Raw genomic sequence first — 111254 nt, 5'->3', positions numbered from 1 at the left:
CAAGATCATTGCGTTCGACGAGGAGGCCCGGCGCGGTCTCGAGCGCGGGATGAACCAGCTCGCTGACGCCGTCAAGGTCACCCTTGGCCCCAAGGGTCGCAACGTCGTCCTTGAGAAGAAGTGGGGCGCCCCCACGATCACCAACGATGGTGTCTCCATCGCCAAGGAGATCGAGCTCGAGGACCCGTACGAGAAGATCGGCGCCGAGCTGGTCAAGGAAGTCGCCAAGAAGACGGACGACGTCGCCGGCGACGGTACGACCACCGCCACCGTGCTCGCCCAGGCGCTCGTCCGCGAGGGCCTGCGCAACGTGGCCGCCGGCGCCAACCCGATGGCCCTCAAGCGCGGTATCGAGAAGGCCGTCGAGGCCGTCTCGGGCGCCCTGCTCGAGCAGGCGAAGGATGTCGAGACCAAGGAGCAGATCGCTTCGACGGCCTCCATCTCCGCCGCCGACACCCAGATCGGCGAGCTCATCGCCGAGGCCATGGACAAGGTCGGCAAGGAAGGCGTCATCACCGTCGAGGAGTCGCAGACCTTCGGTCTGGAGCTCGAGCTCACCGAGGGCATGCGCTTCGACAAGGGCTACATCTCGGCGTACTTCGCCACCGACATGGAGCGTATGGAGGCGTCCCTGGACGACCCGTACATCCTGATCGTCAACTCCAAGATCGGCAACGTGAAGGACCTCCTTCCGCTGCTCGAGAAGGTCATGCAGTCCGGCAAGCCGCTGCTGATCATCGCCGAGGACGTCGAGGGCGAGGCCCTGTCGACCCTGGTCGTCAACAAGATCCGCGGCACCTTCAAGTCCGTCGCCGTCAAGGCCCCGGGCTTCGGCGACCGCCGCAAGGCCATGCTCGGCGACATCGCCATCCTCACGGGCGGCACGGTCATCTCCGAGGAGGTCGGCCTCAAGCTCGAGAACGCGGGCCTCGACCTGCTCGGCCGCGCCCGCAAGGTCGTCATCTCCAAGGACGAGACCACGATCGTCGACGGTGCCGGTGACAGCGACCAGGTCCAGGGTCGCGTCAACCAGATCCGCGCCGAGATCGAGAACTCCGACTCGGACTACGACCGCGAGAAGCTCCAGGAGCGCCTCGCGAAGCTGGCCGGCGGCGTGGCCGTCATCAAGGCCGGCGCCGCGACCGAGGTGGAGCTCAAGGAGCGCAAGCACCGCATCGAGGACGCCGTCCGCAACGCGAAGGCGGCCGTCGAGGAGGGCATCGTCGCCGGTGGTGGCGTGGCCCTGCTCCAGGCCTCCGCGGTCTTCGAGAAGCTCGACCTGTCGGGTGACGAGGCGACCGGCGCCAACGCCGTGAAGCTCGCCCTGGAGGCCCCGCTCAAGCAGATCGCCGTCAACGGTGGCCTCGAGGGTGGCGTCGTCGTGGAGAAGGTCCGCAACCTGACCGTCGGCTGGGGCCTGAACGCCGCGACCGGCGAGTACGTGGACATGATCGCCGAGGGCATCATCGACCCGGCGAAGGTCACGCGCTCTGCCCTGCAGAACGCCGCGTCCATCGCCGCGCTGTTCCTGACGACCGAGGCCGTCATCGCCGACAAGCCGGAGAAGGCCGGTGCCCCCGCGGGCGGCGGCATGCCGGGCGGTGACATGGACTTCTGATCGGCCCCTGGCGTGATCGCAAGGCGGAGGTGGGGGTCCCCCCGCCGAAGGCAGGGGGAGGAGGCGACGCTCGCGTCGTCGACCGACGACAACGCGGCGAGCGCGCGTGCCGGACCCCGCCGGCCTGGGGGCACCTCCCAGCGGTAGCTGGGGGAGGGACTTTGACGACAGCCCCTAGAAGCCGGTGGTGTCGAGGGAGAAGTCGAAGGGCTCAGGGATCTGCAGGGGCTTGCCGAAGGACACCGTCGTACGGGAGCGGTATCCGTGCGGCGAGGGGTCCCAGAAGCAGGTGATCTCCGAGTCCTGCATGTCGATGACCAAATAGACGGGAACGAGCGAGCCGTACACGTCCAGCTTCTCGTTCCAGTCGGCGTCCCTGGTGGAGGTGGACGTGAACTCTCCGACCAGCGACAGCGCCGCTGCGTCCGCGTGCAGCCCGTCTTCCTCGAAGGCCGCTTCGTCTGCGACGTACAGGTCCGGCCCGTAGCCGCGCTCCGCTGCCGGGAACCGGAACAGGAACGGTGAGGTGTCAGCGAACTGCCCCTCGGGGACGTGTGCCTGGAGCTGCTCGCGCAGTAGGCGCATGCGCCTGGAGTAGCGCAGCTTCGAAAACGGCGACACGATGATCTTCCCCCGGATGAGCTCGGCCTTGAAGCCGTGTGGCGTGTCCATCTCCGCGACGGTGCGCAGGAGGCTCTCGAACGCTGGTGACGCCTGCGTTTCTATGGGTGTGGCCCGCTCGATCATGATCGTCACCGTAGTCCTCCGCCTGCGTGCTGCGTCGTGGGTGTAAGCCTTGCCTCCAGGCTAGTGGCGGGGCGGAGCACATGCCCGGCTGTCGGGACGGATCACCGTGCATCGGGTGGCTTTTGGTTGACTGGGGGTATGAGCGAGCTCTTCGTCAAGATCTGTGGGCTGAAGACCGGGCCGGACGTCGGCGTGGCCGTGGCCGCTGGGGCCGATGCCGTCGGGTTCGTCTTCGCGCCGGGCAGCCCGCGTACGATCGACGCCGCCACCGCGCGGGCGCTGGCCGCCGAAGTGCCGGACTCGGTGCTGACCGTCGGGGTGTTCCGGGGGCAGCCGGCCGAGGAGGTCCGGCGGCTCGCCGAGGAGAGCGGCGTACGCGGCGTGCAGCTGCACGGGGACGAGGGTCCGGAGTACTACGAGGCGCTGCGAGCCCCCGGCCGGACCCTGCTGCGGGCCACCGCCCTGCACGTCGGGCGCTGCGGGGAGTACGGAGAGGACCTGCTGCTGATCGACGCGCCCGACCCCGGCTCCGGCAAGCCGTGGAACTGGGCGTCGCAGGAGTTCACCGCGCCCGAGGGGCGCTGGCTGCTGGCCGGCGGGCTGAACCCGGGGAACGTACGGGAGGCCGTGGAGACCACGGGCGCCTGGGGCGTGGACGTGTCGAGCGGGGTGGAGCGGGAGCGCGGGGTGAAGTCCCCCGACCTGATCCGCGCCTTCATCGAGGCCGCCCGGCGCTAGTTCGCCCCGACCGCGGCTACGCTGCGGCCAGGGGGGATCATGAACGAGGGACCGTCGCTCGTGGAGCGGCTCGGGCAGGGCACCGTCGTGGCCGCGGCCTGCGCGTTCAGCGCCGTCACGCTGCTGTACGCCGTCCTGTGCCTGAAGTTGACCGCCGAGGACATGTCCGAGGTCGTGTGCAGTTCCGGCGGCTGCCCGCGCGGGCTGGGCCCGCTGGTGCTCTGGACGCTGGTCGCCGGGCTCGCCGCGGGTGGCCTGTGGTGGTGGGCCCTGAAGGGCCGCGGGTACCGCTCCGCCGTCGGCTGGACGGTGGCCGTCGCCGTTGCGCTCGTCGCGCTGTGGCCGGGCTGGCTCGGCTTCTCGTGGCTGCGCGGCCCGCACATGGACCTCTTCTCGTACCAGGTCCCGGACGGCCCCGGCGCGGACAAGCCGCTCGGCTCCTGGGCGGGGGACCCGGCCACGGGGTTCGTGGTCCGGGGCCGCGCGGACCGCGTGATCGGCTACGACGGGGAGGGCCGCCGCGGCTGGAGCATCCCCGCCCCGCCCGGCGGCGCGGTGTGCGCGATGAGCGGCGACACCCCCTCCGGCACCGGCCTGCTCACCGTGTCCACCGCGGAGAGCACGTGTGGCAACCGCCTGACGGCGGTGGACGTCACGTCCGGCGACCAGCGCTGGAGCAAGGACATCCCCGGGCTCGTGGGCAAGCCGTCCGCGGGAGGCTCCCTTGCCGTGACCGCGACCGCGGACGCCGTGCTCGCCCACGACCTGGTCACCGGTGCCGAGCGGTGGCGCTCTGCGCTGCCCGCGGGCGCCGTCGCCACCGAGGTCGCCGCCGGACCCGGCCGGGTCCTGCTCCTGGCCCGCACGGGCCGGGGCGTCGAGCTGTTCGCGCTCGACGCCCGCACCGGTGCCGTCGCCTGGCAGTTCCCGATGCCGGTCGGGTACGAGCCCCCCCGCATCGTGTCCGCCTCCCCGGCCGCCGCCGTCGGGGACGGGCGCCTGCTGGTGTTCGACGACGCGGGCCGCCCGCCCGCCGAGTCGCAGGCTCCGTACGTCCCGACCTCGGGCGAGGCGGAGTGGCTGGTGGCAGGCGACGTGTTCTACGCGGCGGTCCCGGAACGGGAGAAGCGGGAGGTCCTGGCGGCGTTCTCCCTGAAGGACGGCCGGCACCTGTGGACCCGCGCCTTCGACCACGACTGGCGGATCCGCGCCTTGGCCGCGGACCGGGCCGGCCGGATCGCCGTGGTCACGGACGGCGCGTACACCCACCTCTGGCACCTTGCCCCGGCCACCGGGAAGCCGGGTGGCGAGTCGACGGTCCTGCGAGGCCTCCGGCTGGGCGAGTCGTTCGCCCTCTACGGCAGGACGTTCGTCAATCTCGACGACGACGGCCGGCTCCCGCCGATCTTCGACGTGGCCCCGGCGATCGGCTGGTGAGTCACGTCGCGAACTCCTTCAGGGCCCCGGTGCCGGGGGGATGCCGACCGGGGCCGGGATCTCGACCCTCTCGCCGTAGCCGACGGGTCAGCCCAAAGGGGTGAGAAGCCTCGGGCGGCGCTCACGTCAGTCCGTGCGGAGGCGGGCGTGGAGGTGTTCGTCGTGCCAGCCGTCCGCGTGGAGGAGGGCGCCGCGCATGGTGCCCTCCAGGGGGAAGCCGGCCTTCGTCGCGATGCGGCAGGAGGCCGGGTTGGCCACGGAGTGGGTGATGCGCAGTCGGTGCAGGCCCAGCTCCTCGAAGGCCCAGCGGGTGACCCGGGCCGTGGCCTTCACCATGACACCGCCACCGCGGCCCGCGGGCAGGAGCCAGTACAGGAACTCGCCGCTCCCGCCCGGGAGATCGAGGTCGCCCAGGCCGATCAGGCCCACGGGCAGGCCGCCGGAGGCGGGGGCCACCGCCCAGATCGCGGCCTTCTCGGCGTGCCAGCGCTCCTGCCAGCGCTCGATCCGGGCCACGGCCTGCGCCGGTGACAGCAGGGCGGGGCGGTTCCAGTGGCGGATCTCCGCATCGTGGCAGGACTCGACCAGCGCGGGGGCGTCGTCCGGGGTCCACGGGCGCAGGTGGAGCGCGCCCGGGAGGTCGAGGACCGGCTGGGGGAGGGCTGCCATCCGTCCCGGCGGGACCGCGGGGGCAAGGGTCATGCCGCGTCCCGGAAGTGGGCCAGCAGGGCCTCGGCGTCGGCGGTGCTGCCCGAGATGGTGTCGAAGCCCATGCCGGGCGGGACGGCTTGCCCCCACAGCCAGCTGTGGTGACAGCTGAAGCAGAAGATCAGCTCGAACAGGGGCTCGTCCCGGGCGTCGTACGCCCGCAGGCCCCAGCCCGGCGCGAAGCAGATGCGCGGCTCACCCGGCGCCATCGACGAGATCAGCGCGAGCGAGTCGGCGGCCTCTCTGCCCGTCCAGCGGGAGACGACCGGGCCGGTCATGGGGTCGCCGTAGCGCTCGGGGCGCGCGGAGAGGCGTACGACCTCGACGACAGCGGTGGCGGCAACGGCTTCGGCGGGGAGCTGCATTGGCGCAGTCTCCCCGGCCGACCTCTATTTACGCCATAGCGGGCTCGGTGGCCGGTGGGGCGGTGGCCGGAATTGGCTCCTGATCGGCGTTGAGCTCGGTCAGCATCCGCCGCGTGAATCCGAAGAAGTACGTCGCGGCGAAGCCCACCAGGTAGCCGACGAGCAGGCCGCCCGCATAGATCGCGAGGTTCAGGCCCATCCCCGACGGGCCGTCCAGCAGCGGGAACAGCGCCCACCCCGACGGGCCGATGGCCGTGGCGCCGAACGCGACCCCCAGCTGGTTGCAGAGCCCGACGAACGCCCCGCCCGCCGCCCCGCCCACGCAGGCGGTGACGAAGGGGCGGCCCAGCGGGAGCGAGACCCCGTAGATCAGCGGTTCGCCGACGCCCAGGAAGCCCGCCGGGAGCGCGGACCTGATGGTCGTCCGCAGCGACCGGTTGCGCGGCAGCCGGCAGTAGACCGCGAGCGCCGCGCCGACCTGGCCCGCGCCCGCCATGGCGAGGACCGGCAGGAGGGCGGTGTGGCCGGTCTGCTCGATGAGGGTGGTGTGGATCGGGATCAGGGCCTGGTGCAGGCCCAGCATCACCAGCGGCAGGAACAGGCCGCCCAGGACCAGCCCGGCGAAGGCACCGCCGCTGGCGAGCAGCCAGGTCGCGAAGGAGCCGATGGCGGTGGAGACCTCGCCCGCGAGGAACATAAGGCCGAAAATCGTCACCAGCCCGGAGGCCAGCACGGTGACGGTGGGGGTGACCAGCGCGTCCACCGACTCGGGGACCCACCTGCGACACAGCTTCTCCACCCGTACGGCGAGGAACGCGGCCGCCAGGGCGCCGAGTACGCCGCCCTGCCCGGGGGACAGGTGCTGGCCGAACGCGTCGACCTTCGCGACGCCCGGGAAGACGATGATCGCGGCGACGGCGCCGCCGAGGATCGGGGTGCCGCCGAACTCCTTGGCCGTGTTGTAGCCGACGAACACCGCGATCAGCGACATGAACCCCGAGGCGATCGCGGCGAGAGCCGGGACGACTGCCGGCAGCCAACCGGTGTTCAGCAGCACGCCGTTCAGGCCGGCGATGATGCCGCAGCCGATGAGCGCCGGGATCAGCGGGACGAAGACGTTCGCGATCCGGCGCAGGAACAGCTTCACCGGGGTGCTGTTGCGGGTCTTCTGCGCCTGCTTCAACGCCGCGCCCTGGGCGGCGAGTTCCTCGGCCGTGACCGCCGTACCGGCCGTACGCGGCGGGTTCCCGGCCGGGCGGCCCTGCTCGACCAGCGACTCGAACTCCGGGGTCACCCGGGCGACGGTCCCCGGCCCCAGCACGATCTGGTACGTGTCGGCGTCCTCGACGACGCCCAGCACCGCGGGCAGCGCCCTGAGGGCCGCGTCGTCGACCAGCGAGCGGTCGTGCAGCGCGATGCGCAGGCGGGTCATGCAGTGCGCGATCGAGCTGATGTTGTCCGGGCCGCCGACCAGGGGGAGGATCGCGGCGGCTGTGGCGCGGTTCTTGTCAGTGGACATGTGGTGATCGCCTTGCGTCGGGGGAAACGGGGCAGTCAGCAGGTCAGCAGGTCAGCGGGGTCGGATGGGCCGGAGGGCCGGTGGCGTCACTGGGGGGCGGCGGCCGTACGGGCGAGCGCCTCGCGCAGGTGCCCCTGCGAGGCGGTGAGCAGCCCGGCCGCGGCCGGGCCGTCCACGCCCGCGAGGAGCACGAGCACGGCCTGCTTGACCTCGCCGCCGGTGGCGTCGAGCGCCGCCTCGATCTCCTCGTCCCCCGCGCCGGTGGCCAGCGCCAGGATCCGGCGGGAGCGGGCGCGCAGCTTTTCGTTGGAGGCGCGCAGGTCGACCATCAGGTTCCCGTACGTCTTCCCGAGCCGGATCATCGTGATGGTCGAGACGAGGTTCAGGACGAGCTTCTGCGCGGTACCGGCCTTCAGGCGGGTGGATCCGGTCAGCAGCTCGGGCCCCACGACGACCTCGATGCCGTGCTCGGCGGCCGCGGCGAGCGCCGAGCCGGCGTTGCAGGAGAGGCCGACGGTGAGCGCGCCGCGCGTACGGGCGTACGCGACGGCGCCGATCGCGTACGGGGTGCGGCCGGAGGCGGAGATCCCGATGACGGTGTCGTCGGCGGTCAGCTGCAGGGCCGCCAGGTCCGAGGCGGCCAGCTCGGCGGAGTCCTCGGCGCCTTCGACGGACCGGACCATGGCACCGGGCCCGCCCGCGATGAGGCCGACGACCTGGGCCGGGTCGGTGTTGAAGGTGGGCGGGCACTCGCTGGCGTCGAGGACGCCCATCCGCCCGGCGGTGCCGGCGCCCGCGTAGACGAGCCGCCCGCCCCGGGCCATCCGCGGCGCGATCGCGTCGATCGCGGCGGCGATCCGCGGCAGCTGCGCGGCGACGGCGGTCGGCACGCCGGCGTCCTCGGCGTTCATGGTGCGGGCGATCTCGAGGGTGGACAGCCGGTCGATCCCGGCCAGTTCGGGGCGGAAGGCCTCGGTGGTCAGCGTGTCGAGCTGGGCGCGCAGTGCGGCGTACGACGCGGTCATGGGCGGGGGCTCCTGGCGGTTCGGCGGGGGGCGAGCGCCTCGTACGAGGCGGCGAGGGCGGGCGCGGCGGTTTCGTACGTCTGCTGCGCGACGGCCACGAACAGGCAGTCGACGACGAGGAGCTGGCTGGTCCGGCTGGACATGGCGGCCGGGCGCAGCCGGGTCTCGCGGGCGGCGGAGGTGGCCAGTACGAGGTCGGCGTAGTGGGAGACGGGGGCGTTCGGGCGTCCGGTGAGCGCGATGGTGGTGGCGCCGCGCTCGAAGGCCGTGCGGAGGGGGTCGATCACGTCGCCGGTGGCGCCGGAGTGGGTGATCGCGACGGCCGCGTCGCCGGGGCGCAGCTGCACGGCGCCCGTGACGGCCAGGTGGGGGTCGCTGTGGGCGTGGGCGACGAGGCCGATGCGCAGCAGCTTCTGGGCCAGGTCCTGGCCGACGAGGGCGGAGGCGCCGACGCCGTAGATGTCGATCCGGCGGGCCGTCGCGAGCGCGGTGACGGCGGCGGCGAGGGCGGCGAGGTCGAGTCCGGCGGCGGTGTCGGCGAGGGTCTGGGCCTCCTCGTGGGCCAGCTTGGCGACGACGTCGGCGAGGGGGTCGTCGACGGCTATGCCGGCGGTGACGGCGGGGGCCGCCCCGGATTCCTGCTGTGCGGCGAGCGCGGCGAGGGCGAGGCGCAGGTCGCGGTAGCCGGGGTAGCCGAGGAGGCGGGCGGTGCGGACGACGGTGGCCTCGCTGGTGCCGGTGCGCGCGGCGAGCGCGGTGACGGTGAGGCGCGAACAGCCGGCGGGGTCGGCGGCGACGGTTTCGGCGACGGCCCGCACGGAGCGGGTCATGGAGGGGCCGAGACTGCGGACGCGGGCCCGCAGCGGCACACCGGAGCCGGTGTCCTCGTTCTGCCCGTCCCCCTCGCTGAAAATTACTTTCGGATCGTCGCTCATTCCTGAAATCTATTTTCGGAGGGGGTGGCGGTCAAGGCACCATTCGGCCCCACTCGGAAGGACCTTCACCAGTTGGCCCGTACGGGTTCACAATGGGCGCATGGACCACGCGACCCCCCTGGAACAGGCGCTGCACACCGCCCGCGCCCTCGTCCTCGCCGATCTCGTCGCGGGCGAGGTCGCCGAGGCCGATGTCGTCTCCCTCGTCGAGGACTCGGTCACGCACCGCCGGTGGTGGGTGGAGCAGTGGCCGGAGGGGGTGGACTACCTTCCCGGACTCGTCGCCCAGGACGTGCAGGACGCGCTGCTGGAGAAGTACGGGCGCTGGCCGCTGTGCCCGGTCTGTTCGCACGGAGATCCGCACGCGCTGGACGTGGAGCCGGAGTTGGGGCCCGATCCGCACTGGGTGTGCGCCAAGGCAGGGGTGAAGGTCGCCGCGGTCGGCGGCCTCGCCCCCGTCTTCGGCGTCGGCCGGTGAGCCGCCGGTGACGCTCTACATCGACCCGCCGACCTGGCCGGGCCATGGCCGCATGTGGTCGCACCTGGTCAGCGACGTCTCGTACGAGGAGCTGCACGCCTTCGCGGCGTCGATCGGCTGCCCGCCGAGGGCCTTCGAGCGCGACCACTACGACGTGCCGTCGCACCGCTACGCGGATGCGGTGGCCGCGGGCGCCGTGGAGGTGGGCAGCAAGGAACTGGTCCGCCGCCTGACGTCCGCGGGCCTGCGCCGACCGAAGGGCCGCCCGGCATAGCGGCGCCTGCCGGGACCGGGGGCAGCCGGGGTCAGTGCGCGGCGGGTTGTGCGGCCGGGGCCGGTGCGGTTGCTCCCGACGAGGCGATCACCCGGGTCGGGGCGGGTGGGGTGCGGTGGTGGAGGCGCAGGGCGATCGCGGTCAGGGCCATGGCCGTGACCGTCATCGCGGCGCCCGCCCAGGCGGTGGCGGCGAAGCCGTGGCCGGCGTCGATCACCGTGCCGCCGAGCCAGGGACCGCCCGTGTTGCCCAGGTTGAACGCCGCCGTCGTGGTGGCCCCGGCCAGCGTCGGGGCCGCGCCCGCGACGTTGAACATGCGGGCGTTGAGCGCCGGCGCCGTGAAGAACGCCGAGACGCCGAGCAGGAACGACAGCCCCACCGCCGCCACCGCCGCCGACGCCAGCAGGGCCAGGGCGACGAGGAAGGCCGTGGATGCTGCGATGCCCCACAGCATCACCCCGAACAGGTGCGCATCCGCGACCCGCCCGCCGATCGTCGTGCCGACGAGCGCACCGACCCCGAACAGCGCCAGCACCCACGGCACCCGGCCGGCATCCAGCCCGGCGACCTCCGTCAGCAGCGGCGACAGGTAGCTGAACGCGCAGAAGACCCCGCCCGCGGCCAGGGCCGTGACGCCGATGGACAGCCACACCTGCCGGTCGCGGTAGATGCGCAGCTCCCGCGCCAGGGTGGGCCGTACGGCGGGCAGCGGGATGTCCGGGATCAGCGCCAGGATGCCGGCGAGGGCCACCGCCGAGGCCGCGCCGACCGACCAGAACGCGGAACGCCAGCCCAGGTGTTCCCCGAGGAAGGCGCCGGCGGGGACGCCGAGGACGTTGGCGATGGACAGGCCGCCGATCATGACGGCCATGGCGCGGGCCCGCTGGTCCTTCTCCACCATCGCGATGGCGACGGCCGCGCCGACCGCCCAGAAGCCGGCGCAGGCGAGCGCGGCGAGGATGCGGGACGCGAAGAGGAGCTCGTACGAGGGGGCCAGCGCACCCGCCACCTGCCCGAGGCCGAAGAGGCTGATGAGCGCGATGAGGGTGGTGCGGCGCGGGAGCCGCAGCGTGGCCACCGCCAGCAGCGGCGCCCCGACGACCATGCCGATCGCGAAGGCCGATATCAGCAGGCCCGCCTGCGGGATGGTGACGCCCAGGTCCTCGGCGATGGGCGGCAGCAGTCCGGACAGCATGAACTCGCTGGTTCCGAGCGAGAAGACGGCCAGGCCGAGTACGTAGACGGCGACGGGCATGCGGGCGGTGGCGGTGGCTGGGGGCACGTTCCGTACGAACCTGCGCGCCGCGGATCTCATTCCCCGGCACTCAGGACGGCGAGCTCGGCGGCCAGGTTGCGGCGGGCCGGGGCCTCCCAGTGCGTGGTGCCGTACGGGGTGCGGAAGAGGCGGGGCAGTGCGAGCAGCTGGCGCAGTACGGCGGCCCGGCCGGCGCGGAAGGCGTCGTCGGGGACGAACCCGTACTCGGCGCGGACGGCGGCGACGTACGCGGCGTACGCGTCCGGGCCGCCCGCCAGGACGGCCAGGTCCGCATCGCAGAGCGCCTCCCCGTTGGTGTCGCCCGGGGCGGGGTCGTGGGTGACGGTGAGCCGGACCAGGCGGGCCACCTCGGCGGTGCGGGCGGCGTCGATGCCGAGCTCGGGCAGGGCGCGCTCGGCGAGGGCCGCGCTGCGCTCCTCGTTCTCGGAGCGGTCGGGGCGGTAGACGGCGTCGTGGAACCAGGCGGCGAGCTCGACGGCGGCCGGGTCGGCGGCGTGCGGGGCGAGTACGTCGAGCCGCGCGAGCACGTCGGCCAGGTGCGCGGTGGTGTGGTACCGGCGCTGGGGCTCCGCCCAGGCGGCGAGGAGCCGGTCGGCGTAGGGGCCGGGGTCGCGGTCGGGGCCGGCGCCTGCGGCGGTGGTGGTGGCGTGCCAGCGGTCGCGGAGGTCGGAGGTCATGGGCACATTGTGGGGGTGGCGTGTTTGTGCTGGTGATGCGCGGGCGCGGGCCCGTACCCTTCATATTGGACTAGACCTATTTTCCGTATGCGAAGGATGGCATCGAATGAGCAACCAAGCGCTGCTGGAGGTGATCGCCCTCGATGCCCGGGACGCGGTCGCGGCCCAGGCCGGCGGGGCGGACCGGCTGGAGCTGGTCACCGACATGGCGGCCGACGGGCTCACCCCGCCGCGCGAGACCTTCGCGGCCATCCGCGCGGCGGTCGACATCCCGCTCCGCGTGATGATCCGCCGGACGGACGGGTTCGCCGCCGGGCCGGTCGACCTGCTGGTGGAGCAGGCGCGGGCGCTGCGGGCGGAGGGGGCGCAGGAGTTCGTCCTCGGGTTCCTGACCCGGGACGGAAGCCCCGACCTGGCCGCCGTGGAGGCCGTCCTGGCGGAGCTGGAAGGCTGCCGCTGGACCTTCCACCGGGCGCTGGACCGGGCGGCGGACCGCGACCAGGCGCGCAAGGCCCTCGCCGACCTGCCGGGGCTCGACGCCTACCTGACGGCGGGCTCGGCCGACGGGGTCGACGCGGGCCTTCCCGTCCTGCTCTCCGAGGCGGCGCGGCGCGGCGAGCCGGGGTACGCGGCACGGATCCTGGTCGGCGGCGGCCTCACCCTGGCGCACCTGCCGCGGCTGAGGGCCGCGGGCATCGACGCCTTCCACATCGGCGGGGCGGCCCGGCCGCAGGGGTGGGGCGCCCCGGTCTCGGCGTCGGCCGTCGCCCAGTGGCGTACGGCCCTTTCGCAGCCGCTTCGGTGACGGGCGCTCAGCCTCCCTGGCAGGCCTTGCTGTTGAGCGCGGCCGCCGCGCCCGCGTTGTAGCCCTTCTCGTAGTTCGGGTCCAGCTGCGTGAGGCTCTTGTTCTGGTTCTGGGGCTTCTTCTTGCAGTCTTCCCGCGTTTCGGCGAGGCCCTTCCTGAAGCCCTTGGAGTACTGCTCCTGGGCGTCCTTCTGTTCGGCCTCCTTGACGGTGCCGCAGCTGGCCTTGTCGTCCTGGTTGGAGGCCGTCACCTTGCCGACCGGGATGAATCCGCTGGTGGTGGCCGTCCCGTCGTCGTTGGCGCTGACTTGGGAGCTGAACTGGTCGGTCGCGGTACCGCCGCGGAAGGTCACGGCCGTTCCCGGCTGCGCTCCTGTGGCGGTGACGTCGTACTTGCCCGCGGCATTGGGGGTCTGCTTCACGCTGCACGTCAGGGAAGGCACCGCTGCTGCCTGCGCGGAAGCCGCCAGGAGCGGTGCCGACCCGAGTGCCAGCGAGGACACGACCACGGGCGCCAGCACGGCCAGTCGAATACGGGGGTTCATCGTTCGTCCTTCCCTCGGATGGAACATGGAAGAACCGGGCCCGGGGAGGTGTGAACACGTCCATCGTCCTGCCGCCGACCGGCCGTGTCCACCGGAGCTACGGAAGGGCAGGTCCGAGGGCCGCCGGCAACGCGGCGGCGTGCAGGACGTGCAGGCCCGAGACGGCACGGGTGAGGCACACGTAGAGGCGGCGCAGGCCGGTGCGTTCGTCGGGTTCGCCGGAGACGATCGCGGCGGGCTCGTCCAGCACCACGTAGTCGTACTCGAGACCCTTCGCCAGCGACGCCGGCACCAGCGTCAGCCGCGCCTGCGCCGTCGTCTCCTCGCCCGGTGCCAGATACGGCAGTTCCGCCGCGCGCAGGGCCTCGGCCAGCTCCGGGATCCGGGCGTCGGCCGCGATCAGGCCGATCGAGCCCTCGTGGGCCAGCGCGGCGCGGCAGGCGTCCAGGACCGACGCCGTCAGGTCCGGCGTCGGCGTGACGACCAGCGACCCCGGCGTCTCACGGACCGAGGAGACCGCGGCCAGCCCCGGGGAGATCGACGGCAGCAGGCGCGAGGCGTACGCGATCACCTCGCGCGGCACGCGGAAGCCCGCCGTCAGCTCCTCCAGCGCCGCCCCCGGCTTGCCCAGGTGCGCCAGGGCCTCGTCCCAGCTGCGCGTCGCCCACGGGGTCGTGCCCTGCGCGAGGTCGCCCAGGACCGTCGCCGAGCCCGTCGTGCAGCGCCGGCCCACCGCCCGGTACTGCATCGGCGACAGGTCCTGCGCCTCGTCGAGGACGACATGGCCCAGCGAGTGCGTGCGCTCCACCAGGTCCGCCGCCTCGTCGATCAGGACCAGGTCCGCCGCCGACCACTTCGCCGACTTCACGCTCCGGAACGGCTTGGCCCACAGCAGGAGCTGCTGCTCCTCGTCCGACAGGACGCCCTCCGCGTGCTCCGCCAGGAACTCCGGCTCCGACAGCAGGCGCAGCACCAGCTTCGCCGGTTCCACTGCCGGCCAGATCGCCTTGACCGCCGCCTTCACGGCCGCGCCCCGTGCCACCGAGTCCTGGACGCGGTCGTCGGGCGCCTCGCCCGCCTGTTCCATCCGTACGAGCACGGTGTGCGCGATCCGCTGCGGCAGTGCGTCGCGGGCGGCGCCGTAGCGGATGTCCCGGTCGAGGAGCTCCGCCACGATCTCCTCGATCTCGTACGCCGGTACCCGCCAGCGGCGCGAACCGCGGACCACCATCAGCGGCTCGGCGGGCATGCTGACGTGCGAGCGGACCGCACGGCGCAGCACCTCCGCCATGCGGGCGTCGCCCTTGACGACGGCGGTCGCGGCGGCGTCGGTGCCGCGGATCTCCAGGGCGTCGCGGGCCACCAGGTCCTCGACGGTGGCCTGCTTGACCTCGAGCTCGCCCAGGGCCGGGAGGACCTGCTCGATGTAGTGCAGGAAGGAACGGTTCGGCCCGATGACGAGCGTGCCGGTACGGGCGAGCCGCTCGCGGTGGGCGTACAGCAGGTACGCGACGCGGTGCAGACCGACCGCGGTCTTGCCGGTGCCGGGGCCGCCCTGCACGCAGACGGAGCCGGACAGGCCGGAGCGGACGATCTCGTCCTGCTCGGGCTGGATCGTCGCGACGATGTCACGCATGGGGCCGACGCGCGGTCGCTCGATCTCCCGCTGGAGCAGCTTGCTGACGGCGGCCGCCTCGGCGGGGTCGGAGAGGTGCTCGTCCTCGTACGCGGTGAGCTCGCCGCCCGTGTAGCCGAAGCGGCGGCGCAAGGCGATGTCCTGAGGGTCGTTCTTGGAGGCCCGGTAGAACGGCTGGGAGACGGGCGCGCGCCAGTCGATGACCATCGGGTCGCCGTCGGCGTCGTGGACGTGGCGGCGGCCGATGTAGAACTGCTCGCCCTCCGCGCCTTCGGCGAGCTCGGCGCCGGGTGCGTGCAGGTAGTTGAGGCGGCCGAAGAAGAGCGGGGTGTGGGCGAGGTCGGCCAGCGCCTTGATCCGGTCGTCGATCTGGGCCTGGAGGACGATCGCGTTGACCCAGTTCGCGGTGACGTCGCGGATGTCGAGGGCCTCGACGTCCTCGCGCATGGCGCGGAGAGCGGCGCGGGAGGCGGTGAGGTGGGCCTGCTCGCGGGCGAGGGGGTGGGCGGCGGAGTCGCCGGCGCCGTCGTTGTCGATGCCGGTCTCGGGGGCGTGCGCGGACACGGAAATGCCTCCAGCTGCTGCTCGGTACGGAACGATGCCCGCCGGTTTCCGGCCGGCGGGCGGCTCTCCCCGAAACGGCGGCGGGAGGCGGCAAGAGCGGAGATTGTAGTCACCGTGCAGGCGGGGCGCGAACGGAATACGGGGGCGGAAGTCCCTCCGGGGCGGGACGTCCGTACGGGTGTCATACCTGGGAGTGTCAGACCTTGGGCAGGACCACTAGGGGGTGGCATGGGCCCGCAGGAGTAGGCGGGAGGGCCTGCGGTTCCGCCCCCAGGGCGATGTGCCAACCGGGGCGGAAGCGCACCATGGATACATGAGCACCGCAACCTTCACCCCGATCCGGGGCGGCCGCCCTAGCGGCGCCACCGCCACCTCCGACTCCCCTCCCCGCCACGTGGTGGGCAACGCCCTGCGCGCCGCGAAGGTGTTCGCCGCGGCGGCGGTGAGCGTCATCGTCCTGGGCGAATACGGCGAGGACGCCGGCGTCATACGCCGCTGACCAGCGGCCCGGCTGCGCCGCGCAGCGGGCTGGCCGGATAGCGGCGGAGGGGGCGCGGTGATCCACTAGGGTCACGCGCGTGACCCGGAGCCACCATCCCAGCCCCCCGCCGTCGCCCCTGGCCGACGTGCTGGTCACGGGCCCGCTCCTCGTGCTCGGCGTGCTCGGCATTGCGCTGCGCATCCCGATCGCCGATGGCCTCGTCGACGGGTTCTGCGCCGCCGAGTGGCGCCCTCCCGCCGCGTACCCGCCGTTCGCGGCGATCCTGTTCACGCCGGCCGCCTGGCTGCCCGTCGGCGTCCTGAAGACCGTCTTCGTCCTCGGCAACGCCGGCCTGCTCGCCCTGCTGATCCTGATGTCCTGCCGCCTCGCGGGACTGCGGGCCCGGCCCGGGCCCGTCCTGGCCGCGACCATCGCCGGGCTGTGGGCGGAACCGCTGTTCCAGAGCCTGCTCGCCGGACAGGTCAACCTGGCGCTCGCCTGCCTGGTCCTGTGGGACCTGCGCCGGCCCCGCGCCGCGCTCGGCAAGGGCTTCGCGCTGGGCACGGCCGCCGGCATCACCCTGACCCCGGCGCTGTTCGTCCCGTACCTGCTGCTGACCGGCCGGATCCGGGCCGGGCTGACGGCGCTGGGCGCCTTCGCCGGGACCGCCCTGCTCGGGCTGCTCGTCCTCCCGCAGGCGTCCGCCGACTTCTGGGCCCGGCACCTGCCCGCCTCCGGCCGGGCCCTGCTGCTGGACTGGCCGCACCTGTGGGTCTGGTCCGTCCCCCTGCTCGCCCTCCTGGCCCGGTCGGCGACGGCCCGCCGCCCGGACCCGAAGCCCGGCCTCGTCCTGGTCCCCGTACGAAGGTCACCCCTCGGGCAGCAGGATGTCCGCGTCGTCGAAGATCCGCAGCACCACGAGCAGCAGGCGCCCGCGCGACACCATGTACTCGGCCACGATCTGTGAGGTCAGCCGGATCTCGCGATCCTGCTCGCCGGGCCCTATCGACTGGGACAGCTCGGTGTAGGGGTCGCGGGCCAGGATGTCGACGGCCTTGTCGAAGGACGCACGGCGCGCAGGGTCCAGAAGGTCCCGGGCCTGGCCCGCCGACTCCGTGTAGAGGACCTCGTAGATCTCCTGGTGCGGCATGCGCCCCTCCTTGCCGGACGTACGTCCCTGCCAGCGTAGTGCTCGCGCCCGGCACCACGCCCGGAGTCGGCCAGTCGGTCGGTCGGTCGGTCAGTCGGTCGTCAGGAGTTCGTCGGCGTCCATGATCCGGTAGGCGTAGCCCTGTTCGGCGAGGAAGCGCTGGCGGTGCGCCGCGAAGTCCTGGTCGATCGTGTCGCGCGCGACGACCGAATAGAACCGCGCCTCGTGGCCGTCCGCCTTCGGGCGCAGCACGCGGCCCAGGCGCTGGGCCTCCTCCTGGCGGGAGCCGAAGGTGCCGGACACCTGGATCGCGACCGTGGCCTCGGGCAGGTCGATGGAGAAGTTCGCGACCTTCGACACCACCAGCACGCTGATCTCGCCCTGCCGGAAGGCGTCGAAGAGCTTCTCCCGCTGCGCGTTCGAGGTCTCGCCCTTGATGACGGGCGCGTCCAGGTGCTCGCCGAGCTCGTCGAGCTGGTCGATGTACTGCCCGATGACCAGCGTCTGCTCGCCCCGGTGCTTGGCGACGAGCGCCTCGGTGACCTTCCGCTTCGTCGCCGTCGTCGCGCAGAAGCGGTACTTCTCCTCCGTCTCGGCGGTCGCGTACGCGAGCCGCTCCGACTCGGTGAGGTTCACCCGGACCTCGACACAGTCCGCCGGGGCGATGTATCCCTGCGCCTCGATCTCCTTCCACGGCGCGTCGAACCGCTTCGGGCCGATGAGCGAGAACACGTCCGACTCGCGGCCGTCCTCGCGCACCAGCGTCGCGGTCAGGCCGAGCCGCCGCCGCGCCTGCAGGTCCGCGGTGAACTTGAACACCGGCGCCGGCAGCAGGTGCACCTCGTCGTAGAGGATCAGCCCCCAGTCGCGGGAGTCGAACAGCTCCAGGTGCGGGTAGACGCCCTTCCGCTTCGTCGTCAGGACCTGGTACGTGGCGATGGTGACCGGCCGGATCTCCTTGCGGGTGCCGGAGTACTCGCCGATCTCCTCCTCCGTCAGCGAGGTCCGCTTGACCAACTCGTGCTTCCACTGCCGCGCCGAGACGGTGTTCGTGACCAGGATCAGCGTCGTCGCCTTGGCCTTCGCCATGGCCCCGGCGCCGACCAGCGTCTTTCCCGCGCCGCAGGGGAGCACGACCACGCCCGAGCCGCCGTGCCAGAAGCCCTCTACGGCCTGCTGCTGGTACGGCCGCAGCGCCCAGCCGTCCTCGACGAGGTCGATGGCGTGCGCCTCGCCGTCGACGTAACCGGCGAGGTCCTCGGCCGGCCAGCCCAGCTTCAGCAGGGTCTGCTTGATCTGCCCGCGCTCGGAGGGGTGCACGGCCACGGTGTCGGGGTCGAGCCGGGCCCCGACCAGCGGGGTGATCCGCTTGGACCGCAGGATCTCCTCGAGCACCGGCCGGTCGGTGCTGGTCAGGACCAGCCCGTGGACGGGGTGCTTGGAGAGGGTGAGGCGGCCGTAGCGCGCCATGGTCTCGGCGACGTCGACGAGCAGCGCGTGCGGGACGGGGTACCGGGAGAACTCGACGAGCGCGTCGACGACCTGCTCGGCGTCGTGCCCCGCGGCCCGGGCGTTCCACAGGCCGAGCGGGGTGATCCGGTACGTGTGGATGTGCTCGGGGGCCCGCTCGAGCTCGGCGAAGGGGGCGATGGCGCGGCGCGCGGCGCCGGCGAGCTCGTGGTCGACCTCGAGGAGGAGTGTCTTGTCGCTCTGGACGATGAGAGGCCCGTTCACAAACGTCCCTTTCCTGCGTGGGGTGGCTGCCCGGGCGCGGACGGCCAAACCTCCAGTCTGCCGTATCCGCCTGGCAGGGGGACAGCCATCGCCCCCGGCCGCGCACGAGCCGCCACGGGAGCCGCCGCTCACCGCACGACGGGGCCGAGGCCCGCCCGCCGGTCGTCGAGGCGCTTGCGGAGGGCGGGGACCACTGGCTCACGTCCTGCAGCTTCGCCTCCGCCGTTCGGGGAGCGGGTCAGGCAGCGTTGTCGACGAAGGCGAGGATGGCGGGGGCGGCCTCGCGCAGGGTGGGGAAGTGGCGGTGGGCGCCGGGCTCCGGGGCGGGGGTGTTGACGGTCCGGACCGTCATGCCGGCCCGCAGCCCGGACCGGACTCCGGACGGGGCGTCCTCGATCACCAGGCAGTCTTCGGGGGCGGCGCCGAGGAGGGCTGCGCCCGCCAGGTACGGGACGGGTGAGGGCTTGCCCTCCGCAACGGCGGCGGCGTCCACCGGGATCCCGGGGACCCAGCCCCCAGCTGCCCGCCGGCTTGCTGATCGGGCCGGACGGGCGGGTGCTGGCGGCCGGATGTCCGGTGCGCGCCCGCGGAGGGGCTGCGTAGGGTCGGCGCATGAGTGATGATCAGCAGCTGTTCGTACCGGGGGCCGACACGTTCGAGGTACCGCTCGGGTTCGAGGGGGACGGGTTCCGGCTCGAGCCGCTCGGGGAGGCGCACAACGAGCGGGACCTCGCCGCCTGGAGCGGGAGCATCGCGCACGTGCGGGCCACGCCCGGGTTCCAGGGGCGGGGGTGGCCGCCGGTCGAGGGGATGTCCGCCGAGGCGAACCGGGCCGATCTGGCACGGCACGCGCGGGACTTCGCGGACCGGAAGGGGTTCACGTACAGCGTCCTGGAGGGGGACGAAGTCATCGGCTGTCTCTACGTCTACCCGGGGAAAGAGGCGCCGGAGCGGGTGAGCGTCAGCTCCTGGGTACGGGCGGACCGGGCGCCGCTCGACAAGGTGCTGTACGAGGCCGTGACGCGATGGCTCCGTGACGTGTGGCCGTTCGACGCGGAACTCGTCGATTACGCCGCCCGGTGAGCACGGCGAAGGGGCCCGGCACGTGGTGTGCCGGGCCCCTTCCGTGGTGCGGGTGATCAGGCGCGCGTCGCGCGGCGGCGGCGGGCGCCGAGCCAGGCTGCGCCGCCGCCGAGAGCGACGAGGACGGCGGCCAGGCCGGAGTACAGGCCGGTGTTCGTGTCGGCGCCGGTCTGGGCCAGGGTGCCCGAGGCGCCGGTGGCCTTGGTGTTGGTGGTCGCCGCGGCGACCGCGGTGGCGGAGGACGAGGCCGACGGGGACGGGCTCGTGGACGGCTGCGTCGTGGCGGACTTGCTCGGGGTCGGCGAGGGCGACGTGGTCGCGGTGGCCGGGGCGATCTGGAACCTGGCCTCGGCGGTCGCGAACGCGAAGGTGTTGTCGTCGGCCGGACGGACCGGCGCGTACAGGATGGCGGTGGTCTCCTTCGCCAGCTTCGCGTTGGGGCCGACCTTGACGCGCAGGTGCACCTTGCGCTCGCCGGAGGCCTTGCCGAAGCCCTTCGCGATGTCGGGCAGACGGTAGCCGTCCTTCTGCGACAGGTCCTTCCACTGGCCGTCGACCTGCAGCTGGTAGCGGAGGTCGGCGTCCTCGGGGGCGCCCCCCTTGACCTGGTTCTCCAGGTAGGTGGCCAGGGCCGTGCCGAACTCGCCGTCACCGGTGGCGCGGTAGCGCAGGTCCATCTCGCGGCACTGGTACTCGGGCGTCTTGTCCTGGCAGGGGTTGATCTGGTCGAACCAGGTCTCCAGGGTGGGGGTCTTGACCGTCTGCTCGGCCTTGAAGACCAGGGTGGCGTCGCCGCCCTGCGCGACCTCGCCCTGGTAGCTCGTGGCGCGCAGTGCGAAGTCACCGTCGATGGACGGGTAGCTCTTGGTGAGGCCGATCGTGACCTTCCAGGTGAGCTTGGCGCCCGCCGGGATCTCGAAGCCCTCCCCGCTCTTGCCCGCCGGGTGGAACATGCCCTGCCACTCGCCGTCCTGCTGACCAATGAAGGAGTCGGTCGCCGGCGCCGTCACGCCCTCGACCTTGAAGATCACGTCAGCCTTCTCGAGCGGCTTGGAACCGGTCGGGGTGCCCAGGATCCAGGGGTGGAACGAGCTGGGCTTGTCCGTGGTGTTGGTGGCCGTCAGCTCGAAGGTCTCCGTCGCACCGCCGCGGGTCAGCGGGCCGCTCGGCACCGGGGCGCCCATCGTGATCTTCAGTGCGTGGTGGTTGTCCTCGGCCGGAGCGGCGTACGCCGACAGCGGCATGAGGACGGTACCGGCGACGGCGGCGACGACAGCGGTGGCGGCCGCGGAGCGGAGGGTGCGGCGGGTGGCGGTGCGAGCGGACATGGTGGACTCCCCCCAAGGAATCACGAAGGCAGGCGAGCAGCGCAGAGCGGTGGCAGCCGGCAGGGCAGACGGAAGAGGACGTGCGAGGTGCCGCGGCAGAGCGCCGGTGGCGGGTGGTGCGGGTTTTCGCTCCGGCGCCGGTTCTGCTTCCTCGGCCGCTTGCTGCGATGAACTGATCTTCACACATTGTGGATCACCGATCCATCGCCCGTCTGTCACCGCTCTGCAACAGGAACCGGAGACGCTCGCACCCCTTCTGAACTGGGAAAACGATGGTTCGCATTCCGCTTTCGCGGTGCGGATCCGCTACGCGCCCAAGTGCCCCAGCGGGGGCGCCGGATACGGCGTCTCCAGCGGCAGCAGCGTCCGCGCCGCGGCCTCGTCGCCGGAGCGGACCAGGCCGTGGATCTCGCGGGCCAGCGCGGTCACGTCGCGGATCGAGACCGTCCATTCGTCGGCGTACGCGCGCGAGGCCGGCCCGGACAGGCCCAGCTGGAGCGAGCGGTGGGCCAGCGGGTTCAGGTGCAGGTCGCGCTCCGGGTCCCACTGGACGCGGGCGGGGGAGTCGCGCAGGGCCTGCTGCCAGGCCTCCCGGTCGGTGTGCGTGCCGGGTTCGTAGTGGGACAGGCAGGCGTGGCGCAGGGCGTGGTCGAAGCCCTCGCGGGTGATCTCGACGGCCAGCACCGTCTCCTGGTCGGCCTTGGCGGCCCAGCCGCAGCGGTACATCATCCACAGGAACGACGGCTTGATCCATGTCATCCGCTCCCGCTTCCAGGCGGGCGGGAACCGGCCTTCGCGGGCCGCGGGCAGCCCCAGAGCGGGTGCGTACGCCTGGTAGACCGTCACCGTGGTGTCGGTGTGGGCGGCCCTGATCTGCCGGTGGTTGCGTGCTTCTTGCATGCGGCCAGGGTGCTCGGTGGGGACGCCGCGCCGCGAGCGGTTTTACAAGTGCTCCTCCGCCAGTTCCGCGACCCCCGTGATCCGGTGCAGTGCGTACGTCCTGACCTCGTCCGCCGTGTGGTCGTACCCGGTGACGAAGCCGCCCTCGACCCGGACCGGGTCGATGACCCGCTGGCTCGCCGCGCCGTCCGCGTTCACGTACCCGATCCACACCGCCGACCCGGTCAGCGCGGCCGCCTGCACCGTGGCCAGGGTCTCCGCCGCGCTCGTGCGGGGGAGTTCGCCCGCCACCACGGGTGCCGTCGCCGGCTCCTTGCGCACCGCCGTCGCCGCCAGGTCGCCCGCGCGGATGGCCCGTACGGCCGCCGCCAGCAGCGTCGCGTCCGGCACCGGCGGACCGTCCGGCACCGGGACCGGCGCCGAACGCGCCGGGGTGCGGTGGGCGTCGGCCCGCGCGACCAGTACGTCGCCGGTACGGGACTCCGCGGCCGGCGCGTAGCCCATCGCCCGCAACCCGTCGAGCAGGGCTCCCGGTTCGGCCTGCGCCGCCAGCACGGTCGGCGCGAGGCGCCGCAGCCCCAGTCCGGCGGACCGCTTGTCGGCCAGGATCTCGTTCAGCATGCCGTCGTCGTCGCAGCGCACGTACGAGGACGCCGCCCCGACCCGCAGGTGCCCGTGCCGCCGGGCCACGTCGTCGATCAGGTACGCCAGCGGCTGCGGGACCGGCGTGATGCTGTGCTCGGCGAGGAAGGCGTGCAGGTCGGAGGCCGTCCGCCCGGAGTCCAGGGCGCGGCGTACGGAGCCGGGCGTGAAGCGGTAGACGGTCGCCCCGCCCTTGGACTCCACGTCCGCGAGCACGGCCAGCACATCCCCGAGGGCCCGGCGCAGCGGCCCGGGCGCCACCGCCGTCAGGTCGGCCTGGAGCAGTACGTGGTCCACGGGCTCCGGGAGCAGCGGTGCCAGCAGCGGCGCCGGGTCGCGGTGCTCAAGGAGCGCGCGCCCGTGGGCGGCGAGCGCGCCGCGGCCGGTGACGCCGAGCACCTCGGCCTCGGTCAGCGTCCACTGGGCGAGGCGGGCGCGCAGCGCGCTCGTCCCGCGTACGGGGCGCTCCCAGGCGAGCCGGGCGAGGAGGGCGTCCGGGGCGGCGGAGCCCCCCTCGGGCAGGGCGGCGAGCAGCTCGAGGACGCGTCGGCGCACCTCGGGGGCGGCGGAGCGGTCGAGTTCGGGACCCAGCGCGGACAGGGTGCGGCCCTTGGAGTCCTGATCGCCGACCAGGCCTGCGGTGCGGGTGGCCGGCAGCCAGGCCACGGCGAGGGCCGACCAGCGCTCGGCGGGCGGGAGTTCGAGCCAGTCGTCGAACGCGGGGGTGGGCGCGTACCGCTCGTCCGCCTCCCCGTCGCTGGCCAGCAGCCCGGCCGCGTAGGCGAGTTCGATCCAGAACGCGGCCGTCGCCTCGGTGGCGTCCAGGGTGGCCGCGGTCCGCTTCAGGTCGCGTACGGACAGCCCGCCGGCCCGCAGCACCGGCGGCCCGGTGTGCTCCCAGGACTTCACCAGTTCCTCGACGGTGGACAGCGCCGCCAGTGCCTGCCCGGCCGCATTGGCGTCCACAAGCTGTGGACGGTGCTGACGGTCCGCGGGCACCGCCGGGGCCACCGGTTCCGTCACCCGGTGTGCGAGGCCGCCGCGCAGGTGCAGCGCCACCTCGCGGGGCAGTACGACGGTCCGCGCCGACGCCGGCAGCAGCAGCCCGCGGTCGCGCAGCCAGCGAACGGGCGCGGTCGGGTTCGGCGTGACCTCCCCGTACGGCGGCCCCCACACGAGCCGGCCGAGCACCTGGTGGGCCTCCGCCGGGGCCTCGTCCAGCAGCGCCGACATCCGCTCCGGGTCGGCGAACAGGCCGGTCAGCGCGGTCACGGCGGACACCGGGTCGTGCGTGGCGGGCAGCCCGGCGGCGGCCACGATCTCCTGGACCCGGGTCGGCGACATCCCGGAGGTGGCCTCGGCGACGGTCGGGCCGAGGCCGGTGGGAGAGGGCCGGCCGGCGGACGGCGCGAGCAGTTCGCGGGCGGTGCGGACCAGCCGGAGCCGCTCGTCGTCGCCCCAGACCAGCGCCTGGTCGCGGAGGGTGGCCAGGGCGCGCGGGAGTTCGGCGCGGGCCCCGTTGTCCTCGCCCGTGGAGCCCTGTTCGCCGGCCAGCAGCGACTCCAGCACCGGGTACGGGCACGGGTCCGGGGCCACCGCGAGGGCCTCCGCGGTCTGCAGGGCGAAACGGTCGAGCCGGTCCAGCGCGCGGACCACCGAGGCGCGGGTGCCGGCCCGGGTCGCCAGCTGGGTCATGTCGCCGGGCACCGGGCCGAGCAGGTCCGGGCGTGCGTGGAGCAGGGCGGCGAGGGATGCGTCGTCGCGGGCGCGCAGCGCCTCCGCGAGGGAGCGCGGTGCGCTGCTCGCAGTGGCGCTTCCCGCAGCGCTGCTTGGCTCAGGCACGGTCGCCTCCATGGTCGCGTCGGCCGGTCCCCATCCGGCCAACGGTATCCGCTGCGCCCTCGGCCGCTCCACGGGCGCACGCGCTACCTTTTCGAGTGGTGGTACGGGAGGAGCCGGGCGTGGGGATCGAGAGCGACCATCTGGTCTACGAATATCTGAGCCGGGTCGGGGACTTGGCGCAGCGGCGGCAGCTGTCCTCCGGGGACCGGATGCGCCTGGTGGCGGGGCTGCGGGACGAGATCGACCGTCGGCGCGCCAAGTACGAGCCGGAGACCCCGGCGGCCGTACGCCGCATCCTGGAGCGGATCGGTACGCCGGAGGAGGTCCTCGACGGCGTGGGCGCGTCCCCGGCCCCGGCGACGCCCGCCGCCACCCCCGACCGCGTACCGGCGGTGCCGACCCAGCGGGGGCCCGGCCGGCTGCGCCGCAAGACGGTCCCGCCGCCGCGCCCGGCGCAGAGCGCGCCCGCGCCGCCGCACCTGGCCGGGCTCGACGAACTCGGCTCCGACGGCGGGGCGGAGCCCGACTGGTGGCGGGTCGCCCCGGGGCCGTACGGCACCGGGCCGCAGGTGGAGGGCTTCGCGGGCGGGGTGGAGATCCCGGAGCTGTTCAGGAAGCCGGAAGAGGAGAAGCCGGAGCCCGCGGCGGGTCCGGCCGGGGCGCCGGCCGCCGAACGGACGTCCGGCGTCCGGGGCCTCGTACGGTTCCTGAAGCAGCGCCGGCAGGCCAAGTCGGCCGCGGCGGCCCCGGAGAAGGCGTCCGCGGCGGCCGCCGCCCCGCGCCCGAAGCCGCACGCCTTCCTGCTGCTGGCCGCGGTCGTGCTCGTGGCGGGCGCCGTCACGGGGTCCTGGCTGCTGCTGATCGGCGGCTGGCTGCTGGCGTACGCCTCGCGGGTGCTCGGGCCGACGGAGCGCAAGGTCGTCGTGTTCGGGCTGCCGGGGGCCGTGTTCGCGGGCGCGGTGGTGTGGCTGTGGGGCCGGCTCGAGGGGCGCTGGGGGGCGCCGCTCACGGACGAGGGCCTCGGCGGGGTGTACCAGGACATGTGGCCCTGGCTGGCCAGGGCCGCGGCCGTCGCCTCCGCGCTGTACCTGGCCTGGCGCGGCCGTCGCCGCTGAGACGCTGCGCGGGCGGGCTCCACGGGGACGGGCGCTGACATGTCACCAAATTTCACTGTCTGGTAAGGCGAGGCCAAGTCCACGTTCCCGGCCGTCCGCCCCGGCTCGGCACAATGGCCGTATGAGCTCCGAGATCCCCACCGTGCCCGCCGCGTCCGCCCAGCTGACCGTCGGCTTCGACCTCGACATGACCCTCATCGATTCGCGCCCCGGAATCAAGGCCGCCTACCAGGCGCTTTCCGCCGAGACGGGCACGTTCATCGATGCGGACGAGGCGGTCACGCGGCTCGGTCCGCCGCTGGACGAGGAGCTCGCGTACTGGTTCCCGCAGGCGGAGATCCCCGCCATGGCCGACCGGTACCGGGAGATCTATCCCACATACGCCATCGGGCCGACGCCCGCGATGCCCGGCGCCCGCGAGGCGATCGAGGCCGTCCAGGCGCTCGGCGGCCGCGCGATCGTCGTCACGGCCAAGCACGAGCCCAATGCCCGGCTCCACCTCGCGCACCTCGGCATCGAGCCGGACGCGGTCATCGGCTGGCTGTGGGCCGAGGCCAAGGCGGGTGCGCTGCGCGAGTACGGGGCGCAGGTCTACGTCGGCGACCACGTGGGCGACGTACGCGGCGCCCGTACGGCCGGCGCGCTGTCGGTGGCGGTCCCGACCGGCCCGTGCCCCGAGCCGGAACTGCGCGAGGCGGGCGCGGACGTGGTGCTGCCGGACCTCACGGCGCTGCCGCAGTGGCTCGCGGAGTTCGTCCGCACGCAGCAGGTCTGATCCGGGGCCGGGTCGGGGACAGCCCTTAGGCCTGGGAGGCGCGGGCGGCCCGGCGCTGGGCCGCCGCCGAGCGCAGCACACCCGCCGCCGAGATGGCGAAGCCGACGCCCATCAGCATGCACACGGCCCACGCGTACGACGGGAACGGGTCCGTGTGCAGGAACAGCGGGGCCATCGTCACGAGGGTGGCCACGGCGCCGACGATGAACACGATGCCGCCGGCGCGCACCAGGCCGTCGCCGGGCCGCGCTTCGTCGCAATGAGGAGTAACAGTCACTCCACCAGGGTAGTTCCCTGGCCGAAGCAGCCGACAGCACAGCCGACAGCGAAGAGCCGGCGAAGGACCGGGGAACGTCTTGTCACCTGTCGATCGCCCACTAGCCTGGATACGGCGGGTCACCATGACCCGCTGCGCTGTTGTCCGGAGCCGCTGTGCGGCGTTCCGGACCCCGACGAGCACAAGGACAGAGGACGGACGTGCCTACCGGCAAGGTCAAGTGGTTCAACAGTGAGAAGGGCTTCGGCTTTCTCTCCCGCGACGACGGCGGTGACGTCTTCGTCCACTCGTCGGTGCTCCCGGCCGGGGTCGACGCACTCAAGCCCGGCCAGCGCGTCGAGTTCGGCGTCGTCGCCGGACAGCGCGGTGACCAGGCGCTTTCCGTGACGGTGCTGGACCCGGCGCCCTCCGTCGCGGCCGCGCAGCGCCGCAAGCCCGACGAGCTGGCCTCGATCGTGCAGGACCTCACGACCCTGCTGGAGAACATCACTCCGATGCTGGAGCGCGGCCGCTACCCCGACAAGGTGCACGGCACGAAGATCGCCGGCCTGCTGCGCGCGGTGGCCGACCAGCTCGACGTCTGAGCCCGTGCGCACGACGGTGCCCCGGCCTTCTCAAGAGGGCCGGGGCACCCTCGTACCCGCCTGAAAGGGCCTCAGGGGAAGGCCAGCGCATCCGGTGCGATGGCCGGTACCAGACCCTCGGCCGCGGCCCGCGTCAACAGCCCGCGCACCGCCGCGTACCCGGCATCGCCGAGGTCGGCGGTGAACTCGTTGACGTACAGCCCGATGTGCTGGTCGGCGACGGCCGGGTCCAGCTCCTGCGCGTGGGCGCGGACGTACGGGCGCGAGGCCTCCGGGTCGTCCCAGGCCATCCGCACCGAGGTACGGGCCGACTCGGCCAGCGCGTGCAGGGTCTCGGCGCCCAGCGAGCGCTTGGCGATGATCGCGCCGAGCGGGATCGGCAGCCCGGTCGTGGACTCCCAGTGCTCGCCCATGTCGGCGAGGCGGTGCAGCCCGTAGTCCTGATAGGTGAACCGGGCCTCGTGGATGACCAGTCCGGCGTCCACCCGGCCGTCGCGGACGGCCGGCATGATCTCGTGGAACGGCAGGACGACGACCTTGCCGACGCCCTGCGGGAGCACGTCCGCCGCCCACAGCCGGAACAGCAGGTAGGCGGTGGAGCGTTCGCTCGGCACGGCGACGGTCTTCCCGGCCAGGTCCACGCCCGGCTCCCGCGTCAGGACGAGTGGCCCGCACCCGCGTCCCAGTGCCCCGCCGCAGGGCAGCAGCGCGTACTCCTCCAGCACCCACGGCAGCACGGCGTACGACACCTTCAGCACGTCCAGCTCGCCGCGCTCGGCCATGCCGTTGGTGATGTCGATGTCGGCGAAGGTGACGTCGAGGCCGGGCGCGCCCGGGACGCGCCCGTGGGCCCAGGCGTCGAAGACGAAGGTGTCGTTCGGACAGGGCGAATAGGCGATCTTGACCGCCTGGTCCGGCTCACGACTCATGTCGGTGCTCTCCCCAATGGACGAGTACGGGCCCCAGGGCGCGGAATCCGGCGGTGAGCGCGGCCAGCGCGTCCCCGATCCGCCAGGCGTCGCGGTCGCGGGGGCCGACGGCGTTGGACACGGCGCGGATCTCCAGCACGGGCAGCCCGTGCGCGGCGGCCGCCTCCGCGACCCCGAAGCCCTCCATGGCCTCGGCCCCGGCGAGCGGATGCCGGGCGGCGAGCAGGGTCGCGCGGCCGGCGGTGCCGGTGACGGTGGACACGGTCAGCACGGGCGCGAGCAGCGCCCCGGTGGCCTCGGCGGCGCGGGCGGCGAGCTCGGCGGGCGGCAGGTGCACGCTGTGCCCGAAGCCGAGCTCCTGTACGTCGAGGAAGCCGTCGGGGGTCTCGGCCCCGAGGTCGGCCGCGACGAGTGCGTCGGCGACCACGAGGGAGCCGACGGGGGCGGCGGGCGCGAACCCGCCGCCGACGCCGGCGGAGACGACGAGGGAGTAGTCGGCCAGCGCGAGCGCGGTGGCCGTGGCGGCCGCGGCGGCGGCCGGCCCCACCCCGCCGACGAGCACGTCGGCGGCGAGGCCGGGCAGATCCCGCCGGGAGAGCAGGTATCCGCCGGGAAGGGCGCGCGGCTGCGGTGTCACCGGGTCCGGATGAGGGGTGAGACCGGCGGCGACGGAGTCTGCCTCCGCCGCCACCGCGGTCACGATGAGCGCGCGCACCGTCGGTACGGGGCTACTTGAGCTTGACGTTGTAGGCCCAGACGGCGAGCGGCTTGCCGTCCTCGCCGACCTGGACGATGTTCAGCTTCTTGGAGGACGGGGCCTCGCCCTGGCCGCCGGTGGCGAAGATGTCGGCGCCGGGGAAGCTGCGGTAGGTGTTGGAGGAGGGCTCGGTGATCGGCTGGCCGTCCAGGACCGCCTGCCACCGCTTGCCGTCCTCGACGACTTCCGGCTCGACACCGAGGCGCAGGGTGTCCCCGCGCCCGTACTCGATGGTCTTGGCGTCCTTCATGTCGGTGAGGCACTCCTGGACCTTGTCCATGGAGAGCTCCTTGTCGTCGGAGCAGGCGGCCTCGGTGGACACCGACGACGTGCCGACCGTCACGGTCGCCAGCGGCGTCGGCTTGTCGCAGGCGGAGAGGAGGAGGAGGCCGGCGGACACGGCTCCGAGGGCCGCGACGCTGCGGCGGCCCCTACCCGAGAAAAGCGGTGCGGTCATGAGCCGAAGGCTATCGGGCCACCCAGCTCCGCCGCCGCACGGGGGTCCCGCGTGGCCTGCGGCGCGGCGTGGCGCCCTCCGGGCGGGGCCGGATCAGCGCCCGGCCCGGCCTTACGCCACTCGGGGGCGGGGGGAGCCCGGATGGTGGTGGCGGGGCGAGGCGAGGAGGCCGCGGAAGGCCATCGCGGTGCCCGCGGCGACGATCGCCGCGGCCACGGCCATCCCCAGTACCCCGTTCAGCGGCAGCGCGATGCCGATCGCGCCGCCCAGCACCCACGCCACCTGGAGCAGCGTCTCCGACCGGGCGAACGCGGACGTCCGTACCGCCTCCGGCACGTCCCGCTGGATCATCGCGTCCAGCGACAGCTTCGCCAGGGCCTGGCAGAACCCGGCCGTGGCCCCCAGTACCGCCATGAACAGCCCGCTGAAGAACACCGCCGCCAGGACCGCGACCCCCAGGGTCACCGACAGCACCGCCGCGATGATCGTCTCCGGCGCCCGGGCCCGCAGCCAGGCGCCCACCGCCGTCCCGCACGCGTTCCCGACTCCCGCCGAGACGCCCACGATGCCCAGCGACACCGCCGCGCTCTGCCCGGCGAGGGGGTGCTCCCGCAGCAGGAACGCCAGGAAGAAGATCAGGAACCCGGACAGTCCGCGCATCGCCGCGTTCGCCAGCAGCCCGCACAGCACCGACGGGCTGACCGTGCGCAGCCCCGGTCTGCGCGAGTGCGGCTCGTGCGTGGACAGCCGGGCCCGCCGCTCGCCCTTCGCCTCGTCCACCTTGTGCGGCAGCGTGAACGCCGCGAACGTGCCCCCGATGAAGATGGCGCAGGCCCCGTACAGCGGCCACGGCGGCCCGATGGTGTGCAGCCCCGCCGCGACCGGCGCCGCCGCCGCCGTGGCCAGCAGGCCCGCCAGGGTGACCCGGGAGTTCGCCTTGACGAGTGAGAAGTTCGGCGGGAGCAGCCGCGGCACCACCGCACTGCGGACCACCCCGTACGCCTTGGACGCGACGAGCACGCCCAGCGCCGCCGGATAGAGCTCCAGCCCGCCCGTGGCCACCGCGCCGGACATCATCACCGCGAGGAGCGCCCGCGCGAGCATCGCGACGGCCATCGCGGCCCGCCGCCCGTGCGGCAGCCGGTCCAGCGCCGGGCCGATCACCGGGGCCAGCAGGGTGAAGGGGGCCATCGTGATCGCCAGGTACAGGGCGACGCGGCCGCGTGCCTCGTCCGTGGGGACCGAGAAGAACACCGTCGAGGCCAGCGCCACGGTGATCATCACATCGCCGGCGCCGTTGATGGCGTGCAGCTCGATCAGCTTGCCGAGGCCCGATTCGCCGGCCCCGTGCGCGTGCGTGGCCCGCCGGATCCCGCGGGCCGTACCGGTGAAAGGGCGCCGCAGGGCACGCCCGACGGCCCGGCCGGCCCGTCCGGCCGGTCCCGGGCCGTCACGGGACGACCGTAGGGGTGCCACACTCGACATAGTGCCCCACGGACCCCGCCGGGTCCCGTCCCGGCGCGTTACGGGCGCCCGTCAGGTCGCCGTCGGGCCGCTGTCCGGGCGTGGTCCGGAGGGTGCAGGAGCGATGTCGGCGCGCGGGCTTGTCCGCGAATCGGACCTTGCATGTGGGCCCAAGGCTTCGAAGGAGGTAGCGTGCGTAGCGCGCCACCGGCGGTTGCTCTCGGCCGCGCGCCTCTTCGCGATCCCGCAGAATGGATAGCAGGTAGGTGCGCCCGAGGCCGATCGGGTGCGGACGTCGACGCGGCCCTCTGGTCCGCTCCGCCCGCGCCACGTACGGACAGGACCGACGGGTCGTTGTGGACGACAGGACGGACGGCGCACTCGTGAGACGGCGTAGGAGAGAACGAGACCTGTGAGTGCTGCGACGACGCGAAGCCGTACCCCCGACCGCCTGTGCGCCGAGGCGGTAGACCTCGCCCGCGCGGCGGCCGAGGAAGCCGCCGCTCCCGGAGTGGTGGGCGAGCACGTCTCCGCCATCGCGGAGGGCGACCGGGTCGTCACGCACTTCTTCGAGTGCAAGGACCCCGGCTACCGGGGCTGGCGCTGGGCCGTCACCGTGACGCGCGCCTCCCGCGCCAAGAACGTCACCCTCGACGAAACGGTGCTCCTTCCCGGCGACGACGCCCTCCTGGCCCCCGAGTGGGTGCCGTGGAGCGAGCGACTGCGCCCCGGCGACATGGGTCCCGGCGACCTGCTGCCCACCGACGCCGAGGACCTGCGGCTGGAGCCGGGCTGGTCGGGCGACGACGTACCGCCGCCGAACTCGGTGGTCTCCCCCGAGATGGCGGAACTGGTCGAGGCCGAGGACGCCGACGTCACCGACCGCACCGTGGTACCCCTACGGGGTTCCATCACCTCCGTCGCCGAGGAACTCGGCATGCGGCGCGCCCGCGTCCTGTCCCGCTACGGCCTGCACAGCGCCGCCGACCGCTGGGACGAGGGCTTCGGGGCCAAGACGCCGATGGCGCAGGCGGCGCCCGCCTCCTGCGTCTCCTGCGGCTTCCTCGTCGCCATCGGCGGCTCGCTCGGCCAGGCCTTCGGCGTCTGCGCCAACGAGTTCGGCCCGGCCGACGGACGCCTCGTCTCCCTCTCGTACGGCTGCGGCGGCCACTCCGAGGCCGCGGTCATGCCGAAGCCGCTGCGCCCGGCGCCGCCGGTGCTCGACTCGATGGCCTCGGACGAGTTCCTGCTGCGCCCGGCCCCCGACACGGGCTCGGTCCCCTCGACGGACCTCCCGGCCGCGGACCTCGGGCACTCGTAAAGCCGCACCGGCCCCAGCAGGGCGGCGTACCCTCGCCACATGGGGGAAGACGGCATGGTGGGGCGGGACGGCCGGGTGACCGGGACGGTGGGTCCGGGCCTGGTGGGCGAGGTCATCGTCCGCATCCGGGGCGGCGCGGAGCACTTCCTCGCGCACCCGGCGCCCGGGACGGGCCGGCTGCCGGTCGGCACGGTCGTGACCGTCGTCGAGTACCTGCCGCCGCGCACGGTGTACGTGATGGCGGCGTACGACAACTGAGCCCCGGCGTCACCTGCGCGGATGTGGTTCGTATCAAGATGGCGACAAGAAGGCGCGAGCGTCTTCTTAACGGCCCGGGACAGGAGCACACTCGCCCTCGTCAGTGTCGAACGGCACTGCGATAAGGGGGCGTTGCCGATGGCCATCGGCGTCGTGGCGGGAATCGTTCTCGCCGCAATCCTGGCTTTGATCGGGCTGTTCAAGCTCATGTGGCGGGTGGCCGAACCGAACGAGGCACTCGTCATCTCCGGCTCCACGCACCGCACCGAGGGCATCGGCGAGGGCATGGGGTTCCGGATCGTCACCGGGCGCGGAACCCTCGTGGTCCCCGGCGTCCAGGCGGTACGGAAGCTGTCGCTGGACCTCAACGAGACCCAGCTGAACGTGGACTGCGTGACCCACCAGGGCATCCCGCTGCGCGTGAAGGGCGTCGTGATCTTCAAGATCGGCGACGACCTCGTGTCCATCGCGAACGCGGCGCGCCGCTTCCTGGACCAGCAGAAGATGATGCCCGAGCGGGTGCACATCGTCTTCGCGGGCCATCTGCGGTCCATCGTGGGCGGGTTGACGGTCGAGGACATGATCCGCGACCGCGAGAAGCTCACCGGGCAGACCCGGGCGGCCTGCGGCACGGAGATGGAGAAGCTCGGCCTCATCGTCGACTCGCTGCAGATCCACGAGATCGAGGACCCGACCGGATACATCAAGAACCTGGCGATGCCGCACGCGGCCGCCGTCCAGCGGGACGCGCGCATCGCGCAGGCCGAGGCGAACCGTTTGGCCACCGAGGCCGAGCAGACCGCGTTCGCGCGGATGGCGGAGGCCACCCGCGACAGCGAGATCCTCCAGGCCGGCTACCAGGCCGAGCGCGACAAGGCCGCCGCGACCGCCCGCCAGGCGGGCCCGCTCTCGGAGGCGGCGGCCCGCCAGGAGGTCGTCGTCCAGGAGACCCGGGTCGCCGAGCTCGAGGCGCACCGGCGCGAGCAGCAGCTCCAGGCCGATGTACGCAAGCCCGCGGACGCGGCGGCGTACGAGACCCGCACCCGGGCCGAGGCCGAGCGTGACGCCCGCATCTCGGCGGCGCAGGCCAAGGCCAAGGAGACGGAGCTGGCGGCCGCAGCCGAGGCCACGCGCGTGACGACGGCGGCGACCGCGGACGCGGCGGCCACCGAGGCCAGGGGGCTCGCGGCCGCGAAGGCCACCCGGGCGACCGGTGAGGCCGAGGCCGCGGCCACCCAGGCGAAGGGCCTCGCGGTGGCGGCGTCGGCGAAGGCGAAGGGACTCGCCGAGGCCGACGCGATCAAGGCGCGGGCCGCCGCACTGGCCGAGAACCAGGAGGCGGTGGTCGCGCAGCAGCTCGCCGAGAACTGGCCGGCGATCGTGGAGGCGGGCGCGGGTGCCTTCGGCAACGTGGAGCACATGGTCCTCCTGAACGGCGCGGAGGGTATGTCGGAGATGTTCGCGAAGGCGCTGACCATGGGCGGCACCGGGCTGGGCCTGGCCCGCCAGCTGCTCGCGTCGATGTCCCCGCCGGCCGCCCCGGGGGCCGCCCCGGGCACCACGCCGGTGAACGGCAGCGCGGCATCCTCGTCCCACCAGATCCCGATCGCGGAGGCGTAACCCGTTGCCCGGCGCGAGTCTGACCCACACGGGTTAGGCTCGCGCCATGAGGCTGTCATGAGGCTGTTCGCCGCGGTGATGCCGCCCCGGGAGGCCGTCGACGAGCTCCGCGAGGCCGTCGAGGCCGTCCGGGACGCCCCGCCCGTCGGGGACGGCCCGGCCCTCGGGGACGGCCCGGCCCTCGGGGACGGCCCGGCCCCCGGGGACGGCCCGGCCCCCGGGGACGGCCCGGCCCCCGGCCACGGCCGGCCCGGCGGGCGCGACCGGCTGCGCTGGACCGGGGAAGCGGGCTGGCACTTCACGCTCGCCTTCATGGGCGAGGTCCGGGACGAGCTCCTGCCCGACCTGTACGCCCGCCTGGCCCGCGCCGCGCACCGCACCGACCCCTTCTCCCTCCGCATCCACGGCTCCGGGCACTTCGGCGAGCGCGCCCTGTGGGTCGGCGCCGCCGGCGGGCTCGACCAGATGCGGATGCTCGCCGAGCGCGCGGACGCCGCCGCCCGCCGGGCCGGGATCCCGATGGACCAGCACCGCCGGTACAGCGCCCACCTCACCCTGGCCCGCAGCCACGGCGGCACCGACCTGCACCCGTTCCTGGAGGCCCTCGCGGGTTTCGAGGGCACGCCCTGGCAGGTCGGGGAGCTCAGCCTGGTCCGCAGCAACCTCCCGCCCGGCGGAGCCCCGGGAGAGCAGCCCCGCTACGAGGTCCTCGAGGCCTGGCCGCTGGGCGCTTGACCCTCGGTACGGGAACGGCGGAGGACCGCGTTACGCTCGACGGGTGGATCCCAAGACCCGAAACCGCGTAATGGCCGGTGTACTCGTGCTGATGTTCGTCGTCGTGGCAGTGGCGGCCGCCGTAGGCCAGTAGCTCCGGCCCGCGCGGGCCCCCTTGCCTGGAGTGGGCTCCAAGCAGTTGGCTTGGGGGCCATGAAGTACACACAGCTGGGACGCACCGGACTCAAGGTCAGCCGACTTGTACTCGGCACGATGAACTTCGGTCCGCAGACAGACGAACCCACCAGCCACTCGATCCTGGACACGGCGCTCGCCTCGGGTCTGAACTTCGTCGACACGGCCAACGTCTACGGGTGGGGTGAGAACAAGGGCCGCACCGAGGAGATCATCGGCACCTGGTTCGCCCAGGGCGGCGGCCGGCGGGACAAGACCGTGCTGGCCACCAAGGTGTACGGGAACATGGCCGGCGACGGCGACCCGTGGCCCAACCACGACAAGCTCTCGGCGCTGAACATCCGCCGGGCCGTCGAGGCCAGCCTCAAGCGGCTGCAGACGGACTACATCGACGTCTACCAGTTCCACCACGTCGACCGCCGGACCCCCTTCGAGGAGATCTGGCAGGCCGTCGACGTGCTGATCCAGCAGGGCAAGGTGCTGTACGCCGGGTCGTCGAACTTCCCCGGGTACAAGATCGCCCAGGCCAACGAGACGGCCGCCCGGCGCGGCTCGGTCGGGCTGGTCAGCGAGCAGTGCCTGTACAACCTCGCCGAGCGGCGCGCCGAGATGGAGGTCATCCCGGCGGCGCAGGAGTACGGGCTCGGGGTGATCCCGTGGTCCCCGCTGCACGGCGGGCTGCTCGGCGGCGTCATCAAGAAGGAGGTCGCGGGCGGCCGCCGCGCCGAGGGCCGCTCGGCGGACGCGCTGGCCAACACCGCGGTGCGGGCGCAGGTGCAGGCGTACGAGGACCTGCTCGACAAGCACGGCCTGGAGCCCGGCGAGACGGCCCTGGCGTGGCTGCTGACCCGGCCCGGGGTGACGGGCCCGATCGTGGGTCCCCGTACGGCGGAGCAGCTGGAGAGCGCGCTGCGCGCGCTCGAGCTGGAGCTGTCCGAGGAGGTGCTCACCGGCCTGGACGAGATCTTCCCCGGCCCCGGCCCCTCGCCCGAGGCCTTCGCCTGGTGATCCGGTAGCAACACGGTGTACGGCCGCCGCATCCCGGTGATGCGGCGGCCGCGCCGCGCGGCGCGGGGCAAGTGCCGCCGGGGGAACGGGTGTCAGCGGTCCGTGGCGGGGCGGTAGGGGCCGCCGATGCCCCAGGCCTGGTGCAGGACCGCCGCGAACTCCCCGGCCAGCCGGTGCTCGCCCGAGGCGTTGGGGTGGGTGCCGTCGTAGGTGTCCTGGTGGATCTCGTACGAGGCCGGGCGCGCGGCCAGCAGGATCGGCGAGGCCTCGGTCGACAGGTCGGCGACGGCCTTCGCGAGGAGCTCGTTGAACCGGGCGACCTCGGCCGCGAAGGGTGCGTCGGACTCGGCCCGGACGTTCGGGATGACCGGGAGCAGGATCATCCGGATGCCGGGCCGGGCGGCACGGGCCTCCGCGACGAAGCGGCGGGCATTGGCCGCGGTCTCCTCGGCGCCGGTGTAGAAGCCGAGGTCGATCAGGCCGAGGGAGACGAGGAGTATGTCGGCCCCGCCGGAGCGCACGGCGGAGCCGATGAGCGGGGCCATGTGCTGCCAGCCCTCGCCCCAGCCGGCGAGGTGGCGGCGGGCGGGCTCAGGGAAGCCGGGGTCCGCGTACGCGTGGCTGGTCGGCTCGTTCGCGGAGGTGTCGAACAGCTCGCAGCGCGGGCCGACGATCTCGTACGGGCCGCCGAGGGCGGCATCGAGGTGCTGCCACATCCGGTAGCGCCAGGTGTAGTCGCCGGCGCGTCCGATGGTCATGGAGTCGCCGACGAACATGAAACGCATCCGGTCATCATCGCGGATCACGCGCCGGGAGCCCCTGTGATGCCGGACACGCGGGGCGGGCTGGCACGCTTGGGGTATGCGCCTGCTGCCGTTGACCGCCGTCATTGCCCTTGCCGTGCTGCCGTGTTCGGCCGCCGCGGCCGCCCAGACCCCGGCCTCCGGGCCGTCGGGGTTCACGATCGCCGATCCGCGGATCAAGGAGTCGAGCGGGCTGGCGGCGAGCCGGATCCATCCGGGCGTGTACTGGACGCACAACGACAGCGACGACGGCCCGTACGTGTACGCGGTGGACTCGGCGACCGGCAGGACCGTGGCCCGGGTGACGCTGACCGGGGTAGGGACCCCGCGGGACGTCGAGGCGATCTCGCTGGGCCCGGACGGGCAGCTGTACGTCGGGGACATCGGAGACAACCTGAACGGGAGCTGGGACCACGTCTGGGTCTACCGCTTCCCGGAGCCCAAGCAGCTGGCCGATGTCACGGTCAAGGCCGAGCAGTTCACGGTGAAGTACGCGGACGGGGCGCGCAACGCGGAGGCGCTGATGGTGCATCCGGTGACCGGCCGGGTGTACATCGCGAGCAAGAGCGAGGACAAGGGCGGGCTGTACGAGGGGCCGGAGAAGCTGTCCGCGTCGGGGCCGAACGTGTTCCGGCGGGTGGCGGACCTGCCGTGGGTCACCGACGGGGCGTTCTCGCCGGACGGCGGCCGCCTGACGCTGCGCGGCTACTTCTTCGCGCGGACCTACCCGTGGAAGGACGGGAAGCCGGAGGGCGAGGGCGAGCGGGTGGACGCGCCGTGGCAGGGGCAGGCGGAGTCGGTGACGTATGCGGCGGACGGGTCGACGCTGATGTTCGGCTCGGAGGGTGAGTCGAGCCGGGTGGTGGCGGTTCCGGTGAAACCGGCGTCCGGTGGCTCCCCCACCCCCGCGAAGCCGGGCACGACTCCGGCCGCCGGGGCCCCCGGCCCTGCGGACGAGCAGGGCGGGGGCAGCTTCACGAAGGGCGCGGCCGTGCTGGCCGTGGGCACGGTGCTGGTGCTGGGGGCCAAGCGGCTCTTCCGTCGCCGGCCCCGAGGGGACTCCTGACCGGCGTCCGGCGCAGTCCGGGTGCCGCAGCGTCGGCGGGGGCTCCGCCCCCGGCCCCTCCCCCTCACCGCGCTGGGGGTACCGCCGGCGCCTCGAACGCCGGCGGGGCCGGATGTGCCGGCCCCGCCGGATTGCTGCTCACGCCGCCGCGACCAGCTCGCGGGGGCGGGGCGTCGGGACGAACGTGACTCCGCGGCGGGTCACGCTCAGGCGGAGGTTGCCCACGCGGGAGAGGATCACCGCGATCGTCACGGCCGCGGCCAGCGAGACGAGTCCGCCCGCGGCCATGCCGATCCGGGCCCCGTACGTGTCCGTCACCCAGCCGACGAGGGGTGCACCGATCGGGGTGCCGCCCGTGAACACCATCATGAACAGGGCCATCACCCGCCCCCGCATCTCGGGGTCGGTGGCCATCTGGACGCTCGCGTTGGCGGTCACGTTGACCGTCAGCCCGAACATCCCGATCGGCACGAGCAGCGCCGCGAACAGCCAGAACCCGGGCGCGAAGGCCGTCACGATCTCCAGTGCGGAGAACAGCAGGGCCGCCGCGACCAGCAGCCGCAGCCGCGAGTTGCCCCGCCGCGCCGCCAGCAGGGCACCCGCCAGGGAGCCCGCGGCGATCAGCGTGTTGAAGAGCCCGTACGTGCCCGCGTCCCCGTGGAACACGTCGCTGACGAACGCCGACAGCCAGATCGGGAAGTTGAACCCGAAGGTGCCGATGAAGCCGACCAGAACGATCGGCCAGATCAGCTCCGGGCGCCCGGCGACGTAGCGCAGACCCTCCCGCAGCTGCCCCTTGGCGCGGGGCTGCGGCTCGATCGGGTGCAGTTCGCGCGTCCGCATCAGCAGCAGACCGGCGACGGGCGCGGCGAAGGACAGTCCGTTCAGCAGGAAGGCCCAGCCGGAGCCGACGGCAGTGATCAGCACACCGGCGACCGCCGGGCCGATCAGCCGCGCGGACTGGAAGTTGGCGGAGTTCAGGCTGACGGCGTTGGCGAGCTGCTGCGGACCGACCATCTCGGAGACGAACGTCTGCCGTGCGGGGTTGTCCACGACGGTGACGAGTCCGAGCAGGAAGGCCGCGAGGTACACGTGCCAGACCTGGACGTGTCCGGCCAGGGTGAGCACGGCGAGTGCGATACCGGTCAGGCCCATCAGGGATTGCGTGGCGATCAGCAGCGGGCGCTTGGGCAGCCGGTCCGCGAGTACGCCTCCGTAGAGGCCGAACACCATCATCGGCAGGAACTGCAGCGCGATCGTGATGCCGACGGCGGAAGCCGAGCCGGTCAGGGACAGGACCAGCCAGTCCTGGGCGATGCGCTGCATCCAGGTGCCGGTGTTGGAAACGGCCTGTCCCGTGGCGAAGAGCCGGTAGTTCCGGATCTTCAGCGAGCTGAACATCGAGTTGTCCGTGCCCGCGGTGCGCGTCGTGCGCGCGGTGCTAGTGGTGGATGTATGGCCGGGTGCGGAGTCTGCTCCGTTTCCCGTACTCAAAAGCTTCGCCTCCTGGCGTCGTCTCCTACAGGTGCGCGAGCTTCTCCAGGACGGGCGCTGCCTCGCGCAGCTTGGCCCATTCGTCCTCGGTGAGCTCGGCCGCGAGCCCGGCCAGGAAGGCGTTCCGCTTGCGACGGCTCTCCTCGAGCATCGCTTCGGCCTCCTCGGTCTGGGTGACCACCTTCTGGCGGCGGTCGTCCGGGTGCGGCTGCAGCCTGACCAGTCCCTTGGCCTCCAGCAGCGCGACGATGCGCGTCATCGACGGCGGCTGGACGTGTTCGCGCCGGGCCAGCTCACCGGGGGTGGCCTGGCCGCACCGGGCGAGGGTGCCGAGGACCGACATCTCGGTCGGGCTCAGCGATTCGTCGACGCGCTGGTGCTTGAGGCGCCGGCCCAGCCGCATGACGGCGGAGCGGAGGTCGTTCACGGCGGCAGCGTCGTCGCCATGGGTAAGGTCGAGCATCTCTTTAGACTACCTCATTACTCTGGCTAAGGAATGCCACTTGAGTGAGTCACTCGTACGGGTGAGTCGGCAGCGGAAAGTGACACGCGTCCACGGCCCGTGCCACGACTCTTTCGGCATGGGGACACACGTGCTGAGCATGCGCATAGACGGGGAGCTGCTCGACCGCCTCCGGACTCATGCCGCCAAACGCGGAATGAGCGTCCAGGACTATGTCGTCCGGACGCTCATTCGCGATGACTTCGACGAGCGCTTCAAGGCGGCGGTCGACGAGACGGAGAAGTTCTACGGGCTCACGTGAGGCGCGCCGACCGGCCGGGACCCTCACGGCCGGGCCGGTAGCCCGGCTCCGGCGTCCGTTCCGCCCGCCTCGCGCTCAGTCGGCGGTGCCCGACGGGACGACCCGGCGGGCGGCCTGCCCGGTGATGGCCGCGATCATGTCGTAGTCGCCGTCGTGGTGCAGGACGGTGACTCCATGCCGCTCCGCGGTGGCGGCGATCACCGTGTCCGCCATGGACAGGGCTCGGTGGTTGCCCCGGAACAGGGCGAGGTGTGGGGCCGCACCGTCGGCTTGCCCCAGCGGGCCAGAGCCGACTTGTCGATCAGGTAGCGCTCCCGGGTCACGCCGCAGCCGACTCGTCCGGCCCGTCGAGGAGGTTGAAGGTCTTCCCCCCGGCGACGGCCACGGCCCCGTCCTCCGGGGAGGGCGGGGCCGTGGGCCGACCGGAAGGGGTGGGCGGCCTTACGTGAGGCCGAGGGCCGGCATCGCGTAGTAGAAGACGAACACCGCCGACACGACGTACATGGCCGCCGGGACCTCGCGGCCCCGGCCGGTCGCCAGCCGCAGCACGCAGAAGCTGATGAAGCCGAAGCCGATGCCGTTGGTGATCGAGTACGTGAACGGCATCATCACCATGGCCAGGAAGGCCGGGACGGCGATGGTGAAGTCGCTCCAGTCGATGTCCTTGACCGAGCCCGCCAGGATCAGGAAGCCGACCGCCACGAGCGCGGGGGTGGCCGCCTGGGACGGGACCATGGTGGCGAGCGGGGTCAGGAACAGCGCCACCGCGAAGAGTCCGCCGGTCACGACGTTCGCCAGACCGGTACGGGCGCCTTCCCCGACGCCGGCCGTGGACTCCACGAAGCAAGTGGTGGCGGAGGACGAGGTGGCGCCGCCGGACGCGACGGCCAGGCCGTCGACCAGCAGGACCCGGTTGATGCCGGGGAACTCGCCGGTCTTCTTGTCGATCAGCTTGGCCTCGTCGCCGACGCCGAGGATCGTCCCCATCGCGTCGAAGAAGCAGGACAGCAGCACGGTGAAGACGAAGAGGATGCCGGTCAGCATGCCGACCTTGCCGAAGCCGCCGAACAGGCTGACCTGGCCGACGAGCCCGAAGTCTGGCGCGGCCACCGGGTTGCCCGGCCACTCGGGCACGGTCAGGCCCCAGCCCGAGTCGGGCAGGCCGGCGATCAGCTGGACGGCGACGGCGATCACGGTCATGACCACGATGGAGATCAGGATCGCGCCGGGCGTCTTGCGGATCAGCAGGGCGAGGGTCAGCAGGACGCCGACGACGAAGATCAGCACCGGCCAGCCGTGCAGGTGGCCGGCCGTGCCGAGCTGGAGCGGCACGGTGGTGTGCGCGGCGTCCGGGATGCGGGTGACGAAGCCCGAGTCGACCAGGCCGATCAGCATGATGAACAGGCCGATGCCGATCGCGATGCCCTTGCGCAGGCCCAGCGGGACGGCGTTCATGACCCGCTCGCGCAGGCCGGTGGCGACCAGCAGCATCACGACGAAGCCGGCCAGGACCACCATGCCCATGGCGTCGGGCCAGCTCATGCGCGGGGCGAGCTGGAGGGCGACGACGGTGTTCACGCCGAGGCCGGCCGCGAGCGCGATCGGGACGTTGCCGATGACGCCCATGAGGAGCGTGGTGAAGGCCGCCGTCAGGACGGTGGCGGTCACGAGCTGGCCGCCGTCGAGCTGGTGCCCGTACATGTCCTTCGCGCTGCCCAGGATGATCGGGTTCAGCACGATGATGTAGGCCATCGCGAAGAAGGTGGCGAAACCGCCGCGCACCTCGCGGGCGATCGTCGAGCCGCGCTCGGAGATCTTGAAGTAGCGGTCCAGGCCGGAAGTGCCGTGGGGGGCGGGTTCCGGGAGGGTGGGCGCGGGGGCGGGGGCCGACGTGCTCATGCGGTCCTCTGGGTCCTCATCGCGGGGGCAGTGGGGGATTCATACGAAGAAAATGGGCCATGCCCACACCGTTTCAGTATGAACACATGAACGAAAGCCCGTCCATCTCCGCGCGTAGACCCCGTTTCCGCGCACCTAGACTTGAGGGCATGGCGAAATGGACTGCGAAGCACGAGGCGCCCGAGCCCCTCGAGGGCCCGATCGTCGCGACCGTCACCGGCGGCACGATCATCTGGTTCGCCCTGTTCCTGGTCCAGCTCCCCTTCTACGGCTGGTTCGCCGACCGGGACCTGCTGTGGTGGGTCTGGTGCTGCGCAGCCGGCGGCGTGCTCGGCCTGATCGGCCTCTGGTACGTCCGGGGCCGGGACGCGGCGCTGAAGCGGCACGCAGCTGCGCGGGCCGCGGGGGACGGGGAAAGCGGCGCGGGCCCGGCGCCGCGCACCGGCTGACGGCAGCCGGGTCGCCAGCGCCGGCATGCGAGCCCCCGCTCCGGTGGCCGGGCGTCCGGTACGTGCCCGACCGGGGGACGATCCGGGTCATCCCGAAGTCGGATCTTCGGACTTCTCGGCGGGTGAAGCCGTAGAACCCCCTTTACCGTCGAAAGCATGACGCAGCGGGCAGACATCGAACCCGACGGCTCCGAGCCGGCGGGCAGCAGGGGACCCGGCGGCGCGGCCATCGACGCCGGAGCCGAGCTCGACCCGGTGCACCCGGTCCGGCCGCCCGCGCCCCGGTTCAAGCCCGACGGTCTGACCACCGCCGAAGTCGCCGAACGCGTCGCGCGCGGAGCCGTCAACGACGTGCCCGTCCGCAGCAGCCGCTCCACCGCCGACATCGTCCGCGCCAACGTCTTCACCCGGTTCAACGCCATCATCGGCGTGCTCTGGGTGATCATGCTCATCGTCGCGCCGATCCAGGACAGCCTCTTCGGCTACGTGATCCTCGCGAACACCGGCATCGGCATCATCCAGGAGATGCGGGCCAAGAAGACCCTGGACAGCCTCGCCGTCATCGGCGAGGCCAGACCCAGCGTCCGCCGCGACGGCCGGACCGCCGAGATCTCCACCTCCGAGATCGTCCTCGACGACGTCATCGAGCTCGGGCCGGGGGACAAGGTCGTCGTCGACGGAGCCGTCGGCGAGGCCGACGGCCTGGAGATCGACGAGTCCCTGCTCACCGGCGAGGCCGACCCCGTCCTGAAGAAGCCCGGCGACCCGGTCATGTCCGGGTCGTTCGTCGTCGCCGGCGGCGGTGCGTTCACCGCCACCAAGGTCGGCCGCGAGGCCTACGCCGCCCAGTTGGCCGAAGAGGCCACCCGCTTCACGCTCGTCCACTCCGAGCTGCGCTCCGGCATCTCCACCATCCTCAAGTACGTCACCTGGATGATGATCCCGACCTCGATCGGCCTGATCATCAGCCAGCTCGTCGTCAAGGACGACAACCTCAAGGACGCCATCGCCCGCACCGTCGGCGGCATCGTCCCGATGATCCCCGAGGGCCTGGTCCTGCTGACCTCCGTCGCCTTCGCGATCGGCGTCATCCGGCTCGGCCGCAAGCAGTGCCTGGTGCAGGAACTGCCGGCCATCGAGGGCCTCGCCCGCGTCGACGTGGTCTGCCTCGACAAGACCGGCACCCTCACCGAGGGCGGCATGGACGTCACCGAGCTCCGCCCGCTCGGCGGCGCGGAGGACACGTACGTCAAGAAGGTGCTCGGCTCGCTCGGCGAGTCCGACCCGCGCCCCAACGCCAGCCTCCAGGCGATCATCGACGCCTACCCCGTCAGCGCCGAGTGGCGCTGCACCGAGTCGCTGCCCTTCTCCTCCGCCCGCAAGTACAGCGGCGCCAGCTTCAGCGAGGGCGACGGCGAGAACAACACCTGGCTGCTCGGCGCCCCCGACGTCCTCCTCCCGGTCGGCGACCCGGCCCTCGACGAGGTCAACGAGCTCAACGAACAGGGCCTGCGCGTCCTGCTGCTCGCCAAGGCCGCGCGCGAGCTCGACGACCCGGCCGTCGGGGCCGGGGCCCGGCCGACCGCCCTGATCGTCCTGGAACAGCGGCTGCGCCCCGACGCCGCCGACACCCTGCGCTACTTCGACGACCAGAAGGTCCACGCGAAGGTCATCTCCGGCGACAACGCGGTCTCCGTCGGCGCGGTGGCCGGCAAGCTCGGCCTGCCGGGCGCCGAGAACACGGTCGACGCGCGCAAGCTGCCGGCCGAGCAGGCCGACATGGCCAGGATCCTCGACGAGAACGCCGTCTTCGGGCGGGTCACCCCGCAGCAGAAGCGCGACATGGTCGGCGCACTGCAGTCCAAGGGCCACACGGTCGCCATGACGGGCGACGGCGTCAACGACGTCCTGGCCCTCAAGGACGCGGACATCGGCGTGTCGATGGGCTCCGGCTCGGAGGCCACCCGCGCGGTCGCGCAGATCGTCCTCCTGAACAACAGCTTCTCCACCCTCCCCTCGGTGGTCGCCGAGGGCCGCCGGGTCATCGGCAACATCACCCGGGTCGCCACCCTCTTCCTCACGAAGACCGTCTACTCGGTCCTCCTCGCGATCCTGGTGGTCTGCTTCCAGGTCGAATACCCCTTCCTGCCGCGTCACCTGACGCTGCTGTCCACCCTCACCATCGGCATCCCGGCGTTCTTCCTCGCCCTGGCCCCGAACAAGGAGCGCGCGAGGCCGCACTTCGTGAAACGGGTGATGCGGTACGCGATCCCGGGCGGAGTGATCGCGGCAGTGGCCACCTTCGTGACGTACGTGGTCGCCCGCCACCACTACACGGGCCCGGAAGCCCTGAACGCCGAGACCAGCGCGGCGACGCTGACGCTGTTCCTGACCTCGATGTGGGTCCTGGCGATCATCGCCCGCCCGTACACGTGGTGGCGGGTCGCCCTGGTCGGCGCGATGGGCGGGGCGTTCCTGATCGTCCTCGTCGTCCCGTGGCTCCAGGACTTCTTCCAGCTGAAACTGGTGGGCACGCAGCTCCCCTGGACGGCGGTGGCCATCGCGGCGGCGGCATCGGTCCTGATCGAGTTCACGTTCCGCTGGGTCGACCGGAAGTTCCCGGCCTAGTCCGGAGGCCGACATGGGCCGGGACCGAGCGACAGCGACCCTGGCGCTGCTGTCCTTCGCCATGCTGGTCGTGTCGCTCGACCAGTACATCGTGGTGGTGGCGCTCCCCGACATCGCCCGGGACCTGGGCTACTCCGCGCAGACGCTGCAGTCCGTCATCAGCGCCTACGCGGTGACCTCCGCCGGCTTCCTCCTGTTCGGCGGCCGAGCCGCCGACCTGCTCGGACGGCGACGCGTGCTGGCCGCCGGCCTCGGGCTGTACACCGCCGCGGCGCTCGCGGGCGGCCTCGCGACCGGGCCCGGGATGCTGCTCGCCGCCCGCGCGGTCCAGGGTCTCGGCGGCGCACTCGTCTTCCCGACCACCCTGGCCCTCGTCAACACCACCTTCGCCGAAGGCCGGATGCGCAATCGCGCCCTGGGCATCTGGGGCGGTGCCGGAGCGGCGGGACTCGTGATCGGGGTGCTGCTCGGCGGCCTCCTGACGCAGGCCTTCGGCTGGGAGGCGGTGTTCCTGGTCAACGTCGCCCTGGCGGGACCCGCGCTGCTGCTCACCTTCGTGGTGATCCCGCCGGACGGCCCGCGCGAGAGGGGCCGCACCTTCGACCTGCCCGGCGCGCTCAGCGTCACCGTGGGCGTCACGCTGATCGTGTTCGCCCTGGTCCAGGGACCTGCCCTCGGCTGGCTCTCGCCGGGCTTCCTCGGCAGCGCGGCGGCGGGCCTGCTGCTGATCGCCGCCTTCGCCGTCATCGAGCGGCGCAGCCACGACCCGCTCATGCCGCCCCGGCTGCTCGCCAACCCCCACCTCGTCACCGGCGTCGTCATCGCGTTCATGTTCATGGCGACGTTCGGCTCGGTGCTCTACTTCCTGTCCCTCTACTTCCAGGAAGTCCTCGGCTACGACGCCCTGCAGACCGGCGCCGGCTTCCTCATCCCCACGGCGGTGGTGGTCGCCGGCTCGACGACGGCCGGCCGGCTGGTGACGCGGTTCGGCCTCAGAACCACGTTGACCGCAGCCCTCGCCGTCGGCGCACTCGGTGCCGTCGCCCTCGGCTTCGCCGTCGCGCCGGACGGCTCGTACACCGACCTGATCCCCGGCCTGGTGGCGCTCAGCATCGGCGACGGCATCGTCTTCACCACCATGTTCATCACCGCCGCCACCGGCGTCCCGGACCGGGACCAGGGCACGGCCTCGGGCATCGCCTCCACCGGCTCGGGCGTGGGCGCGGCGGTCGGCCTCGCCGTCCTCGTCCTGATCGCGACCGCCGGTCTCGACGACCTCTCCGGTGAACGGCTCCGCGCCGCCACCGCCGAGGGGATCAGCACCGCCCTCTTCGTCGTGGCGGGCGGCATCGCCCTGACCTTCCTCACGGCCCTGACCCGCTGCCCGACCCCACCCGAACCGCCCCCGACCCCCACGCCCGTCCCGTACCAGACCCGCCGCTGCTGACGGCCACTTCGCCTTCACCCTGACCTCGTCCCCGTCGGCGACGGGCTCTGCGGTCAGTCACGAGGCATCCGTCGTGGTTTCCGGCTCGGAGTGCGCCCCGTTTCGGGGAGGGGGGCGGGAGAGGGGGAGGGGGACAGCCGGTCCGGCCGACTCAGTCGAACCAGCGGTCGCGGGCGAGTTCTGCCGTGCGGGAGGGGTCCTCCAGGAGGGCTGCCACCTCGAAGCGGCGGGGCCACTGGCCCGCCGACCAGGCCAGGCCCGCCGCCACGCCCTCGAGGGTGGAGGCGTGCAGGGTGCCGTCGGGGGTGCGCCGCCAGTCGAGTTCCACGCCGCCCGCGATGAGCTCCTCGTGCTCCAGGTAGGTCTCCGGCGTCGAGGGGCCCAGGAGGATCCGGACCGACTCCGGCACCTCGTGCTCCTCGCCCGGGGTCGTCACCGCCGCAGGGACCGTCTCCGAGACGCGGCGGACCTGGAGCAGCTCCGCCAGGTCGGCCGCGCGGGCCGGGGCCACCGGCAGCAGGGGGAGGCCCGCCGTGAGCGGCAGCAGGTCCGGGGCGTCCGCGATGAGCGCGTCCGCCGCGTCGACCACGACGACCTCGCCGTCCACCACCGCCCGCAGCTCGTCCGGGAGCGTGACCTGCTCGGGGTCCAGATCGGCCAGGGCCCCGTACAGGACGTGCAGTTGGCGGTCCGACACCTCGCGGTCCGGGTCGGCGAGCCGGCCGAGGAGCTCGGCGGCGCCGCCGGGCTCGTCCAAGAGCGCCGGCACGGTCGTACGTACGCCCAGCGCCCGCAGGACCTGCTCGTCCTCGAAGCCCGTGGCGTCCGCCGACGTGTACAGGCCCGCCAGCAGCGGGTCACCGCCCGCCGCGCGCAGACCCGCCGGGCGGCGGCCGTCGAGGACCGGGTGGTCGCGCAGCCACCAGGCGGTGTACGGGCGCACCGACTGCGTGGTGCCGTCCGGGAGGAGGATCCTGACGGGCTGGGTCAGGGCGTCCCGGAGCGGCGGCCGGGCCAGCATCGCCAGGGCCTGGGGCCAGCAGTCGTCGTCGACCAGGTCGAGGTCCCGGACGGCGACGAGTTCGGTGGCCACGGGCGGCAGCGGCGTGTCCGGGAGCTGGTCGAGGACGTCCTCGCACCACACGTCCACCGCGTCCAGCAGGCCCGCGTCGTCGGGCTCGGCGAAGTCGCCCTCGCGAGGCTCCAGTTCGTCCGGGTCGAGGACCACGTCGGTGGCGCGGACCAGCTGGAACTCGGCCAGCACCCCGCAGGCGGTCAGCGGCTGCGCACCCCAGCGGTCGGCCAGTTCGGCGTCCACGTAAGGAACTTCGTCCTCGCGGATCACCGAGGCCAGCGGGGAGCCCGGCAGCAGGAGCTCGCCCGCGGGCGTGAGCTCGCCGTCCTCGTCCGGGAGGGCCAGCGCGCCCAGCCACGGCTCGTCGCCCGGCGCGAGGTCGGCGTCCCGGACCAGGCCCAGGACCACCTCGGCCAGCTCGTCCGCGTCGAGGGCGTCCTCGTCCCAGATCTCCCCGGCGTCGAGGGATGCGGCCACCGCGGCCCGTACCTGCGGGGTCGTCAGGACCGCGCGGGGCGTCGCCGGGAGCGCGCCGAGGCGCTCCAGCAGCGGGTGCGCCGCGTCCGGGTGGGCCACCTTCAGGCCCATCCGGGCCAGGTCCTTCGGGGTTTCGGCGTCGGGCAGCAGCACGTGGCGCGGGCCGATCGTGGTCCGCCCGTCGGCCAGCGGCACCGGCAGGCCCGAGAGCCGGTCCGGGTCCACCCCGGCCAGGGTGTCGTACAGCCGGTGCCACCACTCCGGGCCGCGCTCGATGCCCGCGATCCGCTCGATGGCGTCGCCCAGCGGCAGCCGGCCCACGCCCAGCGTGCGCAGCTCGGGCCGGCGCTCCAGCCCGGCGGGGAGCAGGGTCGGCAGCACCTCGGAGAGGACCCGTACGGTCTCGGCGCCGGCGCCCTCCACCACCTCGGCCTCGAAGGGGCGCAGGGCGGCCCGCTCCTCGGCGTGCTCGGCGTGCTCGGCCGGCGCCGCCGGGGCGAGGAAGGCCGTACGGGGCAGCCGCTGCAGCACGGCGGCGCGCAGCGCCCCGTCCAGGACGCCCTTGCCCAGCGGCCCGGGTACGAGGTCCACGAGCGCGGTGGTCACCGGGTCCCAGGCGCCCAGCAGTTCGGCGTACGCGTCGGCCGCGCGCTCCACGAGGAAGTCGGTCAGCGGCCCCGGCGCGGGGTGCCGGCGGGCGGTGTCCAACGGCAGCGTCGCGATGAGCAGGGCGGGGATGCCCAGGGGCTCGTCGGTCGGGGTCGGCGCGTGCACCACGGGCGCGGTGGCCGGGCGTACGGGAGCGCCGTCGGTGTCGACGGGCACGGCCCAGGACACCGTCCAGGTCGGCCGCAGCCGCTCCTCGACCGGCCGGTCGGCGAGCAGCGCCCGCTCGATGGGGCCGCTGTGGCGGACGGTGCGCCAGCGCCGGGTCTCGCCGCCGGCGCCGCCGGCCGAGTCCTCGATGACGGTGTACGCGCCCTCGTCGCGGCGGCGCAGCGTACGGGTGCCCTCCTCCGGGGTCTCCACGAGGATCTCGGCCAGCCCGGGCAGGGTGAGCAGCAGCGCGTCGTCGATGCCGGCCAGCAGCCGCTGCACCAGGTCCCCGGCGGCGGCGTCGCGCAGCGGGAGGACGACCACGGTGTCGTAGCCCTCGGGGGCGGTGCCCTCGGCGGGCAGCGGCAGCCGCAGCAGCGGGACGTGCCCGTCCCGGCGGCGCAGTTCGTCGCCGAGGCCGGGGCTGCCGTTGGCGGCGTCGCGGGCCAGTTCGCGGGCCTCGGCCAGGGACCACCGGACACCGCCGTGGCGGCCGAGTACGGCGGGCTCGTCGGAGACCGCGAGGACGGCCGCGAAGCCGACGCCGAAGCGGCCCACGGTGTCTCCCGAACCGGTGGACTCCCGCTTCGCGGAGGCACGCAGGGTGCTCAGCGACTCCACGCCCGTCGCGTCCAGCGGGGCACCGGTGTTGGCGACGGCCAGCACCGCGTGCCCGCCCTCGCCGGGGTGCAGGGTGAGCCGGAGCCGGCCGGGCACGCGGGCCCGGGCCGCGGCGTCGGCCGCGTTCTGCGCCAGCTCGACGACGAGCCGGTCGCGGTAGCCGCCGAGGGCCAGGTCCTCCTCGGCGTTGGCGTCCTCCCGGAAGCGGGCCGGGCCCGCGCCCCAGGCGTCGAGCACCCCGCGCCGCAGCCGGGCCGTGCCGAAGGGGTCCACGCCACCCTGGGCCGCCGTCACTCGCACGCTCACGCCGCTGCCTCCAAGCTGTCCTGCACTGCACTGCATTCACCGAATGCCGAGGCCATGAAGGTATCGCGTGCGGCCCCCGGCGGTCGGGGCGGCCGGGCCCGTGCCGGGGAACGACGGAGCCCCCGGCGACGCGAGGTCACCGGGGGCTCCGTACGGGTACCGGACGCGGGGTGCGGTCAGAGCTTCTCGATCACGTAGTCGATGCACGCGGTCAGCGCCTGCACGTCCGCCGGGTCGATCGCCGGGAACATCGCGATGCGCAGCTGGTTGCGGCCGAGCTTGCGGTACGGCTCGGTGTCCACGATGCCGTTGGCGCGCAGCACCTTGGCGACGGCGGCCGCGTCGATGTCGTCCGAGAAGTCGATCGTGCCGATGACGGCGGAGCGCTTGTCGGCGTCCGCGACGAACGGGGTGGCGTACTTCGACGCCTCGGCCCAGCCGTACAGGTTGCGGGCGCTGGCCGCCGTACGGCCGGTCGTGAACTCCAGGCCGCCCTGGCCGTTCATCCACTCCAGCTGCTGGTTCAGCAGGAAGAGGGTGGACAGCGCCGGGGTGTTGTACGTCTGGTTCTTCAGCGAGTTGTCGATCGCCGTCGGCAGGGAGAAGAACTCCGGGACGTGCCGGCCGGACGCGTGGACGCGCGCCGCGCGCTCCAGGGCCGCCGGGGAGAACGCCGCCAGCCACAGACCGCCGTCGGAGGCGAAGGACTTCTGCGGGGCGAAGTAGTAGACGTCGGACTCGGTGATGTCCACCGGCAGGCCGCCGGCACCCGAGGTCGCGTCCACCAGAACGAGTGACCCGGCGTCGGCGCCCGCGACGCGCTTGACCGGCGCGGCCACACCCGTCGAGGTCTCGTTGTGCGTGTACGCGTACACGTCGACGCCCGCTTCGGCCGCCGGCTCGGGGTGCGTGCCCGGCTCGGAGGAGATCACGGTCGGCTCGTCCAGCCACGGCGCGAGCTTCGCGGCCTTGGCGAACTTGGAGGAGAACTCGCCGAAGGTCAGGTGCTGGGACTTCTGCTCGATCAGCCCGTGCGTCGCGATGTCCCAGAAGGCGGTGGAGCCGCCGTTGCCCAGGATCACCTCGTAGCCCTCGGGGAGGGAGAAGAGGTCCCGCAGGCCCTGACGCACCGAGCCGACCAGGTTCTTGACCGGGGCCTGGCGGTGCGAGGTTCCGAGCAGGGAGGTACCGGTGGCGGCGAGGGCGTCCAGCGCCTCGGTCCGCACCTTGGAGGGGCCCGCGCCGAAGCGTCCGTCGGCGGGCTTGATGTCAGCGGGAATCTGGATCTCGGCCACCAGTGGAGCGTATCGGGTCCTGGTCCACGCCTTGGAGGCGCGTCCACCCGGTGAGACGAGTCCGTCCGGTGGGAGGGTGGGGCCGTGACGTCACCCGGGGAACTCGAACGGACATTGCGGGAGAACCTGCGCGGGGAGGTGGACTTCGGGGCCGCGGCGCGCGCCCTCGCGACGATGGACGCCTCGAACTACCGGCGCGTCCCGGCCGGCGTGGTCGCGCCGCGCGACGCCGAGGACGTCGCGGCCGCGCTGCGGATCTGCGCGGACGCCGGTGTACCGGTCGTCCCGCGCGGCGGCGGCACGTCGATCGCCGGGCAGGCCACGGGCGTCGGCGTGGTGCTGGACCTGACCCGGCACATGAACGCCCTCGTGTCGCTGGACCCGGACGCCCGTATGGCCGTGGTCCAGCCGGGCCTCGTGCTCGACCGGCTGCGCGACGCGGCGCGCCCGTACGGGCTGACCTTCGGCCCGGACCCCTCCACCCACTCCCGCTGCACGCTCGGCGGCATGATCGGCAACAACGCGTGCGGGGCCCATTCGGTGGCCTGGGGGACCACCGCGGACAACGTGGCGGAGCTGGCGGTCACGGCGTACGGAGGTTCCTCGTACCGGCTCGGCACGGGCTGGCCGGGAGCCCCGGCGGGCCTGCGCGAACTGGTGGCGCAGAACCTGGCGGTGCTGCGCACGGGCATGGCCGGGGGCGGGGGTTTCTCGCGGCGGATCTCCGGATACGGCGGGCTGGACGCGCTGCTGCCCGAGCGGGGCGTGCAGGTGGCCCGGGCGTTCTGCGGGAGCGAGGGCACGCTCGGGGTGGTGACCGAGGCGGTCGTACGCCTGGTGGAGGCGCCGCGCGCGCCGGCGCTCGCGGTCCTCGGGTACGCGGACGAGAGCGCGGCGGCGGACGCGGCGGCGGGGCTGCTCCGGTTCGGGCCGCTGACGGTGGAGGGCATGGCGGCCGACCTGGTCCGCGGCGCGGCCGGGCTCCCGCGCGGGGCGGCCTGGCTGTTCGTCGAGATGCGGGACGAGGGCGCCGCCCGGTCCCTCGTACGGGCCGCCGACGCGGTGGACTCGGCGGTGGTCACGGACCCGGCGGGGCAGCGGGCGCTGTGGCGGATCCGGGAGGACGCGGCGGGTACGGCGACGCGGATGCCCGGGGGCACCTCCCGGACGGAGTCCGGGGGAGGGAGCATGGCCTGGCCGGGGTGGGAGGACTGCGCGGTGCCGCCGGCCCGGCTGGGCGCGTACCTGCGGGAGTTCCGCGCCCTGCTGGCGGCGCACGGGCTGCGCGGGACCCCGTACGGGCACTTCGGCGAGGGCTGCGTCCACGTACGGATCGACTTCGACCTGGCATCGGAGGCGGGGATCGCCCGCTTCAGGGCGTTCTCCTCGGACCTGGCGGACCTGGTGGTCTCCCACGGCGGCTCGCTCTCCGGGGAGCACGGGGACGGGCAGGCGCGGGCCGAGCTCCTGCCGAGGATGTACGGGGAGGAGGTCGTCCGGCTCTTCGGCGCGTACAAGGACGTGTGGGACCCGGCGGGCGGCATGAACCCGGACATCCTGGTCCGCCCGGCCCGTCTGGACGAGAACCTGCGCTTCGCGGTCCTGCCGGGTGGGGGCCTGTCGGATGGGGTGGGCCGCTGCGTGGGCGTGGCGAAATGCCGCTCGACGGACGTGCCCGGGCCAGGGGTGATGTGCCCGTCGTTCCGGGTGACGGGGCAGGAGCAGCACTCCACACGGGGCAGGGCGCGTCTGCTGCACGAGATGCTGGCGGGGGAGATCGTGACCGACGGCTGGCGCTCGACGGAGGTCGCCGAGGCGCTCGACCTCTGCCTGGCCTGCAAGGGCTGCCGCAGCGACTGCCCGGTGGGCGTGGACATGGCCGCGTACAAGGCGGAGTTCCTGCACCACCACTGGGCGGGCCGCATCCGCCCGCTGTCCCACTACACCCTGGGCGGCCTGCCGGCCTGGCTCCGCCTGATCGCAGCCCTCCGCGCCGCGGCCCCCGCGAACGCGGTGGCCCGGCACTTCCGCCTGCCGGGCCTGACGCCGCAGCGCACCCTCCCCCCACTGGCCCGCGAGCCGTTCACCCGCTGGTGGCACCGCGCGGGCCGCGACGCGCAGCCCTTCGGCCGTTCTGCCGGGCTCGCCCCCGGCAGCCCGGGTCCGGCGCCCTCGGGGGCCCTGCCCGTGAACCCCCGCGCCTCGAACGCCGACGGGGCTGGATCGCCCGGTGCACTTGAGGAACGGGGTCCGGAGCGGGGCCCCGCCCGCGGCGAAGCCGCTGGTCGATGCTGCGGGAAGGGGCGGGGCGGGGAAGGATGCCGCCCCCAGGGCCCCGACCGGCCCCGCGTCACGCTCTGGCCCGACACGTTCACCGAGTACCTGTCCCCGCAGACCGGCCAGGCGGCCGTCCGCGTCCTCCAAGCCGCCGGCCTCGCCGTGGATCTCCCCCCGGCGGGAGTCTGCTGCGGCCTGACCTACATCTCCACCGGCCGCCTCGACCGCGCCCGCAAAGTCCTCCGCCGCACTCTCGACGCCGTGGGCGACGCACACGTGCATGAGCCCGTCCTCGTCCTCGAACCCAGCTGCGCCGCAGCCCTGCGCACCGACCTCCCCGCCCTCCTCCCCGACGACCCCCGCGCGGAGCACCTCGCCCGCGCCGTCCGGACCTTCGCGGAGACCCTCGAGGAGTACGCCCCCCACTGGCAGCCGCCCCGCCTCGACCGCCCGGCCGTCGGCCAGACCCACTGCCACCAGCACGCCGTCCTCGGCGACTCCGCCGACCGCCGGCTGCGCGAGCGGGCCGGGCTGAGCGGCGAGCTCAGCGGCGGCTGCTGCGGCCTCGCCGGGAACTTCGGCTTCGAACCGGGCCACCACGAGGTCTCCGTCGCCTGCGCGGAGGAACAACTGCTCCCCGCCCTGCGCGCAGCCCCGCCCGGCGCCGCGATCCTGGCGGACGGGTTCTCGTGCCGTACCCAGATCGCCCAGCTCTCCGACGGCGGGACCCGGGCGGCCCGCCACCTGGCGGAGCTGCTGGCGGAGGGCCTGTAAGGCAACGCAAGCCCCGATGGCCCTTACGTACCCCTTAGTCTGGATGAATGCCCGCACCCTCCCCCAAATCCGCCCCCGCCCCCACCCCGGTGGCCGTCGGCACCGCGGCTCCGGCCCTCCCGCCGGCCGCCGGCCCGTCGCGCTTCGGCCCGGTCGCCCTGGTGATCGCGGCGGGGGTCTCGGTGCAGTTCGGCGCCGCGCTCGCGGTCATGATCATGCCGCGGGCGGGCGCCGCGGGCGTGGTCACGCTGCGGCTGGCGGCCGCCGCGCTGGTGCTGCTGGCCCTGTGCCGCCCGAAGGTACGCGGGTACTCGCGTGGGGACTGGGTCACCGTCGTCGCCTTCGGCGTCGCGATGGCCGGCATGAACGGGCTCTTCTACCAGTCCATCGACCGGATCCCGCTCGGCCCGGCCGTCACCCTCGAGGTGCTCGGCCCGCTCGTCCTCTCGGTCGTCGTCTCGCGCCGCCTGGTGAACCTGCTGTGGGCAGGCCTGGCCCTGACCGGTGTCGCCCTGCTGGCCACCCACGGCGGCGGCAGCGGCTTCGGCGGCCTCGACCTCCCGGGCGCCGCCTTCGCACTCGGAGCGGGCGCGATGTGGGCGGCGTACATCGTGTTCAGCGCGCGTACGGGCCGCCGCTTCCCGCAGGCGGACGGGCTGGCCCTCGCCATGGCGGTGGCGGCGGTGCTGTCCCTCCCGCTGGGCGTCGTCGAAGCGGGCTCCGACCTCCTGGTCCCGGGCACCCTGGCCCTCGGGGTCGGTGTCGCCGTCCTGTCCTCCGTCCTGCCGTACACCCTGGAGCTCCTGGCGCTGCGCCGCCTGCCCGCACCGACGTTCGCGGTCCTGATGAGCCTGGAGCCGGCGATCGCGGCCACGGCCGGGTTCCTGCTCCTGAACCAGGCGATGTCGGCGCTGGACGCACTGGCGATCGCGCTGGTCATCGCGGCGAGCATGGGCGCGGTCCGCTCCCAGAGCCGCAAGGCGGTCGCCTGATGCCGGGCACGGACGAGGTCGATGCGTACCTGGCCGGGGCCCCGGAGGCCCGCCGCGAGGCCCTGACGCGGCTGCGCGAGCTGTGCCTGGCGGAGCTGACGGGCTTCGAGGAGGTCATGGCGTACGGCATGCCGGCGTACGTACGGGCCGGGGCGGAGGCGGGGGAGATCGCCTGGGCGAACCAGAAGCAGTACATCTCCTTCTACCTGATGCGGACGGACGTCCGGGACGCCTTCGCGGACCGCCTGTCCGGACACGACATGGGCAAGGCCTGCCTCCGCTTCCGCCGCCCGTCGGCGGTGGACTTCACGCTGCTCCGCGACCTCCTCCGCGCCACGGCAGCGGCCGGCCCGGGCCCCGTCTGCACCTGACGGGCGGGCCGGCCGGCGGCGAGCCCGCCCCGCCCCCTCAGGTGACGGGGCCGGATCCGTCATGTGCTCCGTCTCCGTCTCCGTCCCCGTACCGGGCCGACATCGCCCCCAGCGCGTCCCGGATCCGGGCCCGCAGGGGCGATGGGGAAAGGACCTCCGCGTCGGGGCCCAGGGCCAGGAACTGCGCCTGCGCCTGCTCTTCCGACTCGATCGGCAGGACCGCCCGGGTCCAGCCCGCCACCTCCGGGTCCGGGGCGCCCCCGGCGGCCAGCGCCCGCGCCTGGGCGCCCGTCAGCCGCGCGGCGCCCCGCGGGGAGAGCCGTACCACCGCCTCTTCGGGATGGAGCCGCGCATGGAACTCCTCCTGGGTCCTGCGCCAGTGCGCCGCCAGCTCGAAGCCCTCCGGCAGCAGGCACTCCTCGGTCGTCTCGCGGACCGACAGGATCTGGTCCACCCGGTACGTCCGCGGCCCCGCCGAGCCCGTCGCCCCGGCCCGCCCGGAGGGCTCCGCCGGGGCGGCCACCAGGTACCAGCGGCCCGCCTTCAGCACCAGCCCGTACGGCTCGAGCCGCCGGTCCACCTCCTGCGGATCCTTCCACCGCCGGTAGCGGACCTCGATCACCCGCCCCCGCCACACCGCGTCCGCGACCTGTGCCAGGTACGGGGTCTCCTCGTGCTCCGCGTACCACCCCGGCGCATCCAGGTGGAACCGCAGCCGCATCCGGTCGGCCTGCTCCCCCAGCTCCGCCGGCAGGGCCGCCCGAAGCTTCAGCTGGGCCGCCGACAGGGCCGGGCCGAGGCCGAGTTCCGCCGCCGGACCCGGCATCCCGGTCAGGAACAGCGCCTCCGCCTCGCCCGTGCTCAGCCCGGTCAGCCGGGTCCGGTAGCCGGCGAGCAGCTGGTAGCCGCCGCTGTGCCCGGCGTCCCCGTACAGCGGGACGCCCGCCGCGGCCAGCGCCTCCGCGTCGCGGTAGACCGTACGTACGGACACCTCGAGCTCCTGCGCGAGCTCGGCGGCGGTCATCCGGCCCCGGGTCTGGAGCAGCAGCAGGATCGACAGCAATCGGCTGGACTTCACTGACACAGGATGTCAGTGGGATCCTCCTACGGTGCGCTGCATGAACGACTTCGACTTTCTCCTCGGCACCTGGGACGTCACCAACCGCCGGCGCACCGACTTCCTCGACCCGGACAGCGACTGGGAGGAGTTCCCGGCCCTGTCCAAGGCCTCCCGCCACTTCGACGGCGCCGCGAGCTTCGACGAGATCGAGTTCCCGACGAAGGGCTTCGCCGGCCTGACCCTGCGCCTGTACGACCCGGAGCGCGGGCAGTGGTCGCTGTACTGGGCGAGCCGCCGCACCGGCACCCTCTTCCCGCCGGTCACCGGCCGGTTCACGGACGGCACCGGCGTCTTCGAGGGCGAGGACACCCACGCCGGAAAGGCCGTCCGGGCGCGGTTCGTGTGGAAGGACGTCCGGGCCGACTCCGCCCGCTGGGAGCAGTACTTCTCCCTCGACGAGGGCGCGACCTGGCTCCTCAACTGGACGATGGACCTGACGCGCCGCACCGCGCAGTCCTCCTGAGCCCGTCGGGTCCCGGACTGCGCCCGCCCCGCCGGCCACGGGGGTGCCTGGTGGCGCGGGCGCAGTCCTCATCCGGCCGTCATCCCAGCGGCAGGTCCAGGTACGACGGCGTGGCCTCCGGGGAGGTGAAGGCCAGCGTCGCGCGCGGCAGGTTGGCGTCCCCGTAGAACGGGTCGCGGGCGTCGATCACCAGCATCAGCCGGTGCCCGCGCGGGACGTCGTACGCCGTCGCCTGCAGCTCGATGTCGGCGCTGACCAGGCTGTCCGGCGGCGAGTCGAGGTCGGAGTACGGGGCGTGCGTGACGATGTGCGCCGTCCCGTCGGGCGCCACGGCGAGCAGGTAGGCGACGAACGACGACTTGGAGTTCGCGGCCCGGTACGTGACGCGCAGGCGGGGCGTGCCGCGCAGCCGGGTCGTCTCCGCCTCCGGGTCCGCCGCCCACACCGCGGCGACGGTGCGGTCGATGTCGCCGGTCCGGTACGCCTTCGGACGACCCGCGATCTCGTCGTACCCCGACCGTACGATCTCGTCGGCGACGGTCGCCGGGGTGTCCACCCCGCACAGGACGCCCGCGCTCCAGCCGGCCTCGGGCCGCTCGGCGAGCTCCCCGCCGCTCACCAGGTGCAGCCGGCGCACCTCTTCGGTGACGGAATGCCAGGTGGGGCGGGGTTCCAGGGCCTGGCCCCACATGACCTCGCTGAGTATCTGGCCCTCGTCGGCGATCCCGTTGTCGATCCCCTTGAGGTGCTGGTCGAACCAGCGGTGGGCGTTCGTCCAGATCCGGTTGGGCAGGCCGATCATGCCCGTCATCTCGGGCCCCGAGTGGTCGCCGATGGAGAGGTCGAGGCGCTTGGGGCCGGTGAGCTCGTTGAACATCTTCAGGGTCTGGTTGCCGGGGAAGAGCGTCTCGTGCCAGGCGTGCGAGAAGTACACCGGGACCTGGCGGCGGTTGAGCTCCTTGATGTGGCCGAACGGCGAACGCGGCTCGGCCCAGCGCAGGGTGCCCTGGATGTCGCGGTTGGCGAGGACGTTCTCGAACGCGCTCTGCGTCTGCGGGCTCAGCCGGGCCTTGGACGCGGCCTTGAGCAGCGCCTCGACGGCAGCCACGTGCCGGGTCCGGTTCTCGTAGAAGGCCTCGCCGAGGTCGCCCCAGGTGCTGAGCGCCACCACCGCGTCGACGCGGGTGTCGTGCGCGGCGACGAGCTGGCTGATGCCCGAGCCGTACGAGTCCCCCAGGAAGCCGATCCTCGTGACCGGGCCCGCGGTGCGCTCGATGAGGTGGTCCAGGGCCCGGCTGCCGTCGGCGACGTCGAGCGGGCCGGCCACGTCGACCTGGCCTTCGGAGCCGGCGAAGCCGCGGGTGCTGTAGGCGAGGACGTTGTAGCCGCGCGCCGCGAAGACGCTGGCCTGGACGGCGTACGGGAGCCAGCCGTGGTTCGTCCACGGCGAGGGCATCACGATCACCGGCCGCGGCTGGACCCCGTTGTGCCGCCACAGCGCGGCGTCGAGCAGGTCCCCGTCGGCGCCGGCGACCTTGGCACGGCTGAAGACGGCGACGGAGCGGGTGTCGGCGACCTCGGCGGCGCGGGCGGGGGCGAGGCCGGTGACGTCACCCGTCTCGAGGGCGGTGACGAAGGCGGTGAGGGTGGTCGCGTCGAGTTCGGGATAGAGGGAGAAAGCGGCTGGAATCACGTCGGTTCATCCTCTTCGTCGAGTGAATTCTTCGCGGGGCGGGGGACGAAGCGTTCAGTATCGATGCGACATCCGGTGATCTTTCGGGGCTTTCCGACGTACGGCCTGAATCGCCCCCTCCGGGCTCGCGGCGGCCGGGGCCCCGGACCTGCCCGGGGTCGGTGTCGACTGCGAAATCCGCGGTGGCCCGGGCCAGTTGGGGGCGATGGCGCGAAGGCGGCGCCCGGTGGCCAAATCATGCAAGCATGCTTGATTGTTTTGCTGACGGCTGCCAGTCTTCCCCTCGCGCCGAAAGGGGAGCCCGCCGTGCTCGATCCGTCAGCTGTTGCCGTCTTCGCCGATCTGCGCGAGGAAGGCCTCGAACTCGAAACCCTGGTGCGGGACCTGTCCGACGCCGCATGGGCCGGGCCCACCCCCGCGCCCGGCTGGACCGTCGCCCACCAGATCGCCCACCTGCACTGGACCGACCGTGCCGCGCTGGTCTCCCTCACCGACCCGGAAGGCTTCGCCCTCATGGTCGAGGAGGCGGTGAAGGCCCCCGACTCCTTCGTGGACGAGGGCGCGGCCCAGGGCGCCGCGCTGCCGCCCGCCGAGCTGCTGGACCGCTGGCGGGCCGGGCGCGCCGCCCTCGACGCGGCGCTGGCCGCGGCCTCGCCCGAAGCCAAGTTCCCCTGGTACGGGCCGCCGATGAAGGCAGCCTCCATGGCGAGCGCCCGCCTGATGGAGACCTGGGCGCACGGCCAGGACGTCGCGGACGCCCTCGGAGTACGCCGGACCCCGACCGCGCGGCTGCGGCACGTGGCCCGGATCGGCGTACGGGCCCGCGACTACGCGTTCGCCGTGCGGGGACTGCCCGCGCCCGCCGGGGAGTTCAGGGTGGAGCTCGTACCCCCGGACGGCGGTGAGCCCTGGGCCTACGGCCCGCCGGACGCGGCCGAGCGGATCACCGGCCCGGCCCTCGACTTCTGCCTGCTGGTGACCCAGCGGGCCCACCGTGCGGACCTGGCCGTGACCGCGACCGGCCCCGACGCCGACCGCTGGCTGGACATCGCCCAGGCCTTCGCGGGCCCGGCGGGCCCCGGCCGCGCCCCGGGGGCCACGCGATGACCGGCCGGCGGCCGCTGCGCATCGGCAATGCCTCCGGGTTCTACGGGGACCGCTTCAGCGCGTTCGAGGAGATGCTGACCGGTGGGCCGCTGGACGTGCTGACCGGCGACTACCTCGCCGAGCTGACCATGCTGATCCTCGGCCGCGACCGGCTGAAGACCCCGGACCTCGGCTACGCCAAGACCTTCCTGCGCCAGCTGGAGGAGGGCCTCGGCCTCGCGCACGAGCGGGGCGTACGGATCGTCGCCAACGCGGGCGGCCTCAACCCGGCGGGACTGGCCGGCGCGATCCGCGCGCTCGCCGCCAAGGTCGGGGTCCCGGTGTCGGTCGCCCATGTCGAGGGCGACGACCTGATGCCGTTCGCGGAGGGCGCGCTGACCGCGAACGCCTACCTCGGCGGCGCGGGCATCGCGGCCTGCCTGCGGGCGGGCGCGGACGTGGTCGTCACGGGCCGGGTCACCGATGCGGCCCTGGTCAGCGGGCCGGCGGCCTGGTGGTTCGACTGGGCGCCGGACGACTACGACCGGCTGGCGGGGGCGGTGGTGGCGGGCCATGTCCTGGAGTGCGGAACCCAGGCCACCGGCGGCAACTACGCCTTCTTCACGGCGCACGACGTCCGCCGGCCCGGGTTCCCGCTGGCGGAGATCTCCGAGGACGGCTCGTCGGTGATCACGAAGCACCCGGGCACGGGCGGCGTCGTCTCGACGGGCACGGTCACGGCCCAACTCCTGTACGAGACCCAGGGCCCCCGCTACCTCGGCCCGGACGTCACGGCCCGCCTGGACACGGTCCGCCTGTCGCAGGTGGGTGCGGACCGGGTGGCGATCACGGGAGTCGTGGGCGAGGCCCCGCCACCCACCCTCAAGGTGGGCGTGACCGGCATCGGCGGCTGGCGCAACGAGGTGGTCTTCGTCCTGACCGGGCTGGACATCGAGGCGAAGGCGGCGCTGGTGCGGGCGCAGTTGGCCGGTGCGCTGTCCCAGGTGGCCACGGCCGACTGGACCTTGGCCCGTACGGACCACGAGGACGCCGAGACGGAGGAGACGGCCAGCGCACTTCTCCGCCTGGTGGTGCGGGACCCTTCAGCGGACCGGGTGGGCCGCGTGCTGACCTCGGAGGCCATCGAACTGGCCCTGGCCAGCTATCCGGGCTTCCACGTCACGACACCGCCGGGCCCGGCCCAGCCGTACGGCGTCTTCACGGCGTCGACGATCCCGGCAAGCTCGGTCCCCCACGTGGCCGTCCTCCCCGACGGCACCCGCCACCCGGCCCCCCGCATCCCGGACGTGCCGCCGGGCACCGCCGGGCCCGGCGCGGAGCCCCGGGACGGGGGTCCGGCGGGCGGAGCCCCCGGAGGGGGCCGGGGCGGAGTCATGCCCGCGGCGAAGCCGCTGATCGGTGCTGCGGGAAGGGACGGGATGGGGGAGAGCCCCGCAGGGCCCATGACGCGCGCCCCCCTCGGCAGAGTGATCGGCGCCCGCAGCGGCGACAAGGGAGGCGACGCCAACATCGGGGTGTGGGCGGAATCCGACGAGGCCTGGGACTGGCTCCACCGCACCCTCACCGTCGAGACCCTCCAGACCCTGCTCCCCGAGACCGCAGGTCTCCCCGTCACCCGCCACCCCCTCCCCAACCTCCGCGCCCTGAACTTCACCATCCCCGGCATCCTCGGCGCCGGCGTCGCCTCCGCCCACCGCTTCGACCCCCAGGCCAAGGCCCTCGGCGAATGGCTGCGCGCCCGTCACCTCGACATCCCCACCCACCTGCTGCCCGCCCCGGAGGGGACCGGCCCATGACCCGACTCACCACCACCGTCGACCCCCACGCCCCCGAGTTCGCCGCCGCCCGCGCCGCCGCACGGGAACGCCTCGCCGAGGTCGACGCCGAGCACGCCAAGGCCCTCCTCGGCGGCGGCGAGAAGTACACGGCCCGCCACAAGGACCGCGGCAAGCTCCTCGCCCGCGAGCGCATCGAGCTGCTCCTCGACCCGGACACGCCCTTCCTGGAGCTGTCCCCGCTCGCCGGCTGGGGCAGCGACTACCCCGTCGGCGCCTCCATCGTCACCGGCATCGGCACGGTCGAGGGCGTCGAATGCCTGGTCACCGCCAACGACCCCACCGTCCGCGGCGGCGCCTCCAACCCCTGGACGCTCAAGAAGGCCCTCCGGGCCAACGAGATCGCCCGCCAGAACCGACTCCCCTGCATCAGCCTCGTCGAGTCCGGCGGCGCCGACCTCCCCTCCCAGAAGGAGATCTTCATCCCGGGCGGCGCCATCTTCCGCGACCTGACCCGGCTCTCGGCCGCCGGCATCCCCACCGTCGCCGTCGTCTTCGGCAACTCCACCGCCGGAGGCGCGTACATCCCGGGGATGTCCGACCACACCATCATGATCAAGGACCGGTCCAAGGTGTTCCTCGGCGGTCCGCCGCTCGTCAAGATGGCCACCGGCGAGGAGAGCGACGACGAGTCCCTCGGCGGAGCCGACATGCACGCCCGCACCTCCGGCCTCGCCGACCACTACGCCCTCGACGAGCACGACGCCATCCGCCAGGCCCGCCGCGTCGTCGCCCGCCTGAACCACCGCAAGCCCCACCCCGATCCACAGCCCGCCGAGGAGCCCAAGTACGACCCCGAGGAACTCCTCGGCATCGTCCCGGCCGACCTGAAGACCCCCTTCGACCCCCGCGAGGTCATCGCCCGCATCGTCGACGCCTCCGACTTCGACGAGTTCAAGCCCCTCTACGGCACCAGCCTGGTCACCGGCTGGGCCACCCTCCACGGCCACCCGGTCGGCATCCTCGCCAACGCCCAGGGCGTGCTGTTCAGCGCCGAGTCGCAGAAGGCCGCCCAGTTCATCCAGCTCGCCAACCAGCGCGACATCCCGCTCCTCTTCCTCCACAACACCACCGGTTACATGGTCGGCAAGGAGTACGAGCAGGGCGGCATCGTCAAACACGGCTCGATGATGATCAACGCGGTCTCCAACTCCCGCGTCCCGCACCTCTCCGTCCTCATCGGCGCCAGCTACGGAGCCGGCCACTACGGCATGTGCGGCCGCGCCTTCGAGCCGCGGTTCCTCTTCGCCTGGCCCAGCGCCAAGTCCGCCGTCATGGGCCCCCAGCAGCTCGCCGGCGTGCTGTCCATCGTGGCCCGCCAGTCCGCCGCCGCGAAGGGACAGCCGTACGACGAGGAGGCCGACGCCGGGATGCGCGCCTTCGTGGAGGCGCAGATCGAGTCCGAGTCCCTGCCAATGTTCCTGTCCGGGCGGCTGTACGACGACGGGGTCATCGACCCGCGCGACACCCGTACCGTCCTCGGCCTGTGCCTGTCGGCCGTCCACAACGCCCCCGTCGAGGGCGCCCGCGGCGGCTTCGGCGTCTTCCGGATGTGAGCCCGCACATGACCCAGCAGCCCCTGACCTCCCTCCTGGTCGCCAACCGCGGCGAGATCGCGGTCCGCGTCTTCCGCACCGCCCGCGCCCTCGGCCTCGCCACCGTCGCCGTCCACTCCGACCCCGACGCCGAAGCCCTGCACGTACGGGAGGCCGACACGGCCGTGCGCCTCCCCGGCGCCGCCCCCGCCGACACCTACCTGCGCGGCGACCTGGTCATCAAGGCCGCCCTCGCCGCCGGCGCGGACGCCGTCCACCCCGGCTACGGGTTCCTCTCCGAGAACGCCGGCTTCGCCCGCGAGGTCGTCGCGGCCGGACTCACCTGGATCGGCCCGCCACCCGAGGCCATCGAGGCCATGGCCTCCAAGACCCGGGCCAAGGAGCTGATGCGCGCCGCCGGGGTCCCGCTCCTGGACCCCGTCGACCCGGCGGACGCCACCGCCGCCGACCTGCCCCTCCTGCTCAAGGCCGCCGCGGGCGGCGGCGGCCGCGGCATGCGCGTCGTACGCGACCTCGACACCCTCAAGGAGGAGCTGGAGGCCGCCTCCGCCGAGGCCCGCTCCGCCTTCGGCGACGGCGAGGTCTTCGCCGAGCCCTACGTCGAACGCGGCCGTCACGTCGAGGTCCAGATCCTCGCCGACTCCCACGGCACCGTCTGGGCCCTCGGCACCCGCGACTGCTCCCTCCAGCGGCGCCACCAGAAGGTCATCGAGGAGGCCCCGGCCCCGGCCCTGCCCGAGGTGCTGCGCACCACCCTCCACGAGGCCGCCGTGGCCGCCGCCCGCGCGGTCTCCTACCAGGGTGCGGGCACGGTCGAGTTCCTCGTCACCGCCGACGGACGCCCCTACTTCCTGGAGATGAACACCCGCCTCCAGGTGGAACACCCCGTCACCGAGGCCGTCTTCGGCCTCGACCTCGTCGCCCTGCAGCTGCGCATCGCCGAGGGCGCCGCCCTGCCGCTGACGCCTCCGGAGCCCGCCGGCCACGCCGTCGAGGCCCGTCTGTACGCCGAGGACCCCGCCCGGGGCTGGCGCCCCCAGACCGGAGTCCTGCACACCCTCGCCGTCCCCGGTGAGGTCCGCGTCGACACCGGCTTCGCCGACGGGGACACCGTCGGCGTCCACTACGACCCGATGCTCGCCAAGGTCGTCGCCCACGCCCCCACCCGGGCCGAGGCCGTCCGCGCTCTCGCCCATGCCCTCGCCGGAGCCCGCATCCACGGGCTCACCACCAACCGCGAGCTCCTCGTACGCTCCCTGCTGCACCCGGAGTTCGCCGCGGCACGGCTCGACACCGGGTTCTACGAGCGCCACCTCGGAGCCCTCACCGAAGGCAGCCCGGACGCCACCCTGGCCGCGGTCGCAGCCGCCCTCGCGGCCGCCGCACCGGCCCCGGACGCCCCGCTCGCCGCCCGCGTCGGAGGCTGGCGCAACCTCCGCTCCCAGCCGCAGATCCGCCGCTACAGCGCGGCCGGCACCGCGTACGAGGTCCGCTACCGGCCCACCCGCAGCGGGCCCCCGGAGCTCCTCGACCATCCCGGTGTTCGAGTCCTGGCCGCAGAGCCCGACCGCGTCACCCTCGAAGTCGAGGGCGTCCGCCGGATGTTCCACGTGAAACACAAATCGAACACCGGGGGTGCCGGAGCCGGACCCGAAGCCGCCGAGACCTACGTCGACTCTCCCCCTGCCTTCGGCGGGGGGACCCCCACGCTGGGCGCGCACACCCTCACGCCCGTCCCCCGGTTCGCCGATCCCCAGGACCGCACCGAACCCGGCTCCCTGCTCGCCCCCATGCCCGGCACCGTCGTCCGCGTCGCCGAAGGCCTCGCCCCCGGCGCCGCCGTCACGGCCGGGCAGCCCCTGCTCTGGCTGGAGGCCATGAAGATGGAGCACCGCATCGTCTCGCCCGCCTCCGGCACGCTCACCGCGCTCCACGCCACCCTCGGCCACACGGTCGAGTTCGGCGCCCTGCTCGCCGTAGTCCAGGAGGAAACGCCAGCATGAGCCCTGCCGCCAGCGCCGTCGTCGAGACCGAAGAACACCAGGCCCTGCGCACTGCCGTCGCCGCCCTCGGGCAGCGCTACGGACGCGAGTACCTCGCCCGCGTCGCCCGCGAGGGCGGCCACCCCGACGAGCTGTGGGCCGACGCCGCCAAGCTCGGTTACCTCGGGGTCAACCTCCCCGAGGAGTACGGCGGCGGAGGCGGCGGCATCGCCGAACTCTCCATCGTCCTCGAGGAGCTGGGGGCAGCAGGCTGCCCCCTGCTGATGATGGTCGTCTCGCCCGCCATCTGCGGCACGGTCATCTCCCGCTTCGGCACCGACGCCCAGAAGCAGGCCTGGCTCCCCGGCCTCGCCGACGGCAGCCGCACCATGGCCTTCGGCATCACCGAACCCGACGCCGGCTCCAACTCCCACCGCATCACCACCACGGCCCGCCGCGACGGCGAGGAGTGGGTGCTGACCGGGCGCAAGGTCTTCATCTCCGGGGTGGACATCGCCGACGCCACCCTCATCGTGGGACGCACCGAGGACGCACGCACCGGGAGCCTCAAGCCCTGCCTGTTCATCGTGCCGCGCGACGCCCCCGGCTTCTCCCGCTCCGTCATCGACATGGAACTCCAGGCGGCGGAGAAGCAGTTCGAACTCGTCCTGGACGAGGTACGGCTGCCCGCCGACGCCCTCGTCGGCGACGAGGACGCGGGCCTGCTCCAGCTCTTCGCCGGCCTCAACCCCGAGCGCATCATGACCGCCGCCTTCGCCATCGGCATGGGCCGCCACGCCCTCGCCAAGGCCGTCGACTACGCGAAGACCCGCCAGGTCTGGAAGGAGGCGATCGGCGCCCACCAGGCCATCGCCCACCCCCTCGCCGCAGCCCACATCGACCTCGAACTCGCCCGCCTGATGATGCAGAAGGCCGCCCACCTCTACGACGCGGGCGACGACATGGCCGCCGGTGAAGCCGCGAACATGGCCAAGTACGCTGCCGCCGAGGCCTGCGTGAAGGCGGTGGACCAGTCCGTCCACACCCTGGGCGGCAACGGCCTCACCCGCGAGTACGGACTGGCCTCCCTCATCACCGCCTCGCGGGTGTCCCGCATCGCCCCCGTCAGCCGCGAGATGATCCTCAACTTCGTCTCGCACCAGACCCTGGGCCTGCCCAAGTCGTACTGAGGGGTCTCCGGCGTCCCGGCCGGGCCGGCGGTCCGGCCGGGACGCCGACGGGCCGCCGTCCGCCCCACGATCCGCACAACCTCCGGAGGACATGGCATGACCCGCCCAGTCGGCGCCGCGCGAGCGCGCGGCGTCACCACCCTCACGCTCGACTCCCCGGCCAACCGCAACGCACTCTCCGCGGACCTCGTCGGCGAGCTGCGGGGAGCCCTCGCCGACGCGGCGGCGGACCCGGAGGCACGGGCCGTCGTCCTCACCCACACCGGCGGCACCTTCTGCGCCGGCGCCGACCTGAAGTCCCCGTGCGACCCGGCCGACTTCCTCGCCCTGCTCCGCGAGATCGCCGAACTCCCCAAGCCGGTCGTCGCCCGCGTCACCGGCCACGTCCGGGCGGGCGGCCTCGGCCTCCTCGGCGTCTGCGACATCGCCGCCGCCGGCCCCGCCTCCACGTACGCCTTCACCGAGACCCACCTGGGCGTGGTCCCGGCCCTGATCTCCGCGCCGCTGCTGCCGCGCCTGGACCCGCGCGCCGCCGCCCGGTACTTCCTGACCGCCGAGGCCTTCGACGCCGCCGAGGCCGTCCGGATCGGCCTGCTCACCCTGCACGGCGACGACGTGGACCAAGTCCTCGACCCCGTCCTCACCGGCCTGCGCAAAGCCGGCCCGCAGGCCCTCGCCGCCACCAAGGAACTGCTCACCGCCCCGGTGCGGGCCGTCCTCGCCCAGGACGGCGCCGCGCTCACCGAGCTGTCCGCACACCACTTCGGCTCCGCCGAGGCCCAAGAGGGCATCAGCGCCCGCTTCGCACGCCGGGACCCGTCATGGGCCCTGTGACCGACGCCGGCCCCGCGCAGGACGCCCAGCCCGGCCCCAAGCAGGCCCGCAGCCGCGTCACCCGGCGCCACCTCCTGGAAGCGGCCGTCTCCTGCCTCGCCGAACAGGGCTGGGCCGGCTCCACCGTCGCCGTCGTCGCCGAACGCGCCGGTGTCTCCAGAGGGGCGGCCCAGTACCACTTCCCGACGCGCGAGGACCTGTTCACCGCCGCCGTCGCCTACGTCGCCGAGGAACGCTCCGCCGCCCTGCTCGACCTCTTCCACGCCGGACCCGCCGCCCGCCCCGCCGTGGTCGAAGCCCTCGTCGACCTCTACACCGGAGCCCTCTTCCGAGCCGCCCTCCAGCTGTGGGTCGCCGCCTCCAACGAGGAGCAGCTGCGCCCCCAGGTCACGGAACTGGAGGCCCGCGTGGGCCGCGAGACCCACCGCATCGCCGTGGAGCTCCTCGGCGCGGACGAGTCCGTCCCCGGCGTACGCGAGACCGTGCAGGGCCTCCTCGACATGGCCCGCGGCCTCGGCCTGGCCAACGTCCTCACCGACGACACGGCCCGCCGCGCCCGCGTGGTCGCCCAGTGGTCCCGGATCCTGGACGACACCCTCGGCTGAGGAACGCCGAGGGCGCCGCCCCCGTACTCACGGGAGGCGGCGCCCTGACCGGCGACCGGCGTACGAAAGAGGGACTCAGGCCGTCGCGGCGATGTCGTCGTACCCTTCGATCTCGCGGGGGTTGCGCTGACCCGGGCCGATGTAGCGCGCCGACGGGCGCACCAGGCGGCCCGTGCGCTTCTGCTCCAGGATGTGCGCCGACCAGCCCGCGGTACGGGCGCAGGTGAACATCGAGGTGAACATGTGCGCCGGGACCTCCGCGAAGTCCAGCATGATCGCGGCCCAGAACTCCACGTTCGTCGCGAGCACCCGGTCGGGGCGGCGCGCGTGCAGCTCCTCCAGCGCGGCCTTCTCCAGCGCGGCGGCCACCTCGTAGCGCGGCGCGTCCAGCTCCTTGGCGGTACGCCGCAGCACACGGGCGCGCGGGTCCTCGGCCCGGTACACGCGGTGCCCGAATCCCATCAGCCGCTCGCCCTTGTCCAGGGCCTTCTTGACGTACGCCACGGCGTCGCCGCTGCGCTCGATCTCCTCGATCATGCCGAGGACGCGGGACGGCGCACCGCCGTGCAGCGGCCCGGACATGGCGCCGACGGCACCCGAGAGGGCGGCGGCGACGTCCGCACCGGTCGAAGCGATCACCCGCGCGGTGAACGTCGACGCGTTCATCCCGTGCTCGGCGGCCGAGGTCCAGTACGCGTCGACGGCCTTGACGTGCTTCGGGTCCGGCTCACCCCGCCAGCGGATCATGAACCGCTCGACCACGGACTCGGCCTTGTCGATCTCGCTCTGCGGCACCATCGGCCGGCCCTGCCCGCGCGCGGACTGGGCGACGTACGACAGCGCCATCACGGCGGCGCGCGCGAGGTCGTCACGGGCGGTCTGCTCGTCGATGTCGAGCAGCGGTTTCAGACCCCACACGGGGGCGAGCATGGCGAGCGCGGACTGCACGTCGACACGGATGTCACCGGAGTGCACCGGGATCGGGAAGGGCTCGGCGGCGGGCAGGCCCGGGTTGAACGCCCCGTCGACCAACAGGCCCCAGACGTTGCCGAACGAGACGTGCCCCACGAGATCCTCGATGTCGACCCCGCGGTAGCGGAGCGACCCACCCTCCTTATCCGGTTCGGCGATCTCGGTCTCGAACGCGACGACCCCTTCGAGCCCGGGTACGAAGTCGGACATCAGGCGGCTCCTCAGATAGTGCGAACACGCGCGGCTCCCGGCGTGACTCGCGGTCCGGCGCGGTCATCCCCGTTGATGCCCGGCACGGCCGTCGGTCACCCGTGTGGGGACCTCCGGACCGGCCCCAAGATTTTGGCGGTTCCGGATGGCAGGCGGAAGCGTGACATACGGCACACTGCCGCAAGCACTCCTGCGGCAGGATGGCTCGCGTGACCGACCAGGACATTGACCCCGCCACGATGCGCAAGCAGTACCGCTCGGAGATCGTCCAGGAGGACAGCCTCGCCGAGGACCCCATGCGCCAGTTCGCCGAGTGGTTCCAGCAGGCCGCCGACTCGCACCTCTTCGAACCGAACGCGATGGTCGTCTCGACGGCGACCCCCGACGGCCGCCCCAGCTCCCGCACGGTGCTGCTGAAGCAGTTCGACGAGCGGGGCTTCGCCTTCTACACCAACTACGGCTCGCGCAAGGGCCGCGAGATCGACGCGAACCCGCACGTCGCGCTGCTCTTCCCCTGGCACCCCATCGCACGCCAGGTCATCGTCACCGGCACGGCCTCGCGGGTCGGCCGCGACGAGACGGCGGCGTACTTCCGCTCCCGCCCGCACGGCTCCCAGCTGGGCGCCTGGGCCAGCGAACAGTCCCGGGTGATCGGCTCCCGCGCCGAGCTCGACCGCCGCTACGCGGAACTCGCGGAGCGCTACCCCGAGGGCGAGCAGGTCCCCGTCCCGCCCGAGTGGGGCGGCATCCGGATCGTCCCCGACGCGATGGAGTTCTGGCAGGGCCACGAGAACCGGCTCCACGACCGCCTGCGCTACGTCCTCGAGGACGGCAAGTGGCGCCTGGAACGGCTCTGCCCCTAGAACGCAGACGACCCGCGGGCTCGGGTTTCTCGCCTGCAAAGGCGAGAAGCCGGCCGGACGTACCGGCGAGCCCGCGGGTCGGGTGACTGCTTGGGATTGGCGCCTGGCGTACCCGCCGGGCACCGCACTGGGTGCGTGCGACGACGGGCCCTTAGCCCGCAGCCACCTCACGCGTCCGGTTTCCGTACATTTCGGGAACCACCTCCCTTCTCGTGTACGGCAGAGCCTAGAACCGCTTTCCGAGGTCATCAAGTGATTTATTTCGGGGCGATTCAGGGAATGCGGTGTGGGCTGCGTCACGTTCCAGTTGAATGATCTGACGTGCCGCACACGCGAACACCTGCAGGGGGTACCAGGTGAGTGCTTCCGGACGGAGTGAGACCACCGACGATCTGCTCGCAGCGCTGCTGGACGGGATGGACGCGGCCTTGTGCGCGTTCGACTCCGACGGCGTGATCACGCACTGGAACCGGGAGGCCGAGCGGATCCTCGGCTGGACCGCCGCCGAGGCGGTCGGGCGCAAGGGGTTCGCCGGATGGGCCGTGCGGGCAGCCGACGCGCAGGACGTCGAGGAGCGGCTCATGGCCGCGCAGGACGTGCCCGGGCGGCAGGTGCACGAGTTCGCGCTGCTGACCAAGGAGGGCGGGCGGGTGCTCGTGCGGACCCAGTCCGCCGGGGTGCCCGGGGCGGACGGGAAGCCCGCCGGGGTGTACTGCGCCTTCAGCGAGGTGCACGCACAGATCGACCTGGAGCGGTCCATCGCGCTCAGTGAGGCGCTGATGGACGACGCCTCGTGGGGTGTCGTCCTCGTCGATGTGGATCTGCGGCCCGCCGTGGTCAACGCGCACGCCGCCCGCGCCTTCGGATCGGGGCGCACCGCGCTGCTCGGCCGGCCGCTGGGGGAGCTGCTGGTCCAGGGCGTCGAGGAGCTGGAGGGGGCGCTGCAGCAGGTGCTCGCCGACGGGTCGCCGTCGGCGCCCGTGGAGCTGTGGGTGTCCGTGCGTACGCCGGAGGGGGTGCGGCGGCGGTGCTGGCGGTCCGGGTTCCTGCGGCTGGGGTCGCCGCTCGCGGAGGAGCCGGTGCCGCTCGGGGTCGGCTGGCTGTTCCAGGACATCACCGAGGCCCGGCAGACGGCGCTGGACACGGCGCAGCTGCGGTTCCGCGCCGGCCAGCTGCACCGCTCGGGCCGGGCGGCCGCCGAGTGCGAGGACCCGGCCGAGGCGGCCGCCGTACGGCTGGACTTCGCCCTGGCCGGCTTCGCGGAGCACGCGCTGCTCGACGTACTGGAGCAGGCGGCCGACCCGGACCGCCAGCGCCTCGTACGGGTGGCGGCCTCGCCGCCGATGCTGCCCGGGGCGGGGGCGAGCCAGGCGCGGTACGAGCCGGGGCATCCGGCGCTGCAGGCGCTGGACCGGATCGGCTCGGTGCGTACGAGCGCCCCGCGCGGGGAGGCGGCCGCGGGCTGGGCGCGGGAGCGACAGTGGCCGCAGGACGCGGCGCACGTGCTGTGCACGGTGCTGCGCAGCCGCGGGCGGACCCTGGGCGCGCTGACGTTCGTACGGGGCGCTTCGCGGGCCGCCTTCGAGCAGGCGGACGCGGCGTACGCGGAGGAGGTGGCGGCCCGGGTCGCGGCCGATCTCGACCTGGCCGCCTGGCCGCGCACCCCCGACGACGGATTGACGCGCTCCTAGGGGGTGTCGCTCAGTGGCGGAAGAAGATCCTGTCGCCGTACTCCTGGAGGACGCGGCCGTTCCATTCGTGGCCGCCGTCGACGTTGCCCGAGCGCAGCAGCGGGGGCTCCATGCCGCGGGCGGCGAGCTCGCCGGCGGCCGCCGCCATCACGGCCTGCATGATCGCGCTGGTCACGACGGTGGAGGCGGGCGCGAAGGGCGCGTCGATGCCGTCAAGGCTCAGTTCGGCGTCGCCGACCGCGATCTTGCTGTCGAGGACGATGTCGCAGTGGTCCTTGAGGAAGGTGCCCGAGACGTGCCGCGACCTGGTCTCCGTCGCGTACGCCACGGAGGTCACGCCGATGACCTTCAGGCCGAGGGCGCGGGCGTTCATGGCCATCTCGACGGGCAGGGCGTTGCGCCCGGAGAGGGAGATGATCACGAGGACGTCGCCGTGGGCGGCCGGGCTGCTGTCGAGGACGGCCCCGGCGAGGCCGTCGACCCGCTCCAGGGCGCTGCCGAGGGTGGCCGGCATGACGTCGATGCCGACGGTGCCGGGGACGGCGAGGAAGTTCACCAGGGCGAGTCCGCCGGCCCGGTAGACCACGTCCTGGGCGGGGAGCGAGGAGTGGCCCGCGCCGAAGACGAAGAGCCGGTTCCCGGCGGCGACGGCGTCGGCGACGGCGGCGCCGGCCTCGGCGATGCGCGCGGCCTCCTCGTCGCGCACGCGCTGCAGGAGCCCGATCGCGGCGTCGAGGAACTGACCGGCCAGCTTGCTCTCGCTCATACGCCGATGGCCCTTCCAGAGGTGGGGTTCGTCCGTGTCCGCCGCTCACCGTGCGGTCTGGACCAAGGGCGTGTCAATACGAACGTCAACGTGTGTCCCGGGCGGGGCTTGGCGTCAGGCACGGGACGGTTGTCCGCGCGATGCGTCAGAATTGGGGGCAGGGCCAGCGCACGATATCCGAGGGGCACGAATGTCCGGACTGATCGATACCACGGAGATGTATCTCCGCACCATCCTCGAGCTGGAAGAGGAAGGCGTGGTCCCCATGCGCGCCCGTATCGCCGAGCGGCTCGACCAGAGCGGCCCGACGGTGAGCCAGACGGTGGCGCGCATGGAGCGGGACGGCCTGGTGGCCGTGGCGAGCGACCGTCACCTGGAGCTGACGGAGGAGGGCAGGCGGCTGGCGACGCGCGTGATGCGCAAGCACCGGCTCGCGGAATGCCTGCTCGTCGACGTCATCGGCCTGGAGTGGGAGCAGGTGCACGCCGAGGCCTGCCGCTGGGAGCACGTGATGAGCGAAGCGGTGGAGCGGCGGGTGCTGGAGCTGCTGCGCCACCCGACGGAGTCGCCGTACGGGAACCCGATCCCGGGGCTGGAGGAGCTGGGGGAGAAGGCCGAGGCGGACCCGTTCCTGGAGGACGGCATGGTCAGCCTGTCGGAGCTGGACCCGGGTGCGGACGGCAAGACGGTGGTCGTGCGCCGGATCGGGGAGCCGATCCAGACGGACGCCCAGCTGATGTACACGCTGCGGCGGGCGGGTGTGCAGCCCGGTTCGGTGGTCAGCGTGACCGAGTCGCCGGGCGGGGTGCTGGTCGGCAGCGGCGGCGAGGCCGCAGAGCTGGACGCGGAGATCGCCTCGCACGTGTTCGTGGCCAAGCGCTGACCGGTGGCCGGGCGCTGACCGTACGCACGCGACGTTCGAGGGTGTGGAAGTGGGCGGTCCCGGCGCCTTGCGGCGCCGGGACCGGTCCTCCCCTTTGTTGACCTGGAGCCCCGAGCTCTCAAGGTCATCCCCTTCGGACCGTCTTCCCCGAGCGGCCCGCCTCCCTGCTGAAAGGATCTCCATCGGCAGCGGCGGCCAATCCTTGAGCAAGGTCACTCAAAAGAGCGGTGTTGGAGCCGAGAACCCCGTTTTCGAATACGGGTTCGATAGTCTGGCCGCGAGCGAAGGGGGTGCATCTGCCGTGGTACAGCGCATCGATGTGACAGGAGCCGACGGTGTGCGCCTGGCCGCCTGGGAGTTCCGGGAATCCGCCGCCACCGCGCCCCCGGACCCCGACGCGCCCCGGGTGCTGTTACTCCACGGTCTGATGGGCCGCGCCTTCCACTGGGCGGGCACCGCCCGCTGGCTCGCCGAGAGCCGCCGTGTCGTGGCCCTCGACCAGCGCGGCCACGGCCAGAGCGACCGCCCCTCCGCCGGCCCGTACACACGCGAGGCCTTCGTGGCCGACGCCGAGGCCGTCATCGAGCAGCTCGGCCCGGGCCCCGTGACCCTGATCGGCCACTCCATGGGCGCCCTCACCGGCTGGCAGCTGGCCGCCCGCCGCCCCGACCTGGTCGAGGCCCTGGTCATCTGCGACATGCGCGCCTCCGCCCTCGGCGAGGCCTCCCAGCAGGAGTGGGAGGAGTGGTTCCACCGCTGGCCCCTCCCCTTCCCCACCCAGGACGCCGCCCGCCGCTGGTTCGGCGAGGACGACCCCCGGGTGGAACGCCCCGACCCCGGCCGCGGCGCCTTCTTCGCCGAGGTGATGCACCAGGCGCCGGACGGCTGGCGCCCCCTGTTCTCCCGCCGCCAGATGCTCCGGGCCCGCGAGACCTGGGTCCATGACGCGCACTGGGAGGAACTGGCCCAGGTCCGCTGCCCGACCCTCGTCGTCCGGGGCCTGGACGGTGAACTCGGCCGCGCGGAGGCCCAGGAGATGGTCCGCGTCCTGCCCGCCGGCCAGTACGCCGAGATCCCCGACGCGGGTCACTACCTCCACTACGACCACCCGACGGCCTGGCGCGCCGCCCTGGAACCCTTCCTGGACCAGGTCAGGGCCGCCGCGCCCTGACGGCGGCGAGGTGAGGCGCTTCAGCAGGCTGTCGGCGGGCTGTTCAGGTGCTCTCAGGGGGGCGGGTCATGTTCCTGAGCATTCCGCTCGTGCGCAGCCGCTACGGAGGGCGCGCCCAGGCCGCCGTCCAGACAGAGCCGGCCCGGCAGGGCGTACCGGGAGCCCGCTGGGCGAGACCCGCCGCACCCCCGGCCGCGGGGCCGCACCCGGTACCGAAACCACCAGCCCTCCCCGGAGAGCCGTGACTCTCCCGGGAGGGCGGTTCCGTTCCGGCGGCGCTCAGCCCTTGCTGACCGCCAGGAGGATCTCCGGCAGCTTCCGGGCCACCGTCGGCGCCGCCAGGCGCAGGCCCGCCCAAGTGGCCAGCGTGCCCCAGGCTGCCCCCAGCGGCAGCAGGATCCAGGTGAGCGACGGGTGGTCCGCCACGCTGAGGTAGATGGCCAGGACGATCACCGGCGAGCAGATCACCGCCGACGCGAGCATGCCGCCGAAGATGCCCGCCCAGGCGAGCCCGGCCTGCCCCGGAGCGACGTTCTTGAAGGCGCCGTCCGTCGGGATCGAGTACGGGAACCGGGCCGAGGCCAGTGCGCCCGTGCACAGCATCGAGCCCAGCAGGGCCAGTCCCACCCCGAGCGCCGCCGGGAAACCGCCCCAGTTGTGGACCAGCGCCGCCGTGACGGCCGTGACCGCGACCGTGTAGGGGACGGTGACCAGGGCCAGGGCGTAGGCGCGGGCGCGCAGCTCCGCGAAGGCCTCCCGAGGGGTCGAGATGGTCTGCGCGACCATCCAGAACGCCGAGGTGTCCTGCCCGAACTGGTTGTACATCTGGATCCCGAGCATGCCCGCCCCGAAGCAGGCCAGGTACACCGAACCCGTGCCCTGGAGGGCGTTGAAGACCGGGATGATCAGGCCGACCGCCAGCGCCGTCACCCACGCCGACTTCGTCTTCGGGTCACGGACCACGTACCGCAGCGTGCGCTGCATGACGGCGCCGGTCCGACCGCCCGGCAGGAACGACCAGACCCCGGCGCCGTCCGCGGAGTCGCGCTTCGCCGACGGCTGCGAGGCCGCGATCGTCGAGCCGTCCGGGGTGACCATCAGCGTCGTCAGGCTCCGCTCCCAGAACCGCAGGAGCAGCACCAGCGCCAGGACGGTCACGGCCAGCTGGCCCGCCGCCACGCCGTACGAGCCCTTGCTCGCCGAGTCCACCATGCCGACGGCCGTCGCGGGCGGCAGCCACCGCACCACGGCCTCGACCGGCTCCAGCTGGGCCAGGCCGCCCGACTGGAACAGGCGCTGGCTCGCGAAGTTGGCCAGCTGCGCGCCCACCGCGATCAGCAGCCCGCTGAGCAGCGCGAGGTCACGCCCCTTGCGGCTGGTCAGCAGCCGGACGTTGGCCGTGGCCACCGCGCGGGCGAGCGTGACGCAGCCCAGCACCAGCAGCGGTACGGCCGGTACGGCGGCCACGATGCCCGCCGCGCCCCGCGCAACGGCCACCACCGAGCCCACCGCCAGGCAGACCGTGAACAACGGGCCGATGCCGACCAGCGAGGAGGCCAGCAGGGCCCGTACGAGCGGCCGCGGCCGCAGCGGCAGCATGACCAGCCGGCTCGGGTCGAGCGTCTCGTCCCCGCTGGGGAAGAACAGCGGCATGAACGTCCAGCCCAGCGCCAGGACCGCGGCGAGCAGGACGACGACCGTGCCCGCGTGCGCGTTCCCGTGCAGTACGGCCAGGCCGAGCATCGCGAAGCAGGCCACGACCAGCGCGAGCGCCAGCGAGCTGAAATAGGCGGCCTTGCGCTTCGAGGAGCCCTTGAGCCCGTTGCGGATCAGCGACAGCTTGAGGCGGACGAAGACCGAGGTCAGGTCGACGGCCCCGGCCACGGCCGGTGCCGTGGCCGTGGCGGCCGCCGGAGCGGAGGCGGATGCGGCGCTCATCGGGCCGCCTGCCCGCCGAGCCAGTCCAGCGAGTCGCCCGCGTCGCGGCCGCCCGCGCCGACCAGCTCCAGGAACGCGGCCTGCAGCGACGGCGCGTCACCGCGTACGTCGGCCAGCGGGCCCGCGGCGCGGATCCGGCCGGCGGCCATGACGGCGACCCAGTCGCACAGCGACTCGACCAGCTCCATGACGTGGGAGGAGAAGACGACCGTGGCGCCGGACGAGGTGTACCGCTCCAGCACCCCGCGGATGGTCTGCGCCGACACCGGGTCGACGCCCTCGAACGGCTCGTCCAGGAACAGCACTTCGGGGTTGTGCAGCAGGGCGGCCGCCAGGCCGATCTTCTTCCGCATGCCCGTCGAGTAGTCCACGACCAGCTTGTGCTGCGAGCCCGCGAGGTCCAGGACGTCCAGCAGCTGCGTGGCCCGCTTGTCGGTCTCCTCGCCCGGCAGCCCGCGCAGCCGGCCCATGTAGCCGAGCAGTTCGCGCCCCGAGAGCCGCTCGAACAGCCGCAGCCCCTCCGGCAGCACGCCGATCCGCGACTTCACCTCGACCGGGTCGCTCCACACGTCGTGCCCGGCGACGAACACCCGCCCCATGTCGGGGCGCAGCAGCCCGGTCACCATCGACAGCGTCGTCGTCTTGCCCGCGCCGTTCGGCCCGACCAGGCCTATGAACTGCCCCGCGGGCAGCTCGAGGTCGACCCCCGCGACCGCGACCTGTTCGCCGAAGCGCTTCCACAGGCCCTCTACCCGTACCGCCGCCCGTCCGGCGGACGGCGCGGTTCGCGCGCCGTCCGGTCCGTACGTCCCACCCGTCGCATCTGCCTGGTCCGGCATGCGCCTGCCTCTCGCTGTGTTCCCCGTGGTCCTGCGTTCTTCACGATAGGAGGGCGGGGTGAGGCGGGGCAGTTACTTATGTCATGAGTTTCCGTACAGGAATGTCCCTGTACTGACCTGCGGTCTTCCGGAGATCTCCGGGGCGCAGGTCAGGGGCTGCGGCGGTCCCGGTCCGCCGCGGCCTCGCGACCGCAGGCGTACGCCAGCGCGGCGATCAGCTCCTCCGTGTCCGGCAGCCAGCGGTTCGCCGGGGTGGGCCGGCGCGCCCACTGGACCGAGCCCCGGCCGCCGAAGCGGGTGGGCGGGGCGGCCACGTACTCGCCCTCGCCCCGCGCGACGAGATCGATCGAGGCCGGCGACCAGCCGAGCTTGCGCACCAGGTCCGGCACCTTCGCCCCGGCGCCCGGCAGCACGAAGAACAGCATCCGGTGGTCGGGCGTGAGGGCGACCGGTCCCAGGGTGCGCTCCATCCGCTCGAGGCGCGCCAGCGCCAGGAACCCGGCGGAGTCCGGCACGTCCAGCGCGTCGAACGTCCGGCCCGTCGGCAGCAGGATCGAGGCCTCGGGGCGCTTCGCCCAGATCCGCCGCACCTGGACCGCGCTGCCCGTGGCCAGGGCCGCCCAGTCCTTCACCGTGGCGTGCGCGCCCGGCGCCGGGCAGTCCTGCGCCCCGCAGGAGCAGAACTCCCTCCCGTCCGCGGACTCCAGCCAGGTGCCGGCGAAGACGTCCCAGTGCCGTTCTTCCGCGTACCGCACGGCATGGTCCAGCAGCTGCTCGCCGCGCTGCTTGGGGATGGGTGCGGTCTCCGTGACTCCGATGGTCTCTTCCACGCCCATCACAACTCCCGGCGTCACCCGGGGTTACGGGCGTAAACCGGCCGGTGGGCGGAGCATCGATCCTGCATACGGGGCGCACTGGAGCACGAGTGGGGGCGCGTAGGAGGTCGGGGCGCCGGAGTTGGGTAGCGACACGACGCAGAGCGGATGATTCTCCGCAACTCAGGCGGGAAGTGATCATTCCAACGATCACCCGCGGCTACTGGGGGTTTTCATGGCAGCCAGGCCTCTCGTCGCGCGCCAGCCGAATGAACGGCTACAGGCGCTCATCCAGGAAGCCGGGTGCTCGAACGCCGGGCTCGCCCGGCGCGTCAACATGTGCGGGGCCGAACACGGCCTCGATCTCCGCTACGACAAGACCTCCGTGGCCCGGTGGCTGCGCGGCCAGCAGCCGCGCGGCCGGGCGCCGGGCATCATCGCCGAGGCGCTGGGGCGCAAACTCGGCCGGACCGTCACGATCGACGAGATCGGCATGGCCAACGGCAAGAACCTCGCCTCCGGCATCGGCCTGCAGTTCTCCCCGACCGTCATCGGCGCCATCGAGCAGGTCAGTGAACTGTGGCGGAGCGACGTCGGCCGCCGCGACTTCCTGTCCGGGTCGAGCGTGGCCGCCTCGGCGCTCGTCGAGCCGAGCCGCGACTGGCTGATCACCGGCGCCGACGCGCAGGTGGCGCGCAGTGGAGGCTCGCGCGTCGGGATGCCGGACGTGGAGGCCGTACGGGCGACCACCGAGGCCCTCAAGGACCTCGACCACCGCTTCGGCAGCGGCCATGTCCGGCCCGTCGTCGTGCACTACCTCAACTCCGTGGTCTCCGGGCTGATCGGCGGCTCCTACCGGGAGCCGGTCGGGCGGGCGCTGTTCGCGGCCGTGGCCCGGCTGACGGAGCTGGCCGGCTACATGGCGGTGGACACCGGGCAGCCGGGCCTGGCGCAGCGCTACTACATCCAGGCGCTGCGGCTGGCGCAGGCGGCCGGGGACCGGGCGTACGGGGGCTACGTGCTCGCGGCGTCCATGAGCCACCTCGCGGCGGAACTGGGCAACCCGCGGGAGATCGCGCAGCTCGCGCGAGCCGCGCAGGAGGGGACCCGCGGGCAGGTCACGCCGCGGGTGGAGGCGATGTTCTACGCCGCCGAGGCGCGCGGGCACGCGCTGCTGGGCGACACCCGGGCGACGGCGGTGCTGTCCTCGCGGGCCGTGACGGCGCTGGAGCGGGCGGAGCCGGAGTCGGGCGACGACCCGGTCTGGATCCGGCACTTCGACGCGGCGTACCTCGCGGACGAGCTGGCGCACTGCCACCGGGACCTGGGCCAGGCGGACGCGGCGGCCCGGCAGGCTGAGGAGGCGCTGCGGGGCCTCCCGGCGGGCAAGGCGCGGCGCCGGGCGATCGGGCTGCTGCTGCTGGCGTCGGCGCAGGTGCAGCAGCGTGAGGTGGAGCAGGCCTGCCAGACCGCCGCGAAGGCGGCGGACCTGCTGTCGGGGCTCCGCTCGAACCGGGGCGCGGAGTACCTGGACGACTTCCGCACCCGCCTCGCCCCGTACCGCGACGAGCCGGCGGCCCGCGAGTTCACGGCCCGCCTGGAGGTGGTGGCGTAGCCGGCCCGGCGGCGGTGGGGCGGGTGGGCCTGCCGTGAGCGGGGGGTGACCGGGTAGCGTGAGCCGACGATTCGGAATACCGGCGTAGTCGGCGAAGGAGTCCCGGTGACGGAGAGCGGACAGGGCGGCGGCCGGCAGGCGGCCCCGCAGGCCGGTGCACCGTGGGGCCCCGACCCGGCGTACCCGCAGCAGCAGCCGCAGGGCCCGGGGCAGCCCGCGTACGGCTACCCGCCGGCGCAGCAGCCGGGCGGGCCTGCCTACGGCTACCCGCCCGTGTCGGGGGAGCCGGCGCCCGGGCATGTGGTGGGGCCCGGTTACGAGGGTCCCGGGGACCCGCACGGGTACGGCTACCCGCCGCTGCCCGAGGCGGTCACGCAGTACATCCCGTCGGTTCCGGCCGGGCCCGCGCCCGACGAAGGCGCCACCCAGTACATCCCGCCGGTTCCGGCCGGGCCCGCGGCCGACGAAGGCGCCACGCAGTACATCCCGCCGGTCCCGTCTGCCTCCGCGCACGGTGAGGCGGCGACGCAGTACATCCCGCCGGTTCCGGCCGGGCCGGCGCACGCCGAGGCCGCGACCCAGTACATCCCGCCCGTCACCGACGGGTTCGACGCGCTGTTCCGCGGGGACGGCGCCGACGCCGGGCACACCCAGCATCTGCCGCCGGTACAGGAGCCGGTGCTGCGGCAGCCGCCGCCGCGGGGCTATCCGCCGCGCGGCCAGCGGCCCGTACCGCCCCAGGCGCAGGCCCATCCCCAGCAGTTCCAGCAGCACCCGCAGTACGCGCCGCCCCCGCCCCCGCCGGAGGCGCCCCGGCGGGTGCCCGCCGGCGTGATCGCCGCCGTCGTCATCGGCCTGGCCGTCGTCGGGCTCGGCGTCGGCGCGCTGCTCAGCGACGACAAGGCGCAGAACAACGACCCCGCAGCGGCAGCCGCGACCCCGAGCGCCGGAAGCTCGGCAGCGTCCGCCGGCGAGGCGCCCGTGGACCCGGCCCGGGCGCAGGCCGTCCAGCTGGACAAGCTCCTCGCGGACAGCAACGACAGCCGGGCCGCCGTCATCCGGTCCGTCGACGACATCAAGGGCTGCCGCAACCTCGGCCAGGCGGCGACCGACCTGCGCGACGCCGCCCGCCAGCGCGAGGAGCTCGTCACCCGTCTCCAGGACCTGAAGCTGGACCAGCTCCCCGACAACACCAGGCTGGCCGCCTCGCTCACCAAGGCCTGGCAGTCCTCCGCAGCCGCCGACAAGAGCTACGCGGCCTGGGCGGACGACGCCGCCGGCGACAAGAAGGGCTGCAAGGACGGGAAGGCCAAGAACAGCGACAACAGCTCCGACGGCGACAAAGCGAGCGGCGAGGCGACGAAGGCGAAGGAGTCGGCCGCGACCCTGTGGAACACGATCGCGGCCAAGTACGGTCTCACCAAGCGGGACAAGTCCCAGCTCTAGACGGAGGCCAGGAAGGAGGAGCGGAGCGCCTATGCCGCGCGGGGCGCCTGCTCCAGGGTCTGGGTCATGTCCATCGACTGCTCGCCCTGCTGGGCGACGAGCCGGCCCGCCTGGACGACCTGGAAGTTGACCCGCCCGTTCACCATGCGCGGGAAGCCGGCGACGGCGCGCATGTCCTTGTAGCGCCAGCTCAGGTCCGGGGTCAGCCCGCCGGTCTTCACCGGCTCCGACTGGTTCAGCGCGCGGGCCACCTTGCGCGCCGTGACGGCCTCGCCGGACTTGAACCGCTTTATGGTCTCGCTGAGCACGGTGTACGCGATCCAGGTGGTCTGCGTCCCGCTGTCATCCGCGTCCACGGTGTCGTTGCCGAACGCGTGCTCGGAGATCACGTTCCGCATCTGTTCCCACAGCGGATCGGTCGACACCGGGTACCAGCTGGTGAGGTACGCGCCCTCGAAGGGGCTCTCCTTGCCGCCGGTGCGGTCGACCACGGCCTGGCTGACACTGCCCAGCACCGAGGAGATCTGCGGGTTCTTGTGCTTGTCGTCGACGCGGCGGAAGGCGTCGAAGAACGTCTCCGTGCGCTCGCCGAGGACGGCCGTGACGCAGCCCTTGTCCTTGCCGCCGGAGGAGTCGGCGAGCGCCTCGCGGGCCTGCGGCGTGTAGTCCGCGGAGTCCTCGGCGGCCCGGATGTCGTTGGCGTCGGGCATTTTGTTGGCCTTGAGCCCGGCGTTGAGCAGGAGCGGCATGGAGTCGCCCGCGAGGGTGTCCGGGCGGACGACGGCGACCTGGCTGCAGGCCCGGCCCAGCTGGTGCCCGGCGCCGGCGAGGAGCACGGGCTGGCCGCCGTTGACGGGGTAGGAGAAGGGGCTCTGGAACTCCTCGGAGGAGACCCCGTACCCGCCGATGAAGGGGATGCCCTCGGCCTCCAGCGGGGCCATGAAGGCGCGCCCGTGCTGGCTGTACGAGCCGACGACCGCGACGGCCTTCTCGCTGATGGCCTTGCGGGCGCAGTCGGCGGCGCCGTTCGCGGTGTTCTTCTCGTTGCAGGTCAGTACGCGCAGTTTGTGCCCGTTGATACCGCCCCTGGAGTTGACCCAGGCCTCATAGGCCTTGGCCATTCCGGGCATTCCGGGCATGTTGGTCGCCTGCGTGCCCTCCGGTGCGAAGGTCATGACCGTGATGGTGTCCCCGGAGCCCCCCGGGCCTCCGGGGAGTATCCCGCAACCGGCGGCGAGGCACGCGCCCATCGCCGTTGCCACCAGAGTGCGGGAGAGGGATGCCGTGCGTCGCCAATCGGTCATGTCCATGCACCCTTCCGCCTCACGGGTAACTGGAAAGTGAGGGGGACACAACAAAGGGTGACGCGAAGGTGAATTGCAGGGGAGGGGTTGCCCGCAGGCGCTTCAAGATCGCGCCGGCCGTGAACGTACGATCGAAAGCGTGACATTCGCCCAAGGTTCGAAGAACTCTTCCCGCCGCGGCGGCCGCTCCTCCACCATGGGCGGCATGCCCTTGAACGACATGCCGTGGTGGCGCTGGCGCAGCAACGTGCGCTCGGCGCTTCACATGCTCTCCGACCCGGTCTTCCACGAGGAGACCTGGCTCGCCGGCGTCGAGGGGTACGGGGACGTCACCGACGCCGTGTACCGGCTCGTCGAGGACACCTGGCTCGACAGCTGGTCCGCCGAGAAGTACGTCGGCACGATCTTCCGCGACTCCCAGGAGGCCACGCTCGTGGACCTCGCGGTGCTGCGGGTGCTGCGGATCCTGCACCAGGTCGGGCCCGACGCCCCCGTCTCCGCCTACCTCGAGCACCACGCCTGGCCCGAGGCGGTACGCGCCGCGCGCGAGGCGCACGTACGGCTCGCGACCGCGGACGGGGACGAACCGGACGCAGCGCCGCAGTCGCTGGAACTGCTGAGGATCGTGACCCGCGCGGTGTGAAAGGCTGTGGGGTCATGAGCGACGACCCGCAGCCCCAGGCCCCCCAGCAGTACGTACTGACCCTGTCCTGCCCGGACAAGCAGGGCATCGTGCACGCCGTGTCCAGTTACCTGTTCATGACCGGATGCAACATCGAGGACAGCCGTCAGTTCGGCGACCACGACACCGGCCTCTTCTTCATGCGGGTCCACTTCTCGGCCGACGCTCCGGTGACGCTGGACAAGCTGCGGGCCAGCTTCGCCGCCATCGGGGACTCGTTCCGGATGGACTGGGAGCTCCACCGCTCCGACGACCGCATGCGGATCGTGCTGATGGTGTCGAAGTTCGGGCACTGCCTGAACGACCTGCTGTTCCGTACGAGCATCGGCGCGCTGCCGGTCGAGATCGCGGCGGTGGTCTCCAACCACACCGACTTCGCCGAGCTGGTCCGCTCGTACGACGTCCCCTTCCACCACATCCCGGTGACGAAGGACACGAAGGCGGCCGCGGAGGCGCAGCTGCTGGAGCTGGTGCGGGCCGAGAACGTGGAGCTCGTGGTGCTGGCGCGGTACATGCAGGTGCTGTCGGACACCCTGTGCAAGGAGCTGAGCGGGCGGATCATCAACATCCACCACTCGTTCCTGCCGAGCTTCAAGGGCGCGAAGCCGTACCACCAGGCGCATGCGCGCGGTGTGAAGCTGATCGGCGCCACCGCGCACTACGTGACGGCCGACCTGGACGAGGGCCCGATCATCGAGCAGGAGGTCGAGCGGGTGGGCCACGAGGTGACGCCGGACCAGCTGGTGGCGATCGGGCGCGACGTCGAATGCCAGGCGCTGGCGCGGGCCGTGAAGTGGCACAGCGAACACCGCGTACTCCTGAACGGCACCCGCACGGTCGTCTTCGCGTAGCCGGAGCCGGCCCCGCCCGCGCCTCGAACGCCGGCGGGGCCGCGGTGCCCGATCGACGACACCCCCTAGAGGCGGCTCAGGGAGGCCGCCGCGAAGAGGACGTCGCGGATGGCTTCGCGGTCGCCGTGTTGGCCCACCGCGGCCTCCTCCGGGGAGATGTGGCCCGCGGCCAGCTGGCAGAACTCGGCGCCGTCCAGTGCGATCTGCGCCACCGTGTGCTCCGGCGACGGCTTCGCCGCCGGGGAGTCCAGCGCGATGTCCCAGCTGCCGCCGCCCGCGCCCTCGATCTCCAGGTGCAGCGTCCGGCCCGGTGCGCCCGCCGCGACCAGGCGGCGGGCCGGGGCCGCCAGCCCCGCCCGGCGCCGGTGGGCCAGCGCGCTCGGCAGCAGCCGGGCCGCCAGGTCGATCATCCGGTTCAGGTGCGGCCCCGACGGAGGGTCGTACGGGTAGTCCACCGCCTCCGCGATGTCCCACGCATGCACCCAGCATTCGAAGGCCCGCTCCAGGAACGCGTCCCCGAGCGGCAGCGCGAAGGCCCCGTAGTCCACCGACAGCTGCCCCACGCCCCGCCCCGCGAACGACACCGTCCGCACCAGCGTGTGCCCCTGCTCCCGCCACGGCTCGCGGATCTGCCGGGTGAGGGGCTTGCACGGCGGAGTCCCAGTAGTGCTCCGTACGGCCCGTCGCGTCCGACGGCGCCTCCGGGCCCAGCGGATCGTCCAGGCCCAGCGCCGTCGCGACCATCCCGTCCACCGTGAGCAGGTGACCGATCACCCCGGCCACCGTCGTCCGGCGGTACTGGCGCCGCTCCTCCTCGAACCACTTCAGCCGTACCGGGGTCTGCCACTCCGAGTCGCCGAAGTCCCGCAGCAGCGCGTCGAGCCGCGCCGTCTCCGTGTCGTACGGGCTCGCCCACGCCGGGACCGGGATCCGGGCCGGCCGCTTGCCCAGGCAGTCCTCCAGGACGCGCGAGCGCAGCAGCGGCTTGAGGTCGAGGCTCTCCTCCGGGTGCAGCAGGCCCACCGCGTCGCGCAGCCGCAGCGCCTCCTCCGCGCAGGGCGCGCACTCGGTGAGGTGGTCCTCCACCGCCTGGGTCTCCTCGGCGGAGCACGCCGCGAGCGCCCACGCACCGAGCAGGGACTTCAGTACGGCGTGCGACCGCGGCGGCTGGGGCGCAGCCGTCGGCTGCGGCTGGGGCAGCGGCTCCGGTGCGTGCCGGGGGTCGAGGTCGTCGGCGGCCCCGCGCGGACCCGGTATGCGCGGCGGACCGGCGGGGCGCTGCTCGTCGTGTCCGTCGGCGGGCGGGTCGGCGGGGCCGTTCATCGGGGCGTTCCATATCCGGGCGGGCCGTATCCGGGCAGTGCGGCGTCCTCCTGCGGGAGGGCGTTGGCGGTCGACAGCAGCTGCAGCCCGAGGCGCAGCCGGCGCCGGGCCTCGTCCTCGCTGATCTGCAGGTCGGCGGCGGCCTGCCGGTAGTCGCGGCGCTTGAAGTACGCGAGTTCCAGCGCGGCCCGCAGCGGCGCGGGCATGGACGTGACGATGTAGTCCGCGCGGGCGGCGGCGCGGGCGCTGCGGACCTTCTGCTCGAGCTCCTCGCGCGAGCCGCGGCCCAGTTCGGCCTGGCGCAGCCGGGCCACGGCCTGGCCCTGGGTGATCCGGGCGACCCAGGACCGCATGGAGCCCTGCTTGGGGTCGTACGCGTCCGGGTTCTCCCAGATGTAGCCGAACACTTCGCGGGTGATCCGGTCCGCGGCCTTCTCGTCGCCGAGGACCCGGTGCGCCAGGCTGTGCACGAGCGAGGCGAAGCGGTCGTACAGCTCTCCGAGCGCGGCGGCCTCGCCGCGGGCGAGGCGCTGCTGCATGCGGCGGTCCCAGCGCGGTGGTACGTCCTTCGGCATAACTGCCCCCAGCCGTGTGTCGACGCATCGAATGTAATGGCCACGGGCGGCTTCGCGCCCGTTTTGGGGGAACCGGACCCTGGAAGTGTGCCCTGGGTGATAGGCGGGTCGCGGGGTGTGAACCCTGGGGCGGGTCACGGCACATGGGCACAGGTGTACGCGCCCCACCGCGCTTCCCGTGCGCGGGTTCGATGCGGCCACCTCCTTGACGACTTCGCTTAACGGGCAGGCCACGTAGGCCTTACGCTCCTGGCTTGTCTTGAACTGCACCCCACCGCACATGTGAAGGCGGAACGCCGAATATGGACAGCGCAGAATACGAGCGCAAGATCGCCGCCCGATTCGCCACCTTCGACCAGGACGGAAACGGATATATCGACCGGGAGGACTTCAGCGCGGCCGCGAAGGCGGTGCTGGCCGAATTCGGCACGACCGCGCGGTCGGACAAGGGCCAGGCCGTCTTCGCAGGTGCGGAGGCCTTCTGGCAGGGGATGGCCGGGATCGCGGACGTCGACGGGGACCAGCGCGTGACCCGCGAGGAGTTCATCACCGGGGCCGCGAAGCGGCTGCGGGACAACCCCCAGCGGTTCGCGGAGATCGCGCGGCCGTTCCTGCACGCGGTGATCGCGGTGGCGGACGAGGACGGCCGCGGCCCGACCCCGGCGGCGGCGGTCCGCGTCCTGTGCGCCCTGGGCACCCCGCCCGAACTGGCCGGCCAGGTGGCCACGGCCCTGGACGGCGACGGCGACGGCCGCATCGCGGAGGAGGAGATCCTCTCGGCCTTCGCGGGCTACTGCGGCGTCGAAGCCCCGGACGCGTAGCCGGATCCGTGGCAGCGGCCCCGGCGGAACGGGGCCGCGCGCTGCTGGGCCGCGCTACGGGGCCGCCGTGCCCGCGCGGGCCAGGCCCTGGTCCACGGCCGGGGCCGGGGAGCCCACGGCTCCGCCCGCGTGCCCCGGCGCGGCCGGGCGGGTGCGGCCGAGGTCCTTCAGCCGCATGGCCGGGCGCTCGACCAGGTGCCAGGAGAGCACCGCCGCGATCAGCGTGCCGCCCGCGGCCAGCGCGAGGTAGACGCCGAAGCCCCAGCGGGCACCGCCGAGCGCGGCCACCGCCTGCTCCACGACGAAGCCGTAGATGTAGATCCCGTACGAGTAGTCGTGCTTGCTGCCCACCCGCCGGAACGGCTTGGGCAGCCGGATCGCGAGCCACAGCAGCAGATAGGCGAACGCCGGAACTCCGGCGACGTAGAACCAGCCGTAGTGCAGGGTGGCGAGCAGGGTCACCCCGGCGAGCACGCCCAGCGGGTCGCTGACCGGGATCCGCTCCTTGTACACCTCGACGAGCGCCCCGAGGACGAAGGCGAAGCCGAGGTAGAAGACCCAGTTGACGACGAAGCCGCCGACGATCGGCACGGCGGGCATTCCGTCGCGCATCGGAATCTCCGTCGCGTTGGTCAGGGGGTCCGCGAGGGCCTCGCTCAGGACGAACCAGCCCAGGACCGCCGCAACGGCGAGGATGGCGCGCCGTGCGCGGGCCACGCCGCCGGCCCGCGCCCCGGCGAGGACGAGCAGGGCGACGCCGAGTTAGCAGAGGACCTCGTACTCCAGAGACCACAGCGCGCCGTCGAAGCTGCGGTTGTAGGTCAGCCCCTTGTGCAGGGCGCCGTCCAGTACGCCCGAGATGCCCCATTGGTGCACCCGGATGGCGAAGTTGGCCCGGACGTAGTCGAACGGGCTCTCGCCCTGGTTCCAGAAGCCCGTCAGGCCGCCGTGCTGGCGCCAGTACAGGAACGGCGCCACGGCGAAGGCCGTCACCAGCAGGCACACCCACAGGCCCGGCAGCAGTCGCAGTGCCCGGTGCCACAGGAAGCGCCCCACGGGGAGCCGGTTGCCGCTGCGGGTCACGAGGATGCCGGACAGGATGAAGAAGCCGAAGACGGACATCTTGCCCAGGTCGGTCTGCCCGGAGGCGAAGCTGTAGCCGAACTCGCGGGACCCGAATCCGAGGATGCGCGCGTGGGAGACGACGACGGCGGACGCGAGGAGCAGCCGCAGCAACCCCAGGCTGTTGTCCCGTCCGGAGAACAGTTCGGCGACGGTGCCGTGAGACCACCGGACACGGCTCAGGGGGGTATCGCGGACTCGCATGACGCCTCTCGCGAACGGGACCCGGAGGGGCGCTCTGCTTGTGTGAAAAGGACAGATAATTGTGACACGCGGCCCGTGTGCGCGCCGGTGGGCCTTCCGGATTGAGATATCCGCCACTGCCGGGCCGGTTTCCGGACGGCAGCGGTGTCAGGCAGCCCTAGGCGAAGCGTTCGCGGAGTTTGTACTTCAGGACCTTGCGGAGGGCGTCGTTGCGGGGGAGGGCCTCCACCAGTTCCAGTTGTTCGGGGAGTTTGTGGGGGGACAGGCCCTGGGCGCGGAGATGGGCCGTCAGTTGCGGCAGGGTCAGGGGGGCCGCGCCCGCCGGCTGTTCCACCACCGCGCAGACGCGTTCGCCGCGTTCCGGGTCGGGGAGGCCGATCACGGCCACGTCGCCGACCCCCGGGAGCAGGTGCAGGAGGTCCTCGATCTCCTTCGCGGAGATGTTCTCGCCCTTGCGGATGATCACGTCCTTGCTGCGGCCGGTGAGGACGAGGTAGCCGTCCCGCGTCAGGTGGCCGAGGTCGCCGGTGATCAGGTAGCCGTCGGCGTCGAAGGCGTCCGCCGGGGTGTCCCGGTTGAGGTAGCCCCGGCAGACCGCCTCGCCGCGCAGCCGGACCTCGCCGTCGGTGTCCGGGGGCAGGGGCGCGCCGTCCGGCGTCGTGATGCGGATCGACATGCCGGCCGGGGGGCGGCCCTCCGTCGTGGCGAGGTGCTCCGGGGTGTCGTCGGGGGCGCCCATGGTGATCATCGGGACCTCGGTCATGCCGTAGCCGTGGGTCAGCTGGCAGCCCAGTTCGCGGACGACCGCGTGGTAGATCTCCGGCGGCTTCGGGGCGCCGCCGCCCGCGAGCAGGCGCAGGGTGGGGATGAGTTTCGACCCCGGGTCCTTGCGTTGCTCCGTGAGGAACATCGAGTAGAAGGCTGTGGAGCCGCCGGCCACCGTGACCCCGTGGCGCCGGTAGCCGGCCAGCGCGTCCGGCATCGCGAACTTCTCGAAGAGGACGGCGGGGAAGCCGTACAGCAGCAGCATCACCGTGTAGTCGGGGCCCGCGATGTGCGCGAAGGGGAAGGCCATCGAGCCGACGTCGGCCGGGCTCAGGTGCAGGGCGTGGGCCAGGCAGGAGCCGCCCGCGATGAGTGAGCGGTCGGTGTGCAGGACGCCCTTGGGGTCCGAGGTGGTCCCGGAGGTCCAGTAGATCCACCGGACGTCCGTCCCGTTGCCGGGCGGCGGGGGGAGTACGGCCGGATCGCCCGTCGGCAGGGCCTCGTACGCCTCGAAGACGCCGCGCGCGCCGAGCCGCTCGGCCATGGCCGTGTGGTCGAAGCCCCGCCAGACGCCCGGGACGGCGAAGAACTCGGCCTTGGACTCGCGCAGCGCGAAGCCCACCTCGCGGTCCCGGTAGAAGGGGATCACCGGCGTCTGGACGGCGCCGATCCGGGCGAGGGCGAGGGAGAGCAGGACCGTCTCGATCCGGGTGGGCAGCTGCCAGGCGACGACCGTGCCCGGCCGTACGCCCTTCCCGTACAGGCCCGCCGCGACCTGCTCGGCGCGGTCGCGGAGTTCGGCGAAGGTGAGCGTCCGGTCGTCGGCGGGGTCCTCGGCCGCCTCGATCAGCACGGTGGCGCCGGGGCTCAGCCCGGCCCGCCGTACGACCAGCTCCCAGAGGGTGGGGGACTGGCCGAGCCGTATCGCGGTGTCCTTCGTGTCCCTGCTGTCCGGCATCGCAGCCTCCCCTTCGCTGACGGTTCGTCAGATCACGCGGAGAGCGTAGGGCTCGGCCGCTTGTCGGTCCAGGGGTGGCGGAGCTAGCTTGTTTCTGACGATCCATCAGATTCGCGGATCCGCAGATTCACTCAGGCACTCATCCGGCTTGCGGCGAGGGGACACCATGGAACTGCCTCGGATCATCAGCGTCGACGACCACGTCATCGAACCCGCGCACCTCTTCGACGTCTGGCTGCCGGCCAAGTACCGCGACCGCGGGCCCAAGGCGCTCACCGCGGGCATCGGCGAGCTCGAGTACACGGGCGGCAAGTACGTGATCTCCATGGACCCCGACGGCCCGCCGACCGACTGGTGGATCTACGAGGACCTGAAGTTCCCGTACAAGCGCAACATCGCCGCCGTCGGCTTCGACCGCGACGACATGACCCTGGAGGGGATCACGAGGGAGGAGATGCGGCGGGGGTGCTGGGATCCGAAGGCGCGCCTCGCCGACATGGACCTCAACCACGTCGAGGCGTCCCTGTGCTTCCCGACCTTCCCGCGCTTCTGCGGGCAGACCTTCGCGGAGGCCCACGACAAGGAGGTCGCCCTCGCCTGCGTGCGCGCCTACAACGACTGGATGGTCGAGGAGTGGTGCGGCGACAGCGGCGGCCGGCTGATCCCGCTGTGCATCATCCCGCTCTGGGACATCGACCTCGCCGTCGCCGAGATCCGCCGCAACGCCGCCCGCGGGGTGCGCGCCGTGACGTTCTCGGAGATCCCCACCTACCTCGGGCTCCCCTCCATCCACTCCGGCTACTGGGACCCCTTCTTCGCCGTCTGCCAGGAGACCGGCACCGTCGTCAACATGCACATCGGGTCCAGCTCCCAGATGCCGGCCGCCTCCCCCGACGCGCCGCCCGCCGTCCAGGCCTCGCTCAGCTTCAACAACGCCATGGCCTCGATGATGGACTTCCTGTTCAGCGGGGTGCTGGTGAAGTTCCCGACGCTGAAGCTGGCGTACAGCGAGGGCCAGATGGGCTGGATCCCGTACGCCCTCGAGCGCGCCGACGACGTGTGGCAGGAACACCGCGCCTGGGGCGGGGTCCGCGACCTGGTCCCCGAGCCGCCGTCCACGTACTACTACCGGCAGATGTTCTGCTGCTTCTTCCGCGACAAGCACGGCATCGCCTCGCTCGACGTCGTCGGCCGCGACAACGCCACCTTCGAGACCGACTACCCGCACGTGGACTCGACCTTCCCGCACACCAAGGAGGTCGCCCTCGACCACGTCAAGGGGCTGGACGACGAGACGGTCCACAAGCTGATGCGCGGCAACGCCATCCGGATGCTCGGGCTGGACCTCGTCTGATGGATTTGACGTACACCGAGGAGGAACAGGACTTCCGCGCCCGGCTGCGCGTGTGGCTCGGCAAAACGCTGCCCGAGCTGCCCGCGAAGCCGTCGCCCGACGACTGGCCCGGCCGCCGCGCGTACGACGCGGGCTGGCAGCGCAGGCTGTACGACGCCGGGTACGCCGGGCTGCACTGGCCGGCCGACGCGGGCGGGCGCGGGGCCACCCCGACCCAGCACCTGATCTTCCTGGAGGAGACCGAGCGCGCCGGCGCCCCGTACGTCGGCGCCAACTTCGTCGGCCTCCTGCACGCCGGCCCGACCATCGCCGCCGAGGGCACCGCCGCGCAGCGGGCGCGCTGGCTGCCGCCCGTACTGCGCGGGGACGAGGTGTGGTGCCAGGGGTTCAGCGAGCCCGGCGCGGGCTCCGACCTGGCCTCGCTGCGCACGCGCGCCGTGCGCGACGGCGACGACTACGTGATCACCGGCTCGAAGATCTGGACCTCGCACGCGGAGGTCGCCGACTGGTGCGAACTGCTCGTACGCACCGACCCCATCAGCGAGGCCGTCCCGAAACACCGCGGGATCTCCTGGCTCGCCATGCCCATGGACGCCCCCGGGGTGACGGTCCGGCCCCTGCGCACCCTCGCGGGGTCCACGGAGTTCGCGGAGATGTTCCTCGACGAGGTCCGGGTGCCCGTCGCGAACCGGGTCGGGGCGGAGAACGACGGCTGGCGCGTCACCATGGTCACCCTCTCCTTCGAGCGGGGGACGGCCTTCGTCGGCGAGGTCGTGGCCTGCCGCCGCACTCTGGGCGAGCTCGCGCGCACGGCGAAGGCGAACGGCCGGTGGGACGATCCGGTGCTGCGGCGCCGGCTCGGGCGGCTGTACGGGGAGTTCGGCGCCCTGTGGCGGCTCACCCAGTGGAACGTCAGCGAGTCCGAGAGGACCGGCGGGGTCCCCGGCACCGGCGGCTCCGTCTTCAAGCTCGCCTACTCGCACGCGCGGCAGGAGCTGTACGACACCGCCGCCGAGGTGCTCGGCGCGGACTCCCTCGCGCTGGACGAGGAATGGGTGCTCGACCGGCTCTCCTCCCTCTCGTACACCATCGCGGCGGGCACCTCGCAGATCCAGCAGAACATCGTCGCCGAGCGGATCCTCGGCCTCCCGAAGGGCCGGTGAGGGCCGTGGACTTCCGCTTGACCGAGGAGCAGCAGGACCTGCGGGCCGGCGTACGGGACCTGCTGGCGGGCCGGTACGGCCGCGAGGCGCTGCGGGCCTCGGTGGACTCGGGCGGAGCCCTGGACCGGGGGCTGTGGCGGGAGCTCGGCGAGGCCGGGTTCTTCGCGCTGCGGCTCCCGGAGTCGGACGGCGGGGTCGGGCTCGGGCTGCCGGAGGCGGTCCTCGTCTTCGAGGAGGCCGGGCGGGCGCTGCTGCCGGGGCCGCTGGTGGCCACGCACCTGGCGGCCGGGACGGTCCCGGGGGCGGCGGCGGGGACCGCGGTGGTCACCGCGTTCGACCTGGGAGACCTGGGCGTGCCGGGCGTGCCGGGCGTGCCGGAGGGCCCGGACGGCCCGGACGGCAGGGGTGGGCCGCTGGTGGCCCACCTCGCGGACGCGGACGCGGTGCTCGGTGTGCCGTTGCTCCCTTCGGGCGAGCCGGTGCGCTCGGCGGACCCCCTCACCCCGCTGCACCGGGTGGCGGCGCCGGGCGGGGCGGTGGCGACGTACCGCGACGAGGGCGCGCTGCTGACGGCCGCCCTCCAGACGGGCAGCGCGCTGCGGACGGTGGAGCTGGCGGTGCGGTACGCGCAGGAGCGCGAGCAGTTCGGGCAGCCGATCGGGGCGTTCCAGGCGGTCAAGCACCTGTGCGCGCAGATGCTGGTGCGGGGCGAGGTGGCCCGTACGGCGGTCTACGCGGCGGCGGTGACCGCGGACCCGGCGGAGGTGGCCGGGGCCAAGCTGCTGGCCGACGAGGCCGCCGTACGCAATGCCAGGGACTGCCTGCAGGTGTACGGCGGGATGGGCTTCACATGGGAGGCCGACGTCCATCTGCACCTCAAGCGCGCCTGGGTGCGGGCCCGGCAGTGGCGGACGGCGGGGGAGGCCGAGGAAGCCCTCGCGGCGGAGCTGCTGACCGCCGCGAGGTAGCTCGCTGTCACGGAACGGGGCACGGTCGGGACGGAGCGGGACGCATGTCCGATTACAGAGAGTTGATATCGGTTTGTGTCCTAGGCCCGCCTCATTGCGGCCCGGAGTCGGGGGCCTGCTCCGGTACGCTCCCGGGAATGCGAGCGGTTGAGCGGCGCGAGCGTCGCACAGTATGCACCACGCCTACTCCTTCGCGCTGGAATATGCCCGAAGCGCTTGTTGTGGTGACTGTATGTCAACCATGCTGCTCCGCATGGGGATCACACTCGGTGATCCCATCCTGTCGCGAGGCGAAGTGTCCGCCGGTTCGGATGGTGTGAGCGGTGCAGGTGCTTCAGGTTCAGCTGGAGGTAGGACCGGATCCCGCCGAGGTCGGCCGGGCCCGCCGCTGGGCGAGGTCCCGGCTGGCCGGGTCGGGCATAGGAGAGGACGAACCGCTCGCCGAGACGCTGATCCTGCTGATCTCCGAGCTGGTCACCAACGCCGTCGTGCACACGGGCTGTCCGGCCGTCCTGCGGATGCTGTTCGGGGAGCCGGGGGTGCGCGTCGAGGTGGCCGACGCCAGCTCCCGCGGCCCGGCCCGGCGGCAGGCCGCCGGGGACGACACGGGTGGGCGCGGGCTGGAGCTGGTGGACGGGCTGGCCGACCGCTGGGGCTGGCAGCGCGAGGGCGCGGGCAAGCGGATCTGGTGCGAGATCGACCGCGCCGACAAGCCCGCGGACCGCGCACCCGAGCGGGGTGAAGGCTCGAACAGAGTATGCGGGTCGCCGCGGGAACCGCGCGTGTACCTCTAACGAGGTGTTGACGGTTCGTCAACTGTTGATCACCCTTGTACTGAGCGATTCGTCGCGAGGGGACGCCAAGGGCAGACCTTGACGAGTGCGGGTCGTGGGGTGGCGGCTGCCGTGCCGCGCTCGGGGCGTGCACGACCGCGCGCCGCCACCCGCTGGACCGCGCCGCCTTCACTGGGGCGGCGTGACCAGCCCCATCTCGTACGCCTTGATCACCAGTTGCACCCGGTCCCGGGCGTCGAGCTTCGTCAGCAGCCGTGCCACGTGCGATTTCGTCGTCGCCACCGTGATGAACAGGTCCTGCGCGATCTCGCTGTTCGACCGGCCCCGCCCCACCAGGGTCAGCACCTCCTGCTCCCGGCCGGTGATCGCCGGAGCGCGGACGGGGGCCGGCGCCGGGCCCGCGACGAAGTCGGCTATCAGGCGGCGCGTCACGCCCGGCGCGATGAGGGCGTCGCCGGCGGCGACCACGCGCACCGCCGCGAGGATGTCGTCCAGGGCCATGTCCTTCACGGCGAAACCGCTCGCGCCGGCGCGCAGCGCCCCGTACACGTGGTCGTCCTCGTCGAAGGTGGTCAGGATCAGCACGCGGGCGGCGCCCGGGCCGGCCGTGAGCCGGCGGGTGGCCTCGATGCCGTCCATCTCCGGCATCCGGATGTCCATCACCACGACGTCGGGGGCGAGCTCGGCGGCCAGCCGGACCGCCTCGGCGCCGTTCCGGGCCTCGCCCACGACCTCGAGGTCCGGGGTGTCGGCCATCAGGACGCGCAGTCCCGACCGCACCAGCGGCTGGTCGTCGGCGAGCAGGACGCGGACGCTGCTGCTGGCGCTCATCGCTTCTCCTCCCGTTCCCGTACCACGGGCTCTTCCGGCCGTTCCGGCTGATCCGGCTGTTCGAGGGGCAGGGCCGCCGCCACCCGGAAGCCGCCGGCGGCCCGCGGCCCGGCCCGGAAACGGCCGTTCAGCAGGGCGGCGCGCTCCCGCATGCCGGTGATGCCGAATCCGGCGCCGGCCGGTCCGGCCTCCGGGACGCCCCGCCCGTCGTCGGTGATCTCCACGGCGAGTTCCTCCCGCCCGTACGTGATGCCCACGCGGCAGCCGTCGGCGTGCGCGTGCCGGACCACGTTGGTCAGCGCCTCCTGCACGATGCGGAACGCTGCCAGCTCGATGTCGGCCGGCAGCGGCCGCCGCTCCCCGGTCCACACCACGTCCACGCGTACGCCCGTATCGCTCGCGGTGGCCGCGGCCAGCCGTTCGATGCCGTCCAGGCCTGGTGCGGGTGCCGCCGGCACCGGATCACTGCGGCGCAGGGCGACGAGCGTACGGCGCAGGGCCGCGAGGGTCTCGCGGCTGGTTCCCTCGATGACCTGCAGCGCCTCGCGGGCCTGCGCGGGCTGCGTCTCGATGACCCGGCTGCCGACCCCGGCCTGGATGGCGATCACGCCGATGCTGTGGGCGACCATGTCGTGCAGCTCTCGGGCGATGCGCAGCCGCTCGTCGGTGAGGGCCTGCTCGGTGGCCCGCGCCTGCGCCTGCGCGGCGGCCTCACGGCCGCGCCGTACGGAGTCCCCCATCAGCCAGGCGAGGATAACGATCGGCAGCTGGCTCTGGGCGAGGACGCGGGCGGAGCCGGTCACGGGCAGGGCGAACTGGGCGGTGAGCAGCAGCAGGACGGTGATGCTCGCGGCCGGCAGGGTCACCCGGCGCGACCGGGTGGCCGCGACCACGCCGAGCGCCACCGCGGCGGGCACCACCAGGGCGATCGTGAGTCCGGGGGCGCGGGCGAGGAAGAGCATCAGGTAGGTGCCGAGGAGCATCAGGCCGAGGGTGGTGAGCGGCGCCCGCCGCACCAGGAGGACGCCGGTCAGCACACCGGTGATCGCGAGCAGCGGTCCCACTTCGAAGATCCGGTCCCCGATGCCGAGGGGTACGCGGAACGCGAGGTTCGAGAGCGCGAGGGTGCCCAGCCCGGCTCCCGTCCAGAGGGCGGCGGTCTGCCACCGGAACGCGGGCCGGCCCCCGCCCGTATGCCCTGATGAGGTGTCCATGCCGTGACCCTAACGACCGTACGCGGCCCCGGCATCGGCCTGCGGGATGCATCCCGCAGGGGGGTGTCGGACCCGGTGGTAACGAGGCATTCCGCTTCGAGGACAATTGGGGACGCACCGATGTTACTCAGCAGTAGGAGCGAAGCGCGTGAACCAGGACAGGCGTCGCCAGGCCGAGGAATTTCTGCAGCCTGACGAGCAGTTGATCGCCGTATGTGCCTGTGAGCCGGGGCCGGGCGTGCCGAGTCCTCCAGAGGACCTGCTCGCGCCGCCGGAGCCGGCGGCGCTCGGCCGGCGGATCGAGGAGAAGCTCCCGCGCTCCCTCCAGCAGCTCTTCAAGGCCCGCACGCACGACCCCCGCCGGGACGAGGCCGACCGGATCCCCGACCCGGCGGACGGCAAGGGGATGGAGGGCGGCTGGCAGAGCACTGCCGGCCGCTTCCTGATCAGCCGCGCCAACGCGCGCGGCGCGGCGACGGACGTCCTCGTGGTGACGGACCGGCGCTGGTTCGCCCTGACGGACGTCTCGCCGCTGTGGCAGTCGACGCCCGAGATGAAGCAGTACTGGGAGGTCCCGCGATCGGCGATCACCGTCGTCCGCGCGAACGCGACGGGTCTGCTCCAGAAGGGCCGCATGAACATCGAGTTCTCCGACCTCTCCTGGGTCGCCGTCGAAGCGGTGACCCCCGCCGAGGCCCCCGCCTTCGCCTCCGCCGCAGCCCGCTACCGCTGACGGAGAAAAGCCCGAGGCCCGCACCCGTCGGTGGGTGCGGGCCTCTGCGTCCACCCGCTGGAGGCCCGATGCGGCCGGGGCGAGGCGCCGAGCAGCTGAACACGGGGTCTTGCGGCCAGGCGGGGACCGGCCCCTTACGGCTCGCTGACGTGAGGCCGGGCGGCGGACTCAGAGGACGGCCACCGGGGCGACCGGGGTGCCGACGCCTCCGACGAAGGGCTCCGGCATGGCCGAGAGCAGGAAGCCGTACCGGTTCTCTTCTGCACAGGCTGTGGACAACTTTTCGAGGTTCCAGTTCTGGCCCTGGTGCATGCCCATCTCGACCAGGTCCAGCGCGTGCACCGGCAGCCACAGGTTGTCGATCTCCGGCGGGAAGATCTCGAAGGTCAGGGTGTCATTGGCGACGGCCGCCACGTCCCGCGCGTGGAACCACTCCGGTGTACGGACGGACAGGCCCGGCGACGGGAAACCGTAGCCGTGCTTGTCGCCCGCCAGGTAGACCTGGATCTGGCCGGTGCGGACCAGGACGACGTCGCCCGCCCGGACCGTGACCCCGCCGAACTCCTCCGCCTCCGCCAGGTCCTCGGGCGTCACCGCGTGGCCCCCGGGCAGCCGGTCCAGGCCCTTCGCGCGGGCCACGTCGAGCAGGACGCCCCGCGAGACGATGTGCCCGGCCTTGTCGATGCCGCTGAACTCGGCCCGCCCGTGCGCCGTCACCGTCCCGGCCGGGCGGCCGTTGTAGATCTTCCCGGAGTGCGAGACGTGCGTGAGCGCGTCCCAGTGGGTGCCCGCCTGGAGTCCCATGGTCACGGCGTCGTCGCTGCACGCCACCGTGCCCGGCCCGAACAGCTCCTGGTTGATCTGCACCATGGTGTGCAGCGGGTTGATCCGGCCGGGGATCAGGCCGGCCTGGACCCCGTCCTCCTTGAGCGGGAGCGCGAGCGGGATCCGGCGGCCCGAGCGGACCTCGGCCGCGGCCGCCCGCACGACCTCGTCGGTGATCAGGTTCAGGGTGCCGATCTCGTCGCCGGCGCCCCAGCGGCCCCAGTTGTTGACGCGTTTGGCGATGTCGTGGAACTCGGGGGGCATGCCCATGGATCTCATCAGCTCCCTGTTGGCGGACGGATGCGAGACGGACTGGGGCTTGTGTTCTCGTGTCTGACTGCCCATAGAATCTAACGGACCGTCAGAAAACGCGGGAAGGGGTCGGGCGTGGGGAACTTCTTGGCAGGCAAGGTCGTGGCCGTCACCGGCGCGGGCCGGGGCATCGGGCGGGCCGTGGCACTCGCCGCGGCCGCCGAGGGCGCCAAGGTCGTCGTCAACGACTACGGGGTGGGCATCGAGGGCGGGGAGCCGACGAGCGAGATCGCCGACGGCGTGGTGAAGGAGATCCAGGCCGCCGGCGGCGAGGCCGTCGCCGTCGCCGACGACATCTCCACCATGGCGGGCGGCCAGCGCATCGTCGACACCGCCCTCGCCCGGTTCGGCCGGATCGACGGCGTCGTGTGCGTCGCCGGCATCCTGCGCGAGCGGATGCTGTTCAACATGTCCGAGGAGGAGTGGGACCCGGTCGTCGCCACCCACCTCAAGGGAACCTTCACCGTGTTCCGCGCCGCCTCCGCCGTCATGCGCCGCCAGGGCTCCGGCACCCTCATCGGCTTCACCAGCGGCAACCACCAGGGCTCCGTCGCCCAGGCCAACTACAGCGCCGCCAAGGGCGGGATCATCTCCCTCGTCCGCTCCGCCGCGCTCGGGCTGGCCAAGTACGGGGTCACCGCCAACGCCGTCGCACCCGTCGCCCGCACCCGCATGTCGGCGAACGTCCCCATGGAGCTCAAGGAGATCGGCGAGCCCGAGGACGTCGCGGCGCTCGTCACCTACCTGCTCTCCGACAAGGCCGTCGCCACCGGCGGCGAGAAGATCACCGGGCAGGTCTACACGATCGCCGGCCCGAAGATCGCCGTCTGGGCGCAGCCGCGCGAGCTACGCGCCGGGTACGCCGAGGGCTCCTGGACACCGCAGAAGATCGCCGACTTCCTGCCCGGGACGGTGGGCACCGACCCGATGCCGATGCTCGCGCAGCTCGAGGCCATGGCCAAGGCGGCGGCCGCCAAGGACCGCCCCAACGCGTAGGGGAGCCCCGACGACATGGACTTCAGCTTCGGGGCCGAGGACGAGGAACTGCGCACCCGCGCCCGGGCCTGGCTCACCGAGCACCTCGTGGGCCCGTACGCGGATGCCCTCGGCCTCGGCGGGCCCGGCAGCGAGCACGAGGGGGTCGACGCCCGGCGCGCGTGGGAGCGCGAACTCGGCCGCGGCGGCTGGATCGGCCAGGGCTGGGAGGCCGAGGGGTACGGCAACCGGCGGCTCTCCCTGACCGGCCAGGTCGTCTGGGCCGAGGAGTACGCGGCGCTGCGCGCCCCCGGCCGGGTCGGCCACATCGGGGAGAACCTCCTCGCACCGACCCTGATCGCGTACGGGTCGCCGGAGCAGCGGGACCGTTTCCTGCCCGGCATCGCGCGCGGCGAGGAGCTGTGGTGCCAGGGGTACAGCGAGCCGGGCGCCGGATCGGACCTCGCGGGGATCCGCACGGCGGCGGTACGCGAACACCGTCCTGGAACCGACGGCCCGTTCCGCGTCACCGGGCAGAAGATCTGGACCTCCCTGGCCCGGGACGCCGACTGGTGCTTCGTGCTGGCCCGGACCGAGCCCGGCTCGCGGCGCCACCACGGGCTGTCCTTCCTGCTCGTACGGATGGACCAGCCGGGGCGGGTCGACGTCCGGCCGATCCGCCAGATGTCGGGGACGAGCGAGTTCAACGAGGTGTTCTTCGACGGCGCGGTGGCGGCGGAGGTCGTCGGCGGGGAGGGCAACGGCTGGACCGTGGCCATGGGCCTGCTCGCCCTGGAACGCGGCGTCTCCACGCTGGTCCAGCAGATCGGGTTCGCGGCGGAACTGGAGCGGGTGCTGGGGGCGTACGTGGCGGCGGGCACGGGGGACCCCGTACTGCGCGAGCGCCTCGTACAGCAGTGGGCCGAGCTGCGCACGATGCGCTGGAACGCCCTGCGGACGCTGGGCGCCACCGACGATCCGGGCGCGCCGAGCGTGGCCAAGCTGCTGTGGGGCGGCTGGCACCGGCGGCTCGGCGAGCTGGCCGTGGCGGTCCGCGGAGCCGCGGCCTCCGCCGGGCCGGCGGCGTGGGCGCCCGGCATCCCGTACGAACGCGGACTCGACGAGGAGCAGCGCCTGTTCCTGTTCACCCGTGCCGACACGATCTACGGCGGCTCGGACGAGATCCAGCGGAACATCATCGCCGAGCGTGTGCTCGGCCTGCCTAAGGAGCCCAGGTGAGAGGCGTCGTGTTCGACGGCAAGCAGGCCCAGGTGGTCGAGGACCTCGAGATCCGCGACCCGGGGCCGGGGGAGGTGCTGGTCGCGATCGCAGCGGCCGGGCTGTGCCACAGCGACCTGTCGGTGATCGACGGGACGATACCGTTCCCGCCGCCGGTGGTGCTGGGGCACGAGGGCGCGGGGGTGGTGGAGGCCGTCGGGGCCGGAGTGACGCATGTGGCGCCGGGCGATCACGTTTCCCTGTCGACCCTGGCGAACTGCGGGGCCTGCGCGGACTGCGACCGGGGACGGCCGACGATGTGCCGCAAGGCGATCGGGATGCCGGGCCAGCCGTTCTCGCGGGGCGGGAAGCCGCTGTTCCAGTTCGCCTCCAATTCGGCGTTCGCCGAGCGGACGATCGTCAAGGCCGTCCAGGCGGTGGAGATCCCGGCCGACATCCCGCTGACCTCGGCGGCGCTCATCGGCTGCGGTGTCCTGACCGGCGTGGGGGCCGTACTGAACCGGGCCCGGGTCGACCACGGCGAATCGGTGGTCGTCATCGGCACGGGCGGCATCGGGCTCAACGTGCTGCAGGGCGCCCGGATCGCGGGCGCGACCACCATCGTGGCGGTGGACGCGAACCCGGCGAAGGAGGCGGTGGCCCGGCAGTTCGGGGCCACGCACTTCATCGATGCCTCGGCCGTCCCCGACTCCTCTGCGGCGGTCCGCGAGATCCTCCCGACGGGCGCCGACCACGCCTTCGAGTGCGTGGGCAACGTCAAGCTGATCCGCCAGGCCATCGACCTGCTGGACCGGCAGGGACGGGCGGTCCTGCTCGGTGTCCCCGGCTTCAAGGAGGAGGCCTCGTTCCAGGTCTCGTCCATGTACCTGGACAAGACCATCATGGGCTGCCGCTACGGCTCCTCCCGCCCGCAGCGGGACATCGCCCTGTACGCCGAGCTCTACCGGCAGGGGAAGCTGTTGCTCGACGAACTCGTCACGGAGACCTACCCGATCGAGGACTTCGCGAAGGCCGTGGACGATGCCCGGCACGGGCGGGTGGCGCGCGGCGTGCTCACGTTCTGAGACGGGGCCGCTGATCTCGGTTCTCGGCCGCCCGTGGCACCAACGCGCCTCGTTCTGGGACGAGTTGTCCTACCCTCTGGACGTGCGATGGAGGGGCGTGTTGAACGAGCTGGCGCAATCGGCTTCCGCGGCCATCATCGGTTCCATCGCCACGGATGCGGGGCCGCGCCTGCGGGACGGGGTCGTCACGGTGTGGAGGCGTGTGCATCCCGAGCGGGCGGATGCGGTCGGCGCCGACCTCGATGCCTGCCGGGACGATCTGCTCGCTGCCCGCGCCGGAAGCGACGAGTTGTCCGAAGCCGAGCTGCGCGCGGAGTGGCAGGAGCGCGTGCGCCGCCTGCTCGTCGGGAATCCGGAGATCGCGGGGGCGCTCAATCTAGCTCCGGGGCTCCGGGGCTCCGGGGCTCCTGACCTCCGGGGCTCCTGAGCTCCGGGGCTACTCGGCGGCGAGGCGGCCGAAGCGGCCCTTGTGGAAGAGGAGCGGGCCGTCCTCGCCGGCGGCGCCCATGGCTTCGACCCGCCCGACCACGATCAGGTGGTCCCCGCCGGTGTGGACGGCGTGGATGCGGCAGTCGATCCAGGCGGGCACGGACTCGAGCTGCGGTGACCCGGTCACCGGGGCGGGCGTGTGGGCGATCCCCGCGAACTTGTCGGCGCCGCTGACGGCGAAGGCCCGGCACAGCTCGCCCTGCTCGGCGCCCAGGATGTTGACGCAGAACACCCCGGCGCGGGCGATCCGCGGCCAGGTGGTCGACGTACGGGCCACCATGAACGTCACCAGGGGCGGGTCCAGGGACAGCGACGCGAAGGACTGGCAGGCGAAACCGGCCGGCCCGTCCTCACCGTCCGCCGGCGGCGCGGTGATGACGGTGACCCCGCTCGCGAAGTTCCCCAGTACGGCCCGGAACTCGGCGGGGCTGACGGGCGCGCGCTCGTCGTCGCCGACGGCCCGCAGATCGGGGCGCGGCAGCGCATCGATGTGGCCGGCATCCGGGTCCTGTTCCGACGGGGCGGAGGTGGGGGAGCCGACTGACCTGAGGTATCGGACGACGGTGGCCGCCATCCCTGCGTGTCCCATCACGTCAACGATTGAAGCTGACGGTCCGTCAGATGGGAAGGGGTGTGGGCGGGTGACTCGGAAATCGGAAAGGTGTATCGTCCCCATCGATTGAACGTGTTCAATTACTGGGGGGTGGGGGTCATGGTGATGCCAGAGGAGCCCGGGCCGGCGCCGGATCCGGCCGAACGGGGCGGCAGATGGTCGCGCCTCGCGACCGGGGCGGAACTGCCCTCCATCGCGCAACCCGTCGTCGCGGGAGCGGCCTTCATCGCCACCACCGGCATGCGCGATGACCACGGGGTCACCTTCGGAGCCGGTCTCGCCGCCGTGGTTCCCCAGCTGATCCTCCTGGTGGTCCTGGCCGCATACCTGCACTGGCTGCTGTTCACCGTCCCGGCGATGGCCCTGGCCCGGCTCCTGGGCGGCCCGCGATGGGAGGCGGCGCGGGGGGCGCTCTGCGCGGTGGCCGGCGCCGCAGCGCTCACCGCCGCCCACGCCTGGTGGGTCACCTCCCTCTGGGACGTCCCGTTCATCCGGGCGGCGGCCTGGATCGCGGGCGCCGGGGTGCTCCCGGTGACGGCAGCCTGGTACGCGCGGCACCGGTGGCTGGGGTGGGGCGGCATGCTGGCCCGGGTCGGCGCCCTCACCGGGATCGCCCTGCTCGTCACCGCGCTCGGCGGCTTCCTCCAGGCGCGGACAGGCTTCCACGCGTACGAGCCGCCGCGGCTGGAGCGGAGCCAGTACGTCGGGGAGTGGGTCGGCGCCGGCGGTGCGTACCGGCTGAGCCTGCGTGAGAACGGCGAGGCGGAGGCCGGCAATCTGCCGCCGGCGAAGAGGAACTCCGGTCCGTGGGACGCGTGCTCGGGGACCGGGAGCTGGAACTTCGAGCCGAAGAGCGAGTCCGGCGGCATCTTCCACCGGGGGCCGCGGGACCGCGTCTCGCTCTCGATCGCGGGCTGCAGCTTCGGCGACTGGCAGGTGGCGGGCACGGCGGACCGGCCCGAGCTGTTCTACGTGGTCCGCGATCCGGACGGCCCGGGCGGCCCGGACGTGACCACCCTGCACCGCGTGTAGTGCGGGCCCGCCGTTCGCCCGTACGGGTGAATCCACTGCCCTGCCGGGACCCGTACGGCGGACAGCCCCGCGGGAGGTCGGCATCGTGGCCCCCGGCCCGATCCCGATCCACCCGTTCCCCAGGAGGACTCCCATGCTCGGCACCGACTTCCGTATCGGATCGCCCGTCTGGCTCGACCTCGGCAGCCCCGACACCGACGGCGCCGCCGCCTTCTACGGCTCGGTCTTCGGCTGGTCCTTCACCGCCCTGGGTCCCGAGGCCGGCGGGTACGGGTTCTTCCAGGTGGACGGCAAGACGGTCGCCGCGCTCGGGCCGCTCACCGAGGACGGGGCGAAGTCCGCCTGGATGGTGCACTTCATGAGCCCGGACGTGCAGGCCACCGTCAAGGCCGTCCAGTCCGGCGGAGGGAAGATCCGGATGGAGCCCATGGACGTCATGGGCGAGGGCTGGCTCGCGCAGGCCACCGACCCGCAGGGCGCCGAGTTCGCCATCTGGCAGCCCGGGAAGACCGGCGGGCTGGGGAAGGTCTCCGAGGAGAACACCCTGATCTGGGCGGAGCTGCACGTACCCGACCCCGCCGCGGCCCTCACCTTCTACGACGGGGTCTTCGGCTGGCGCAGCCAGGACATGGAGGCACCCGGGATGACCTACCGCGTGCTGAGCCTCAAGGACGGCGACCAGCAGCAGACCTCGTTCGGCGGCATCGCGCCGATGGACGAGGGCGCGGGCGGCGGCGTGGAGAAGCCGCGTTGGGTGCCGTACTTCAACGTCGCGGACGTCGACGCCACCGCCTCGGCGGCGAGCGGGAACGGCGGGTCGGTGCTCATGCCCGCGGCGGACGTGCCCGACGTCGGCCGGATCGCGTGGGTGGCGGACCCGTACGGCGCGGTGTTCGCCCTGCTGAAGCCGAACCCGCAGATGTGAGATGCCGTTGACGGCTACCGCCCGACGTACTTGGGGGAGCGGCGCTCCACGAAGCTCGCGACGCCCTCGTTGGCGTCGGCGGTGGTCATGTTGATCTCCTGAGCGGTGGCCTCGGCGGCCAGTGCGGCTGCCCGGTCACCGTCCAGGGAGGCGTTGACCAGCTGCTTCGTCAGCGCGAGGGCGCGGGTCGGGCCCTGCGCGAGGCGCTCCGCCCACTCGCGGGCGGTGGCCTCCAACTCCTCCGCCGGGACCACCCGGTTGACCAGGCCGAGCCGCTCGGCCTCGGCCGCCGGGACGGCGTCGCCGAAGAACATCAGCTCCTTGGCCTTCTGCGGGCCGACCAGACGCGGGAGCAGGTACGCGCCGCCGCCGTCGGGGACCAGACCGCGGCGGACGAACACCTCGATGAAACGGGCCGATTCGGCGGCGATGACGAGGTCGCAGGCCAGGGCGAGGTGGGCGCCGATGCCGGCGGCCGTGCCGTTGACGGCGGCGAGGACCGGCTTCTCGCAGTCGAGCACGGCGGTGATCAGGCGCTGCGCGCCGAGCCGGATCATGCGGGCGACGTCGCCGGCGACCCTTTCGCCTGCTGCGGCGGGGGATCCCCGTAGGTCGGCGCCCGCGCAGAAGCCCTTGCCGGTGGCGGTGAGGACGACGGCTCGGAGGGTGGGGTCGGCGGATGCCTCGGCGAGCAGGGCGATGACGCGTTCGCGTTGCTCCCAGGTGACGGCGTTCATGGCCTCGGGACGGTTGAGGGTGATCCACGAGACGCCGCTCTCGATGCGGTGGAGGACTTCGTCCTCGGCGATGCCGGTCATGTGATGAACTCCCGTTCGGAGATTGCTGGTTGATCCGGGCCCGCCGGTGCAGGTCGCCGCTGGGCGCAACCGTCTCCCCGGCCCCGCCCCTTTCCGAAACCGGGGGCCTGCCCCCGGGACCCCGCGTCCGGGCGCGGCGCCGTTGCGGGGCGCTCCTCCCGCACCCCCGCGCCTCAAACGCCGACGGGTGCCCGGGGGCTTGCCCCCGTTCGGGAAGGGGCGGGGCGGGGAGGGGCTCCGCGCAGCGGGCCAGGTGATGTCAGCGGCAGATGGCCAGCGCGTCCAGGGCCACCGCACCTTGGCCCCGCGGGAGGACCATCAGCGGGTTGATGTCCAGCTCCGACAGGACACCGCCCAGCTCCAGCGCCATCCGCTGGACCCGGAGGACGACCTCCACCAGCGCGTCCACGTCCGCCGGCGGCGCTCCCCGCACGCCCTCCAGCAGCGCATGCCCGCGCAGCTCGGTCAGCATCGCCCGCGCCTGGTCCTCCCCGAACGGGGGGACCCGTACCGCCGCGTCGTGGAGGACCTCCACCAGGACTCCGCCCAGCCCCACCGTCACCGTCGGGCCGAACAGGTCGTCCTGCGTGACGCCGACGACCATCTCGACCCCCCGATCCACCATCTGGCAGACCAGGATGCCGTCGAGCGGGACGTCCTCGTAGCGGGCGATGTCCGTCAGCTCCCGGTAGGCGTCGCGGATCTGGCTCGCCGAGGTCAGGCCGATCTTCACCAGGCCCAGCTCCGTCTTGTGCCCGAGCTGCGGCCCCGAGGCCTTCATCACCACCGGGTAGCCGACCAGGCCGGCCGCCCGTACCGCAGCCGCCGCGCTGGTCACGAGCTGCTCGCGGGGGACCCGTATTCCGTAGGCCCGCAGCAGCTGCTTCGCCGCGTGCTCGCTGAGCTGCTGGCCCGGCCGCATGAGCGCCTGCGCCTTGCGGTACGAGGGGGACGGGGTCCGCGGAGCGTCCTCGAAGGGGGAGCGGTAGGCGGCCGTGAACCGGTAGTGGCCGAGGTAGGCGCGGACGGCGGTGATGCAGTTGCCGAACGTACGGAACGTGGCCACGCGCGAGGAGCCGAGCAGGGTGGTGCGGTAGGCCTCCTCGGTGCCGACCGGGGAGCCCCAGATCACGCAGATCAGCTTGTCGCTCTGCTCGGCCGCGTCCACCAGGTCCTGCGCGAGCTTGTCGCTCATGGGCGGGAAGGGCCCGGTGATCGGGCAGATCAGCACACCGACGGCCGGATCGGCGAGGATCGCGTCGATGATCTTCCGGCCGCGCCAGTCGCCGACCGGGTGGCCGCCGTTGTCGACGGGGTTGGCGACGTTCAGGTACTCCGGGATCCATTGGTGGAGCTCGTCCTGCTTGGCCCGGGAGAGGGTGGGGAGGCTGAGCCCGGCCTCGGTCGCCAGATCGGAGAAGTGGGCTCCGGTGCCGCCGGAGATGGAGTACACGACGACCCCGTCGGCCAGCGGTTTACGGGCCCTCGCGAGCAGGGCGGCGGTGTCCTGGAGCTCGTCCAGCCCGTCGACGCGGATGACGCCGAACTGCCGCATCGCGGCGTCCACGACGGTGTCGGCGCCGGTCAGCTTCCCGGTGTGGGAGGCGGCCATCCGGGCGCCGGTCTCGGTGCGGCCGACCTTGACGGCGACGACGGGGACGCCGTTGCGGGCGGCCCGGTCGGCGGCCAGCAGGAAGGACCGGCCGTCCTTGAGGCCCTCCACGTAGCAGGCGATGGCGCCGACCTCGGGCTGCTCGGCGAAGTAGGAGATGAAGTCGGAGGTCTCGAGGTCGGCCTCGTTGCCCGTGGGAGCCCAGTGCGAGAGCCGGATGCCCAGCTCCTGGAGGGTGTAGACGGGCCGGCCCTGGTGGCCGGACTGGGTGATCAGCGCGATCGCCGGGCCGTCGAGGTCGTCGCGGAACTTCTCGAAGGCGTTGAGGTTGGTGTTGGGGCCGAGGAGACGCAGGCCCGAGCGCCGGACCGCGGCGGCGAGCCGGGCCTGGGCGGCGGCCCCCGCGTCGCCGGTCTCGGCGAAGCCGGAGGCGAAGGCGACGGCGAACTTCACCTTGGCCTCGGCCAGTTCCTCGATCACCGGCAGCGGATCGCCGACGAGGAGGACGGCGAGGTCCACCTGCTCGGGCAGGTCGGCCACCGAGGCGTGACAGGGCAGGCCGAAGACGGTGGGGCGGGCGGGGTGCACGGGGTGGATCCGGGCGCCGACGCGCTCCGCCCAGGCGATGAGCTGGCGGGTGATGCCGGTGTTCGGTCTGCCCTCGGCGTCGGAGGCGCCGATGACGGCCACGGACTCGGGCCGGAAGAACCGGTCCAGGTCGGGGACATCGGCGTGCAGGGGCCGTCCGCTGACGTCCACCGCGACCGTGTCCGCGGCGGACGGCGCCGCCGTGGAGTGGACGGCCGTCCTGGGGGACTCCCCGCAGGCCTCGACACGTGCGCGGAAGTCGGTGGTGAGGGTGCCGTGAGTAGATCCAAGCATCGTTCCGCCCGCTCCTGCTCGATGAACTCAATAACTGACGCGTAGTCAGATTACTGAACTGACGTGCCGTCAGGAACAGTGCTGCGTAGGAAAGCTGGTGGAGGTGATGTGTGGAACGGTCCCAGATCCCGCCGGGACGGGTCCAGGACCGGATTCGGCCTGTTCTGCGGGAGACCGGAAAGGGGCGGCTTCGGCGGCCCGGTGGCCCGGCGGGCCGACGGCCCGCCGGACCGGCGCCTACGCGAGCGGGTCGACCGGGCGGAGGCCCGTGTCCGGGAGGGGCTCGGCCGGCGGGAGGCCGGTTCGGGGCCCGAGCCGGCGGGACAGGGCCTTGGCGATCTTCTCGGCGTCCAGGGCCATCTCGCGGAACATCCCGCTGATGGGGTTGGTGAAGCCGGTGAAGTACAGGCCGGGGGCCTGTGCGGGTGTACGGGTGCCGTGGGTACGGGGCCTGCCGCGCCCGTCGAGTACGTCCAGGTGTCCGACCAGGCCCTCCAGGCCGCGCCGGTATCCCGTGGCCGCGACCACCGCGTCCGGGGTGATCCGCGATCCGTCCGCGAGCACCACCTCGGCGCCCTCGAACGAGGCGACGGCGGCGACCGGTTCGACCCGGCCCGTGCGCACGGCATCGATCAGGCCGACGTCCTGGACCGGGATCGCGCCCTCCTTGACCCTGCTGTACAGGCCGGTGCCGGGGCGGGGGAGGCCGTACGCCGTCAGGTCGGGGACGGACGCCTTGGCGACGAGCGCGCCGAGCCGGTCCACGAGCCGTACGGGCAGCCGCCGCACCAGGATCCCGGTGCGCTGTGCGGGCCAGCCCGCGGTGGAACGGCGCACGATGTGAGGGGCGGTACGCACGGCGAGCCGCACCCGCGCGGCCCCGCCCTCGGCCAGGTCGGCGGCTATCTCGGCGCCGGTGTTGCCGGTGCCGACGACGAGCACGTCGCGGCCCTCGTACGGCATGGCGTTGCGGTACTCGGCGGCGTGCAGCAGCTGCCCGGCGTACGCGTCGCGGCCCGGCCAGTCGGGCAGCGCGGGCGTGTGGTTGAACCCGGTGGCGACGACGACGGCCCGGGCGTCGAGCACCCGCCCGCCGGTGGCGTGCAGGAGCCAGCCGTCCCCGCCGGGTGCGGGGTCGATCCGGGTCACCTCGACGCCGGTGACGAGCTCCAGCTCGTGGAACTCGGCGTACTTCTCGAGGTACCGCACCACGTCGTCGCGCGAGACCCACCGGCCGAACCGGCGCGGCATGGCCAGCCCGGGGAGGGCGGAGAGCCGCCGGGTGGTGTGCAGGTGGAGGCGGTCGTAGTGGTTCCGCCAGGAGGTGCCGACCTCGTCGGACTTCTCGACGACCACCGCACGGACCCCGCGGGCGCGCAGCGCGGCGGCCGCGGCGAGGCCTCCGGGGCCGGCGCCGATCACGTACACCGGGCGGGGCTGGGTGGTCAAGTCGGGGGGTGTGGGGACTCCGGGCATGAGGAGTGAGCGTATCGACACACAGCGTTGATGGGTCGCGGACAGGGAGGGAATCGATTGCGGATCGATCACGGCCGGCTTCCGGGCCCCGGCGGGACCCTTGCGGGATCGCTGCGGATCCGCTGAACTGACGTACCGTCAGATCAAGGGCATCAAGGGAGGAGGGCCCGATGCAGACCGTCTGGCTCAGTGGGGCCGAATGGCTCGCCGTGCTCCGGATAGGCCTCGGCCTGTGGTGGCTGGAGAGCTGGCGGCACAAGGACAAGAAGGGCTGGTTCGAACGCGGCACCGGCATCGCCTGGGCCGCCGACGTCGCCGGCAAGCACCGCTGGCCGTTCGTGAAGGGCGGCTTCGAGAAGGTCGTCCAGCCCCGCCCCCGGCTGATGGCGTACATCGTCGTCTACGCGGAACTCGCCCTGGGCCTCGGCCTGGTCCTCGGCTTCCTGACCCCGATCGCCCTGGTCGGCGGCCTGCTCCTGAACCTGCTCTACCTCGTCCTGATGATCCACGACTGGGCCGAGCAGGGCCAGAACGCGATGATGGCCCTCATCTCGCTCGTCGCGCTCTTCACGATGGCCTGGCAGACGTGGTCCCTGGACGCGGCGACGGGACTCTTCCCGTGAGCACCCGCTACGACCTCCCCGAGACCGACGAGTTCACCCGCCCCTACTGGGTCGCGGCCGCCGAGGGCCGGCTCCTGCTGCGCCGCTGCGCGGACTGCGGGCGGGCCCACCACTACCCGCGGGAGTTCTGCCCCTTCTGCTGGGCCGCCGAGGACCGGGTGGCCTGGGAACCGGCGAGCGGCCGCGCCACCCTCTACACCTGGTCGGTGATCCACCGGAACGACCTCCCGCCGTTCGGCACGCGCGTCCCGTACGCGGCGGCCGTGGTCGACCTGGCCGAGGGCCCGCGGATGATGACCGAGGTGGTGGACTGCGCCCCGGGGGAGCTGCGCATCGGGATGCCGCTCCAGGTGACGTTCCGCGAGGCGGCGGAGGGCGTCCACGTGGCGGTGTTCCGCCCCGGGGACTCCTGACGGACCGTGCGACACCTTCCGGATGACCGGACGGGGGGCCGGGCGACACACCGGTTTGGCCGCCGGGTGCGGGTGCGGGTGCGGGTGCGGATATCGCAATCAACGAGTTCCCGGACGCGACGAAGTAGGTCGCCGTGAGGGAAGACACCGCCTTGGGCCTACGGCTCCCAAGGGGGCCGAGGCGGATCCCCGTCGTGCCGCCCGACGGCTAGGGCCAGAGCAGCTCGCGGGACCAGCCGGTGCCGTCGTCGTCGCGGCGGTAGCGCAGCCGGACGTGGCGGCGGGCCGCGTCACCCTGGAAGAACTCCACCTCAGCGGCGTCCAGCACGTACCGGGTCCAGGTCGGGGCCGGGGCGTCCGGCTCGGCGCCGGCCCGCTCCCACGCGGCCGCCGAGGCCTCCGCCAGCTCCTGCACCGAGCCCAGCACCTCGCTCTGCCGGCCCGTCAGCGCCGCCGCGAGCGCACCCCGCGACCGGACCGCCAGATCCGCCCGGCTCTCTTCCGCCCCGCAGGCGGTGACCCGGCCGCGGATCCGGATCTGCCGGGCCACGGCAGGCCAGTAGAACCCCAGCGCGGCGTCCGGCTGGCCGGCCAGCTGCCGGCCCTTGGCGCTGGTGGCGTGCGAGGCGAAGTGCCAGCCGTGCCCGTCGGCGTCGTGGAGCATCAGGGTGCGTACGTCGGGCCGCCCGTCGGCGTCCACCGTCGCGAGGCTCATCGTGTGCGGCTCCGGCTGCCCCGCCCGGGCGGCGTGCAGGAACCACTCCCGGAACAGCGCCAACGGCTCGGCGGGCGCGGCCCCGGGGTCGAATCCGGGCAGTGGGCCGTCCCACACGGGCAGGGAGTGCAGGGTGGCGTGGAACGCCTCGATGTCATCCATCTCGGAGCTGCTGATCTCGCGGGTCATGCCGCTCATCGAACCATGTGACCCGGCTTCGGCATTCGCCGGATCGCGAGCCCCTGCCGTTCCTGTGCTGTGCTGCCTTCGACGACGCGAAGCCGGCCCGCACGCGCATGCTTCCGTCGGGGCGGTCGGGGCGGTTGGGGCGGTTGGACCGTCGGGGCAGTTGGGCTCCACCGGGCGGGAGCGGCAGCGGAAAGGCCGGCCGGGGGGGGGGGCTCCACCGGGCGGGAGCGGCAGCGGAAAGGCCGGCCGGGGGGGGCTCCAC

At 73.2% G+C, this 111254-nt stretch carries 101 protein-coding genes and 3 pseudogenes (1 of these 104 running past the window's edge); 55 read left to right on the top strand and 49 right to left on the bottom strand.

All coding sequences use genetic code 11. The annotated features are described in order from the left end of the window. A protein-coding gene (gene groL / locus IF09_RS0123215; protein ID WP_030298711.1) for a chaperonin GroEL crosses the window boundary here: on the top strand, window positions 1–1618 show its 3' portion. Its footprint begins 5 nt before the window's first position; only the last 1618 of its 1623 coding nucleotides appear in the window; its start codon lies beyond the left edge, outside the window; its stop codon occupies window positions 1616–1618. A 174-nt stretch (window positions 1619–1792) separates the two neighbouring features. Here groL and IF09_RS0123210 read toward each other — a convergent pair whose 3' ends face one another. Continuing rightward, entirely contained in the window at window positions 1793–2365 is a 573-nt protein-coding gene (locus IF09_RS0123210; RefSeq protein ID WP_078613395.1) for a Uma2 family endonuclease, read from the bottom strand. Between the two features lie 138 nt (window positions 2366–2503). Here IF09_RS0123210 and IF09_RS0123205 point away from each other — a divergent pair, with 138 nt between their 5' ends. Next, complete coding sequence (locus tag IF09_RS0123205; RefSeq protein ID WP_030298706.1) at window positions 2504–3103, top strand: phosphoribosylanthranilate isomerase; 600 nt, start codon at window positions 2504–2506, stop codon at window positions 3101–3103. Window positions 3104–3142: 39 nt separating this feature from the next. After that, window positions 3143–4540, top strand: a complete 1398-nt coding sequence (locus tag IF09_RS0123200) for a PQQ-binding-like beta-propeller repeat protein (RefSeq protein WP_030298705.1) — start codon at window positions 3143–3145, stop codon at window positions 4538–4540. 126 nt (window positions 4541–4666) lie between these two features. On the opposite strand, the gene IF09_RS0123195 is transcribed toward IF09_RS0123200, so the two are convergent. The 5 genes from IF09_RS0123195 to IF09_RS0123175 all read right to left on the bottom strand — a co-directional run bounded on the left by IF09_RS0123195 (window position 4667) and on the right by IF09_RS0123175 (window position 9092). Further along, complete coding sequence (locus IF09_RS0123195; protein WP_030298703.1) at window positions 4667–5242, bottom strand: GNAT family N-acetyltransferase; 576 nt, start codon at window positions 5240–5242, stop codon at window positions 4667–4669. Beyond that, the gene (locus IF09_RS0123190) at window positions 5239–5613 is read right to left on the bottom strand and encodes a hypothetical protein (RefSeq protein WP_030298701.1); all 375 of its coding nucleotides are present in this window, start codon (window positions 5611–5613) and stop codon (window positions 5239–5241) included. The genes IF09_RS0123195 and IF09_RS0123190 overlap by 4 nt, the downstream gene beginning before the upstream one ends. Window positions 5614–5641: 28 nt before the next feature. Further along, window positions 5642–7132, bottom strand: a complete 1491-nt coding sequence (locus IF09_RS0123185) for a PTS transporter subunit EIIC (protein ID WP_030298699.1) — start codon at window positions 7130–7132, stop codon at window positions 5642–5644. Window positions 7133–7218: 86 nt separating this feature from the next. Beyond that, the gene (gene murQ, locus IF09_RS0123180; protein ID WP_030298697.1) at window positions 7219–8157 is read right to left on the bottom strand and encodes an N-acetylmuramic acid 6-phosphate etherase; all 939 of its coding nucleotides are present in this window, start codon (window positions 8155–8157) and stop codon (window positions 7219–7221) included. Beyond that, the gene (locus tag IF09_RS0123175; RefSeq protein WP_030298695.1) at window positions 8154–9092 is read right to left on the bottom strand and encodes a MurR/RpiR family transcriptional regulator; all 939 of its coding nucleotides are present in this window, start codon (window positions 9090–9092) and stop codon (window positions 8154–8156) included. Before IF09_RS0123175 ends, murQ begins: the two co-directional genes overlap by 4 nt. A gap of 100 nt (window positions 9093–9192) precedes the next feature. On the opposite strand from IF09_RS0123175, the gene IF09_RS0123170 reads away from it, so the two are divergent. Beyond that, complete coding sequence (locus tag IF09_RS0123170) at window positions 9193–9570, top strand: hypothetical protein (RefSeq protein WP_030298692.1); 378 nt, start codon at window positions 9193–9195, stop codon at window positions 9568–9570. A gap of 7 nt (window positions 9571–9577) precedes the next feature. Beyond that, window positions 9578–9844, top strand: a complete 267-nt coding sequence (locus IF09_RS0123165) for a DUF4031 domain-containing protein (protein WP_030298691.1) — start codon at window positions 9578–9580, stop codon at window positions 9842–9844. A 31-nt stretch (window positions 9845–9875) separates the two neighbouring features. Here the strand turns inward: IF09_RS0123165 and IF09_RS0123160 are convergent, their stop codons facing one another. Further along, entirely contained in the window at window positions 9876–11099 is a 1224-nt protein-coding gene (locus tag IF09_RS0123160) for a Cmx/CmrA family chloramphenicol efflux MFS transporter (RefSeq protein WP_063607411.1), read from the bottom strand. Between the two features lie 56 nt (window positions 11100–11155). After that, complete coding sequence (locus IF09_RS0123155; RefSeq protein WP_030298687.1) at window positions 11156–11797, bottom strand: hypothetical protein; 642 nt, start codon at window positions 11795–11797, stop codon at window positions 11156–11158. Between the two features lie 106 nt (window positions 11798–11903). Between IF09_RS0123155 and IF09_RS0123150 the strand changes: the two genes are divergently transcribed. Further along, window positions 11904–12602, top strand: coding sequence for a copper homeostasis protein CutC (locus IF09_RS0123150; RefSeq protein ID WP_030298685.1), 699 nt, complete (start codon window positions 11904–11906; stop codon window positions 12600–12602). 7 nt (window positions 12603–12609) lie between these two features. Here IF09_RS0123150 and IF09_RS0123145 read toward each other — a convergent pair whose 3' ends face one another. Further along, window positions 12610–13146: a hypothetical protein gene (locus tag IF09_RS0123145; RefSeq protein ID WP_158710020.1), complete on the bottom strand. Its 537-nt coding sequence runs from the start codon at window positions 13144–13146 to the stop codon at window positions 12610–12612. A gap of 97 nt (window positions 13147–13243) precedes the next feature. After that, complete coding sequence (locus tag IF09_RS0123140; protein ID WP_418953069.1) at window positions 13244–15346, bottom strand: HelD family protein; 2103 nt, start codon at window positions 15344–15346, stop codon at window positions 13244–13246. 313 nt (window positions 15347–15659) lie between these two features. Between IF09_RS0123140 and IF09_RS0123135 the strand changes: the two genes are divergently transcribed. Further along, the gene (locus IF09_RS0123135) at window positions 15660–15845 is read left to right on the top strand and encodes a hypothetical protein (protein WP_030298679.1); all 186 of its coding nucleotides are present in this window, start codon (window positions 15660–15662) and stop codon (window positions 15843–15845) included. A gap of 79 nt (window positions 15846–15924) precedes the next feature. Continuing rightward, window positions 15925–16794 carry a glycosyltransferase family 87 protein gene (locus IF09_RS48240; protein WP_051832748.1) on the top strand — a complete coding sequence of 290 codons (870 nt, stop codon included), beginning with the start codon at window positions 15925–15927 and terminating at the stop codon, window positions 16792–16794. Here IF09_RS48240 and IF09_RS0123125 read toward each other — a convergent pair. From IF09_RS0123125 to IF09_RS0123115, 3 genes and pseudogenes are all read right to left on the bottom strand, one after another. Next, window positions 16696–16977, bottom strand: coding sequence for a hypothetical protein (locus IF09_RS0123125; RefSeq protein ID WP_030298676.1), 282 nt, complete (start codon window positions 16975–16977; stop codon window positions 16696–16698). The genes IF09_RS48240 and IF09_RS0123125 overlap by 99 nt on opposite strands. 90 nt (window positions 16978–17067) lie before the next feature. Then, window positions 17068–18711 (bottom strand): DNA repair helicase XPB, encoded by a 1644-nt coding sequence (locus IF09_RS0123120; RefSeq protein ID WP_030298673.1) that lies wholly within the window; start codon window positions 18709–18711, stop codon window positions 17068–17070. 238 nt (window positions 18712–18949) lie between these two features. After that, window positions 18950–19219: pseudogene (locus tag IF09_RS0123115) on the bottom strand (HAD-IA family hydrolase); the annotation flags it as partial. A 104-nt stretch (window positions 19220–19323) separates the two neighbouring features. Here IF09_RS0123115 and IF09_RS0123110 point away from each other — a divergent pair. Continuing rightward, window positions 19324–19794: a hypothetical protein gene (locus IF09_RS0123110; protein ID WP_030298671.1), complete on the top strand. Its 471-nt coding sequence runs from the start codon at window positions 19324–19326 to the stop codon at window positions 19792–19794. Between the two features lie 56 nt (window positions 19795–19850). Here IF09_RS0123110 and IF09_RS0123105 read toward each other — a convergent pair whose 3' ends face one another. From IF09_RS0123105 to IF09_RS0123095, 3 genes are all read right to left on the bottom strand, one after another. Then, window positions 19851–21122: an LPXTG cell wall anchor domain-containing protein gene (locus tag IF09_RS0123105; protein WP_030298670.1), complete on the bottom strand. Its 1272-nt coding sequence runs from the start codon at window positions 21120–21122 to the stop codon at window positions 19851–19853. Between the two features lie 306 nt (window positions 21123–21428). Further along, window positions 21429–22022, bottom strand: a complete 594-nt coding sequence (locus tag IF09_RS0123100; protein ID WP_030298668.1) for a DUF4291 domain-containing protein — start codon at window positions 22020–22022, stop codon at window positions 21429–21431. A 42-nt stretch (window positions 22023–22064) separates the two neighbouring features. Beyond that, on the bottom strand, window positions 22065–24518 hold the full coding sequence (locus tag IF09_RS0123095) for a helicase C-terminal domain-containing protein (protein ID WP_030298667.1): 2454 nt from the start codon (window positions 24516–24518) through the stop codon (window positions 22065–22067). 107 nt (window positions 24519–24625) lie between these two features. Here IF09_RS0123095 and IF09_RS0123090 point away from each other — a divergent pair, with 107 nt between their 5' ends. Next, complete coding sequence (locus tag IF09_RS0123090) at window positions 24626–25621, top strand: hypothetical protein (protein ID WP_030298665.1); 996 nt, start codon at window positions 24626–24628, stop codon at window positions 25619–25621. Between the two features lie 121 nt (window positions 25622–25742). After that, a complete protein-coding gene (locus tag IF09_RS0123085; RefSeq protein ID WP_030298663.1) occupies window positions 25743–26396 on the top strand; it encodes an HAD family hydrolase in 654 nt (217 codons plus the stop codon). A 25-nt stretch (window positions 26397–26421) separates the two neighbouring features. Here the strand turns inward: IF09_RS0123085 and IF09_RS0123080 are convergent, their stop codons facing one another. Beyond that, on the bottom strand, window positions 26422–26673 hold the full coding sequence (locus IF09_RS0123080) for a hypothetical protein (protein WP_030298661.1): 252 nt from the start codon (window positions 26671–26673) through the stop codon (window positions 26422–26424). A gap of 200 nt (window positions 26674–26873) precedes the next feature. On the opposite strand from IF09_RS0123080, the gene IF09_RS48235 reads away from it, so the two are divergent. Further along, window positions 26874–27257, top strand: coding sequence for a cold-shock protein (locus IF09_RS48235; RefSeq protein WP_030012939.1), 384 nt, complete (start codon window positions 26874–26876; stop codon window positions 27255–27257). 71 nt (window positions 27258–27328) lie between these two features. Here the strand turns inward: IF09_RS48235 and IF09_RS0123070 are convergent, their stop codons facing one another. The 4 genes from IF09_RS0123070 to IF09_RS0123055 all read right to left on the bottom strand — a co-directional run bounded on the left by IF09_RS0123070 (window position 27329) and on the right by IF09_RS0123055 (window position 30885). After that, complete coding sequence (locus IF09_RS0123070; RefSeq protein WP_030298660.1) at window positions 27329–28186, bottom strand: 1,4-dihydroxy-6-naphthoate synthase; 858 nt, start codon at window positions 28184–28186, stop codon at window positions 27329–27331. Further along, window positions 28176–28901, bottom strand: a complete 726-nt coding sequence (locus IF09_RS0123065; RefSeq protein WP_037635743.1) for a futalosine hydrolase — start codon at window positions 28899–28901, stop codon at window positions 28176–28178. The genes IF09_RS0123070 and IF09_RS0123065 overlap by 11 nt, the downstream gene beginning before the upstream one ends. A 13-nt stretch (window positions 28902–28914) precedes the next feature. Further along, a complete protein-coding gene (locus IF09_RS0123060) occupies window positions 28915–29400 on the bottom strand; it encodes a hypothetical protein (RefSeq protein ID WP_030298656.1) in 486 nt (161 codons plus the stop codon). 111 nt (window positions 29401–29511) lie between these two features. Next, on the bottom strand, window positions 29512–30885 hold the full coding sequence (locus IF09_RS0123055; protein WP_030298655.1) for an MFS transporter: 1374 nt from the start codon (window positions 30883–30885) through the stop codon (window positions 29512–29514). 391 nt (window positions 30886–31276) lie between these two features. On the opposite strand from IF09_RS0123055, the gene IF09_RS0123050 reads away from it, so the two are divergent. The 5 genes from IF09_RS0123050 to IF09_RS0123030 all read left to right on the top strand — a co-directional run bounded on the left by IF09_RS0123050 (window position 31277) and on the right by IF09_RS0123030 (window position 35980). Next, window positions 31277–32185, top strand: a complete 909-nt coding sequence (locus tag IF09_RS0123050) for a DUF3027 domain-containing protein (RefSeq protein ID WP_030298653.1) — start codon at window positions 31277–31279, stop codon at window positions 32183–32185. Window positions 32186–32224: 39 nt separating this feature from the next. After that, window positions 32225–32443 (top strand): hypothetical protein, encoded by a 219-nt coding sequence (locus IF09_RS0123045; RefSeq protein WP_030298651.1) that lies wholly within the window; start codon window positions 32225–32227, stop codon window positions 32441–32443. Window positions 32444–32575: 132 nt separating this feature from the next. Then, complete coding sequence (locus IF09_RS0123040) at window positions 32576–34063, top strand: flotillin family protein (RefSeq protein WP_030298649.1); 1488 nt, start codon at window positions 32576–32578, stop codon at window positions 34061–34063. A gap of 57 nt (window positions 34064–34120) precedes the next feature. Next, a complete protein-coding gene (gene thpR, locus IF09_RS0123035) occupies window positions 34121–34798 on the top strand; it encodes an RNA 2',3'-cyclic phosphodiesterase (RefSeq protein WP_030298647.1) in 678 nt (225 codons plus the stop codon). Window positions 34799–34990: 192 nt separating this feature from the next. Then, on the top strand, window positions 34991–35980 hold the full coding sequence (locus IF09_RS0123030; RefSeq protein WP_030298645.1) for an aldo/keto reductase: 990 nt from the start codon (window positions 34991–34993) through the stop codon (window positions 35978–35980). A 92-nt stretch (window positions 35981–36072) separates the two neighbouring features. Here IF09_RS0123030 and IF09_RS0123025 read toward each other — a convergent pair whose 3' ends face one another. After that, window positions 36073–36765 carry a GDSL-type esterase/lipase family protein gene (locus IF09_RS0123025; protein WP_030298643.1) on the bottom strand — a complete coding sequence of 231 codons (693 nt, stop codon included), beginning with the start codon at window positions 36763–36765 and terminating at the stop codon, window positions 36073–36075. A gap of 76 nt (window positions 36766–36841) precedes the next feature. Between IF09_RS0123025 and IF09_RS0123020 the strand changes: the two genes are divergently transcribed. Continuing rightward, complete coding sequence (locus IF09_RS0123020) at window positions 36842–37849, top strand: membrane protein (protein WP_030298641.1); 1008 nt, start codon at window positions 36842–36844, stop codon at window positions 37847–37849. A 138-nt stretch (window positions 37850–37987) separates the two neighbouring features. Here the strand turns inward: IF09_RS0123020 and IF09_RS0123015 are convergent, their stop codons facing one another. Both IF09_RS0123015 and IF09_RS0123010 read right to left on the bottom strand, forming a co-directional pair. Next, the gene (locus IF09_RS0123015; RefSeq protein WP_324606858.1) at window positions 37988–39343 is read right to left on the bottom strand and encodes an MFS transporter; all 1356 of its coding nucleotides are present in this window, start codon (window positions 39341–39343) and stop codon (window positions 37988–37990) included. A 25-nt stretch (window positions 39344–39368) separates the two neighbouring features. Then, window positions 39369–39806 carry a MarR family winged helix-turn-helix transcriptional regulator gene (locus IF09_RS0123010; protein ID WP_030156888.1) on the bottom strand — a complete coding sequence of 146 codons (438 nt, stop codon included), beginning with the start codon at window positions 39804–39806 and terminating at the stop codon, window positions 39369–39371. Between the two features lie 118 nt (window positions 39807–39924). Between IF09_RS0123010 and IF09_RS0123005 the strand changes: the two genes are divergently transcribed. Further along, window positions 39925–40107 carry a hypothetical protein gene (locus tag IF09_RS0123005; RefSeq protein ID WP_030156886.1) on the top strand — a complete coding sequence of 61 codons (183 nt, stop codon included), beginning with the start codon at window positions 39925–39927 and terminating at the stop codon, window positions 40105–40107. A gap of 75 nt (window positions 40108–40182) precedes the next feature. Here IF09_RS0123005 and IF09_RS42395 read toward each other — a convergent pair. Continuing rightward, window positions 40183–40353 (bottom strand): annotated as a pseudogene (locus IF09_RS42395) (VapC toxin family PIN domain ribonuclease); the annotation flags it as partial. Window positions 40354–40548: 195 nt separating this feature from the next. Next, window positions 40549–42006, bottom strand: coding sequence for an NCS2 family permease (locus IF09_RS0122995; protein ID WP_030298635.1), 1458 nt, complete (start codon window positions 42004–42006; stop codon window positions 40549–40551). A gap of 149 nt (window positions 42007–42155) precedes the next feature. Here IF09_RS0122995 and IF09_RS0122990 point away from each other — a divergent pair, with 149 nt between their 5' ends. The 3 genes from IF09_RS0122990 (at window position 42156) to IF09_RS0122980 (ending at window position 46530) form a co-directional block, all read left to right on the top strand. Continuing rightward, window positions 42156–42455, top strand: coding sequence for a DUF2530 domain-containing protein (locus IF09_RS0122990; RefSeq protein WP_030298633.1), 300 nt, complete (start codon window positions 42156–42158; stop codon window positions 42453–42455). Window positions 42456–42611: 156 nt separating this feature from the next. Beyond that, on the top strand, window positions 42612–45083 hold the full coding sequence (locus IF09_RS0122985) for a cation-translocating P-type ATPase (protein WP_030298631.1): 2472 nt from the start codon (window positions 42612–42614) through the stop codon (window positions 45081–45083). A gap of 13 nt (window positions 45084–45096) precedes the next feature. Then, entirely contained in the window at window positions 45097–46530 is a 1434-nt protein-coding gene (locus IF09_RS0122980) for an MFS transporter (RefSeq protein WP_078613389.1), read from the top strand. A 151-nt stretch (window positions 46531–46681) separates the two neighbouring features. On the opposite strand, the gene IF09_RS0122975 is transcribed toward IF09_RS0122980, so the two are convergent. Beyond that, complete coding sequence (locus tag IF09_RS0122975) at window positions 46682–49861, bottom strand: sacsin N-terminal ATP-binding-like domain-containing protein (RefSeq protein WP_418953068.1); 3180 nt, start codon at window positions 49859–49861, stop codon at window positions 46682–46684. A gap of 140 nt (window positions 49862–50001) precedes the next feature. Next, a complete protein-coding gene (gene serC / locus IF09_RS0122970) occupies window positions 50002–51120 on the bottom strand; it encodes a phosphoserine transaminase (protein WP_030298625.1) in 1119 nt (372 codons plus the stop codon). Between the two features lie 174 nt (window positions 51121–51294). Here serC and IF09_RS0122965 point away from each other — a divergent pair, with 174 nt between their 5' ends. Genes IF09_RS0122965 through IF09_RS0122955 form a run of 3 tightly spaced genes read left to right on the top strand, consistent with a single transcriptional unit; the run spans window position 51295 to window position 55534 of the window. After that, window positions 51295–54171: an FAD-binding and (Fe-S)-binding domain-containing protein gene (locus tag IF09_RS0122965; protein WP_106975118.1), complete on the top strand. Its 2877-nt coding sequence runs from the start codon at window positions 51295–51297 to the stop codon at window positions 54169–54171. Between the two features lie 47 nt (window positions 54172–54218). After that, complete coding sequence (locus IF09_RS0122960; protein WP_030298622.1) at window positions 54219–55163, top strand: EamA family transporter; 945 nt, start codon at window positions 54219–54221, stop codon at window positions 55161–55163. After that, window positions 55163–55534 carry an iron chaperone gene (locus IF09_RS0122955; RefSeq protein ID WP_030298620.1) on the top strand — a complete coding sequence of 124 codons (372 nt, stop codon included), beginning with the start codon at window positions 55163–55165 and terminating at the stop codon, window positions 55532–55534. Before IF09_RS0122960 ends, IF09_RS0122955 begins: the two co-directional genes overlap by 1 nt. Before the next feature lie 37 nt (window positions 55535–55571). Here IF09_RS0122955 and IF09_RS0122950 read toward each other — a convergent pair whose 3' ends face one another. Beyond that, on the bottom strand, window positions 55572–56612 hold the full coding sequence (locus IF09_RS0122950; RefSeq protein ID WP_037635733.1) for a helix-turn-helix transcriptional regulator: 1041 nt from the start codon (window positions 56610–56612) through the stop codon (window positions 55572–55574). 40 nt (window positions 56613–56652) lie between these two features. On the opposite strand from IF09_RS0122950, the gene IF09_RS0122945 reads away from it, so the two are divergent. Continuing rightward, window positions 56653–57117, top strand: coding sequence for a hypothetical protein (locus tag IF09_RS0122945; protein WP_030298617.1), 465 nt, complete (start codon window positions 56653–56655; stop codon window positions 57115–57117). A 79-nt stretch (window positions 57118–57196) separates the two neighbouring features. On the opposite strand, the gene IF09_RS0122940 is transcribed toward IF09_RS0122945, so the two are convergent. Next, on the bottom strand, window positions 57197–58810 hold the full coding sequence (locus tag IF09_RS0122940) for an alpha/beta fold hydrolase (RefSeq protein ID WP_030298616.1): 1614 nt from the start codon (window positions 58808–58810) through the stop codon (window positions 57197–57199). Between the two features lie 306 nt (window positions 58811–59116). On the opposite strand from IF09_RS0122940, the gene IF09_RS0122935 reads away from it, so the two are divergent. The 7 genes from IF09_RS0122935 (at window position 59117) to IF09_RS0122905 (ending at window position 67919) form a co-directional block, all read left to right on the top strand. Further along, on the top strand, window positions 59117–59917 hold the full coding sequence (locus tag IF09_RS0122935) for a TIGR03084 family metal-binding protein (RefSeq protein ID WP_030298615.1): 801 nt from the start codon (window positions 59117–59119) through the stop codon (window positions 59915–59917). After that, window positions 59914–61713 (top strand): acyclic terpene utilization AtuA family protein, encoded by a 1800-nt coding sequence (locus IF09_RS0122930; RefSeq protein ID WP_030298614.1) that lies wholly within the window; start codon window positions 59914–59916, stop codon window positions 61711–61713. Before IF09_RS0122935 ends, IF09_RS0122930 begins: the two co-directional genes overlap by 4 nt. After that, window positions 61710–63308 (top strand): acyl-CoA carboxylase subunit beta, encoded by a 1599-nt coding sequence (locus IF09_RS0122925; protein ID WP_030298613.1) that lies wholly within the window; start codon window positions 61710–61712, stop codon window positions 63306–63308. The genes IF09_RS0122930 and IF09_RS0122925 overlap by 4 nt, the downstream gene beginning before the upstream one ends. Before the next feature lie 8 nt (window positions 63309–63316). Beyond that, window positions 63317–65311: a biotin carboxylase N-terminal domain-containing protein gene (locus IF09_RS0122920; RefSeq protein WP_030298612.1), complete on the top strand. Its 1995-nt coding sequence runs from the start codon at window positions 63317–63319 to the stop codon at window positions 65309–65311. After that, window positions 65308–66480, top strand: a complete 1173-nt coding sequence (locus tag IF09_RS0122915) for an acyl-CoA dehydrogenase family protein (RefSeq protein ID WP_030298611.1) — start codon at window positions 65308–65310, stop codon at window positions 66478–66480. The genes IF09_RS0122920 and IF09_RS0122915 overlap by 4 nt, the downstream gene beginning before the upstream one ends. A 96-nt stretch (window positions 66481–66576) precedes the next feature. Next, entirely contained in the window at window positions 66577–67314 is a 738-nt protein-coding gene (locus tag IF09_RS0122910; protein WP_030298609.1) for an enoyl-CoA hydratase family protein, read from the top strand. After that, window positions 67302–67919 (top strand): TetR/AcrR family transcriptional regulator, encoded by a 618-nt coding sequence (locus IF09_RS0122905; protein WP_030298607.1) that lies wholly within the window; start codon window positions 67302–67304, stop codon window positions 67917–67919. Before IF09_RS0122910 ends, IF09_RS0122905 begins: the two co-directional genes overlap by 13 nt. 75 nt (window positions 67920–67994) lie before the next feature. On the opposite strand, the gene IF09_RS0122900 is transcribed toward IF09_RS0122905, so the two are convergent. After that, window positions 67995–69101, bottom strand: coding sequence for a citrate synthase 2 (locus IF09_RS0122900; RefSeq protein WP_030298605.1), 1107 nt, complete (start codon window positions 69099–69101; stop codon window positions 67995–67997). Between the two features lie 200 nt (window positions 69102–69301). On the opposite strand from IF09_RS0122900, the gene pdxH reads away from it, so the two are divergent. Together pdxH and IF09_RS0122890 are read left to right on the top strand one after the other, a co-directional pair. Further along, entirely contained in the window at window positions 69302–69964 is a 663-nt protein-coding gene (pdxH, locus tag IF09_RS0122895) for a pyridoxamine 5'-phosphate oxidase (RefSeq protein WP_234321112.1), read from the top strand. A gap of 356 nt (window positions 69965–70320) precedes the next feature. Continuing rightward, on the top strand, window positions 70321–71655 hold the full coding sequence (locus tag IF09_RS0122890; RefSeq protein WP_037635727.1) for a PAS domain-containing protein: 1335 nt from the start codon (window positions 70321–70323) through the stop codon (window positions 71653–71655). A gap of 10 nt (window positions 71656–71665) precedes the next feature. Here the strand turns inward: IF09_RS0122890 and IF09_RS0122885 are convergent, their stop codons facing one another. Continuing rightward, window positions 71666–72421: an SIS domain-containing protein gene (locus IF09_RS0122885; protein ID WP_030298595.1), complete on the bottom strand. Its 756-nt coding sequence runs from the start codon at window positions 72419–72421 to the stop codon at window positions 71666–71668. Window positions 72422–72611: 190 nt separating this feature from the next. On the opposite strand from IF09_RS0122885, the gene IF09_RS0122880 reads away from it, so the two are divergent. Both IF09_RS0122880 and IF09_RS0122875 read left to right on the top strand, forming a co-directional pair. Beyond that, window positions 72612–73304 carry a metal-dependent transcriptional regulator gene (locus IF09_RS0122880; protein WP_030156851.1) on the top strand — a complete coding sequence of 231 codons (693 nt, stop codon included), beginning with the start codon at window positions 72612–72614 and terminating at the stop codon, window positions 73302–73304. A 301-nt stretch (window positions 73305–73605) separates the two neighbouring features. After that, on the top strand, window positions 73606–74475 hold the full coding sequence (locus IF09_RS0122875) for an alpha/beta fold hydrolase (protein WP_030298593.1): 870 nt from the start codon (window positions 73606–73608) through the stop codon (window positions 74473–74475). 279 nt (window positions 74476–74754) lie between these two features. Here the strand turns inward: IF09_RS0122875 and IF09_RS0122870 are convergent, their stop codons facing one another. From IF09_RS0122870 to IF09_RS0122860, 3 genes are all read right to left on the bottom strand, one after another. Next, window positions 74755–76413: a hypothetical protein gene (locus IF09_RS0122870; RefSeq protein WP_030298591.1), complete on the bottom strand. Its 1659-nt coding sequence runs from the start codon at window positions 76411–76413 to the stop codon at window positions 74755–74757. After that, entirely contained in the window at window positions 76410–77252 is an 843-nt protein-coding gene (locus IF09_RS0122865; RefSeq protein ID WP_030298590.1) for an ABC transporter ATP-binding protein, read from the bottom strand. The genes IF09_RS0122870 and IF09_RS0122865 overlap by 4 nt, the downstream gene beginning before the upstream one ends. Before the next feature lie 149 nt (window positions 77253–77401). Beyond that, window positions 77402–78082 (bottom strand): bifunctional DNA primase/polymerase, encoded by a 681-nt coding sequence (locus tag IF09_RS0122860; protein WP_030298588.1) that lies wholly within the window; start codon window positions 78080–78082, stop codon window positions 77402–77404. Between the two features lie 220 nt (window positions 78083–78302). On the opposite strand from IF09_RS0122860, the gene IF09_RS0122855 reads away from it, so the two are divergent. After that, the gene (locus IF09_RS0122855) at window positions 78303–79682 is read left to right on the top strand and encodes a hypothetical protein (RefSeq protein WP_030298587.1); all 1380 of its coding nucleotides are present in this window, start codon (window positions 78303–78305) and stop codon (window positions 79680–79682) included. A gap of 105 nt (window positions 79683–79787) precedes the next feature. After that, window positions 79788–81128 carry a hypothetical protein gene (locus IF09_RS0122850; protein WP_063607410.1) on the top strand — a complete coding sequence of 447 codons (1341 nt, stop codon included), beginning with the start codon at window positions 79788–79790 and terminating at the stop codon, window positions 81126–81128. A 29-nt stretch (window positions 81129–81157) separates the two neighbouring features. Here IF09_RS0122850 and IF09_RS0122845 read toward each other — a convergent pair whose 3' ends face one another. Further along, window positions 81158–82432 carry an ABC transporter substrate-binding protein gene (locus tag IF09_RS0122845; RefSeq protein WP_030298583.1) on the bottom strand — a complete coding sequence of 425 codons (1275 nt, stop codon included), beginning with the start codon at window positions 82430–82432 and terminating at the stop codon, window positions 81158–81160. A 196-nt stretch (window positions 82433–82628) separates the two neighbouring features. Between IF09_RS0122845 and IF09_RS0122840 the strand changes: the two genes are divergently transcribed. Next, window positions 82629–83075: an SCO4402 family protein gene (locus IF09_RS0122840; protein ID WP_030298582.1), complete on the top strand. Its 447-nt coding sequence runs from the start codon at window positions 82629–82631 to the stop codon at window positions 83073–83075. Window positions 83076–83089: 14 nt separating this feature from the next. After that, window positions 83090–83965, top strand: coding sequence for a formyltetrahydrofolate deformylase (gene purU / locus IF09_RS0122835; protein WP_030298580.1), 876 nt, complete (start codon window positions 83090–83092; stop codon window positions 83963–83965). A gap of 65 nt (window positions 83966–84030) precedes the next feature. Here purU and IF09_RS40480 read toward each other — a convergent pair. Both IF09_RS40480 and IF09_RS0122825 read right to left on the bottom strand, forming a co-directional pair. Next, window positions 84031–85288 (bottom strand): annotated as a pseudogene (locus IF09_RS40480) (zf-HC2 domain-containing protein). Continuing rightward, a complete protein-coding gene (locus IF09_RS0122825; RefSeq protein WP_030298579.1) occupies window positions 85285–85863 on the bottom strand; it encodes a sigma-70 family RNA polymerase sigma factor in 579 nt (192 codons plus the stop codon). The pseudogene IF09_RS40480 and the gene IF09_RS0122825 overlap by 4 nt, the downstream one beginning before the upstream one ends. 302 nt (window positions 85864–86165) lie before the next feature. Here IF09_RS0122825 and IF09_RS0122820 point away from each other — a divergent pair, with 302 nt between their 5' ends. Continuing rightward, the gene (locus IF09_RS0122820) at window positions 86166–86684 is read left to right on the top strand and encodes an EF-hand domain-containing protein (RefSeq protein WP_030298573.1); all 519 of its coding nucleotides are present in this window, start codon (window positions 86166–86168) and stop codon (window positions 86682–86684) included. A 54-nt stretch (window positions 86685–86738) separates the two neighbouring features. On the opposite strand, the gene IF09_RS47130 is transcribed toward IF09_RS0122820, so the two are convergent. From IF09_RS47130 to IF09_RS0122810, 3 genes are all read right to left on the bottom strand, one after another. Then, window positions 86739–87401, bottom strand: a complete 663-nt coding sequence (locus IF09_RS47130; protein ID WP_051832747.1) for an acyltransferase family protein — start codon at window positions 87399–87401, stop codon at window positions 86739–86741. Between the two features lie 45 nt (window positions 87402–87446). Further along, a complete protein-coding gene (locus IF09_RS47125; RefSeq protein ID WP_051832746.1) occupies window positions 87447–88010 on the bottom strand; it encodes an acyltransferase family protein in 564 nt (187 codons plus the stop codon). 157 nt (window positions 88011–88167) lie between these two features. Further along, the gene (locus IF09_RS0122810) at window positions 88168–89733 is read right to left on the bottom strand and encodes a class I adenylate-forming enzyme family protein (RefSeq protein WP_030298571.1); all 1566 of its coding nucleotides are present in this window, start codon (window positions 89731–89733) and stop codon (window positions 88168–88170) included. A gap of 166 nt (window positions 89734–89899) precedes the next feature. Here IF09_RS0122810 and IF09_RS0122805 point away from each other — a divergent pair, with 166 nt between their 5' ends. The 4 genes from IF09_RS0122805 to IF09_RS0122790 all read left to right on the top strand — a co-directional run bounded on the left by IF09_RS0122805 (window position 89900) and on the right by IF09_RS0122790 (window position 94012). Next, window positions 89900–91087 carry an amidohydrolase family protein gene (locus IF09_RS0122805; RefSeq protein ID WP_030298569.1) on the top strand — a complete coding sequence of 396 codons (1188 nt, stop codon included), beginning with the start codon at window positions 89900–89902 and terminating at the stop codon, window positions 91085–91087. Then, window positions 91087–92250, top strand: a complete 1164-nt coding sequence (locus IF09_RS0122800; RefSeq protein ID WP_030298567.1) for an acyl-CoA dehydrogenase — start codon at window positions 91087–91089, stop codon at window positions 92248–92250. Before IF09_RS0122805 ends, IF09_RS0122800 begins: the two co-directional genes overlap by 1 nt. Before the next feature lie 5 nt (window positions 92251–92255). Beyond that, window positions 92256–93218, top strand: coding sequence for an acyl-CoA dehydrogenase family protein (locus IF09_RS0122795; RefSeq protein ID WP_030298565.1), 963 nt, complete (start codon window positions 92256–92258; stop codon window positions 93216–93218). A gap of 323 nt (window positions 93219–93541) precedes the next feature. Further along, window positions 93542–94012, top strand: coding sequence for an ATP-binding protein (locus IF09_RS0122790; protein ID WP_030298563.1), 471 nt, complete (start codon window positions 93542–93544; stop codon window positions 94010–94012). A gap of 168 nt (window positions 94013–94180) precedes the next feature. Here the strand turns inward: IF09_RS0122790 and IF09_RS0122785 are convergent, their stop codons facing one another. Together IF09_RS0122785 and IF09_RS0122780 are read right to left on the bottom strand one after the other, a co-directional pair. Then, window positions 94181–94843, bottom strand: coding sequence for a response regulator (locus IF09_RS0122785; RefSeq protein ID WP_030298562.1), 663 nt, complete (start codon window positions 94841–94843; stop codon window positions 94181–94183). Beyond that, a complete protein-coding gene (locus IF09_RS0122780; protein ID WP_051832745.1) occupies window positions 94840–96057 on the bottom strand; it encodes a sensor histidine kinase in 1218 nt (405 codons plus the stop codon). The genes IF09_RS0122785 and IF09_RS0122780 overlap by 4 nt, the downstream gene beginning before the upstream one ends. 148 nt (window positions 96058–96205) lie before the next feature. On the opposite strand from IF09_RS0122780, the gene IF09_RS0122775 reads away from it, so the two are divergent. Beyond that, window positions 96206–96790 carry a hypothetical protein gene (locus IF09_RS0122775; protein WP_158710019.1) on the top strand — a complete coding sequence of 195 codons (585 nt, stop codon included), beginning with the start codon at window positions 96206–96208 and terminating at the stop codon, window positions 96788–96790. Between the two features lie 168 nt (window positions 96791–96958). On the opposite strand, the gene IF09_RS0122770 is transcribed toward IF09_RS0122775, so the two are convergent. After that, entirely contained in the window at window positions 96959–97885 is a 927-nt protein-coding gene (locus IF09_RS0122770) for a cyclase family protein (protein ID WP_030298557.1), read from the bottom strand. 117 nt (window positions 97886–98002) lie between these two features. Between IF09_RS0122770 and IF09_RS0122765 the strand changes: the two genes are divergently transcribed. From IF09_RS0122765 to IF09_RS41855, 4 genes are all read left to right on the top strand, one after another. Further along, window positions 98003–98923 carry an SDR family NAD(P)-dependent oxidoreductase gene (locus IF09_RS0122765; RefSeq protein WP_030298555.1) on the top strand — a complete coding sequence of 307 codons (921 nt, stop codon included), beginning with the start codon at window positions 98003–98005 and terminating at the stop codon, window positions 98921–98923. 15 nt (window positions 98924–98938) lie between these two features. Beyond that, on the top strand, window positions 98939–100141 hold the full coding sequence (locus IF09_RS0122760) for an acyl-CoA dehydrogenase family protein (protein ID WP_030298553.1): 1203 nt from the start codon (window positions 98939–98941) through the stop codon (window positions 100139–100141). After that, window positions 100138–101205 carry a Zn-dependent alcohol dehydrogenase gene (locus tag IF09_RS0122755; protein WP_030298551.1) on the top strand — a complete coding sequence of 356 codons (1068 nt, stop codon included), beginning with the start codon at window positions 100138–100140 and terminating at the stop codon, window positions 101203–101205. Before IF09_RS0122760 ends, IF09_RS0122755 begins: the two co-directional genes overlap by 4 nt. Window positions 101206–101305: 100 nt before the next feature. Continuing rightward, window positions 101306–101632 carry a hypothetical protein gene (locus tag IF09_RS41855; RefSeq protein WP_158710018.1) on the top strand — a complete coding sequence of 109 codons (327 nt, stop codon included), beginning with the start codon at window positions 101306–101308 and terminating at the stop codon, window positions 101630–101632. A 9-nt stretch (window positions 101633–101641) separates the two neighbouring features. Here the strand turns inward: IF09_RS41855 and IF09_RS0122745 are convergent, their stop codons facing one another. Next, window positions 101642–102268 (bottom strand): flavin reductase family protein, encoded by a 627-nt coding sequence (locus IF09_RS0122745; RefSeq protein WP_030298547.1) that lies wholly within the window; start codon window positions 102266–102268, stop codon window positions 101642–101644. A 138-nt stretch (window positions 102269–102406) separates the two neighbouring features. Here IF09_RS0122745 and IF09_RS0122740 point away from each other — a divergent pair, with 138 nt between their 5' ends. Both IF09_RS0122740 and IF09_RS0122735 read left to right on the top strand, forming a co-directional pair. Next, window positions 102407–103339: a hypothetical protein gene (locus IF09_RS0122740; protein ID WP_030298545.1), complete on the top strand. Its 933-nt coding sequence runs from the start codon at window positions 102407–102409 to the stop codon at window positions 103337–103339. 133 nt (window positions 103340–103472) lie between these two features. After that, a complete protein-coding gene (locus IF09_RS0122735) occupies window positions 103473–104264 on the top strand; it encodes a VOC family protein (RefSeq protein WP_030298539.1) in 792 nt (263 codons plus the stop codon). Between the two features lie 14 nt (window positions 104265–104278). Here the strand turns inward: IF09_RS0122735 and IF09_RS0122730 are convergent, their stop codons facing one another. The 3 genes from IF09_RS0122730 to IF09_RS0122720 all read right to left on the bottom strand — a co-directional run bounded on the left by IF09_RS0122730 (window position 104279) and on the right by IF09_RS0122720 (window position 109052). Next, window positions 104279–105082: an enoyl-CoA hydratase/isomerase family protein gene (locus IF09_RS0122730; RefSeq protein WP_030298537.1), complete on the bottom strand. Its 804-nt coding sequence runs from the start codon at window positions 105080–105082 to the stop codon at window positions 104279–104281. Window positions 105083–105341: 259 nt separating this feature from the next. Next, complete coding sequence (locus IF09_RS0122725; RefSeq protein WP_030298535.1) at window positions 105342–107576, bottom strand: acetate--CoA ligase family protein; 2235 nt, start codon at window positions 107574–107576, stop codon at window positions 105342–105344. A 237-nt stretch (window positions 107577–107813) separates the two neighbouring features. After that, entirely contained in the window at window positions 107814–109052 is a 1239-nt protein-coding gene (locus tag IF09_RS0122720; protein WP_051832743.1) for a flavin-containing monooxygenase, read from the bottom strand. Window positions 109053–109222: 170 nt separating this feature from the next. Between IF09_RS0122720 and IF09_RS0122715 the strand changes: the two genes are divergently transcribed. Together IF09_RS0122715 and IF09_RS0122710 are read left to right on the top strand one after the other, a co-directional pair. Then, complete coding sequence (locus IF09_RS0122715) at window positions 109223–109675, top strand: DoxX family membrane protein (RefSeq protein WP_030298531.1); 453 nt, start codon at window positions 109223–109225, stop codon at window positions 109673–109675. Beyond that, complete coding sequence (locus tag IF09_RS0122710; protein ID WP_030298529.1) at window positions 109672–110088, top strand: Zn-ribbon domain-containing OB-fold protein; 417 nt, start codon at window positions 109672–109674, stop codon at window positions 110086–110088. The genes IF09_RS0122715 and IF09_RS0122710 overlap by 4 nt, the downstream gene beginning before the upstream one ends. A gap of 208 nt (window positions 110089–110296) precedes the next feature. Here the strand turns inward: IF09_RS0122710 and IF09_RS0122705 are convergent, their stop codons facing one another. After that, complete coding sequence (locus IF09_RS0122705; RefSeq protein ID WP_234321113.1) at window positions 110297–110992, bottom strand: pyridoxine/pyridoxamine 5'-phosphate oxidase; 696 nt, start codon at window positions 110990–110992, stop codon at window positions 110297–110299. Window positions 110993–111254: the final 262 nt, after the last annotated feature.

It is taken from the genome of Streptomyces katrae, assembly GCF_000717655.1.
Classification (GTDB): Bacteria; Actinomycetota; Actinomycetes; order Streptomycetales; family Streptomycetaceae; genus Streptomyces; species Streptomyces katrae_B.
This window is presented reverse-complemented; position numbering and strand designations above follow the sequence as displayed.

Excerpts from the sequence above, each read along its gene's own strand:
- IF09_RS0122840 (WP_030298582.1), top strand. The coding sequence starts at position 82,629 with ATGGGCGGCATGCCCTTGAACGACATGCCGTGGTGGCGCTGGCGCAGC.
- IF09_RS0122800 (WP_030298567.1), top strand. The coding sequence starts at position 91,087 with ATGGATTTGACGTACACCGAGGAGGAACAGGACTTCCGCGCCCGGCTG.
- IF09_RS0123150 (WP_030298685.1), top strand. The coding sequence starts at position 11,904 with ATGAGCAACCAAGCGCTGCTGGAGGTGATCGCCCTCGATGCCCGGGAC.
- IF09_RS0122880 (WP_030156851.1), top strand. The coding sequence starts at position 72,612 with ATGTCCGGACTGATCGATACCACGGAGATGTATCTCCGCACCATCCTC.
- IF09_RS0122715 (WP_030298531.1), top strand. The coding sequence starts at position 109,223 with ATGCAGACCGTCTGGCTCAGTGGGGCCGAATGGCTCGCCGTGCTCCGG.
- IF09_RS0122705 (WP_234321113.1), bottom strand. The coding sequence starts at position 110,992 with ATGACCCGCGAGATCAGCAGCTCCGAGATGGATGACATCGAGGCGTTC.
- IF09_RS0123020 (WP_030298641.1), top strand. The coding sequence starts at position 36,842 with ATGCGCCTGCTGCCGTTGACCGCCGTCATTGCCCTTGCCGTGCTGCCG.
- IF09_RS0123170 (WP_030298692.1), top strand. The coding sequence starts at position 9,193 with ATGGACCACGCGACCCCCCTGGAACAGGCGCTGCACACCGCCCGCGCC.
- IF09_RS0122845 (WP_030298583.1), bottom strand. The coding sequence starts at position 82,432 with ATGACCGATTGGCGACGCACGGCATCCCTCTCCCGCACTCTGGTGGCA.
- IF09_RS0122785 (WP_030298562.1), bottom strand. The coding sequence starts at position 94,843 with ATGAGCGCCAGCAGCAGCGTCCGCGTCCTGCTCGCCGACGACCAGCCG.
- IF09_RS0122725 (WP_030298535.1), bottom strand. The coding sequence starts at position 107,576 with ATGCTTGGATCTACTCACGGCACCCTCACCACCGACTTCCGCGCACGT.
- IF09_RS0122955 (WP_030298620.1), top strand. The coding sequence starts at position 55,163 with ATGCCGGGCACGGACGAGGTCGATGCGTACCTGGCCGGGGCCCCGGAG.
- IF09_RS0122975 (WP_418953068.1), bottom strand. The coding sequence starts at position 49,861 with ATGCAGTGCAGTGCAGGACAGCTTGGAGGCAGCGGCGTGAGCGTGCGA.
- IF09_RS0123070 (WP_030298660.1), bottom strand. The coding sequence starts at position 28,186 with ATGAGTCGTGAGCCGGACCAGGCGGTCAAGATCGCCTATTCGCCCTGT.
- IF09_RS0123160 (WP_063607411.1), bottom strand. The coding sequence starts at position 11,099 with ATGCCCGTCGCCGTCTACGTACTCGGCCTGGCCGTCTTCTCGCTCGGA.
- IF09_RS0123005 (WP_030156886.1), top strand. The coding sequence starts at position 39,925 with ATGGGGACACACGTGCTGAGCATGCGCATAGACGGGGAGCTGCTCGAC.
- IF09_RS0122990 (WP_030298633.1), top strand. The coding sequence starts at position 42,156 with ATGGCGAAATGGACTGCGAAGCACGAGGCGCCCGAGCCCCTCGAGGGC.
- pdxH (WP_234321112.1), top strand. The coding sequence starts at position 69,302 with ATGGCTCGCGTGACCGACCAGGACATTGACCCCGCCACGATGCGCAAG.
- IF09_RS0123175 (WP_030298695.1), bottom strand. The coding sequence starts at position 9,092 with ATGAGCGACGATCCGAAAGTAATTTTCAGCGAGGGGGACGGGCAGAAC.
- IF09_RS0122825 (WP_030298579.1), bottom strand. The coding sequence starts at position 85,863 with ATGCCGAAGGACGTACCACCGCGCTGGGACCGCCGCATGCAGCAGCGC.
- murQ (WP_030298697.1), bottom strand. The coding sequence starts at position 8,157 with ATGACCGCGTCGTACGCCGCACTGCGCGCCCAGCTCGACACGCTGACC.
- IF09_RS0123125 (WP_030298676.1), bottom strand. The coding sequence starts at position 16,977 with ATGCCGCACCAGGAGATCTACGAGGTCCTCTACACGGAGTCGGCGGGC.
- IF09_RS0122965 (WP_106975118.1), top strand. The coding sequence starts at position 51,295 with ATGGACGCCTCGAACTACCGGCGCGTCCCGGCCGGCGTGGTCGCGCCG.
- IF09_RS0122925 (WP_030298613.1), top strand. The coding sequence starts at position 61,710 with ATGACCCGACTCACCACCACCGTCGACCCCCACGCCCCCGAGTTCGCC.
- IF09_RS0123135 (WP_030298679.1), top strand. The coding sequence starts at position 15,660 with ATGAGCACCGCAACCTTCACCCCGATCCGGGGCGGCCGCCCTAGCGGC.
- IF09_RS0123030 (WP_030298645.1), top strand. The coding sequence starts at position 34,991 with ATGAAGTACACACAGCTGGGACGCACCGGACTCAAGGTCAGCCGACTT.
- IF09_RS0122885 (WP_030298595.1), bottom strand. The coding sequence starts at position 72,421 with ATGAGCGAGAGCAAGCTGGCCGGTCAGTTCCTCGACGCCGCGATCGGG.
- IF09_RS0122770 (WP_030298557.1), bottom strand. The coding sequence starts at position 97,885 with ATGGGCATGCCCCCCGAGTTCCACGACATCGCCAAACGCGTCAACAAC.
- IF09_RS0122920 (WP_030298612.1), top strand. The coding sequence starts at position 63,317 with ATGACCCAGCAGCCCCTGACCTCCCTCCTGGTCGCCAACCGCGGCGAG.
- IF09_RS0122985 (WP_030298631.1), top strand. The coding sequence starts at position 42,612 with ATGACGCAGCGGGCAGACATCGAACCCGACGGCTCCGAGCCGGCGGGC.
- IF09_RS0123190 (WP_030298701.1), bottom strand. The coding sequence starts at position 5,613 with ATGCAGCTCCCCGCCGAAGCCGTTGCCGCCACCGCTGTCGTCGAGGTC.
- IF09_RS0122855 (WP_030298587.1), top strand. The coding sequence starts at position 78,303 with ATGGCAGCCAGGCCTCTCGTCGCGCGCCAGCCGAATGAACGGCTACAG.
- IF09_RS0123145 (WP_158710020.1), bottom strand. The coding sequence starts at position 13,146 with ATGAACCCCCGTATTCGACTGGCCGTGCTGGCGCCCGTGGTCGTGTCC.
- IF09_RS0123025 (WP_030298643.1), bottom strand. The coding sequence starts at position 36,765 with ATGCGTTTCATGTTCGTCGGCGACTCCATGACCATCGGACGCGCCGGC.
- IF09_RS0122865 (WP_030298590.1), bottom strand. The coding sequence starts at position 77,252 with ATGCCGGACCAGGCAGATGCGACGGGTGGGACGTACGGACCGGACGGC.
- IF09_RS0123205 (WP_030298706.1), top strand. The coding sequence starts at position 2,504 with ATGAGCGAGCTCTTCGTCAAGATCTGTGGGCTGAAGACCGGGCCGGAC.
- IF09_RS0123100 (WP_030298668.1), bottom strand. The coding sequence starts at position 22,022 with ATGCAAGAAGCACGCAACCACCGGCAGATCAGGGCCGCCCACACCGAC.
- IF09_RS0123010 (WP_030156888.1), bottom strand. The coding sequence starts at position 39,806 with ATGCTCGACCTTACCCATGGCGACGACGCTGCCGCCGTGAACGACCTC.
- IF09_RS47125 (WP_051832746.1), bottom strand. The coding sequence starts at position 88,010 with ATGCGAGTCCGCGATACCCCCCTGAGCCGTGTCCGGTGGTCTCACGGC.
- IF09_RS0122915 (WP_030298611.1), top strand. The coding sequence starts at position 65,308 with ATGAGCCCTGCCGCCAGCGCCGTCGTCGAGACCGAAGAACACCAGGCC.
- IF09_RS0122740 (WP_030298545.1), top strand. The coding sequence starts at position 102,407 with ATGGTGATGCCAGAGGAGCCCGGGCCGGCGCCGGATCCGGCCGAACGG.
- thpR (WP_030298647.1), top strand. The coding sequence starts at position 34,121 with ATGAGGCTGTTCGCCGCGGTGATGCCGCCCCGGGAGGCCGTCGACGAG.
- IF09_RS0123195 (WP_030298703.1), bottom strand. The coding sequence starts at position 5,242 with ATGACCCTTGCCCCCGCGGTCCCGCCGGGACGGATGGCAGCCCTCCCC.
- IF09_RS0122870 (WP_030298591.1), bottom strand. The coding sequence starts at position 76,413 with ATGAGCGCCGCATCCGCCTCCGCTCCGGCGGCCGCCACGGCCACGGCA.
- IF09_RS0123110 (WP_030298671.1), top strand. The coding sequence starts at position 19,324 with ATGAGTGATGATCAGCAGCTGTTCGTACCGGGGGCCGACACGTTCGAG.
- IF09_RS0123085 (WP_030298663.1), top strand. The coding sequence starts at position 25,743 with ATGAGCTCCGAGATCCCCACCGTGCCCGCCGCGTCCGCCCAGCTGACC.
- IF09_RS0122760 (WP_030298553.1), top strand. The coding sequence starts at position 98,939 with ATGGACTTCAGCTTCGGGGCCGAGGACGAGGAACTGCGCACCCGCGCC.
- IF09_RS0122980 (WP_078613389.1), top strand. The coding sequence starts at position 45,097 with ATGGGCCGGGACCGAGCGACAGCGACCCTGGCGCTGCTGTCCTTCGCC.
- IF09_RS0122930 (WP_030298614.1), top strand. The coding sequence starts at position 59,914 with ATGACCGGCCGGCGGCCGCTGCGCATCGGCAATGCCTCCGGGTTCTAC.
- IF09_RS0123155 (WP_030298687.1), bottom strand. The coding sequence starts at position 11,797 with ATGACCTCCGACCTCCGCGACCGCTGGCACGCCACCACCACCGCCGCA.
- IF09_RS0122780 (WP_051832745.1), bottom strand. The coding sequence starts at position 96,057 with ATGGACACCTCATCAGGGCATACGGGCGGGGGCCGGCCCGCGTTCCGG.
- IF09_RS0122960 (WP_030298622.1), top strand. The coding sequence starts at position 54,219 with ATGCCCGCACCCTCCCCCAAATCCGCCCCCGCCCCCACCCCGGTGGCC.
- IF09_RS0123105 (WP_030298670.1), bottom strand. The coding sequence starts at position 21,122 with ATGTCCGCTCGCACCGCCACCCGCCGCACCCTCCGCTCCGCGGCCGCC.
- IF09_RS0122900 (WP_030298605.1), bottom strand. The coding sequence starts at position 69,101 with ATGTCCGACTTCGTACCCGGGCTCGAAGGGGTCGTCGCGTTCGAGACC.
- IF09_RS0122820 (WP_030298573.1), top strand. The coding sequence starts at position 86,166 with ATGGACAGCGCAGAATACGAGCGCAAGATCGCCGCCCGATTCGCCACC.
- IF09_RS0122810 (WP_030298571.1), bottom strand. The coding sequence starts at position 89,733 with ATGCCGGACAGCAGGGACACGAAGGACACCGCGATACGGCTCGGCCAG.
- IF09_RS0123095 (WP_030298667.1), bottom strand. The coding sequence starts at position 24,518 with ATGGAGGCGACCGTGCCTGAGCCAAGCAGCGCTGCGGGAAGCGCCACT.
- IF09_RS0122995 (WP_030298635.1), bottom strand. The coding sequence starts at position 42,006 with ATGAGCACGTCGGCCCCCGCCCCCGCGCCCACCCTCCCGGAACCCGCC.
- IF09_RS0123200 (WP_030298705.1), top strand. The coding sequence starts at position 3,143 with ATGAACGAGGGACCGTCGCTCGTGGAGCGGCTCGGGCAGGGCACCGTC.
- IF09_RS0122910 (WP_030298609.1), top strand. The coding sequence starts at position 66,577 with ATGACCCGCCCAGTCGGCGCCGCGCGAGCGCGCGGCGTCACCACCCTC.
- purU (WP_030298580.1), top strand. The coding sequence starts at position 83,090 with ATGAGCGACGACCCGCAGCCCCAGGCCCCCCAGCAGTACGTACTGACC.
- IF09_RS0123210 (WP_078613395.1), bottom strand. The coding sequence starts at position 2,365 with ATGATCGAGCGGGCCACACCCATAGAAACGCAGGCGTCACCAGCGTTC.
- IF09_RS0122905 (WP_030298607.1), top strand. The coding sequence starts at position 67,302 with ATGGGCCCTGTGACCGACGCCGGCCCCGCGCAGGACGCCCAGCCCGGC.
- IF09_RS0123185 (WP_030298699.1), bottom strand. The coding sequence starts at position 7,132 with ATGTCCACTGACAAGAACCGCGCCACAGCCGCCGCGATCCTCCCCCTG.
- IF09_RS0122735 (WP_030298539.1), top strand. The coding sequence starts at position 103,473 with ATGCTCGGCACCGACTTCCGTATCGGATCGCCCGTCTGGCTCGACCTC.
- IF09_RS0122720 (WP_051832743.1), bottom strand. The coding sequence starts at position 109,052 with ATGCCCGGAGTCCCCACACCCCCCGACTTGACCACCCAGCCCCGCCCG.
- IF09_RS0123060 (WP_030298656.1), bottom strand. The coding sequence starts at position 29,400 with ATGACCGCACCGCTTTTCTCGGGTAGGGGCCGCCGCAGCGTCGCGGCC.
- IF09_RS0122945 (WP_030298617.1), top strand. The coding sequence starts at position 56,653 with ATGAACGACTTCGACTTTCTCCTCGGCACCTGGGACGTCACCAACCGC.
- IF09_RS0122730 (WP_030298537.1), bottom strand. The coding sequence starts at position 105,082 with ATGACCGGCATCGCCGAGGACGAAGTCCTCCACCGCATCGAGAGCGGC.
- IF09_RS0123055 (WP_030298655.1), bottom strand. The coding sequence starts at position 30,885 with ATGTCGAGTGTGGCACCCCTACGGTCGTCCCGTGACGGCCCGGGACCG.
- IF09_RS0122805 (WP_030298569.1), top strand. The coding sequence starts at position 89,900 with ATGGAACTGCCTCGGATCATCAGCGTCGACGACCACGTCATCGAACCC.
- IF09_RS0122745 (WP_030298547.1), bottom strand. The coding sequence starts at position 102,268 with ATGGCGGCCACCGTCGTCCGATACCTCAGGTCAGTCGGCTCCCCCACC.
- IF09_RS0123045 (WP_030298651.1), top strand. The coding sequence starts at position 32,225 with ATGGGGGAAGACGGCATGGTGGGGCGGGACGGCCGGGTGACCGGGACG.